Origin of the sequence: Embleya sp. AB8 (assembly GCF_049739465.1) — a bacterium.
In the GTDB taxonomy this organism is placed as follows: Bacteria; Actinomycetota; Actinomycetes; order Streptomycetales; family Streptomycetaceae; genus Embleya.
The window spans coordinates 112213-223352 of the sequence record NZ_JBMHHY010000012.1; the positions used below are offsets into that span (position 1 = coordinate 112213).

The following is a 111140-nucleotide window of genomic DNA, read 5'->3' on the forward strand; positions in this document are numbered from 1 at the left end:
CCTCCGGCCGACGGTTACGAGGCGACGACGAACCTGCTGGCGAAGCTCTGGTCGGTCAAGCCGGAGACAATCACCGAGATCGACGTCTCCCAAGCCACGGAACTGCGCGCCCGCCGCCACGACCTCAAGGTCCGGGAGAAAGCGCTCGCCGCCGAGATCCGCGCCGTCGAGAACGAGATGCGGCTGCTTTCCGGCGAGAACGACATCGCCAGGGCTGGTGGCAAACCGGCATGGACCTGGAAGGCCAACGGCACTTTCGCCAGCCGGAAGTTCAGCGAGGCGGAGCCCGAGTTGGCCGCCGAGTACACGCACATGGTGCCGGCCCTGGACCTGGACCGCCTCAAGGCGGAGAAGCCCAAGACGTACGACGCGTACCGAGCCCGTGTCCTCCGTGTCCCCGCGAAGGGGGCCTGACCGTGGCCCTGACCACGTTGAAGGACCGCGTCCGAGCGGCCACCACCGAACGGCCCGAGCCCACGGCAGATATCCGACCGGCCCAAGTCGTGGCGGACGCGACGCCGGAGGAACTGCACGCCGCCGAGCAGGCCGAGGGCGGAGAGACCACCGCGGCCATCATGAAATGGCTCGACCAGTACGGCGAACACTTCAGCGGCGCGTTGCCCGGGTGCGTGCCCGCTGCCACGTTCATGGCGGCGACGCGGGCGGCGCTGCCGTCGCTGACCCGATGCACTCCCGCAAGCCTGCTGCAAGCGCTGCTGACCTGTGCTCGGTTCGGGCTGCTTCCGGACGGTCGCCAGGCCGTGATCCGGTGCGAGGACGGCCGGGCCGTGTTCGTGCCGATGTATCAGGGTTACGTCGAGCTGATGTACCGCTCCGGCCAGGTCGGGTCGGTGCATGTCGGGCTGATCCGCGCTGGCGACGAGTGGTCGGTCGAGCCGTCTGCGCCGGCCCCGTTGGATTTCACGTTCAAGCCAGCGCTATTGAAGGATCCGGCGGAGCGTGGAGAAGCGGTTCTTGCGTACGCGTTCGCGTGGCTCGCGGGCGGGGCGCGGTCGCAGGTCATCATCCTGACTCGACCGGACGCGGAGGCGATCCGCGATCAGTACAGCCAGGCGTACCAGCGCTCCGAGGAGTCCGGGGCTCGCGATTCGTTCTGGCACACCCACTTTTACGAGATGTGGCGCAAGTCCGCGCTGCGTCGCCTGTTCGGGCTTGTCCCGACGTCATCGGAGCTGACCGCGCTGGAGCGGGCCGACGACGCCGGTGATGGCGGGCAGGTCCAAGTCGTGCATGCGCCGGGCGAGGACGTCCAAGCCCTGGCGAAAGCGGTTGCTGCTCACAGGGCGGCCGAAGGGTCGCCGGAGCTGCAGCCGGCCGCGATCGCGATCCGGCCGTCGAGCCGAAAGAAGTCCCTGCCGCCGAGGTCACAACCGAAGCGGACCACGCGCAAGTCCCGGAAGGGCAAGGGAAAAACGCGATGAGCTGGGACGTCATGTGTGGGGTTGACCTGGAGACGACAGGTCTGGACCCGGAGCGGGATCGGGTCGTGACGGCCGCCGTCGTGCACTACGGCGCCGGGGGTCGGTCCTTCGACGAGTGCACATGGGTCGCGGATCCAGGGGTGGAGATCCCGGCGGAGGCGACCGCCGTGCATGGGTACACCACGGACGCGGTTCGCGAGTCCGGGTTGCCAGCCGGGCAGGTGGTGGCCGAGGTCGTCGCCGAACTCGTCGACGCGGCGCGGCAGGGGTTGCCGATCGTGGTCATGAACGCCGCCTTCGATCTGACCCTGTTGGACCGCGAGGCCGAGCGGTACGGCCTCGAATCGCTCACCGATCTGGCGACGCGGATCTGTGTCCTGGACCCGCGCGTGCTGGATCGGTTCGTGGATCAGTACCGGCCGGGGCCCCGCCGCCTGGCGGACCTATGCAGCCAGTACCAGGTGACGCACGACGGCGCCCATGACGCCTGCGCGGATGCTGTCGCCGCGTGCGCGGTCACCGAGGCAATCGGCCGCGAGAACTCGTGGCTGCCGGAGGCGCCGCTGTACGAGGTGCACGAGGCGCAGGTCCGGTGGGCGGCCACCCAGCAGGAGAGCCTTCGGAACTACTTCCACCGCATGCCGAGCAAAGCCCACCTTGCGCCGGGTGTGCGGACGGATTGGCCGGTGATCCCGCGCAGGGTGGCCGCGCCGCGCCGGTGGGGTTGGCGTTGACCGATCACCTCCTGTCCGGCGACACCGCGTTGCCGGGCGTGAGTCGGCGGCTGCTGATGACGGCGCGCGACGCGCGCCGCCATCAGCGGCCCGGCCCGCCCACCTCCGGATTTCGGCTCGGCCCGGCCTGGGCCTGGTGCCCGGCCGAGGCGTGTCAAACCCCCCAACGTTTCGACGCCGGGCGGCGGCGCTGCCTGGCGTCCAGAACCACCACGATCAGGGAGACACCCCGTGGATGAGCCCTTCGGGCTGGAGTACGTACGTCCGGCGCAAGCCGATTGTCCTGACTGCCCCTGTTGCACCGCCGCGCTGTGCTGGCGAGGCCGGATCCACACCATGGGGTGCGTGGGGTCCACGCCCCCCGAGCATCAGGAGACCGTTCGCAGTTGTCCGTGCTCGGCGGCGGAGACGCCGCACACGGCCGCGTGGCGGCTCGCGCGGCTGGTCACGACCCTGCGCGCGCGTGAAAGGCCGCTGGCGGTCGACGTCGAGTCGTACCTGCGGCACGTGGCGGACGGCCGGGAGTGGGTGGGTGGCGACGTCTCCGGGGTGCCGTGGGAGAACTTGGGCCTGGTCACGTTCGTGGACGGGCGGCCGGCGCTGACCGATCTCGGTCGGCTCTACCTCTCCGCGCGGACGGACATCCGGGTCGTGACGCCTGTGCGCGTGCTCGACGTGGACCCGAGGACGCGTACCGCACGGGTCGAGGTGCCCGGGTGGCGGGCAGGCGAGACGGTCACGGTTCTGCTCGACCAGCTCATGGGCGATCTCGACACTGCGGCCGAGGAGTTGCCACGGTGGGTGGCCGCCGAGGCGAACTGTGCGGCGCCCGACGCGGACGCACTGCTGTTGACGAGGTTCCGACCCCACACGAGCGGCAGCACGGTTGCGCCGGGGACGGAGCAGGACGACGGGACGGCGGTGACGCGGGTCGAGATGCTGGCGCACGAGTGGCGGATCGCGCCCCGGTTGCAGGACCCGCCGCCGCTCCCGGTCCCTGTCCCGTTTCTGCTCGACGAGTCGGACGGGGATGTCCTGTGACCGCCTCGACAACGTTCCTCAAGGTCGTGGCTGTCGAGCAGGCTGGAGGACCGAGCGACGACGACGAGACCGCGTACGTGTGGGTGTGCGTCCCGGTGTGGTCTCCGCAACGCGCATTCCTGACGAAAGCGGACCCGTTCATCCGAGCGGCTGGCGTTCCGGTCGACGCGTTGAGCGCGTTGACCGAGCGGGTGTTCGTCGCGGACCTGGACGTCGACGATCCCCCGGACACGGTGGGTTCGCTGGGTGAGCGTCTGACGTGGCCGCGGTTGTGTGCCACGCCGCGGATCCCCCAGCAGGCCGGTCCGAGGATGGAGACCGGTGCGACGGTGGCGACCGGGGCGCTGCTGTCGGTAGCGGTGCACGGGACGCCCGCGCCGCAGGGCTCGAAGCGGCATGTGGGCGCGGGGCGGATGATCGACTCGTCCGTTGGCGTCAGGCCCTGGCGTGAGGCCGTGGTGTGGGCGGTGCGGCAGGAGATCAACCGCCGCCGTGGACAAGGCCCTTGGACCCCACTCACCGGGCCGCTTGAGGCATCGATCGTGTTCACTGTCCGGCGTCCGAAAGGGCACTTCGGGACGGGCCGCAACGCGGGCGTGCTGAGGGCATCGGCGCCGCTCCGGCCGCACGTGATCCCCGACCTGGACAAGCTGCTGAGATCGACCGGCGACGCGATCACGACCGCCGGCGGATATGTCGACGACGCCCAGATCGTCGGGTATCGCCGGGCGGAGAAGCGCTACGCCACCGACTACGGCCGGGTACCTGACGTCCTCGCCACCGAAGGCGCGGTGATTCGCCTCTACCGGGTCGAAGACACCCGGCCGGGCTCATCGGCGCGGAGCGGGGACGGCTCGTGATCCCCGGCTCGGAGTGGACGTGCGCCATCGATGAGGTCGCGGTCGCACTCATCCTCGCGGGTACCGTGCCGCGCCCGGAACTGACCGAGCGGGAGCAGCGTTACGCGGCGCGCCTGATGACGGAAGAGCGGCGCTCCGCGAAGTCGATCGCGAAGGCGGTCGGTGTGTCGGCGAAGACCATCGAACGCTGGCTGGTGGCCGGTCGGGGTGCGTCGTGATGTGGGCCGACGTGGTGATGGCAGTCGGCCGGATCGTAGACGGCGTGCTCGTGTGGTCGCCGCTGCCGCTGGGCGTGTTGTTCGTCGGGTGGGCGCTGTTCGGGGTGCCTCGCCGGCCGCTCCGCGGCGTCCGTCCGCAACCGTCCGCGTCCATCCGCGCCCGACCGCGTTCGTGCGGACTCGTCCGCACACCACGCCGGCCGGGCCCGCTCGTCAGCGGGTGCCCGTGCCTGTTCGGACACGGAGCGGACATGTCCGCCGGACACGCGGACACGCTGCCCGGACGCACCGTCCGCGCCGCGCGCACCCGCCCCCTGACCTGCGCGGACACGTGCCCGGACATGTCCCATGACGTGGCCGTCGAGGCGCCCCCGGACGGGTTTAAGCGGACGTGTCCGTACGTGTCCGGCGGATCATGTCCGTGCCTGTCCGGACGTGTCCACGACGACGACAGGAGCTGACCATGCCGCGCCCGAGTCGCTACGCCCCCAACAACCTCGATCGCGATCGGCACTGGACCGACGACGCCGCGTGCGCCGGCAAGGCCATGGACGGCATCGAGTTCTTCCCGCTCCACGACAAGAACAAATCGAGCGCGAAGGGCGACGCACGCCACTTGAAGGCCACATTCTGCGGCGGCTGCCCGGTGCGGATTGCCTGCCTCGAACACGCTATGACCTTCCCCGAGACCCATGGCGTTTGGGGCGGCCTGGACTGGGAGGAGTTGGCCGAACTACGTGGCGAAGTACAGGCCGCCCGGGCGGAGCAGCAGGAGCCGGAGCAGGGCCGGGCAACGCGGCCGGCGGGCACGGAGGCGGCGGCCTAGGGGCGTCGCGACTGCGCGGCCCGACGTGCCAGCGCAGCGCACGGGGAGGCCCGAGCCGCCCGACACACCAACCGGGAGGACGACGATGACCGAACCAATCAAGCAGGAAGACTCCACCGCGAGACGGCGCGGTCCGAACCGGCGCGGAGCGGAAGGCGAACGACTGCGCCGGCCTCGCGGACGAGTACAGGACCGGGTTGTCGATCCGAGATCTGGGCGACGAACACGGCCTGTCGTACGGGCTGACGCACACCCTGCTGGCCGAAGCGGAGGTGAAGTTCCGCCACCGCCAGCCGCGTTCGAGCAAGGGGTGGGCGCCCGGCGTCTTGCCGTCGCTGCCGCGGTCCTGGTGGCGCTGCTCGTCTTCGCCGTGCTCCTCGCAGCGGCCGAGGGCGACGGACCCAACGACTGCGATGAAGGCTGCTTCTCCCTGGGCACTACCACGCCCCCGACCGCCGACGGGCCGTTCCTCGCCGGCCCAGCGTCCGCGCGCGTGATCGCGCTCGTACGCCGCAATCCACCGGCGCCGGCCGAGACCCACAAGCCCACACCGTCGAAGCCGGTCAAGCCACGGAAGCACCACCACGGCGGCGACGGCGATTCGTGTGACTGACCGCGCGCGACACGGGTCCGGGGCCGACCGGTCCCGGGCCCACCCCACTGACCACCGAGGAGGCTAGGTGAGGATTTGTCGTACCCGCCTCACCCGCGACTACGTCCAGGTCCCGAACAACCTGGCGCAGGACGACCGGTTGACGCACATGGCGCGCGGGTGTCTGGTCGACATCCTGAGCCGTCCCGACGGCTGGAGGATCACCGCCGACGAGATGTGGGCGGCGTCGAAGCGGCGTCTTGGGCAGCGGAGTCCAGGTCGTCGGGTGTTTCGGCTCGCGTGGGCCGAGTTGAAGGAACACGGCTATCTCGAAGCGGAAGTTTCACGCCTCGATGGCGGCCGGTTCGGGACCGAGTTGACCGCGCGGAACATCCCGGTGGCCCGGGTCGCTGCGGTGCCGGATCGCGGCTCGGCGGCCGTCGTGGCCCCGGTCGAGGCGACCCGCACCGACGTACCACCTGCCGGTACGCCGGTCCGACCTTCGCTGATGGATGTTTCCGCAGGTCAGGCCGATGTACCACACGGTGGTACGTCTACTACAGAAAACGATCTTGAGAAGAAAACGGTAAAGACCCCTACTACCGGCCGTAGGCCATCCAACGTAGGTAGGGGCGCGCGTTCGAGCGGCTGCGCCGCAGCAGGCAGTGTCCGCGATCTCAACGTGGGCATGGTCGGTGCGATCATCGGCCGGTTGCCAGCGGATCTGCGCAAGTTGCTCCCCGAGTTGCTGCCGGATGTGATCGCCAATGCGATTCGTGCGGAGTTGGACCGGGACCTGACCGTCGAGCAGTTGACGGCGCGTGCTGACCGGCGGTGGTTCAACCACGGTTACGCGGCGGCTGACCCGGAGTTGGGCGGCCCGGGTATCCGGCGGCCGGTGGGTGTGGCTGTTGCGCTGGTACGGCGCGGGAACTGCGCGAGCGCCCGGTGTGACGATGGGACCGACCTCGACACCGAGAGTCTGTGTCGGACGTGTGAGCGTGAGGCGGAGGACCGCCGCGCCACCCAGCAGCCGCCCGCACAGGTCGCGTTCGGGGCGTGGGTGCCCTCGTCCCCGTGGACGGTGATCCCGGTCCAGCACACGCCCGCACGGCGCAAGCCCGGATGGTTGCCGCTGGTGACCTGCGACCGCTGCGATCGGGCGCATCGGTCGGCGAACCGCGGTGACCTGTGCCGGGACTGCCAGCAGGAGTCGGCCGCGCTGGCCGAGTTGGCGGTCAGCAGCGCATGAACCCCCAGTTCCTACCCGAACTGTCCTACTCGCTGCGGACTCTGGGCGCGTACACGAGATCCACGACGTGAACGACACCACGCTCGCGGACATCACCGCCGAACTGGACAGGCCGGGGCCTCGTCGAGTCGGCTTGTGGCGCGCGGCGCGCGGCGCGCGAACTGGTGTGTTCGGCACCCCGCCGGGCCGGGCGACCCGATGGCCGAGAGCGGGTGCCTGCTGTGCGGTCCGCCGCAGCTGCGGCCCGTGCTCCCCGTGCCTGACGACGTCGACCCGGAGGACGTCCTGCGGTGCCTTCACCAGTCGGACCGCGAGGCCGCAACGGAGCGATACGGGCCGTGTGCCGTGCCCCGGGCACTGGCGAGCAGCGCCAGCCACCGCTCAGCCCAGCGGGCCGCGCCGGACGACGCCCCGCACCACGAAGGAGAAACACCTTGAGCAGTCACGACAGCCCGACCGCGCCGCCGCCGGTGACAAATGAGCTGGACCTCGAATCGGCGGAGGCGGTACGGGCGTTCTGCGGCCTGTGCCTGGATCCTGGGCCCGGCCGGGTGAGACGCACGCCGAGGCACTTCGTGGAGATCATGCCGCCGTGGCTTGGGAGGGCGGTCGCCGAGCGCGCGCCGCACCTGCGTGACCACGTGAGGCGAATCGCTGCCCAGCGCGCGGAGATCGAGCAGGTCGAGGCGGCGATGGCCGCTGAGCAGACCGTGTTCGCGGAGGCGCTGCGCGCGTGGATCGCGGGCAAGCCGCAGTCCGTCCCGGCGAAGTCGGCCGCAGTGGGGGATGGTGCGGCATGACCGGCCTGTTCCTCGCGGGCAGCGATCCCACCCCGTACCGGCGCCGTCCGTGTGCACGCTGTCTGTGGCGGCGGGATACGCCGACGGGGCAGTTCACGACCGAGCGGTACGTGCAACTGCGGTCGACGAGCCCGCAGCACGGGCACGACGAACCCGGGTGGGGCGCGCCGATGTTCTCCTACCACAAGACGCCCGAGGGCCGCGAGATGGCTTGCGCGGGTTGGATCGCGACGGTGGCAGACCGACACCTCAGGTTGCGCCTGGCGCTCGCGCAGCGGCGGATTCCCCACCGGGTGTTGACCCCCGGCAAGGGCTGGCCGGCACTGTTCGAGACCTAGCCCGAGATGGAAGCCGCGCGGGCTCGGGTGAAGAAGTGGTGATGGGCACGGGCGCCAACGAATACCACCCGGCCGCTGGCGCCGAGATGTGGATCTTTGGCAACCGCGTGTTCCTCGTCCATGCACGTGCCGACGTCCCCGCCCGCACCTGCCCTTGGCCCCGTCCGAGATGACCCGGCCGCACGCCGACGACTGTCCCGCACTCGCCGCCGATTCCCCGACCACCACCAACGCCGACCAGCAGGGAGCCACCCGTTGAACCCGCCCCGCACGCTCGTCATCGCTTACTACCTCGTGATGTACATGGCCTCGACCTTCGCGGCGGTCACCGCGTTCGACGAAGGCCACACCCTCAAAGCACTCGGGTTGGTCTGCCTACCCGCCGCGCTCCTGACTGCGATGGCCCGCGAGTTCCGCCACAGGGCGTGCGTGGCGCTGGTGACCAGTGCCGCACCCAGTCACAACCGCTGCACCGTCGCCGAACAGCCAGGCGACCACCGCGAGGCGAACCAGGCCGAACAAGGCGCGTCGTGAGCATCGGGGCGGCTGGCGCCCGAGCGGTTCGTGTACTACACCGACCCGCGTATCGCCGCGCTGGCCCGGACCACGCACGCCACCACTCCGGGCGACCCCAGGTCCTGGCGCGAGCTGGGCGACGAGGAACAGCGCGCGTGGATCACCGCCGCCCGGGACTGACTTGGCGCCGCCGTTCGCCTCGGGCTCCTGCCGCTGATCGACCACCGCACCGGCACCGCCTGCGAAACCGTGTCGCTCGACGTCGACCCGACCGACGGCCGCCCCCTGCACACACCGAAACGGAACACCCCATGACCACAAGGAACTTCACCCGTGACGAACTTGCCCATCACGGCGTACCGCCGTACAACCCCGAGGACATCCAGTTCAGCCAATCCATCCGCCACGACGAGCAGATCACGATCCTCAAGTACAGCCAGTTGCGGCTCGTCGTCTTCGTCTGCGACGACGACCACAAGACCTACGCCGTCGAGTACGAGTCGCCCATCGACGTGGGTGACCACGAAGTCGGCTACGGCCCTGACGACCACGGTTGGCGTGGCAAAACGATCGAAGGCACGGAGGTCCGGCTGCGGCCCGTCGTCGTCGACCGATGGGTGACCGTCACACCCGGCGACGAACACCACCGCGGCGGAACCGCCCTCCACCAGCTCACCGAGCTGTACGAGGAATGCGGCGTGGCCGAGCACTACGCGAGGCAACACGCCGCCGAACTGTTGGCAAAGCACGCCGCCGAATTGCGAGGCTGACAGATGACCCTACTCGCCGATCAGCAACTCATCGCGATCCGCGGGGACATCGAACTCGCCGTCACGATCGGCCAGACCGGCGTCGTGACCGGTGCCCTGGCCCACGAAGCATGGGGGCGCGTGGGCAACGAGCACGCCGCCGCGCTCCTGGCCCACGTCGACCACCTCACCGGCGAACTCGCCGCCGCGCGCGGCCTCCTGGGCGGCTACGGCACGCCGGTCACCAGCTTCCCCCGCTCCCGCCCCCGGACCCGGCCAACGCCCGGCGCCGCGCCCTGCGCGCGCAGCTCGAAACCGGCTTCGTCACGCGCGAATGGGCGGTCGGTCGCCGTGATCTGCCCAGAGGGCTTCCGCTGTCCGGCCGGGCCGCTTGCGGTCTTCAACTTGACCAAACGGGGCTTGATCCCCGCGCGCCGGAGCCAGCGCGGACATCTGCCTCGGTGCCAGCAAGAAGGCCACCCCGCTACGCCTCGCTCCGCAGCACACCGGCGTTGTCGAAGAGCCGGGATACCGCTGCTCGCCTACGTGGCTCGGGCGTCCGAGTCATCTGCCCTCTTTCTGGGGCGGTCGCGGCCGGACCCGGAGTAGTCACGCTCGATGTCCTGGACGGTGCCGAGCGACACACCGAGCTCGGCCGCGATCTTCCGATAGGGCACCTTCGCTGTTCGCTGGTCCAAGACGTACTGACGGCGAAGCGCCTTCAACGTCTTGATCACACGCGGCTGCTGCCGAAGGACCTCGCTGATGGCCCGCGCCCGCGCGGCGGGATCCTCCATCGCCGCGAGGTCGTCTAGTGCCGCCATCACACGTTGCGCCTCCTCCCGGACCGCCTCTTCTTCGGTCATCCCGTCCCTTTTCTCGGGTTGACGCTTGCATAGCGTATGGGGATCCCATACGCTTCAGCAAGCAGCCCACGCTGCTCGGCAAAAATGCCCCGGCCCTCGCGGTCGCACGCGAGGTTCCGGGGCTGCTGAACGGCCCGGTAGTCGCATACCGGGCCAGCAACCTCGGGCCTGAGCGCATGCATGCGAGGGCCGGAGTGCCAGACACCTGCCATATACAGGAGCTGACACGGATGAATGCTACTGATCTGAAAGCGCCCCTTGCGGACGCGCGATCCGAGGACGTCATGCGCGTCCTCGGCGCGGTTGCCCATCACCTGACGGTGAGTCGTCCGGACGGGAAGTTGGGTCCGGACGCGCTGGCTGTCGTGGTGAGTTCGAAGGCGTACGAGATCTGCGGCCCGCGAAGCGGTGCTTCCCTCCTGGCGGACGCGGCGATGAAGGCCGCGCCGGTGGGGGATTTCGGGATCACGCGCGGTGAGTACGCGCTGCGGGTGCGTCGGGTGATCGCGGACGCGGGCTACGAGTGGTCGGACGAGGACAACGAGCCGGTCATCCCGAAGATCCCGGCGCCGCGTTCGCCAAAAGGCGGTGGCCGCTGATGGCGATCTCCGATGAGGCGGCCCGGCTCCTCGCCGAGGCGAAGGCGGACTACGGCACCAAGAAGGAGCGCGCCGACCGCGAGGTCCAAGCCCGCTACCGGAAGGGCATGGACCAAGCGCGCGCGGTCGAGGCCGCGAACATGCCGGGTCGCAAGGGGCCGCAGCGGTGAGCATCACGCAGCGGATGAGCGACCGGGACGCGCGGCTGGCCGCCGGGAAGTTCAGCGGTCGCGAGTCGGCGACCGAGTGGGCCGAGCGCAAGCGCCGTGAGGATCGCGCCGCCCAAGTCAAGAAGGCAGCCCGCGCCGGTCAGGCGTGGGAGGACGACGACCGTCGCCGCAACGGCTGACGGACGTCGGCACAACGACCGGCCCGTCCCCAACTCCCCGGGGGCGGGCCGGTTTCATGCCACACACGCGAGAGGTTGAGCAATGGACGAGACCACCGACGAGCGGCTGCCCGGGGTGCGGTACCGCAAGGTGACGCGCACCCGGCAGGAGTCCGTGACGATCGACGGTCACACCAGGACGCGCGACGTGCCGTACGACGCTTGGGTTCCGCGACAGCCGCGTGACTGGGACGCGGTGGTTCTGCGTGGGGTGACCGGGGTCGCGGCCGTCGTGACGGTCCTCACCGTGACCGGGACGACCGCAGCCATCGGTGGTCTGCTCGCTCCGCTACTCGTCGGTGAGATCGCGTACAGCATCGCGGTGGTGTTCGACGTGGTCATGTTGTGCTGCATCGCGCTCGAATGGTTGGAGCGGTTCGACCGGGCGCGGGCTTGGGCGCCGCGCAACGCGGGGTGGACCTGCCTGGCGATCTCCATGGGCGCGATCATCACATTCGGCCGGGAACACGGACACCTCGCCGCCGGAGTGGCGGGCGCGTTCCTGCCGCTGCTCGGCAAAGTGCTGTGGGCGCTGGTGCTGCGGCAGTACGCCGTGCCGCTGTCGGATGGTGTGGCGTATTGGCTGACCGCGCGTCGTGAGGAGATCGGCGCGAGGGCCGCCCTGTCCGCGCAACTGCGCCGGCTCGACGCGCAGACGGCGCACACACACGCCGCGTACGGCCTGGAAGCCGCAGCTCGGACGGCGGCGATCACCGCACCCCCCGCTGTGCTGTCCCCGGCCGCGCAGCTGCCTGCCCCCGTGGCGGTCGCACCGGCCGCTGCACCTGTGCCCACCACGGCCGTCGCGGTGGCGCCCGTGCCTTCGCCGGTGATTGCCCCGCCTATGCCCAACGTGCCCGCCCCCGTGCCGGTCGCTGCGGTGCCCGTGGCGCCCGCTCCGGTTGTCCCTGCGACCACCGTTCCCGGACACCCGGCATGCACCCCGGAAACGCCCATCGCAGACACCACCGGACAGCCGTCCCGGACGGTGTCCGCGCAGCTCAGCGCGCCGCTCACCGCTCCCGCCCCGACCGTGGACGGACACGCCGCGAACACCACGGACACGCCCGCTGCGGACGTGTCCGAACATGTCCGCGAGGCCCCGCAGACGTCGACCGTGCAGCCGATCAGCGCCCTGACGATCGCCGGGACGATCCGCGAAATCCTGCGCGTAGACCTCGCCATCTCCGACGACGACCTCACCACGCGCGTCGCAACGATCCACGGCCACACCCCGCGGCTCGCGGAAACCGTTCGGCGCACCCGCGACCGGATCGTGAACCCGAAGAACAAGAAGAAGAGGCGGGCGTCGTGACCCTGCTCATCGCACTGTGCGTGATCGCCATCGGCTCCTGGTGGTGGCGCAGTCGCAGCGGGGGAGCCGGAACATCGACCGCCGCGCAGGCTCGTCGCCTGCGCACGCCCCTCGTTCGGGTCGCCGATGCCTTCAACATCGAGACCTCGGCCGGTCGCCGGGCTGTCCGCTGGGAGGCCGGCGCAGCGGGGGAGCGGCGCACCGCAGCCCGTCTGGACCCGCTGCGCGCCGAGGGCTGGACGATCCTCCACGACCGCGCGCTGCCCTCCGGTCGCGCGAACGTGGACCATCTCACGATCAGCCCGAGCGGCGTCGTGGTCGTCGTCGACAGCAAGCGCTGGTCGGGCCACTACCCGCTGCGCGTGGTCCGCGGCCGGCTCATGCACGGCGAACGGGACGTCACCGACCGACTCGCCGGCATCCGACACGAAGCACCACCGTCGCCAGGACGCTCGGCTGCCCGGTCGTGCCGCTCGTGTCCATGGACGGCCCGTACATCGACGGCGGCGAACTCCGCGTCGACGGCATCCGCATCATCCCGGCGCAGCGCACCGCGCCCGTCCTACGCACCCTCGGCCACGGCCGGGCGACGCACGGGGCGCACCCCGGCAAGGCCGCCGGTCGGCTCTTCCCGCCCTACCGACAGGACTGACCGATGGAGATTCCCCCCACCGAGCTGCTGCGGCGCGTCACCGAGGCCAGGGAGGCCGCCCAGCACAGGGTGCTGGACCCGGACGAGGAGCCGTTCCACACCTCCATCGTCCGAACCCCCGTGGTCCAAGAGGTCCGCGAGCCGGAGACCCAGGCCGGGCCCGACGAGGGCGATCCCCCCGAAGCGCCCGACACCGCTCCGGATCCACCTGCCCCAGGGAAGCTCGCTCGCGGCTCACTCATCCCGGATTGGCGGCATGGGCCGCAGGACGACCTGACCGAACTGGTGGCCCCGGCTGAGCAGGACGCCGCCGACGACCAGGACCAGGACCTCCCCGACGACCCGACCAACTACGACGACCACCTTGAGGTGGACGACGACGGGAAGGAGGAGCCGACAAGGGCGTATCCCGGCCGTCGCTCCCGGGCCCGACGCGGCGCTCCTCAGCGGGTCTACCGCCGGCCGCCCTACCTCGACCAGCCGTTCAACCCCCGGCAGTCCGGCATCCAGTGGTGGGCGCAGCTCGGGCACACGCGCCAGCATTTCCTCTACAACGCAGCCGCGTTCACCGGCGGCGTGATGCTCGACTTCCCGCAATTCGTTTCGCGCCAGGCCGTGTACCTCGTGGCCACCTACGACGGGCCGAACCCGAACCACGTCGTGTGGAGCGTCGTCGTCGCCGGAGCCGTGTGGCTGAACTGGCGGACGCGCCGCCTGTGGCCGCCCTTGGCCCTCCTTGGCCGCGTGCCCGTCGTGTCCCTCGTCATGGGCCTGCTCCTGTACGGGCCGCGCGTCGTGGCGCTGGACAAACTCCGCGAGTTCCTGCTGCTTCTGCCGTCCCCGTCCTGGTTCTGACCGACCCGACCCGATCGGAGATCCCGTGCACTTCATCGGCAGCATCGGCGCCCCCGGTATGGCGGCCATCCTCACTCTCTGGCTGTTCCTCGGCACCAACGGCGGCGGAAAGATCAAACCCTTGGGCTGGGGAGGCGCGTTTGGGATCGGCAGTTTCGCCGGCGCCGCGTACAACGCGGGCGGCTCGCCCTGGAACATCATCAGCGACCTGGTCAACGACCTTGTCGGGTTCGCTTTCGCTGCGGTTCCGGGCCTGACCATGCCCGCGGTGGCCGTGTGTATCGTGCTCTGGTTGGCGTACCGGAAGTTGACGCCCCGAAGGGTCGGCATCTGGGCGATCTTCTTCTGGTACGTCGCCAGCGGCGCTGGCGGCGTGTGGGCGCTGTTCGCCACCCAGGTTTCCCAGCTCATGCAACGGTTTGCAGTCGCATGAGCCATGCCCACCTTCGCGCGCTACCCGACCCCAAGCCCGGCCCCGACGAGATGCCGAGCCTGGGGGAGGGACCGCTCCCCGCCGCGACTACGACCAACGCCGACGAGCAGCCCGACGCGGGGGAGCTGGCGCTCCCCGACGGCCCTCCCCCGGGTCACCGCAACGACGACCTGGACGTCGAGCCGCGCGGACGAGGCATCATGACCGTGCCGAGTGACCTCCGCCAGTACTACGACGTGCGGCAACTGGCCGCGTACAAGCCGCTGATCGTCGAGGCTGGCCGGCGCGGCGGCCCGTTCTTGCTCCGCACCCTGCGCACGCTCGCCAAGGGCGTGCGCGTTCTCGGGTCCTCGGTCTACGCGTGGACGGGCGGCACCGTCGGTCGGGGGCCATCAAGCGTCGGCGCCCGCATCCTGTGCGTCGTGCTCGGCATCTACGGCGTCGCACATCTCACGAACGTCCACCCGGCCAGCCCATGGGCAGTCGCGGCGCTCGCCGTGCTTGTCGTGACCCTCGCAGGTCTGGGCCGCCTGCCACTCCCGGGCGCGGCCACCGCGAGGAAGTCGACCCGCGCCCGGCCCAAGGAGCGGAAGAAGCTCGCCCCGGCGCGGCGGGCGAACACCCCCTTCACCGGCGCCCTTGCCCGATTCGGGAATCGTCGCGGCTCGAACCGCACTCCCCCGGTCGCCGCCGACACCGCCCCCGAAGCTCCCCCGGAGGCGGCCGGGGAGAAGGGCTACGAACACCGCTACGACGAACGCGGGGAGCACGGGGAGCGGGACGGGGAGGAGCCCCACAGGGAACCCCCCGGCAAGGCCGACGAGACTCCCGTCGAAGCCCCGCCGGCACCCCACCCGATGACCCTGCTCGAAGCGCTCAACCACCCCCGCCGCCGCGGCCGGGGAGTGCTCCTCACCGCCCTTCGTGACGACCTCCAACTCCCCCACACCAGGCAGGTGAAGCAGGCGCTCGACGAGGCCGGTATCCGGTGGCGGGCGGGGGTCCGCACGGCAGCTGGCTCAGGGCCCGGCGTGCACGCCTCCGATGTCCCCCCGCTCCCCTCTCCCCAGGGCCTCCCGCAATCGCCGACGCGCGATGCGTTGGTGCAGGTCAGCGCGCCAACAGCCAACGCCAACAACGCTGCCAACACCACTGCCAACTCTCCCGGGGAGGAGTTGCGTGCAGAGATCATGGATCTCGACTCGGTGACCATCCGCCCGAACCCGAGTCGCTACTTCCCCGTCGAATGCCCTCCCCGATCGAACGAGTCGACGGGATCGTGATGATGCCGAATACGTCTGCGGTCACCCCGATCTCGGCCATGATGAGCGGTGATCTGAAGTGAGGGGGCCGCGATGGGCTGGCGCTACCGGTGCACGTGTTGCCGCACGACATCACCCCATGTGTACTCCCGCACCGCGCTGGCCGACGAGCGGCGGAAGCACCGCGACCAGGCCCACGGGGGGCACATCCCCGACGGGGAACAGGTACTCGAACCCGAGTCGCTGCTCACCTCCTTGAGCAACGTCCCGCGCGGCCAGCTCCTCACAACAGTGGTCATCGCTCTGGTGATCGTGGCCGCGCTCTGGCTCCGATAGAGGCCATGGACGCATCGCGTGTGCGGCTTCGCTGTGTGTCGGGCGGCGTGGCCTCTCCGATAGGCGTCCCTGGCCGTGGCCCGCAGGCAGACGGACGTTCGTGTGACCGCGCCCGCCCCTGCCGCCATGGCGTACGCTCCTCCGGCCCAGCAGTCGAAGAAGAAGCGATGGCGGGTACGACGGCGTTCGTATCCAGACTCCCATCCCCTGCCGCCGGTGACCGGTATTCCCGGATTCAGCGATATCGCCGGGGTACCGACCGCCATGATGGATGAATGACCACACCCCCACCGGACGCCACCATGGACCCCCGGATCGGACTCCTCGGATCGCTGGTGCTGACCCTGCTGGACCGGTACGACGAGCTGCGCGTCACCGTGGCCGGGCATCTCCCCGACCGCGACCGCGAGGCATTCGCGCTCGTGACCGACACAACCATCGCCGACGTACGAACCCGCCTCGCGGAGATTGTCGTCATGACACCGAAAGCACCAACCGTTGACGGATGACGAATTCGACGACATGGACCGGATCCGCGAGCACTTCGCCCGACCCGGGGCCGCAGCGCGGGAGACCGCCGAGTACCTCGCGGCCCGGCGGGAGGCTGCGCGTCGCGCCAGCAGGCCACCGCCGCTCGACATCGTCCCCGCACCCGAGTTCCCCCGGTTCGGCGTCGCCCGGTACTCCTGCCCGCGCCGGTGCGGCTGGTGGCACGACGAACCCACCGACCCCGGCCCGACCCGCCTCATCCTGCCCACCAAACCCGGCGCCGACCCCGAGGCGTCCCGCCTCGCCGACCTGGTCGACCTCGACGAACCGGGCGCGGCGATCAGCCTGGACTCCGAGAGTCGGCTGCTCGCGCTCCGGTCGCGGGTCGCCGCCGCCATCGAGGAGCACTACGCCCGAGCGCACTGAACCCGGCTGCGGCCGTGCGTCCGGACGTCCCGACGAGTAGGAGAACCACCGTGCCCGACGAGAAGATTCTGCGCGGCCCGGACGGGCGGCATTGGGTGAAGACCGGCGAGCGCTTCGATGAAGTGGGCGGCCAGTGGTGGAAGGAACTCACACCGGCCGCGCAGGGCCGGACCGGGCGGTGGCAGGCCACCGGTTCCGGCGACCCGATCGAAGTAGCCGTCCCGGTATCGGAGGCCGGCTACGTGAAGGTGTCCGCGGACTCGTTCGCCGAACCGGCGGTGGCCCGGCTCCACTCAATCGTCGGCGAGCTGCTGGCCGACTACGCACGCGACACCGGGCGTCCCCACCCCCGGGCAACCGAGCTGCACAATGCCGTCGAAGACGTGGCGGCGCTGCCCGAACAGATCCGGCGTGGCTCCGGCGCAGCACAGCAGGCCGCGCGGTCCGGGTACCGCCGCGGGGCCCGCCGGCGCTGACGCCGGGCGGCCGGCCCTCGAGGTGGCCGGCCAACGAACGCACGACGGCGGCCGAGTCCCGAAGGACCCGGCCGCCACAGGCGGCGTGTCAGCCGTTGTCGGCCTTGCGCTTGCGCTTCGGCGGGACGCCGTACTCCTTGGCAATGCCAGCGACCGTGGCCTCGGTCCAAGGCACGAATTTGGCCACGGCCTGATGGGAGACGCCGGACGCCTTGAGTTCGTCCGCCACCGCCTTGCGCGCGGCGTTGCGAAGCCGTAGTTCCTCCTCGACGCTCCTCTCCCATGCCGCGATGGCCTCCGCCATCGCCGGGGCGGGGGTGTAGTCGGCGTAGAGGTTGCTGGGTCCAGGTGCACGGCTCATGCCCCCGAGTGTTCCACAACTCAATTTGCCGAAACCAGCTTCGGCCTGTCGCGCGAGTCGAGGCGCGGCACCCGCAGTCGAACGTAACGACGCCCCGCCCTCCGCGCGCCGAGGGCGGGGCGTCGTGCCGTTCGGGGGTTGAGCGGCGGGCCGCCAAAGGGGCGGCCACCTTGGCGCATTCTTTGCCAAACCAGCTTACCTAAATGGATTTACCTAAATTGACTTTGGTATAATTAGGAGTGAACCACTTCCCGCCACCCACCAAGAGAGGCACTCCATGAGCCACCGACCAACCCCCACCGGGCCAACCATCACTTCCCCGACCGTCCACCGCTTCGACAGCACGGGCGACGCCTACGACGCCACCCAGTGCCGGGACGACATCGCAGACGGCGACGTCCTCGTGGTCGCCCGAGAGGGAGTCGTCGGCTTCCTTAACCGCGCGTGGCCGGCCGCGCTCACCACCGAGCACGGCGAGTTCCACACCCTCGGCGTGTTCGCACACGAGGTGGAGGACGGTCAGTACGCCGCCAGCGTCCGAGTCGCCCGAGAGCAGGCCGAAGCGCTCGGCATCCCCCTCGACACCCGGTACCGCCCGAAGCCCGGACCAAAGCCGAGGCCGGCTGTGGTCGGCGACCGCATCCTGTGCTCCGACGGCACCGCGCACACCGTCTGCTCGGTGGACACGATCACCAGCCACTCCGGCGTGACCCGCAGGTGGCTGTTCGTCGAGGGCGGCTCGGCATGGCCGGCCGACACGTGCAAACTGATCGACACCACCCGCGTCGCCCAGGCATGCGAGGACGCCCGCCGGGCAACCGCCTCCATCCACTGGGGGATCGACGGTCAGTACGACCTCGGCGACGCACTGTGCTACCTCGGGCAGGCCGCGCCCGACGTCCTGGCGAAGATGGCCGACGAGGCCACCGGCCGGATCAGGCTGGAGATCCCGCGCCTGGACATCGCGCCCACCGACATCCTGTACGCCCACGGCGCCCGGCTGAACGTCCTCGCCGTCGGCTTCGCCACCCTCGGCGACGGCGCGCAGCAGTGGTGGGCAACCGTTCACGGGGTCACCGAGGACGACCGGCGCGCCACCTACCCCGTGCCCTGGGACACGGGCATGGCCGTGGACTACGCCGCCGGCGACTGGGTCGAGGTCGAGCGCATCCTGCCTGGCCTGCCCGCCTGACGCGACCAGGCCCAAGAGGCGAGGAGATTCCCATGTTCCAGGCCATGTACGAGGTCACGGTCGAGCACCCGGCCGTCCAGGCGGAGCGCTTCACCTGCAAGGGCACGCCCGAGCTGTTCACCACGACGTACCGCGTGGCTGGCGCCCAGGGCCAGCAGGGCAAGGACGACGTGGAGTTGGGCAGTGCGATCAGCTCGGCCCTGTGGCAGGCCGACCTGACGGGCACCGCGACGCTCGTCGTCCACGCGGTCACCCTCACGATCGAGCAGGCTGACCCCTCCGCGTACGAGTGCGAGGGGCACGAAGACCCGGCTGGCCCGCTCGGCGAGAGCGTGATGTGCGACGGGACGTGCACGAGGCGGCCGTTCACAGTCAAGGCGGCCCTGGGGCTGATGATCGCGATCGACGGCGCTGAACTCGACGCCGAGGGCGGGTGCGGCGTGTGCGACGTCGAGGCCGGCCAGATGTGCGCCGGATGCGGCGGGTGCAACTGCGAGGAACACGGCTCGTGCGAGCGGCCGGTGGAAGCCGCCGGATAGCCGGTCCGAACGGCGCGCGACCACGCCCCGCACCTCCCTCGACGAGGGGGAGGGCGGGGCGTCCTGTTGCCCGAATGCAGGCCTCGGCCGGACGGCGCACATCCTTTGCGGACCCTTTGCCCACCCAAGTTACACAAATAGATTTACCCAAATTCACTTGGGTATATTGAATGTGTACACACAACTACCCCAAACGAGGCGAAAGCAGGCTCCCATGGGCCACACCGCTCCCATCACGGACCGCACCACGGAGACCCAGCGCTGCCTCAAGTGCCGGCGGGTCCTGCGCCGTCTCAGCCCCGACGGCTACGGCCCGAAGTGCAGGCGGATGGTCCACCGGAAGCCCTCGCACCGGCTGAACGACTACAAGCCGTACCAGGTCGCGAAGGCGATCGAACTCCTGGAGATGGGCGCGCTCATCCCCCTTCGCGGCAACCGGATCTTCCTCACCGTCTCGGACGACGGCAGCGAGGTCTACCGCACTGCGGCCACCGGCCAGTGCAACTGCCCGGCGGGCCTGCGCTCGGTCGCGTGCTACCACGCGGCAGCCGCGCGCCTCGTCTCCGCCGCCTAACCTCACCCACCCTCTGAAGAAGGAGCCGCCGTGTTCCGCGAGCTCATCACCCACTTCGGTGGGACCACCGAGGGCACCGCAAGCGAGGCGCACGCCGAATCCCTCCTGCGCCGAGCGGTCAACCGGGGCTTCCGGATCGAAGCCGCCACCACCGGCGGCGCCCTCATCACCTGGACCGCCGTCACCTTCGACGGCCCGACCCGTCAGACCCGAGCGATCCAACTGCTGCCCCTGATGCCCGTCGGGAGCAGCCTCACGGAGAGCACCCGCAAGGACCTCGACCTGATCCGCTCCGGCCCGGCCGACTACGTGATGCGCAACGGAGCACGCGAGATCACCGGTCTGTTCTGGACGATCCCCCAGGGAGCGACCGCCCGACTCCGCGCACGAAGGCTGGTCACCGAGGGCGACGGCCCGGTGCGCGTCACCCTGACCGCGCGCCTGGCCCTCCTCGCGCTGAACCACCGAACCTGCACCACCGAACCCGCCGGGTGGGAGCACCCCGGCAACCGGCCGAGCGCGGGCCTGTGCAAGCCCGGCCGCCGCGCCGGCCTCCTCTACTCCCGTACCAGCAGCGTCGTGTGCGAGTGCGGCTACTCGAAGATCTGCGGCGACCGGGACGAGGCGCGGCGCGAGGCGAGCGACCACCGCGCGAGCGTCGCCGCCGAGTTCGCCAAGGCCCTCCCGATCCGCACCCGCGCCTGACCCGTTCGCCAGGCCACGGAGAGGACCCCTCACATGGACATGCCCGAGCCGAAGCCCCCGCCCCAGCCCAGGCGTTCCGAATGGCGCGACGCCATCTGCGCCGATTGCTTCGACGAGATCGAGATCGATCGGGACGGCTGGCGCACCCTGTGCGCGTGCGATGCCGCCGAGTGACCCGCCTACATCCGCACTCCGGGAGGACCCTCCACGTGATCAGCACACACCCCACCACGAGCCACGGACCGGCCCCGGTCGTCGTCATCCCCTGCTCCCACGGCCAGTTGCCCACCCCCGCGCCGGCCGCCGAGCTGTACGTCGGCAGCTATCACCGGTGGTGCCGCGCGACCGCCGAGGCGATCACCGCCGCGAACGGGGGAACGATCCTGATCCTCTCCGCCCGATACGGCCTCCTGCCTCTGGACGGGGAGCGGGTCCTGACGCCCTACGACAAGCAGCTCACCAAGGACCACATCGACATCATGTTCGAGCTGCGGCTGTTGACCCAGGCTCGTGACCTCCGCCTGAGTCACGCTCACAACGTGACGATCCTCGCCGGCGCCACCTACGCCGAGGCGGCCCGTCTGGTCTGGCCCCACGCCACCGCGCCTCTGCTCGGCCTGGGCATCGGCTACCAGCGGCAGCGCCTCGCCGGGCTGCGAGCGCGCGCAGCCCGACCCCGGGTGGAGGCGGCGTCGAAGCCGCCGTACGCGCTCCCGAACGACTGGAGCAAGAGGCGGCGGACGTTCACGGTCACCATCGCCGGCCCCGAACGGCACGACGGACAGGCCCCGTTCACGGTGGTGGTCGAGGACCACAGCACCGAGAAGGCATGGGCGCAGGCGCTGGCCTGGTTCCTCGTCACGCAGGAAACGATCGACGGGCACGTGATCGCCGAGAAGTCCTACGAGGGCCTGCCCGTGGTCGGCGACGAGCGAAGCATCGTATGGAACGACCTGCGCAGCGAGCGGAACTGACCCGCCCGATCTCTCCCAACCCCCGGGGTTCACCCCGGTACCCCAGGAGCCACCAGACGTTAGAAATAGTGCCTACCCACTAAATTGGAAGGGTTCCCATGCGCGTACCAGAGACCACCGCCCCGCCCGTGGACGCCACCGAAGCCGTCGCGGCCGAGTACGAAGCCCGGCAGGCCATCCGGGACATGTGGGAGTTCGGCTTCCCTCGCTGCCCCCTGACCCGGTACGCGGAGAGCGCCGGACGCCTCGCCGACCGACTCGCCGCAGACGAGAGGAGCCGGGCTTCGCTGCGCTCCGACGAAGACCTCCGCGCCTTCGCGCGCCGCCACAACCGGCGCGAGCGGTTGCTCCAGATCACGGTGTTCGCCTACGCGTTGCTCCTGATCGCGGCGGCCGGCGTGTTCCTCGCGGTCACCTCCCCGTACTGGGCCGCCCGCTGGCTGTACCGCGCGCCGCGACGCTCCGCCGCGAGCTGACCACCGCGACCCGTCCGGGCCCACGGCCCGGACGGGTCCTGCTCCGCCACCACCGACGTAACGAGGAATCGTGACCACCGACCAGCCCCAGGCCACACACCTCACACCCGAGCGGATCGCGGAACTGCGCGACACGGCTCGCCGCGAAGCTGGCCCCTTCGTGAATCCCAAGGTGCTGAACACCCCGATCCACAACGCGGAGTGGGCCTCCACCATCCTCGGCCGCGCCTACTGCGGCCCGCGCTCGGTCACATGGCAGGAGCGATACCTGCTGTACATCGCCACTCGGGCCGAACCGGCACCTCCCCCGCCACCGCGAGCCACCGCCGCGCGGGCGCGATACCGCGCGGAAGAGGAGACGCGGCGCACGGTGGCCCACGAGAAGCACCGGAAACTCGTCGCGGTCTGGGAGGCAATGGCGGAGACGCTGAGGAAGCGCCACGGCGTCCGGGTCGAGGTGCGCCACAACTACACCAGCAGCCGGCACCTCGACGGCTTCACGCAGGGCGTCGACCACGTGTACCTCCTGGACGCCCTGACCGCCGGACGCCTCCGGAGGGACGCTGGACGAGTCCTCTGCTGGACCCCGAGCAGGGCTCGCGATCTCCAGGTCCTCGACGACCCGAACGACGACCGGCTGCCCACCTGCCGGGCGTGCCTGCGCATCGCACACGGCCTCACGAACCGACCCGTCTGAAACCCGCCGGGTTGTGTCCCGACAGTGTCCGGACACGCCTGAACAGCACAAACACAGGATCGAGGACAGGTGTCCGGACAGCCGACAGGTGCGTCCGGACACTGTCCGGACAGCCACAAGGAGCCTTCAGCCTTGACCACCCTTCCCCCACCCAAGTCCCCGACCGTCGCCATCGCGCGCATCCTGCGCGGCCGTCTCGGCCTGACCCAGGGGCGCGACTTCCGCGTACGCGGCGAATACAGCAACGGCGAGCGACTGCACTCCTACGTCGTGACCCTCAACGGGGTGGCCGACGCGACGATCGCCAGGCACGCCGACGACATCGAGCGGTGGTCGAACGAGGGCCCGTTCCCGTTCCGCGTGTCCGTGCGCTACCACGGCTCCAGCCCCAGGCCCCACACCGACATCGCGAACGGCGGACCCCGGGTCCGCGACACACCCCCCGACCCACCGACCGAGGCCCCGACCCCGACCGAGCCGGCCGGACCAGCGCCGGTCGAGGCACCGGGCGCTCCGGCGGCTCCCGACATCCCGTCGCCGACCACCGCGAGCGACGCCCTCGCGCAGGCACGCGAACGGGCACGCCAAAAGCGCCGGGCCCTCGCGCTGGAATGGTCCGCTGGCCAGGCCGAACTGGTCGCCGCCGCCGGCGCGGCCCAGCTCCATGTCGACCCGGACGGCGAGCTACGCCAACGCGCCCGGCCCGGCCTGGGCGGACAGCGGTTGGCCGCGCCCCGCCTGCGTCCGCTGGTGGAGGCCGGGTTGATCATCGTCGGCAACCCCGACGCCCTCGGCGTTCAGCGTGTCCAGGTCACCGCAGACGGCCGCACGGCGCTCGCACTGTGGCGACGGTGGCGACCGACACCCGTGGTGAAGGACCGCAGGCGAGAGCTCGGACGGCTGCCGGTGCTGATGGGCGGCGAATACGCGCAGTGGATCAGCCGGATGACCGCCCAGGAGGACCGGCGCCGAAAGGCCGAGCGAGAGCACTTCGACGCGGCGCTCGCCGCGCAACACGCCTGGTATGCCCGGGAGACGCCGCTGCGCGCGGCCTGGGCTGCGGTCAACAAGATCCTGAACCCGATCGTTCGCCGGCCCCTCGGCTGGACGCCGACCCCGGACGAGGTCACGCAACACGAGCTGGACCCCGCGGTCGTTGAGGAGTTGCGCGCCGATGCCATCTGCCCGCAGGAATGCCCGACGGTTCCCAGAAGCCAACCCCTGCGGCCGCTCCAGCTGCCACGATTCGACCCGGACACAAACGAGCCAGAGCAGATGGCCCTGTTCGGCGCGCTCGTTGCGTAGAGCGCCACCTGACCGGCACCAACGAAGACCGCACCCGGCATCGACCGGGCGCGGTCTTCGTCGTGTTCCACCCAACGGACCGAGGAGATATGCAGTGACACCAGAGCAGACATCGGCCGCAGCCACGATGGCCGCCGTGTACGTCGCCCTCCTCACAGGGCATCAGGTGGGGGACCACTGGATCCAGAGCCACACCGAAGCCATGCGGAAGGGCGGCCCGGGGTGGTCGGGCCGCTGGATGTGCGTTCGGCACGTCTTCACGCTGACCGCCACCAAGTTGGCGGCCGTGGCGCTGGTGTGGACGACGCTCGGGCTGTCCATCGGCCTCGTCGGCCTGGTCGTGGGCCTGGCCGTCGACGCCGTCAGCCACTATTGGGCGGACCGCAGGACGACACTCCGGCGCCTGGCCGAGGCGGCCGGCAAACGGGACTGGTGGGAGAACGACCCGCACGCGCCATACCTGCTCGACCAGAGTTGGCATTTGGGGTGGCTGCTTCCGAGCGCGCTGATCATCGCCACCCTGTGAGGGCGACGCCGCACGGAACCCGGGGCCACGTCAGGCGGTCGGTTCGGGCTTGGGGCGCGGCGCCTTCCTCGTGCCGTGGCCGCTGGCGATGTCCGCGACCCGCTGAGTCGACACCTTCAGCAGAGGAGCGATCTGCGCGTCGTTCATGTCCTGGGCCTTGAGGTCCCGCACGGCGAGTTGCCGCTGGTAGCGCAGCCACGCCTGAAGTCCCGGCACGGCATTCAGGGCCTCGGTCAGGATTCGGGCGCGTGTGGTCGCGTCGCGTCCCTCCACGAGGGTGAGGGCGACGGCGAAGGCTTCGGGCAGGTCTACGGGTTGCGGCTCGCGTGGGGTGGGCGCCATTCCCCGAATATAGGGGGTACCCACTAAAGACGGTGAGCCGATGGGCGCGGCGCAGCGGCGGGCGGCGCGAGCCCGCGACCTGGGGGAATGCAGGTGGGCAGGCCGAAATCCAGGAACGATCCTCACTCGATCGAGTGAACGTTCCACTGGGTCATATAGTGCCTACCCACTAGACTGAAAGTGTTCAAATCACTACAAAGAGTAAGAAATGGACCCGCATGCAGCGCAGCGCGCGAGACATCGCCTGCACCCTGGGCCGGCTCACCAAGCCCGACGCCTCGACCGCCGGCACGCTCTCCCCCGAGGTGGCCGCCGCTCTGGCCGAGGCCGCCTCGTTCCTCGACCGACTCGACCACACCACCACCGCGGTCTTCGGCTGGCTGGTTCGCGAGGGCACCGAGTACCGCGACGTGAACGCGGCCGTCCACCACGCGCTGAAGGAGGTCCCCGACGCGCGCGCCCTCGCGATCGTCGCCACGCACCTCCACGGCGATTTCGCCGGGCCGATCATCGAACACCTCCGGCACCTCGACCCGGCGCGGTTCGACCCGGACGCAACGGACCGGGAGGACACGAGCGAGGAGGAGGACGCGCACGCGATGGTCGCGGCTCTCGGGGCCGCCGGCATCCCGGCCAGCGCGATCCCCACCGGCAGCCACTGCTACGCGGCCGAGGTCGTGCTGCCCGGCGGGGACGTCCTCCAGTTGACGACCGCCACCGGAGCATGGTCCGGGACCGTCTACCGCGACGGCGAGATCACCTGGCAGGACGAGTGGACGGACACGGACACCCCGGAGGCGACCGTTCGGTGTGTCCTGGACAAGTCCTTCGGGCTCGAAGGCACCCGTCCCGTCGAGGCGACCGCGCGCGAGGGCGAAGACGGCGCCAGCACGCGCGTGACGCCCTGGGAGGTCAAGCTTCTCCACGACAGTCTCGATCTGGTCGACACGTGGCTCAGGGGAGAGTCGGCGGACGGATGGCGGGCCGACCTCGGCGACGCCTTGGTTGTCGCGGGACTCCGGGAGCAGCGCGAAGGCATCGTCAAGGACCTGGCGCACTGGGCCGCGATCCTGTCCCGAGGCGGAGCGGACGGCAGCACGGCATGGGGCCGGGGCGACTTCGAGCGCGGCGACCACACGCGGATCGACGGGCGTTGGTACGAGGTGGTGAGGGCCAACCCGAAGACGGTGACCGTGGCAAGTGACCGGCCGGGGACAACGCAGCGATTCCCCTACGGCCGGTTGAACGCGCGGATGACGGCCGAGGAGCTGCGCCGGTACCGGCCCGAGGACCCCCGAGCGTCCCGGCCGTAGCCGAGGGTTCGAGGCTCTGACCTGCGGCGATGGCCGTGGGCGGCGTCAAATTCCGGCCCGATTTTCACTCTTTCGAGTGATCGATTCACTGGGTCATATAGTGCCTACCCACTAGACTGAAAGTAGTTCAAACAACAACAAAAACCACCACCAACCACCGGGAGCACACAGTGACCAGCACCGAAACCCTCACCAGCGTCTTCACCTCCGTCGTCACCTCCACGTGGAAGGCGACGAACCTCGGCTGGATGGCCTCCGTTCGGGTCGACGGCTACGACTGGACGGTCCTCCTGCCCCCCATGGGCCGCGACGCGAACGGCGACGACGAACCGGCCCGCGCGGAGATCTTCGGGTGCGAGGGCTGGGGCGGGACCGAGTTCGTGACCGGACAGGCCACGTGGACCCAGAACGTCGCCATCGTGGACGCGGTCATGGCGGCCCGCCGCGCGCCGTGACAGTGCCGCCCATCATTTAGTGCCTACCCACTAGGAGGTGGTCCGGGGTGACCGAGAGGCACCTCGGGCCGACCCCCACGACCGGAGGACGCGCATGCGAAACCGACCCCTCACTGCCACCGAGGCCGTCGAACTGGGCGATGCCGTGGGCAGGATCGCGGCCCTAGCCGCGATGGCGATCAACCGCGAGTACCCACGCCACGGGCTCAGGGACCTGGTGGAGCAGTTCACCCGGGAGCACAGCACGACGTTCCTCGCGGGCCGCTACCTGGCCGGCATCGACAAGGGCATGCCGGCCGCCGAGGCCGCCGCCGACGCGGGACGCGAGCTGATCCGCGCGTGGGCGGACGCCCGGCGGGCGGCCATGGCCCACGTCAAGCCTCTGACCTGTGGCAATGCGGTAGGGGACGTCAAATCCAACGGCGATATTCACTCGATCGAGTGACCGTTCCACTGGGTTATATAGTGCCTACCCACTAAATTGAAAGTAGTTCAAATAGCAACAAACACCACCCCACCAAGGAGCCTGGAATGGACGCCAGCACCGCCCTCGACCGCGCCACCATCTGCGCGAACCTCGCCTTCACCGCAGACGCCGACGCTCGCGCCCGCCTCACCGAAGCACTCGCCGCCCCGCAGAACACCAACCTGGCGAGCTACATGCGGGACGTCATCACCACCGCGGCCAACGCGCAGCCGTGGCACAGCCTCCTGGAGCGCGCTGAGCACTGCGGCCTCCGCGAAGCCCTGATCATCGAGCGCCGCAAGGCGACCGAAAGCCTGCTCGTCTCCGGATACGGGATGAGCACCTGCATGATCACCAACGCTGGCCGGTTCGCCGAGCAGGAGGGGCTGCGCCGCTTCCTCAGCGGCACGGAACTCATCGACATCACCGAGACGCCGGCTCCGGTCGCCGAGCCCGCCCCCGAGCCGGCTCCGGGTCCCGCTTCCATTCCGGTCCCGCCGCAGAAGGTGACCCAGGCTCAACGGCGGGTGCTCCAGGTCATCGCCGAGGCCGGTGTCGCCATCTACGAAGGCAAGATCGGCCAGCGGCGGGTGGAGACCCGGAAGTCGGGCCACGTCCGGCCGCGCATGGACATGGTCCAGCAGGCCATCGAGCGGGGCTGGGCCGTCCAGGACCGCAGCATCAGCCTCTACCGCGGCCAGGACGTGAGCCTCACCGACGCCGGCCGGGCGATCCTCGCCGGCTGACCGGACCACCGGGCGGGGCCACCCGGCCCCGCCCCACTCCCACCCCAACCAGAAAGAGGGACCACCCATGGCCACCATCACGATCACCCACACCCGAGCGGAGGGCACGCTCCTCGACGGTTCCAGGAAGGGGGATGGCGTCTTCGACATCGTTCGCCACCACGGCTTCTGGTCCTCCCGTTCGCTCGGCTGCCTCTACATCCGGCAGTCGCGGGACAAGGAGGCGCAGACCTGGAAGATCAACGCGGCGGCCGAGGCCCTGCGCCGGGCCGGCCACGAGGTCGAGGTCCGGATCGACGAGGACACGCGGCGCACCTTCGCGGAAGCCGAGGCCGACCGCGCGGAACGAGCCGACGAGCGCGCCGACCGGTTCGCGAACCGCGCGGACCGCGCCACCTCCGCCTCGAACGCGCGGCGCGCGGCGTCGGACCGCATTTCGGACGGCATCCCCATGGGACAGCCAATCCTCGTCGGCCATCACAGCGAGCGCCGGGCCCGCCGGGACATCGAGCGGATGCACGGGCACATGCGGGCGTCGATCGAGGAGGGCAGGAAGGCGGGGTACTGGTCGGACCGGGCCCGGACGGCCGAGAACTACACCAGGTTCCGGAACGATCCGAAGCGCACCATGCGGCGCCTGGAGGAGCGGCGCGCCGAACTGCGCCGGCAGGAACGGCACCTGGCCGAGGCGAACGAGAAGGGCTGGGACGGCGCCCGGCACGAGCGGCTGATCGCGGACCTGAGGGATGAGATCACCCACTGGGAGGGCATCATCGCCCAGGCGGAGGCCGAGGGCGTGAAGTTCTGGGGCCCGGCCGACTTCGTGCCCGGTGACTTCGTGTTGTACTCCGGCAGTTGGTACGAGGTGCATCGGGTCAACCCCAAGACGCTGTCCATCGCCTGGAACCTGCGGCTCGCCCCCAAGCAGGTGATGACTGTGGAGGACGCCACCAGCGGCGCCCGGGTCTGGACCCATCCGGCCGACTACACCCGGGTGCGGGCCCGTTGCCCGGGTGAGGCGATGCGCGGGTTCCTCGCGGATGGCAAGGTCCCCGGAACGTTCGAGGCGAACGTGGCCTCGAACTGCATGCCCGCCGGTCCGATCCGCGAGGCGCTGGCCGCCAAGCCGAAGCCGAGGACGAAGCGGCGCGACCCGCGGATTCCGGCGGGCGTGAAGATCGAGTGCCCGTGGAACGCCACGGAGGCGAGGCTGACGTGGCTCAACGGCCGGAACCAGCCCCACAAGGACCGCGAGCCGGTGACGATCCAGGCACCGGAAGGCGAGAGGTTTACGCACTCCGTGTGGTCCCGGGCCCTGGAAGACGAGGTCACGAAGTATCTGGCTGCGCAGGGCTTCACGCTGCTCGACGGGCACAGCGGAGGCTCGGGGGAAGGCATCGTCCGCAAGATCACGCCCGCTCCGGGCGGGTGACCGGCGCGGCGCTGCTGCGGGCGCCGAGAGGCACGGCAAGCGTCTGACCTGCTGAAACAAGGTCGCGCGAGGTCAAATTACACAGCGATATCCACTCTTACGAGTGAACGATCCGCTGGGTCATATAGTGCCTACCCACTAAGCTGAAAGTAGTTCAAAGAACAACAAACACCGCATCGCTACAGGGGCACACCATGATCAACTTCCCGGGTTACGTCACGATCGGCAGCATCGACCTCTCCGACCACGGGATGGACCTCGAGGCGTACGCGATCGTCTACGCCGACACCGTCACCGGCGACGTGTTCACCCTCTACGCCTCCGGCTGCGTGTGCTGCTCCGACGCGCTCGACGACCTGTTGCCGGGCTACGGCGAGCGGGCCGCATCGCTGCGGAACCTGGGAACCACGCTGGTGGACCACATGAACGACACGAACCTCGACGGCGACGCGCGAATGCTGGCCGAGGAGCAGATGCGAGACATCATCCGGTCGGCGTCCGACCGATTCGCGCCAGCCACGTTGGACGCGCGGGAGATCGCGGCGATCGGTTCGTGACACACCGGGCGGGCGCCCCCACGGACGCCCGCCCGGCCCTCACCCGACTTGCATCTAGTGGGTACCCACTACCACCAGAGAGGCCAGCCATGACGACCGAACCCACCACCACGCCCCTCAAGAAGGCGACCGCCCCCAAGACCACCCGCGCGCGCAAGACGACCGCCACTGCGGCCACCGAGGCGGACAAGCCGACTAAGAAGGCGTCGACCCCCAAGACCACCCGCGCACGCAAGGCGGCCACCACCGCGGCCACCGAGAAGGCGACTGCCGCCGAGGTCATCGAACCCACCAAGGTCAGCAAGCGCCGCGAAGTCGCCGCCGCGAAGGCGAAGGCCACCTCAGATCAGGTCCGCTCGATCCAGAAGACCATCCCGCGCGCGCTGATCGACCGGGACCCGAACCAGCCGCGCGAGCTGTTCGATCAGCAGAAGCTCGATGGACTCACGCGGTCGATGAAGAAGCTGGGACAGCTCCAGCCGATCACCGTCCGCGAGGAATCCGTCGACGGCAAGCTCACCGGGCGGTACACCCTCGTCATGGGCGAGCGCAGGTGGCGCGCGGCCGAGCCGGCTGGCATCACCGAACTCACGGCGCTCGTCCTGCTCGGCGACCGGCCGCGCCGCGAGACCTTCGCCCAGGCGGTCGCGGAGAACGTCGGCCGCGTGGACATGACGCCCCTCGAAGAGGCCAAGGCGTTCGCGCAACTCCGGGACGACGACTACGAGATCGAGGAAATCGCCGACATGGTCGGCAAGAGCGCCGCGTACGTCGGGTGGCGCATCGACCTCCTGAAGCTCTGCGACTCCGCCCAGGAAGCACTCGGCAAAGGGCACCTCTCGGTGAACCTGGCCTGGTACGTCGCCCGGCTGCACTGCGACAACCAACGGCGGTTCCTCACCAAGTGGGTGCGCGGCCAGTTCAAGAGCACCCGCGACGCCGAGGACTACGTCAAGGCCGTGCTCGCCGAGGAGCGGCGTCAGCAGGACCATGGCCAGATCTTCATGCTCTCCCCGGAGGTCGAGGGCGCGCGCCTGACCGGGGACCAAGACGAGTTGCCCGGCGTGACAGACCTCCCCGAGGAGCAGCGCGAGCGCATCCTCGCCGATCGCGGTCGCCTCACCGGCAAGTTCGACAAGCTCGGCGGCGCGGGCGCGATCCTCGCGGAGTTGGCCACCGCGGACGCCGAGGACCTGGCGCTGCTCCTGGCCGGCGCCGCCGGCGGCGTGCCCGCCTACACCCTGCGGGTCGAGCACCTGCGGGACGTGGCGGTCAAGGCGATCCGGACGCTGCGCGAGGCGCAGTCCATCGCGTCGGTCCGCGCGGCCGGCGCCCTGGTCCTCAACGAGGACGCGATCTCGGCCTGACCTCACCCACCACCGGGCGCGCCGGCCCCCTCCGGCGCGCCCCCCCAACCACCTGCCGGAAAGGCGCCCCCATGCGGTTTCCCAGCGATGTCCTGAACGTCCTCACCGACCCCCGCACCGAGATCCGCCACGATCGGGTGAGCGTCCCGTTCGAGATCGACCGGCCCGTGTACCAGCGGATGAACAACGTGCTGAAGGAGATGGGCGGCCGGTGGGACGGCCGCAACGCGATCAGGGGTCACGTCTTCCCGTACCGGATCGAGGAGCACATGCGCCAGTGCCTCGCGGCCGGCGAGTACCCGACGCGGTACGACCAGGGTTGGTACCCGACCCCGCACCCCCTGGTCATGCAGGTCTGCGACCTGGCCGGGATCTACGCCGGGCATACCGTTCTGGAACCCTCGGCCGGTTCCGGCGTCCTCACCAGCGAGATCGCCCGGCGCGGCGGCGTGGTGGACAGCGTGGAGTACGACGAGCGGCGGGTCGAACTGCTGCACGCGCAGGGCGACTCGCGGCGCGTAATCCACGCCGACTTCCTGAGCCTGGACCCGCTGGAGTACGAGGAGGGGTTCGACCGGATCGTGATGAACCCGCCGTTCGCCAACGGACTCGCCCACGTGCTCCACGCAATCCGGTTCATGAAGGACGACGGGATTCTCGTCTCGGTCATGGCCAACAACCTGATGTGGTGGAGCGACAAGGCCACGGTCGCATTCCGCGAGACGGTCGAGGAAGTGGGCGGCGAGATCGAGGCCCTGCCCGACGACTCGTTCGCTGCGAGCGGCACGGGCGCCCGGACTTGCCTGCTCTTTCTGCCCGGGTACGCAGGCGGGCCCCTCCGAACGCACGACTGGTTGAGGCAGCAGCCGCGCCAGCTCGACCTGTTCGCCGCGTAGCGCCCTGACCTGCGCTTTCACCCGAAATACCCGAGGGGTTCCCGGTACTTCAGGGCGTAACCCGCGTTGAACATAGTGGGTACCCACTAAAAGCTCCTCCCATCCAACCGGCACTACCTTCCTCCTCCTCGGCCGGGCCACGCGGCCCGGCCGGACCACTTCATCCCGAGAGGACCCCTTGTGAGCAATCCCAGACTCGAACTCGCGACCTGCACCTTCCAGGAGTTCGCGTCCACCATGGGCGCGCCGATCCGGACCACTGCGGGCGCTCCTCGGTGGACCCTCGGCTACCAGCTCGGCGGGCACGCCCGGAGCATCACCCCGCCCCGGAACCTCCTCTCGGCCGAACTCCCGCAGGACGCCTACGAGTTCACCTACCGGCGCTTCCTCAACACGACCGGCGTCGACACCATCCGCGCCGAACTCGAATCGCTCGCGGTCGCGAACGCCAGCCAGCCGCTCGTCCTCCTGTGCTTCGACCGGCTGAACCAGCCCAACGGCTGGTGCCACCGCACCATGTTCGCCGCCTGGTGGACCGAGCAGACCGGCGATCAGATTCCCGAACTGGGCGCACAGATGCCGACGTACCAGCCGCAGATGTCCCTCTTCGACACCGAGTAGCGGCCGAGGCCAGGTGGGCCCGGGCTCCGGCCCCGCCCACCCCTCTCATCACCTCCAACCCACGGCGAAAGGGCACCCCCATGACCAGCACCGCATCCGCTGGCCGAGAGTTCGTCATCTTCGGCCGCAACCAGGAAAACGGCTACGAGCTGTGGGACGTCGAGCCCGTACCCACCGGCCCCGAGCGCGGCGCCTACCTCGAGGAGCTGAGCTTCGAGGTGGAAGAGGCTGGCGGGAACACAGCGACCAAGCGCGCGGCCAGCGCCCGGGACGCGGTCGACCAGGTCCTCGCGGGTCTCTGCGCGGAACGCGGCGACACCTACCAACTCACCCCCACCAGCAACGTGACGGCCTACGGCCCGATCAGCGAGCCCCCGGGCACCGCCCGGGCCCTCTCTGGCAACCACACGGAGACCTACCTGGTGGAAGCGGCGAGCACGCCGGGCCCGGCCGCGATCACCGTCGAGGGCGTTTCCGACCGCGAGAGCCAGGCGATCCGTGATCGCGTGCGCGCGGCTGTACTGAACTCCGATCGGGTCTGGCCCGACTCGCGACTGACCGTCACTCTCACCCCGACGCGGCCCGGTGCCGACCGATGCGTGTCGGCCAGTCTCGATCTGGCGATCGCCTGCACCGTGTTGGCCGCCGCCGGCCTGCTGCCTGCGGCGTGCCTGACCCGGACCGCGCTGATCGGGGAACTGGGCCTGGACGGTTCGATCCGCCTCCCGTACGAGGCCCGGGAGCTGACCGACCTGCTGCGCCAACTGCGGTCGGCCGGAGCCGACACGGTCGTGATCCCGCTCGACGCACTGGGGATGAACAACACGGGGGTCCGCACTTTCGGGGCGCGCGACGTGAGCGAGGCACTGTCGATCGTGCACCTGATCGACAAGAGGTGCCTGTACGTCAACCCGTGAACCTCTGATCTTCCCCCGGCTGGCGGGGGTCGTGACCCTCCGCGGTCACGGCCCCTACGGCGGCCCAAGGGCCGAAGGAGCGTTGCCCGCCGCCCCCACGCCCGGCATTGACCGGCCGTCTCAGCCCCACCCAGCGACCCAGCGGTCCGGCCTCCTCCGCTCCGCATGACAGCCCCTGACCCGTGGTCGCGCGGGTGGTCCGAGTCGGTCATCAACGCGACTTTTTCCCAAATTCATTTGGGAAATCTGGTTATCCAAAGATGATTTAGGAAATGCTGGAAGTAGAACCACTCGCCTCCACCACCCCCAACACAAGGAGTCCTCATGCGCACGACCATCCGCAGGACAACCGATCGCATCCTCCTGAGCGACGCGGCGTTCGCCCAGAGCCGGCTGGAGATTGACGACGACGCCACGTACTACCTGTACGGCGAGGTCGGCCGCACCAGCGGGGCCCCCAGGATCATCGAGCGCGTCATGTCCGGCCTCCTGGCCCGGCACCACATCAACTCCCAACTGGTCTTGGCCATGGAGGAGGTGGAGCAGACCGGACCGGACGAGATCACGATCCGCTGCTCCACCCCGGACCCGACCCGCCTGCAGCCCGAGAGGGCCAACGGCCGCCAATTGGCCTTGGGCGAAGAGGAAGGGCCGGACCAGATCACGACCCCCGACCCGCGCCCGAGCGATATCCGGGACGACGGGCCCCGGACCTACACCTACTCGAAGATCTGCTAGCGGCGCGGCCGATGGGAGCGGGCGAGCACTCGGAATCCCACCGGCCGCAACACCCGGCACCGAAGGGCCTCACGACCCGACCAGGCGTGAGGCCCACCGTACCCACTTCAGATCACCGGAGGTACGCGTGAGCACCCCGTTCATCATCGTCGGCCGCGACGAAACCACCAGCTACACCCTCCTGGACGTCAGCCCCGCCCCCGCGAACGAGACTCAGCTGGACACGCTCCTCGACGAATTGGCCACCGAGGCGAACGAGGCTTTCGCCAACGTCAGCGTCGTCTGGGCCGACGACAGCACCGCGGCCGTCGAACAGCTCGTCGCGACCCTAGGCGAGCAGCACGGCGAGTCCGACTACGCGCTCACCCCGGCCGCCTCCGGGGCGCCGTGTGAGCTGCCCCGGACGATGAGCCTCCGGGGCCGGGCCGGGTCCGCCGATCGCGCCACCGTCTACCAAGTCGACGCCATCCGCGGACCCGGCCGAGGCTCGTTCGAGGTCACCGGTCCGTGCGACGACCACACGACCGAGATCCGCAACCGCGTCCGCTCCAGCCTCAACACCCACGGGTTCGGCTGGCCGCAAGACCGGATCGCGGTCCGGCTCACCCGGAACGAGTACGGCAACCGCTACGACAGCCCCACCGGTCTGGACCTGGCGATTGGCTGCACCGTCCTGGCCGTGGCCGGACGCCTGCCCGTCGAGTGCCTGGAAGGTGCGAGTCTCGTCGGTGAGTTGGGGCCCCACGTGGTGCTCCGGGTTCCGCGCGACCTGCGCGCCTCGGTCCGCGCGCTCGCCGAAGACGGCGCCACGAGCGTCATCGTCCCCGAAGCGGCCGTCGACGAGGCAACCGGCTTGGGAATCCAAGTGATCGGAACCACCTCCCTGTACGGCGCCCTCGAAATCCTGGCAGCCCACGTGCACCATCCGAAGATCTGCGTCCACTGCACGGGCGGGTGGATCCGCGCACCGCACCGCCCCTGCACCGACCGGTCGCCCTGTGCCAACTGCCGGGCCGACGACGAGCCCGACCACTTCCACGCCTGACGAGTTCCTCCGTGGGGCCGTGACCGATGTCGGTCACGGCCCCACGGCCGTCCAAGCCCGGAATAGGCGTCGCCTACCAACCCCCTACACCCGGCATCAACGAGGCGGTCTCAGCCCCACCCAAGCCCTCCAAGGAGCCGGATCCCCTCCCACCCACCAGGAAGAGAGCACCCGGATGGCGACAGGCGGACAGCTCGTGATGGACCTTCCCGGTCTCGAACCCGAGGTCCCCGACCTCACCGCCTACGACTGGATCATCGCGAACATCTCGGGCGGCAAGGACTCGCTCGCGATGATGTACGAGCTGGCCCGCCAGGCCCGCGCGGCCAACGTGATGGATCGGGTCGTGTGCGTGCACGCCGACCTCGGCGACGCCGAATGGCCCGGCACCCGCGAACTCGCCGAAGAGCACGCAGCGTTCTTCGGCTGGCGGTTCGAAGTCGTCGCTCGCAACGGGTCGGGCCTGATCGACCGCATCGAGGAACGCGGCATGTTCCCAGACGCATCGAACAGATGGTGCACGAGTGATTTTAAGAGAGGCCCGGTCCGGACCCTGATGACCCGCCTCGTCCGCGAACTGCTGGCCGCCAACCACCGCGACCAGGTGCGGATCCTGAACGTGATGGGTCTGCGCGCGGACGAATCCCCTGCCCGCCGGCGGCTCCTCGCGTTCGTCCACGACGGTGCCCGAACCTGCCCCTGCCCCGACTGCCGGCGGAGGCGGACGATCAGCGACGAGGCCAAGCGGAACAAGCGACCGGTCCCGAAGAAGGACAAGATCCGCCACGGCGCATCGAACACCCTGCGGCACGTCGACACCTGGCTGCCCGTGCACGCGTGGTCGACCGCCGATGTGTGGTCCGCCGTGTGGGCGTCCGGCGCTCGATCCCACCCCGCGTACGCGGCCGGGATGCCGCGTCTGTCCTGCGTGTTCTGCGTCCTGGCCTCGCGGCCGGCGCTCGTGCGGGCTGCGCAACTCCAGCCCGACTTGGCCGCGCGCTACGCACGGGTGGAGAAGAAGACCGGGCATCGATTCCGCAATGACCTGACGATGGCGGAGATCATCGCCGAGGCCGCCGCGACCCCGCTCCGGGCCACTCCGGTGGCCTGCTGGCAAGGCTGACTCCCCGGACCCGGCCACGTGTGCCCCGCGGTCTCCGGACTACGGGGCACACGCGCGTCCAAGGGCCTCACGGAGCGGCGCCCACCATTTCCCCAGCTCCCGTCTTCGCGGCAGTCCCAGCCCCACTCAAGGCCCCCATTCACGGCGGGAAATGGACCCTGAATTACTTTGACGAATCCATACGAAATACGTGTCGTCCTCTTGCCGAAATAGAAAGGCCAAGGAATTCAGAACGCCAGGATTAAGATAGAAAAAACGAACACTGAGAATACAGAAGGGCGTCTTTCCATCAAATTCCAGGGCTCCCCCACTACGCAAGGGAACCCACCGCAAACCTGAGCGGAGTCAAATATGACCACGGACACCATCCAGGTAGACACCCCGGACACCACCATCGTGGAGAAGATCCGGAAAGGCGAAGTCTCCTCCTTACGGCAGAGGAAATGCAGGTACTTCTCCCGTGGATCCAGCAGGCGATGACCGACCAGCCCAAGGAGCCGGAGAACTCGGACCTCTGCCAGACCCTCAGCCGCATCATCCGTCTCTGCGCCCGGTTCTACGGCACCCCCAAGATGACCCCCGAACACTGCATCTGCGAAGGCTGAAAGCCCCAGTGCCCCACGGTCCACGACCGTGGGGCACTTTCACGTTCTCGGCGCACTGACACACAGAGTCATGATCTGGCACACACCGTGAGGTACGATCCCGGCGTCGACTGGTTGCTTGAAGATGATGTCCAGTCGTCCCGCGCCGGAGGTGTAACAGCCGCACGTCTCCCTTCCGGGGGGAAGGACCACGTTCAAGTCGTGGCCGGCGCTCCAACCGAAGCCCCCGAACGGCCCCGTGCCTCGGGGGCTTCGTCATGCCCCGGTTTAGCCAGGTCAGCTACCATCCCCGCCCCAACCACGCTTCTCGTGACGCCACCCGGGGGCACACGATGTTCCACGGCTCGATCCCCGCGCCCCTCCGCTCGATCATCTACGAGCACGCCGGCCTCTGGCCGGGCGACGACATCTTCATCGGCTGCTCTGGCAACTTCACCATCGAGCGCGTGCTGCACGCCCGCTTCGGCGATGCCCGCCGCATCCACGGCAACGACATCCAGGCGTACTCGTGCGCCTTGGGTTGGTTCCTCGCCGGGGACCCGCTCCCGTTCACGCTCCGCGACCAGTACCAGGAGCAACTGGGTTGGCTCCGACCGCACCTCGACGACCGCGCCGACCTGATGGCCACGCTCATGTTGGGGACGCGCTTCCTCCAATGGGTCGACAAGGAAGGCCCGTACTTCCGGCGGATGATGGACGCCACCCGCGATCAGTGGCCTCGGATGCACGAGAAGACCGCGACGAAGCTCCGGGGACTGGAGACCAAGCTCGGCTCGTTCTACGCCGGCGACGTGCGCGACTACCTCGACCAGGTCCCGGCCGACGCCCCCGTGGTGATGTTCCCGCCGTTCTACGCCAAGGACTATCAAGCGCAGTTCGCGAGCATCGACGCCGCATTCGACTGGCCCGAGCCGTCGTTCAGCGAACTGACCGAGGATGGCAAGGAGCGGATCATCGAGCAGGTACAGGACCGGCCGAACTGGGTCCTTGGCCTGCACATCGAGCGGTCGGAACTGCGCGCCCAGCTCGCCGGCGTCGTGCAGACGGCGAACCGCGGCCTGCCGATCTACGTGTACGCCGCCGCCGGGCCGCGCCGGATCGTCCGCCCCCGGCAACCGATCGAGACGATCCGGATGCCGAAGATCGGCAGGGACGAGGACCTGGGCGAGCGGATGACCCTGCACGTCTTGAGCGGCGGCCAGTTCGCGGCGGTCCGGTCGCAGTTCATGTCCAAGACGATCAAGCCCGGCTCGCCGCTCCTCGCCTGCGGAGTCGCGGTCGACAACCGGCTGATCGGCGCGTTCGCGTACCTGCCGCCGAAGTTCGACCCGAACACGGCCTATCTCATGTCGGACTTCCCGGTGTCGTGGACGCGGTACCGGCGCCTTGCCAAGCTCATCGTGATGGCCGCTTCCACGAAGGAAGCGCAGGTCCTCATCCAGCGGTCGCTGTCCAAGCGCATCGACGGCTGGGCGACCACGGCGTTCACCGACCGGCCGAACTCGGCGAAGTACGGGCGCGGGATCCCCGGCGTGCGCCTGCACAAACGCAGCAAGCCCGGCGACGCGGGCGACGGCATCCACCGGTATCAGCTGCAGTACGGCGGCCCGCTCGGCGCGTACGACCTGCAAGAAGCCCTCGCCCTGTGGAAGAAGAAGCACGGATCGGACACGCGATGAGCCGCAACACCAGTACCTCCCTCAAGCCCCGCTTGGTGCGCCGCGACCCGCGGCTCCTCACCCGACTGTCGGTCAACGCCCGGTACATGACGAAGGAGGAGTACGACCGGCTCGTCGCCAACGTCAAGGAGGACGGCTGCCTCACCAGCGTGCCCCTGGTGTACGGCGCCGGCGAGTACGACGAGGGACGCGAACTCGTGCTGTCCGGGAACCACCGCTGCGATGCAGCCGTGGAGGCGGAGGTATTCGAGATCGACGTGATGCTCATCGATGACCCCCAGGAGAAAGACCAGTTGATCGCCCGGCAGATCTCGCACAACAGCATCTCCGGCCGCGACGACCCGGCCACGCTCAAGCAGCTGTACGACGAGATCGAGGACGTCGATTGGCGCGCCTACTCCGGCCTGGACGACGAACAGCTCCAGCTCCTCGCCGAGGTCTCCCCCGAGGGCCTGTCCGAAGCGAACCTCGACTTCGCGACGGTGAGCCTCGTGTTCCTCCCCCCGGAACTGGAAGCCGCCCGGGAGGCGTTCGAGCAGGCCCGCCTCGGCCAGAACGCCTCCTGGCTCGCCGCACGAGCCGACTACGAACAGACCCTGGACACGCTCGCGTCCACCCACGCCGCGCACAAGGTCGGCAACGTCGCCACCGCGCTCCACGCGATCCTCGCCATCGTGGAGAACCACATCACCGACCTCCAGCAGGGCTACACGAGCCCCGACGGCGAACCCCTGCACAGCGGCACCGTGGGACTCGAAACCGTCCTCGGTGCCCGCCACCTCCCGGCACCGGCCGCCGTCACCATCAACAAGGCCATCGCCGCCGCAGAGGGACGCGGCGAGATCACCCAAGGGCAGGGGTGGCGCCTGCTCGAACGTCTGGCAGGCAAGTACCTGTCGGGCGCCAACCACGTCCCCGGCACCACAGGCGGCGAGTCATGACCACCCACGCCCCCATCACGCTGGCCCCCACCCTCGACCCCTGGGAACGACAGCCCGGCGAGTCAGCACGCAAATACGGACAGTTCGTCACGTACCGGGACCTCGGACGGGCCCGCACCCTGGCCAAGACCGCCCAGAAGCTGACCCTTGTGTACGGGCACGTGAAGAACGTGGCGGCCGAGTTCCGGTGGCGGGAACGCGTCGAGGCGTACGACCGGCACCTGGACCGGCTGTACGAGGCGACGTGGGTGGAAGAGCGCCGCAAGGCCGCCGAAGCGGACGCGAAGATCCTGGGCGCAGCGATCGGCAAGTTGGCGCAGCGCCTGGGGACCCTGCGCGCCGACGACCTGAGCCCCGGGGACTTCATCCGGTTGATGGACGTCGCCATGCGCCACCGCCGGGTGTTGTTCGGCGATCCGACGGAGACGATCGCCGTCACCGGCCAGGGCGGGAACCCGCTCTCCGTCCAGCTCGCCGAGTTCGCGCGGATGCCGGAGGAGCAGCGGCGCGTGCGCCTGGCCGATCTCGCCGAGGCCGTGACCCGGCGCCTGCGCGCGGTCGACCGCTCCGACGACGAGGACGACGGGCCCGGCGACCAGGCCGAGGACGGCAGCGGGGAGTGAGCCAGCGCCAGGCCGCCGGTGAGCTGGACCACTTGGACGACGCGGCGGTGCTCCAGCAGCTCGAAGCCGCCAAGCGGTCAATGGGCCGGGGCCTGCTGCGCGACCCTGTCGTCCTCGCGCGGGGCCTGGACCGCACGTACCGGATGCGCCCGCACCTGAAGGTCATCGGCGAGGCCCTGGCTGGCGTCGAACACGGGGATTATGACCGGCTGCTCATCATCACGCCGCCGCAGGTCGGGAAATCTACGACGGTCGCGGAGTGGTTCCCTTTCTGGTGGCTATGTCTGCACGGGGAGGACCGGGTCGCGGTCACCTCGTATTCCGACGACCTCGCGCTGCGGCGCGGCAAGACGATCCGAAGCTACGTCGAGGAGTACGGCGAAGAGTACGGTCTGTGCCTGCGTCCCGGCTCCGGGGCGCAGGCCGACTACGAATTCCTGTCCGGCGGCGGCGTCCGCTCGGTATCCGTCGGAAAGGGCCTGACCGGATTTCCCGTCAATGTGCTTCTGGTTGACGATCCGCACAAGGACAGGAGTGACGCCGAGTCGGAAGCATCCCGCAACGGCGTCCACGACTGGTATTCGTCGACCGCACTCAAGAGGTTGCAGCCGGACCGCAACTGCGTGGTGGCCGTTATGACCCGTTGGCACCCCGACGACTTCGCCGGCCGCCGCTTGGGCGAGGAAGGGCGCCTGGAAGAGGGTGGTAGGTGGAAGGTGGTGCACCTGCCCGCGCTTGCGGATCCGAAGTTCGGACCGGACCTCTTGGGTCGTGAGCGCGGCGAGCCGCTGCCCCACCCGAAGATCCCCACACGCGACAGGCGAGCGCTCCGGGCGTGGTGGGAGGACATGAAACGGACGTCGATCGTCCGGGACTGGCACGCCCTCGCCCAGGGTGACCCGCAGCCCGCGGAGGGCGCGTTGGTGTCCGAGGAGTTGCTGCGGATGCTGCGGGATGGCAGCAGCGAGGTCGAGGCACAGAAGATCGCTGTGGCGGTCGATCCCTCCGGTGGCGGCCGGGACACCGCCGGAGTCATCGGCGGCTTCCTCGGAGACGACAACCGCGTCTGGATCACGCACGACGTGTCGGCGCCGATGTCCTCGGCCGAGTGGTCCACTGCGGCCTGCCTACTCGCCCACGAGACGAACGCGGCGATCATCTACGTGGAGGCGAATTACGGCCGCGACATGTGCGAACTCGCGATCCGCACGTCGTGGGAAACACTCCAGCGCGCCGAGGAGATCCCCGGCAACGTCCTGATGCCGGCCGTCGATCTCGTAACCGCCAAGCAGGGCAAACTGCTGAGGGCAGAGCCGGTGGCGCAGCAGATGGTGCAGGACCGGGTGAGGCTGCGCGGGCTGTTCACGGACCTCGAACGGGAGTGGACGACGTGGCAGCCCACCGACCCGGGCAGCCCCGGCCGGATCGACGCCTCGACGATCCTCGTCTACGGCCTCATCCCGGAGGCCAACAAGGGCGCGATCGTCCACGCCCCGTTGCCGAAGGCGCCGCAGGCGCCAAGCAGCGCGGGGGCCGCGTACAGCCGGCGGATCGGCAGGTAGCGCGGCATGTAGCAATTTAGATTGATTAGTTAGGTTAGGCGCGGATTTGAGCTTTTGGCCTACGATGCCCGCCCACCATCGGACATCCAGCCACTCAGAGGCCGAAATGATCTCTCTCGCCGCGCTCGTCGTGTTGGCTGCCGCGACGTATCGGGCCACCGCGCTCGCGGTTCACGACTCGATCCTCAACCCCGTCCGCGACCGGATCTTCGACTGGCGGAACCGGCGCCCCGGCTCGAAGGTCCGCGATCTCGTGGTCGATCTGATCTCGTGCGTCTACTGCATGGGGTGGTGGATCGCCGGGGCGTTCCTCGGCGTGTGGCTGGTCGCGACCGACACGTGGGGCGGAACCCCGCTGGTGGTCCACGGGATCGAGTGGTTCGCGGTCGCCGGTGGTGGCGTGCTCCTGAACCGCTGGGACGACTCCCGGGACAGCTCGTGACGGCCCACGGCCTCACCGCGGCTGCCTCCCGCTACACCTCGCGGAAGATCAAAGCGAAGCCGGTCGACCAGAGTTGGCAGTCGGCGGCCTGGACGTTCTATTCCTCCGTCCCCGAGGTCCGGTTCGTGTCGACCTGGATCGGGAACGCGATGGGCGGCGCATCGCTGTACGCCGGCTACCTGGGCGACGACGGGACGATCGAACGCGCCCCGGACGGGCACCGGGCGACGGAGATGGTCGCGAGCATCGCCGGCGGCCCGGACGGGCAGTCGCAACTGCTGCGCCGGTTCGGGTCGCACCTGTTCGTCCCGGGCGAGGGCTGGATCATCATCGAGCCCCAGGACGATGCCCGCCCACCCGCCGAGACATGGAGCGTGCTGTCGGTCAAGGAGGTGAAGCAGCAGAGTGGGAAGCTCGTCGCGGAGATCCGAGGCGAACCGACGGACATCCCGGCGCCGGACCCCGACGCCCCGATCGACGACACAGCACCGATCGCAATCCGTGTGTGGGAGCCGCACCCGGAGCGGTACCTGGAGGCGGACTCCCCGATCCGTTCCAGCCTCGACCTCCTCGAAGAGCTGCAACTGCTCACCGCGGCCGTGAAAGCGATCGCGCGGAGCCGGCTGACGGGCCGGGGGATCCTGTTCGTTCCCAAGGGCACGCGGTTCCCCACCTCGGGCGTGCAGGGGGCTTCCGAGGACGATCTGATCGACGTCCTGATGGAGATCGCGTCGGTCGCCATCAAGGAGCCGGAGAGCGCCGCCGCGACCGTCCCGATCATCCTGGAAGTGCCGGCGGAGACGATCGGCGCATTCCAGCTCCTCAAGTTCGACAGCGACTTCGACGACCTCGCGAGCAAGTTGCGCGAGGAGGCGATCCGTCGGTTCGCGACCGGCGTGGAGATCCCCGCCGAAATCCTCCTCGGCCTGGGCGACGTGAACCACTGGGGCGTGTGGGCCCTGACCAGCGAGGCCATCCGCCTGGGGATCGAACCCAGGTTGCGGACGGTCACCCACGCCCTCACCACCCAGTGGATGCGACCGATCCTCGAGGGCGAGAACGTCGCGGACGCCGAGCGATGGGTGATCGCGGCCGACACGAGCCCGCTGCGGGTGCGGACCAACCGCTCCGAGACCGCGATCAAGCTGTACGAACTCGGCGCGATCGGCGGGCGGGCGGTGCGCCGCGAAGCGGGTTTCGACGAGGACGACGCCCCAACGCCCGAAGAGATCGCCGAACGCGCCCGGCAGAACCAGGACCAGGCCGAGCAGCCGGGTACGAGCGGTGGTGAGTTGCCGGTGGACGAGACGACGGCCGAACCGGACACCCTCCCCGCCGCCGCGTTCCCGCCCGTCGGCGTGAGCGAGGGTCTGTTGGCCGCTGCCGACGGCTTGATCTGGGCGGCGCTCTCGGCCGCCGGCGAGAAGCTGCGCCGTACCCCTGCGTGCCCTCGGTCGGAACGCAGCCGGGCCCGGGAAGTCGACGCCGCAGCCGTGCACACGCTGCTCTCGGTCAGCGTCGAGCAGGTCGAGCAGTGGGGCCTGCTCCAAAGCGCGTGGACCCGTGTCCCCGAGATCGCCGCGCGGTACGGGCTCGCCCCGGACTGCCTGACCGCAAGTCTGGACAGCTACTGCCGCGAGTTGGTCGCCGCCGGGGTGCACCACAGCTACGACGTCGTACCGGCCGCGATCAGCTCGTGCACACAGTTGGCGGTGGCCGCGTGAGCCTGCACATCGTGCCCGTCCGCGCCCGCCAGGCCCGCGAGTTCATCGCCACGTGGCACCGGCACCACCGGCCCCCGGCGGGCTGGGTGTTCACGGTGGGCGTGGCCGACGAGGACCAGGTCCTTCGGGGCGTCGCGATCGCTGGCCGCCCTGTTGCCCGTGCCAGCGACGACGGTTGGACGCTGGAGGTCACGCGGACCGCGACCGACGACCGCGCCCCGAACGGGAACTCGATGCTGTACGGCGCCGCGAGGCGCGCCGCGAAGGCCCTGGGCTACCGGCGGCTCCTCACCTACACACAGGCCAGCGAGAGCGGCGCCAGTCTCCGCGCGGTCGGGTGGAAGGTCGTCGCCGAGCGGCCAGCACGCCCCGGCTGGGACACCCCATCGCGTCGCCGCCGACCTACGGGAACCGAGAACGTGCCGCGCACCCTGTGGGAGGCGCAGCTATGACGCCCGACGAGCAGCGGCCCCGGACACCGGATGTAGCGGCCGGTATCTCCGTGACGACCGGCGACGTCACCGCCTCGTGGTGCCCGACTTGCAAGGCGCACAGCCTCCTCGGCGGTGAGGTCCTGGTCCTCGCACCCGACGGTGTCGCCCGGGTCTCGTCCTGGCGGTGGTGCGAGATCTGCGAGAACCCGGCCTATCCCGAACAGGAGAAGTGCTGTGGACCCTGACCAGCGGCCTGCGCCCGTCGTGCAGTTGTTCGCGCACCACGACCGGCTGTGCCCCGAGTGCGGCGCGCAAACGCTGACCGTCGTGGTCGCCGAGATCACCCTCGGCGCCGAAACCAGGGACGCGGGTGGGTGGGCGCACTGCACGGCCTGCGACGCCATGCCGCACCCGACGATGGAGGTGCCGGATGGACGCTGACCTGAAGGCGGCACTCGACGCGGCCGAGGCGGACATCGCGGCCACGGTCGCCGACGTCCTGGCCGACGTCGCCGACGAGTTCGCCGCCACCTTGGACGAGAGCATCGAGATCGTCGCGGCCCGCTTCTCAGTCTCGCGGATCGCATCGATGTGGCGGGCCCGGGTGCCGCGCATCGTGCGGCGCCTCCTGGGCGTGGTGGAGACGGCGGCGACCACCGCGGCCGAGCAGGTCGACGCGCCGCTGCCCGAGGGGTGGGATGACTTGCCCGGCCGGTACGACGACGGCAGCGATCTCCCGGCATCGCTGGGCTCGTACGTCGACACCACCGAGCACCTGATGCGCGCGGTCGGCAATCGCCTGTCGGCGGTGGCCGTAGCCGAACTCGCGGCGGGCCTGGACGCCGGGGAGGACGTGGAGCAGCTACGGGTCCGGCTCCGCGCGATGTTCGCCCGCGAGGGCGTGCAACTCGGCTCGGTCCGCGAGGAACGCATCGCCCGGACGGAGAGCGGGCGGGCCTGGAACACGGCGACGTTGGCGGCGGCACGGGATCTGGCCGCCCCGGGCCGCCCGTTGGTGAAGCAGTGGTTGACCAGGTTCGACACGCGAGTGCGGGACGCGCACGCGAGCGTCAACGGCACGGTGAAGCCCATCGATGAGGCGTTCACCGTCGCCGGCGTCTCGATGAGCGGACCTCATGACGCGTCGGCGCCGCCGGAGTTGGTGATCAACTGCCGCTGTGGCCTTGCGTTGGCGCCCGCATCCCGCGCTGCAGCCTTCGATTCTCAAGAGCCCCCGGCGAAGACGGTTAACGATCCAAGGGAGACGCGCGTATCGACCACCACGGCCGCCGCAGACGGCAGCCACCTGCAAGGCGCCATGATCGCGCTGATGCCCACGCCCGGCGACGCGGCGCACCTGGTCGTGCCCGGTGGCGAAGCCGTGGAAGAGCTGCACCTGACGCTCCAGTTCCTCGGCGGCGACGGCACGGCCTGGGCCCCGGAGCAGCGCGCCGCGCTTATCGACAACGTCCGCAAGGCCGCGACCGCTCTCGGACCGATCACAGGCCGCGCTTTCGGGGTCGCGTTGTGGAACTCGGACAGCGACACCCCGTCGTGGGTGTGGTCGGTCGGCGACGACCGCGACCGCCCCGACGGCGCCCCCACCCTCGTGGACGCCGCCCGGGCCGCCGCCGAGGCCGTCGCCGCGACTCGGGACACGCCGGAGATGCCAGCTCAGCACTCGCCGTGGGTCGCCCACGTGTGCGCGGCGTACAGCGACGATCCGGCGCTGCTCACCGAGTTGAAAACGCGCCTGGGCCCGATCGCGTTCGATCGCATCCGCATCGCGTTCGCTGGCGACTACACCGACATCCCCCTCGGCCCCCAGGAGGAGCCCATGGAACCCGACACCACGGCCGATGGCCTGCCCGCTCGTCGCTGGTCCACACCCGGTGACAACGCTTTGGCGTTCGAGAACCAGGAGACGGGCGATGGCAGGATTTTCGCCGCCGGCTCGCTGCAATGGGATACGGGGCCGTGGCCGCTCCAGTACGCCGACGAGATGCTGATGGGCCACGAGGGCGCGGAACTCGCGGGCGCGATCGAGACGATGGCCCGCGACGGGGATCGCCTCGCCGGGACGGGTGTGATCTACACCAGCCGCCCGGCCGGACAGGACGCGGTCCTGCTCCTGGAGGAGGGCGCGCCCTTGGGTGTCTCCGTCGACCTGGACGACGTGGCCCTGAAGTTCGTGGATCGCACGCCCGGCTACGACGACGAGGAGTTCGCCCTTGCGGCGTCGCTGGGGTCCGTGGTGTTGGCGTCGGCGAGCCTGCTGCGCCTGCCGGACGGGGCGTGGCTGATCACCGCCCGCAGCGCGGCGGAGTGGTCGGCGTCGGGCTCCGCGTTGTCGCGGGCTCAGCACACGGTGCAGATCATCACCGGCTCGGACGGCGTGGTCTCCGCCGACACCGTGCGGGCCGCGTTCGCGGGGGCGTTCACTGCGGCTGCCGGTGATGCCGACGATCCGGACGGGGGGATCGTCGTCCACAGCGAGACGACGGGCGATTTCCTATTGCGAATCACCCGGGCTCGTGTGCGGGGCGCGACGTTGGTCGCGATGCCCGCGTACGACCGGGCGCGGATCGTCCTGGACCCGATCACCGACGAGGAACCGGTCGCGTCGGCAGTAGCGGCCACTGCGCCGCAGCCGAGCGAGGCGCAGCAGAGGGTCATCGCGTACGTCTCGGTGTGTCCGGGGCCGGTCGGTGCGCGCGAGGTCGCCCAAGCCCTCGGGATGCGGATGGAAGTCGCCAAGGGGCATCTGACCCGGGCTGCCGTCGCAGGGCGTCTCGTGCGTCTCGCGAGCGGCCTGTACGTGGGTGTGACGACCATGCCGGAGGGCCCGCACGCGGCCACCCTCGACGGGCCCGACTCGGAAGTCGATGGCGGTGGTGACGATCTCCTCGCGTCCGCGTGGACGGCGATGCGGGACATGCCGCCGATGCCCGCAGCCTGGTTCCGCGAACCGACCGCCGCCGAACTGCCTCCGGGCTCGGGTGGTGTGCACTACGCGAACGGTCGGATCTACGGCTGGGTAGCCCAGGCCGGGGAGCCGCACGCCGGGATGCCTGGCCGGAACCTGACAATCGACAGCCTCGGGGACATCGACACGACGCATTTCCTGCGGGCGAAGTTCCGTCTGGACGACGGCTCCCAGGTCAAGGTGGGTGCGTTCACGATGAACGTCGGTCACCACCGCGACGGTGCCGAGTGCGAGAACGCCGCATGCCAGTTCGATGACTCCCGGACTGTGGCCGGGATCGTGACCGTCGGTATGAACGCCCGGGGGATGTGGTTCAGCGGGGCCGCGTCACCGTGGCTGTCCGAGTGGGACCGCCAGGTGTTCACCGCATGCCAGCCGAGCTACCACATGAAGCAGGGGCGAGGCGGCAAGTGGCAGCTGCGCGCGGTATTGACCGTCCCGGTCCCTGGACACTCCTCGCCGCTCCTGGCCGCTGCCGTCGCCGAGCGGGCCCAGGTCGCGCTCGCGGCATCAGCCGCCAGTGTCCCCACTCACCCGGACAGCGCGTCCGGACACCGCGCGGACACCGCGACCGCCGTGTCCGCGCGCGTGTCCGGACAAGTGACGGCGCACCCCGCTGACTTGGTCGGACACCGTCCGGATTCCGCTCCCGGACAGCGTCCGGAAACGGAGTCCGGCGAGATCGTCGCGGCCGTCGATGCGCTGCTCACCAGCCCCGAGTTCCTCAACCGATTCACCGAAGCCCTCGAACGCCGGGAGGCCAACCGCATCGCGGCCCGGGAAGAGGTCGAGCGACTCCTCGCGGCCGTCGCCCCGGCACGCCAGGAAATCGCTGCCAACATGGCTGGCACCGTCACGACCGGAGGCATGTGACATGGCTTGCAACTGCGGCAAAGCGAACAAGCAGCAGTGGGAAGTCGTCGCGACTACAGGGAAGGTCGTCTTCACCTCGGTGTCGAAGGCCACCGCCGACACCGTGAGCAAGCGATACCCCGACAGCACGGTCCGGGAGAAGGCCAAACCGACGTCGACACCCGCGACGTAGTGGCGTCGCTTGACACCCGATCGCCCACCAGGTCGGCGGGCTAAGATTTCCGCGAGACCGCTGGTTCTGGGCCGGGTCCTCCAACGCGTCATTGGAGATCCGGCCCATGGAACCGTTCGAGCTGCCCGACGACATCACCGCCCTCAACGACGACGAGCTGTCCGCGCTCTTGGAGGGCGCGGTCGCCGCGTTCGATGCGCGGTGCTCCAAGTCCGTCGTCACCCCGACGGACTTGGAGCAGCTCCGCGCGCTCGCGACCGGCGTCGACAAGATCCGGAACGAGCAGGCCGCCCGCCAGGAAGCGGCGCAGCAGGCCGCGACGGAGATCGACGCCCTGGCCGCGCAGGTGCGTGGCGGTAGTCCGGGCCCGGAACCCGTCGCCGATCCGGTGGAGCCGACGGCCGCCGTGGTCGAGACCGGGCCGGAGCCCGTGGCCGAGACGAAGACCACTGCGGCCGCCGCGACGAACCGGCCCGCGCTCAACCTCGCGGGCGTCCGGCGTCGGCAGCCGCGTGTGCTGCCCGAGCCGCCTGCCCCGACAACCAGCATCACCGCGGCCGTCGACGTTCCCGGTTACACGCCCGGTCAGGAACTCGATTTCGACTCGATCACCGCAGGCATCATCTCCCGCGCGAACGCGCTGAAGACGGCCGGTGGCGGGGTGGGTCAGGTCATCTCATACCGGCACCCGTACCCGCAGGAGTTGATCGTCACCGATTCCTCGTCGGCGCCGGAGGGCACGACGGTGGCGCTCACCGCGTCGATGCAGTCCCGGCTCCCGCAGCGCACCCTGACGGCATCCGGTGGCTGGTGTTCCCCGTCGCAGACCATCTACGAACTGTTGGACGTGGCCTGCCCGGACATGCTGTGGGACGCCCCGGAGATCCAACTCGCGCGTGGTGGCCTGCGCTACTACAAGACCCCGAGCCTGGACGTCGCGGCGATGACTTGGGTCCACACCGAAGCCGACGACATCTCGGGCGCGGTCAAGCCCTGCTTCCGGATTCCGTGCCCCGACCCGGTCGAGGTCCGGTGCGACGCCGTCGGCGTTTGCCTCGAAGCAGGCATCCTGACGCAGCGTCACTTCCCGGAGCTCGTCAACTGGTACCTCCGCAACAGCATGATCGCGCACGAGATCCGCATCAGGCAGGTCCTGTTTCAGCAGGCCCTAACCGGAGCGACCCCGGTCGTCCTGCCCGCCAGCATGGCCGCGCTGTCCGCTGTCTACGCGGGCGTCGCGCTCCAGGCCGCCGACATCATCGAGCGGCACAGCCTGTGTGAGTCGACCGCGTTGGAAGTCGTCTTCCCGTGGTGGTCGCACAACCTGTTCCTCGCCGACCTCGCGCGCCGTAACGGCGTGGATGTCGATGAGGTGACCACCGTCGACCTCCAGAACCTGTTCGCGCCCCTCGGTGTCCGCGTCCAGTGGGCGCGTGGCCTTCCCCCGGGCGTCCCGACCGACATCGGCACGACGGCCCCGGCGCTGGACTGGCCGGCGACGCTTCAGTTCTTGATCTACCCGGCCGGGTCGCTCCAAGTCGGCCGAGGCGAGGAAGTCAACCTCGGCGTCATCCACGACTCGACCAAGTTCCGGACCAACGACTACACCGCGTTGTTCGCGGAGGAATGCGTCGCACTGGTCGACAGGTCGGTGGACACCCGCCGCGTGACCGTCCCGATCTGCCCGAGCGGCGTGACCGGCGGCCAGACGGCCCTGGCCTGCCCGAGCGCCTGATCGGCCCGGCTACCCCTTGCGCGCGCCGGGCCCCTGACTCGGGCCCGGCCGCGCACCGCTCCCGCTCGATTGGAGACGCGTGATGCCGGCAGGGCTGCGCAGCTACGTCGAGGCGATCCCTGGCATGCCACTCCCCCACGGCATCCTCGGCGCTTCGTGCACGACCGTCATCGACGTCCCCGAGGATCGCATCCACGAGCTCAACGGCGTCGAGTGGCAGAGCCTCGGCTGTTGCCCCGTCAAGGTCTGGGCCGACCCCTGCGAGTACAACCCGCTCGGCCCGCCGCCCACCAAGGAGTTCTGCCGACTGGAGACCGAGCACGCCAGCCCGATCCACGTCTACGCAGGCGCCGAGTGTTCCGCCCCCGGCTGGTCGTACACGCAGGCCAGGGCCCACGCACTCCAGTCCCTCGAACTCGGGGAGCAGCAGGCCGTAGAGGCCAGCTTCTGGCGCAGCAAGCTCACAGCGGACGCGGTCGACCTCACCCCGGCCGCCGGGCCGCTGAGCATCGCCCAAGGCGTCGCCGTCCTGGAAGGCTGCCTGGCCGAGACGTACGGCGGCGTCGGCACCATCCACGTCCCTGCCGGCGTGGCAGCGCTCCTCGGCTGCTGCAACCTCTTGCGGGAAGACCCGGAGACCGGCGCGCAGCGCACCCTCGCCGGGAACTGCGCGGTGATCGGAGCTGGCTACTCGGCGGAAAACACCGGTCCCGGCGGCATCCCGGCCGATCCCGGCACCACCTGGCTCTACATCACCGGCCCGCTCGTCGTCCGCCGCGGCCCCGTCGACGTCACCCCCGACCGGCCCGGCTCGTCCGTGAACATCCGCAACAACGACCGCAAGGTCTTGGCCGAGCGCACGTACGTCGTCGGCACCACATGCACCGTCTGCGCCGTGAAGGTGATGGTCCACCCGTGAACGAGAACCTCATCCGCGTCCGGCCGACTGCCGCGAGCCGCACCGCGTTCGCACGCTGGGCAGTCGCCCAGGACCCGAAGGTCCGCACCATCGGCCCGGACACCTTCGCCGTCCCGGCCGACCTGTTCGTCCACGCGCCCGAGGAACTACTGAGCGGCGCCATCGTCGATGGGCGCCGGTATGTCTCCCCGGTGGAGGAAGCCGCCCTCGGCCAGCCTGCCCCCGGCGCACCGGAGCCCCCGGGCGTCGCCACCGCGGCCGACCTTACGGCGAGGGTCCCCAGCGAGCGCGAGGGCGCACCGGACAATCCGTTGCCGGACGACACCCCGATCCGCCCGGTACAGCTCGACGGCGCCCCCGGCGTGGACAACGACCCACGCAACCACAACGGCGAAATCACCTGCGATCTCTGCGAGCGCGAGTTCACCAGCACGCGCGGCCGGGATGCCCACCGCCGCCAGGCGCACCCGGAGGCGTGATCGTGCCCGTCAGGTCCGTGCGATGCTGCCAGCTCCGTCCCGACCCCGGCTTACTGCGCCCCGCGTGGATCCAGGTCAACGTGATGCGACATCTATGCTTCCTCGGCGCGTCGAGTCAGTCTGTCCAGCCGCGTAACTCCGCGCCTTTTCGCCCGTTAAGCAAATCATGATTAATCGACATTTGACCGCTGCTTTGGTCGCCTTTGCCAGTGTCGTCTTGCTGCTGCCTACATCCGCCCAGGCCATCGCGGCGCCACGCCTTGGGAACTGCGCGCCGGGCGAGCTCTGCCTTTGGAAGCAGGCCGGTTTCAAAGGCGGGAAACAGGTGTACGACGTGACGCGCATCAACATGGAGAACTGCACCGCGCTGCCGTCAGGCACCGACGCCCAGTCCCTCGTCAACCGGACCGGGCGGCCGGTCACCGTGTACCAGTCCGACGCATGCCTGGAGACGGCCGAGTTCGACACGTATCCCGGCGACAGCACCTGGGTTCCCCAAGTCCCCTATCGGGTTAGGGCGTTCAAGGTGTGGGAGAGTTGATGCGCGGTACCGGTTTCACCCAGGTTCACGTCGATGCCATCGTCACGGCACTTCCCGCACACCGGCCGCTGGCGGCCGGGTTTGGTCTGGATGCGCAACAACGTGAGCCGTTCTGGCGCCCTTCCGAAGGTCGCGCCCCGCCCAATCGTGGGCCCTACACTCGAACCGGTGCCGCTGGTTGTGGGCCGGGCCACCCCTACATCGATGTAGAGAGGCGGCCCGCGATGCGTAGGTGTTGCGGCGAGCAGCAGTGCACGTGCGTGATCACCGCAGGGGACGGCCTGACCCGGACCGGGACGGGATCCCTGAGTTCGCCCTACAAGATCAGCGCCGATATCTCCGACGACGCCGACAACAACCTGATCTTCGGCACCGACCGCGGCCTGTTCGTGCCGACGCCGCACGCACCGGTCGTAGGCTGCGGCCTCACCGGTGACGGCACGGCCGGCGCACCGATCACCGCAGTCCCGGCGGGTGGCCGGGAAGAGTGGCCGTGGGCGTGCGATGCCGCCACCGAGTCGACCCTGAAGTGCGATCCCACGAGCGGTGCACTGTGGGCACCGCCCGACCACGTCTCTGCCGCCGACCGCGTCTACGTGGACCACTTCGCCGCCGGTGGACCCACCCTCGGGACCACCGGTGGATGGAAGGTGTTCGACCCCAACGCGAACGCGCAGTTCAATGTGCCCGCGAACTTCCTCGGGAACAAGTGCCGTACCTGGTCCTATCTGACGGTCGCGTCCGGGACATGGGATGTCAGCTTCAGCGCGGACGCGGAATTCGAACTGGGTTACGTGCTGACGGTCGACGGGGGTGACGGCACCCCGTGGGCGCTGTGGGGAATCCTGACGCCCCCGGGCGTCGCGCGGCGGGAGCGCGACAGCGGCGTGGCCTTCGACACCGCGTTCGGTCTCGACCCGGCCCTGCCTCGGAACATGGTGTTCTACCCGGCAGCGAACGTGATCGCGGGCAGCGTCACGATCAACGGGTGGAGCACCGACGCCGCGATCCACAGCAGCACCAACACCCCCTGACTGGAGGCCAAACCACGATGGCGCGGTACTTCATCGCCCCAGACGACACGCAGTTCGTAACGCACGGCGGCATGTTGGCGCAGTCGCCGGAGGGTTGGGAGGAGGTTGGCGCCGAGGAGTACACGGCGCGCCTCGCCGCGCGCAAGGAGATCGGGGCGGAGCGGGCCTCCGCGTGGATCGCCACCGAGCGGTGCAAGGAGCGTGACCCGTCGGCCGCCGGCCCCTGAACCGCCGGAAGGAGCGGGGATCGAACACCCCGTCCACCCGGGGACGTCGGCCCCGCGCGGCTATGCTGGTGAGCACGCCGCTGGTTGTGGGCCGGGCCGACCAACACCTGTTGGAGGCCCGGAATGTCCTGCCCCCTGATTGCCAACGCGGACACCATGCGGCTCACGCGCGTCGATGGCTGTGGCCGGCCCATCTGCGGTGACGACAGCGCGTTCGTCTTCGACTGCTTCGCGAAATTGAGTATGAACGCCAACGTCGACGAGGGCGACGACGTCGAGTACAAGGCCGCGAACGGCCGCGTCTGCGGCTTCAAACGCGGATGCCCTTCCTTCAAGGGCTACGACGTCGAACTCGACTTCTTCAGCGTCTCGCCGGAGCTGATCGAGATCGCCACAGGAAACCCGGTGGTATACGGGTTCGACGGCAAGCCGATCGGCTACGACGACTGCTCGGTCCGGTGCAACGGCGGCTTCGCACTGGAGTTGTGGGCCGAGGTTCTGGGCGAGGACGTGTGTAAGACCACCAGCGGTGGTCACGGCGCCTGGATCTACTTCCTCTTGCCGTGGGTCAGCAACGGGAGATTGGGTGATCTCGAAATCGGCAGCGAGGCCGCGAGTCTGACCCTGACCGGGGCGACTCGCGCCAGCGGGGCATGGGGCGTCGGCCCGTACAACGTCGTGGCCGTCGACGCGGCTGGCATGGCAGGTCCGATGCTCACGCCGCTGGGAGCGAACTGCCATCGCCGCACGTTCCTTACGACCATTGCGCCGCCTGCGGCGACCTGCGCCTACGCTCCGGTCACCGGCCCCCCCTGTCTGGCGTCCTGATCGTGGACGCACCCGACTCGTTCGACGTCGGGCACATCGGTCGGTGCATCCGGCGAGCCTTCCCGATGCCGTGCCGCTACGAGACCGGGGGGCCGTAATGCCGCTTCAGATCGGGCCCTGCGATCCGTGGGACATCGAGCTTTGCTGCACGTTGCCCGAGGACTTGGACGCGGCCGTGATCGAGCGTTGGCAACGCGTCGCCTCACAGCTCCTGTGGCGCCTTTCGGGCCGGCGCTGGGGGCCGTGCCCGGTGACGGTGCGGCCGTGCCGCCGCTCATGCCTGGATGACACGCCCGCGTCCTGGCAGGCTGGCGGTGGCATCGGGCCGTGGGTGCCGTACGTCGGCGTTGATGGCGCTTGGCGTAACGCCTCGGTGTGCGGGTGCAGATCGTCGTGCTCATGTGGCGAGTTGTGCGAAGTCAAGCTCAGCGGCCCGGTGTACGACGTCCTCGCGGTGAATGTCGACGGCGTGGACCTGGTCCCGGAGGCGTACCGCGTCGACACCTCGGGGCTGCTGGTGCGTACCGACGGGGAGTGCTGGCCGGCGTGCCAGGACATGGCAGCCCCCGAAGGCGCGCCGGGTACCTTCACCGTCACCTACCGGTGGGGCTTGCCGCTGGACGAAGGCGCGATCGCCGCCGTGTCCGAGCTGACCTGCCAGCTCGTCCTCGCCTGCCTACCCGCCGGGTCGAAAGGCTGCGGCGAATGTCGCTTGCCCGGCAACATCAAGCGGGTCATGCGCCGGGGCATGGAGATCGAAATGGCAGACCCGACGGTCATTTTCGCCGAGGGACGAACCGGCCTTCCCTTGGTCGATCTGTGGCTGAGCACGGTGAACCCGTACAGGCTCGCTGGCGCGTCCCAGGTCTACAGCCCCGACTACACACGACCGAGGGTGACGACATGGCCCTGACCGCTCTGGCCGTCCATGACCTCGCGGAGACCGTCCTCGGTTGCGTGTGCGCCGCTCTGGAGGTCACCGCGGTAGAGGTCGAGGGTCAACCCGGGTGCCCTTGCCGGTCGTGCGTCGTCCCGGGCCCGCCGGAGATGGATGGCTGCAACGAGCCATGTGGCGTGGACAGTGCCGGGGGGCAACTCACCGTCCACGTCGCCCGGATCTTCCCCACCCACTCGTTCCCGGTGGACGATCGCCTGATCCTGGGCGGGCGGAACTGCACACCGCCGCCAACGACCGCCGTCGAGCTGGTGGTCACCCTGCTGCGGTGTGTCCCGACCGTCGACGAACGGGGGTGCCCGCCCGGCTGCGACGAGTTGTCCGTCGCAGCCCGCGCGGTGCACGTTGACACCGTCACCATCTATAACGCCTTGCTCTGCTGCCTGCCGACGACTGGCCAGCGCCGCCGGAGCCCGCAATTCTTCCTGGGCACACAGCGTGTCCTGGAGCCGGACGCCGGCTGCATGGGCGTGGAGCAGCGCGTCACCGTGGCCCTGCCCGGGTGCGGCTGCCCGACGGACGAGGAGAGCCCGTGAGTGTCGAGGTACGGATCAACCAGGGCCGAATCTCCCGGCTCCTGCGGCTGCGCGGCGGACGGGTGGAGCGCAAGCTCGCCGAGCGCACGCAGCGGGTGGCTCGGATCGCCGAGCGGACCGCGCCCGGCAGCATGGGCGGCTACATCTCATGGAAGACCATGGAGGGACCGGGGGGACTGCAAGGTGTCGTTCTGTGCGACCACCCGGCGACGCTGTACGTCCTCAACGGCACCCGGCCGCACATCATCCGCCCGCGCCGGGCAAAAGCGCTTCGGTTCGCGGTGGGTGGAAGAATCGTTTTCGCGCAGGTCGTGCACCACCCGGGCACGCGGCCGAACAACTTCCTTGGCCGAGCCCTGCGCGAGGGCCGCTGAGCGAGCGCAGTCGCGCCGTCACGGGCCGGCGCCGGTCGCGGCTACCCTTCGGGGCACGCCGCTGGTTTTGGGCCGGGCGACCGCGCGGGAGGAAGGGCACCCGTACCGTGGCCACGAAGAAGTTTGCACTCAACACCGAACCCCACATCGCCGTGGTCGGCGACGTGGAGTTGCTGTTCCAACCAGAGGTCATGGGCGATGAGTTCCTGGATGCCTACAGTCGCCTCCAGGACACGACGAAACGCCTGAACATCGACCTGGCCGACGCAACGAACGCGGACCTGGGGACGCTTCGCGAGGCGACCGTCGCCCTGCGCATGTTCCTCGTCAGTCTCATGCTTCCCGAGTCGGCCACAGTGTTCGCCCGATGGGACGTCGTCGTCAGTGGTGGGAAGGTCGTCGCCTCGCACGCCGACCCGGAGGAGGCTCGCGAGGCCGCCGGGGGGCGGAAGGGCGCCCGGGTCGTCGACCAGTCGATGCGGTTCCCGGACCGCGTGCTCGTCGAATTGCTGGAGTGGGTCGTTGAGTTGTATGGAGGCGGCACCCGCCCTCCTACGTCGTCCAACGGCTCTGCGCTGGCATCATCGAGTCCTGGGATTCTTGGGAAGGGAAACTCGCGCTCCAGGGCGTCGACGTCCACGCGTGGCCGCTGAGGGTGATGTTGGCTGCTGCCGAGGCGGCCATCGATGACGGGGCCGAGAACGATGCCGAGCGGCAGCGGAATCGGGCCAAGCTCTACACACCGCCTCGGACGGCCGAGGGCCGACGTACGAGATCACCCGGCCTGCGCCTGGACCGGGAGCAGGCGCAGGCGTTGATGGCGCAAATCGCCGCCGAGGACTCGAAGCTGGCCGGGAGGCGCACCAGCTAGTCTGGACATTGCCGCTGGTTTTGGGCCGGGCAACCACCGCGTAAGACGGGGTTGCCTTGGCAGGCGAAGAGGACTACGGCGTCGGCCGCATCACCATCGTCCTGGACGATGCGGGTGCGGTCGCGGACGCCCGTAGCCTCGGCGACCGGATCACGCGGGCGCTCGACCGCAGCACCCGCACCGTCGGCGCGCAGATCCGGCGCAACATCGAACGCGGCCTTGCTGCCGCCGGTGCCATCGGCGTCCGGGTAGAGCCGGACCTTCGACGGTTCGACGCCCAGCTGTTGGCCGGGCTCCGCAACCTCGGCAGCATCGAAGTGCCGGTTCTGCCGGACCTTCGGCGGTTCGACGCCCGGCTCCTGGCCGGGCTCCGCAACCTCGGCAGCATCGAAGTGCCGGTTCTGCCGGACCTCACCGGGTTCGCGGAACGCATCCGGGCGGCGTTGGTCGGCCGGGAGTTCGGGGTCCGCGTCGTCCCGGACCTGTCGGGCTTCGACGAGCGGATCCGGACGCATCGCGCCCCGAGCGTCCGGGTCAACGCGAAGGTCGACTCCGACCGGTTCACCCGGTCCTTGAGCGGCCTGGGTCGTATCGCCGCGCGGGTGGCCGGTGCCCTCGGGGGTCTGCTGCGCCTCGGCGCGATCGGCATCGCGGCGGCCAGTGCTGCGCAAGCAGTGGGCGGGCTTGCTGCGGCCCTCGCCCCGGCAGCAGGGATCATCGCCGCAGTGCCGGCCGCGATCGCCGGCTTCGCGGCTGCTGCGGGCACGCTGCGCCTGGCGCTGTTCGGCGTCGGTGATGCCCTGACCGCCGCATTCAGCGGCGACGCTGCGGCGTTCGACGAGGCCATCAAGGGCCTGGCCCCGGCCGCGCAGGAGGCAGCCACCGCGGTCCGGGGGCTCGCGCCGGAGCTCAAGGCCCTTCAGCAGGCCGTCCAGCAGTCTTTTTTCCGGCAGTTCGCCGGTCAGGTCGCGGGGGCTGTCGGCAACCTGCTGCCGCTGCGCGCCAATCTCCAGGGCATTGCCGCCGGGTTCGGCGCTGCGGTCAGCGAGGGGCTGAAGTTCGCCCAGTCGCAACAGGCCCTCGCGGGGATCCGAGGGGTCCTCCAGGGTGCGCAGGACGCCGTGGCCGGCCTGGCCAGCGGTGTCCGGCCGCTGGTTCGAGGCTTCCTCGACGTTGCTGCCGCCGTCAGCAAGGCGTTCGGGGCGGAACTCGGCTCCGGCATCGAGGGCCTGGCAACCCGCTTCGGGAACTTCCTGTCCCGGGTCGCCGATTCCGGGCGGGCGGTCGCGTGGGTCGACCAGGCGCTCGACACGTTCGCGCGGCTCGGCGACGTCGTCGGCAACGTCGGGAGCATCCTCAAGGGGCTGTTCGCGGCAGCGACGGCGTCCGGCGGTGGGTTCCTCGGCAACCTCCAGCAGATCACCTCTGCGTTCGGGGCGTTCGTCAACTCGGCGCGGGGCCAGGAGGCGATCGGGAACCTCTTCCGGACGATCAGCCAGATCGCCGCCCAACTGGGCCCGATCCTGACGGCGCTGGTTGCGCAGATCGGGGTGATCGCTCCGTCGCTGGCGCCGATCTTCACGGCCTTGGGCCCGGCGATCGTCGGGCTGATCAACACCCTCGGCCCCGGGGTAGCCGCGCTCGCGCCCAGTCTTCAGGCTGTCGCGAGTGCGGTGGCGGCCACGTTCGCCGCCATCGGACCGGCTCTCGGGCCCTTGGGCGCAGCCTTGGGGTTGGTGCTCACGGCCCTGGCTCCGCTGCTGCCCCTCGCGGGTCAGCTCATCGCAGTCCTGGCTGCTGGCCTGGCTCCGGCGCTTCAGGCCCTGGTCGGGCTCCTTGCTCCGATCGTCGCTGCCTTGGCAGGGGCCCTGCTGCCGATCCTGCCGCAAGTCGCCACGGCCTTCGCGGGCTTGGCCAGCGCGCTGTCGCCCCTGGTCGCGGGGAGCGGCCGGGCGCTCGCCGGACTCATCGGGTCTCTCGCGCCGCTGCTGAGCGGCTTGGCCGGGGGGCTCGTGCGGGTGACGACGGCGTGCCTCCCGGTCATCGGGGCCCTGACGAATGCCCTGCTGCCCGTCCTGCCGTCGCTCGCTACGGCGTTCACCGCCCTCGTGGGCGCGCTCCTGCCCTTGGTGCCGCCCGTCGCCAAGTTGCTGGTCGCGTTGGCTCCGTTGGTGGTGCTCGCCGTGCGGCTGCTTGGCCCGGTCTTGCAGATCGGAGCAGCGTTCCTGACGTGGCTGACGCTTGCCGCAGTCGTGGCCGTCGTCCAAGGCATCGTCAGTGTCCTCGCCAGCCTGGTGGGCGGCTTGACCGCTGCGGTGACGTTCGTGACCGGCCTGCCGGGGTTGATCCTTTCGGCGCTGACCACGGGATTCCAGGCCGTAGTCGGCTTCTTCACGCAGTTGCCGACCCTGATCCTCGCCGCGCTGGCCGCGTTGCCCGGGCTATTGGTGAGCGTGTTCGTGTACTCCCTGGCCGGTGTCGGTATCGCCCTGCTGACGGCGATCGCAGCCATCGTCTTCGTGTTCTTCCAGATGCCGACGCAGATCGCGAACGCGCTGGTGAGCCTGGGCTTCGTCATCGCCGACGCGTTCGCCTCAGCCGGGTCGTCGGCGCTGTCCGCCGCTTCTTCGTTCGGGTCGTCGGTGGTGTCGTTCTTCTCCGGACTGCCCGGCAGCATCGGCAGCGCGCTGTCGGCGGTCGGCTCGCAGATCGCCAACGTGTTCGATAACGCGGCCAACTCGGCGCGCTCCGCAGTGAATTCGTTGATCTCAAGCATCGTCAGCCTGTTCTCTACGCTGCCCGGTCGAATCGTGAGCTCGTTGGGCGACATCGGCTCGCGGATCGTGTCCAAGATCAAGTCAGGGTTGCCATCGGCCGTCAGGGCGGCTTTGCCGTTCGCGAACGGCGGGATCGTCCGCTCCCCTGTCCTGGGCTTGGTCGGTGAGGCCGGCCCCGAGGTGATCATCCCGCTGACCAGGCCCCGGCGCGCCGCCGAACTCGCGGAGAAGTCGGGGTTGCTGCGCCTCCTCGCCGCTCGGGGCGGCGCCGCGAAGGCAGGCGGCGGCCGGGCCCAGGCTGGCAACTCGCAGGTTACGCACGTCTGGAACATCGCTTCCCGGATCTCGGATCCGCGAGTCCTGTCTCAGCATCTGTACGGGCAGATCGCACTGGCCGCGGGGGTGTGAGCGGTGATCTTCGACTACATGGACCTGGGGTGCTCCGAGGTCATCAACACGCCCCGGGCCTCGGTGTACGCCCAGGCGTACTGCGTGTCGGTGGGCTGCGGCGCCTGCCCGGAGCTGCCGGACGTGCTCGGGCACAACCCGTACACCGACCCGGTGACCGACAACGCTCCCTGGTACGACCCGGCGGCCCCGGAGAGCGCGGGGGTGCTCGGTGTCATGGGCTTGGACGTGGCGGGGTTCCGATCCTCCCCGATCGATCGTGACCCGGTGCAGCTCGTCGGGGACGGCGCGGCCCTGGGTGTGGCGCGCAGGTCGCACCGGCAACTCGTCTACACGGTGCTGCTGATCGCCTTGAACGAGTGCGCACTGTCCTACGGCGTGGGGTGGTTGGCGTCTGCCCTGGAGGGGCCCGGGTGCGGGACGTCGTGCGACGGGGACGTGCTGACGACGTACGCGTGTTGCCCGACGGGGGATGGCACCAACCAGCGGCGCTACCTGTACGACGTGGGTCTGCTGGAGGGTCCGCAGGTGACAGCCGTCGACTACGCGGAGGAAGCGATCGTCGCCCGCGTCTCGTTCACGCTGGTTGCGGCGAAGCCCTGGATTTTCCGAGAGCCGTTGTCCTCCTCGACGGCGTGGGTCGACCTGTCCGCCGGCGCCCAGGTGGTCGTGGACCCGGATGAGATCCATGGCCTGTGTGTGGAGCCCGAGGAGTGTCTCGGCGACCCGGACTGCCCGCCGCCCCTGATGCCGGTCAGGCCGCCGGTGCCGGTCGACGAGTGCTACCCGACGGGATCGGAGACGTTCCGCCGCACTCTGATCGCGATTTCGCCCGGTGACATGTACCAGTGGTTGAACGTCGTGCCGGCTCTGGAGTTGGAGACAGGGTCGAGCGCGCTGCGGCGGCTGGTGGTGCGGTTCCGGCCGAATCTCCTCGGCGGGGACTGCACCGACGTTCCGGACCCGTGCGGGTTGTGCACCGACATCCAGATCCCCTACCTGCCCCCTCGGGCCGTTCTCCGGGTCGACGGGCGGGTCAGGCGTGCGGAGGTGGAATGTGCGTTGGGTGCGACGAGTACGCCGATCGTCTACGGGTCGCGGGGGCGGGCGTTCGAGTGGCCGGCGTTCGACTGCCCCAGTGGTTTGTGCATCGAGATCTTGACCATCGCAGCGACGACGGCGGCCGACGCGCGGGCGCGGGTCTTGGTCGTCGGCCGCTCGGATGTGGGGTGACGCGTGGCCGACGTGTTGGGGTGCCCACGGGAGTACAGGGCAGTCGTCCATTGGCGGGGTGGCGCCCGCCCGTTCACCTCGCCGGACGTGGATTCGCTCACCTCGGTCCGCTGGAGCCGGACGATCAACGACGTCAGCGAAGGCGTCGTCACGATCTCCAAGGCCGGCGCACCTGAGTGCTGCGGCCTGCTTGGGGACATCGAACCGTGGGTGCACGAGCTGTCGATCTACAGGGACGGCGACCTGGTGTGGCAGGGGCCGATCGTGCGAACCGTCGAGGGTCGCCGCAGCGTCAGGGTCGAGGCCCGCGACATGATCGCTTGGCTGGGGAAGCTCGTGAACACCCTCGTCTTGCGGTTCGTGTCGCTGAACCCTGCCGATCCCCTGCACGCGGGACCGGTACAGGAGATCGCCGAAGCGATCATCCGAGCCAACGTCAACGACCCGGACTTCAGCACACCTCCGGACTGGTGCCGGATGCTGCCCTACATCGTCCGCGACGACTCGCCGGTCCTCACCAAGCTAAAGAAGGACGGCAAGTTCGACTCGTCACCGTGGCTGGTGTACGTCCTGAAGATCCTGAACGACGAACTGGTGCCGCGTGGCCTGGAGTACACCACGGTCGGCCGCTCGGTGCTCCTCGGCAAGCCGCAGACGATCACCGACAAAGCGCAGGGCCGGCTGACCCTGGAGCACATCGCCGGCGAGGTCGAGTTGATCAAGGACGGGCCGTCCGGCGCGTCGCTGGTGTGGACGACCAACCAGAACCAAACCAACCTGGAGATCGGCAGCTTCGGGATCGGCGGGTTCACCGATACCGAGTACGGGCGCCTCGACCACCTGGTGCTGTCCCAGGCGGAGGAGATGGACCCGTACGACATGCTGCAGCTCGCGTGGGCGAGCATGATCGGCCGTTTCCCGGTCCCGCCGGCGTTGAGCGTCCCCACTGGGTCACAGCTCACGACGGATGCCCCGGTGTCGATCCACCAGCTCGTGGCCGGCGTCCGCCTGGACGTCGAGGCCACCGGTATGTGCAGCAACGTGACCGTGCCCTATCGCCTCTCCGACGTCGAGGTCGAGTGGGGCGAGTTCGGCGAGCAGGTCGCGGTGTCCCTCGTACCCATCGGAACCGATCCGCCCCCACCCATCCCTTGAGGAGGCCATCCATGCCTGGAGCCCCAGGACAACGAGCGGCGCAGCAGCCGCTGCGGGCCGCAGCGGCAACACAGCGGGCGCTCGGCGCCGCCGTCGCACCGGACGGAGGCGTGCCCGCCCGCGCGGTCGGCGTAGCCATGCTCAACGGCACGGTTTTCAACGTGGATCTGCGCCTGAGCGCGAACAAGGTCCTGTCGCCCCGGAAGCCCGTTGAGCGGCGCCCCGAGCAGAACCCGATGGATTCGACACAGGAGGAAGGTGGACGGGATGGCTTCTCCGCTGACCGCTGACGTGCTGTTGGCGGCGCTGCGCGCCGAGGGGTTGCGCGTGGTGGAAATCGGCGCCTGGCGCACATGGAATCGCGACCGCAAGGGCCCGTTCGGGCCGTTGCATGGAGTCATGATCCACCACACCGCGAGCTCGGGAACCGACTCGACTGTACAGATGTGCCGGGACGGATATGCCGACCTGCCGGGGCCGTTGTGTCATGGAGTGATCGGGAAGGACGGCGTGGTGTACCTGGTGGGATACGGCAGGACGAATCACGCCGGGTTGGGAGACACGGACGTGTTGCGGGCGGTGATCGCCGAGCAGTCCTTGCCGCCCGACAACGAGGCCTCGGTCGACGGCAATCGACACTTCTACGGGTTCGAGTGCACAAATCTCGGTGACGGCGAGGACCCGTGGCCTGATGCGCAGTTGGAGGCGATCGAGCGGGCGGCAGCGGCGCTCTGCCGGGCGCACGGCTGGGGTGCCCACTCGGTGCTCGGTCACAAGGAATGGCAGCCGGGGAAGCCCGATCCGACATTCTCCATGGACACGATGCGGGCCCGGATCGCCGACCGCTTGGGCAGCACGGCTCCGGTGCCGCTACCGGAGCCGCAACGTCCGGTGGTCGACCTCTCCCTCCTGGTCACCGCGGCTCGTACGGACCCGGGCAGGCCCGGTAGCCCCGTGTCGTACGCGGGAGTACGGACTGTGGAAGTCGCCCTCGTAGACGAAGGATTGCTCGCGAAGGCGTATCTGGATGGGCACTTCGGGTCGGCGACGAAGGAGGCGTACAGCCGATGGCAGGAACGTCTCGGGTATCGGGGACGGCTGCCCGGTCAGGCGGCGGACGGCATCCCCGCCCGAACGAGTCTTGTCCGACTCGGTGACCGGCACGGCTTCGACGTGATCAATTGATGGGCGGGTGATCGACAGTGGGATCGACAGGTGGCCAGGCTCTCGACGCGATGCTCTTGTGGGGCGGCTCCTCCACCGTTGTGAGCGGTGTGCTCGCAGCACTGTGGCGGCTCAGGCGGGTGGTCGTCCGGACCGGGCGGCGGGTGGAGACGTTCATGGACGACTGGTACGGGGAAGAGGGCCGGCCCGGTGTACCGGCGCGCCCGGGGCTGATGGAGCGTGTCGGAGGGATGGAGGAACGGTTGGCGCGCATGGAACACGAGTTGCACCCCAACGGCGGCTTGTCACTGCGGGACGCGGTCGACCGGACGAACCGACAGCTCTCCCGGTTGCGTCCGGAGTGTGGCGACGCGGAGCACCGGCCGCAGGTCCAGGGCGAATGAGTGCCAGCCGAGTACGTGGGCGTGTCCCCGAACGCCGACGTACCAGCGATCGGGGACACGTCACTTGGGACGACTCCACGGGGGCCGCGTGAACCCTCTGCGTGTCGGCAGCCTGTGCTCCGGATACTGGGGCCTGGACCTGGCCGTGCTCGACGTCCTGGGCGGTGGGGTGGCCTGGTTCGCCGACCCGGACCCAGCGGCGACCGCGATCCTGGCGCGCTCCTGGCCAGCCCGTGCCGAACCTCGGTGACATCCGCGTTGCGGACTTCCGGGCGGCGCCCCGGGGGATGTCGTGACGGAAGCGGGGTTCCCGTGCCAGGACGTGAGCTTGGCCGGGCGGCGGGCGGGGGTTCTCGCGGGTACCCGGTCGAGCCTGTGACATCAAGTCGCTGGCGCTGTGGGCCGGTTGCGACCCGGCCTGGTGTTCATCGAGAACGTGGAGGGGTTGCTCAGTGCTTCGGCCAATATCGCGCTCCGCATAACACGCCGCGTGTGTCGCGCCGGGCAGGCATGATGGTTCGGTCCGGACATGCGACCGCCCCGCCCCTAGCGGATCTGGGGACGGGGCGGTCGACCGTTCAGCGAGTGGTGGCTGCCAGGAACGCGGACCATGCCTGGACACCGGGGGTGATCACGGGCGACTCGGAGACCTTGCTGTCTCGAACACCGACCATGCCGGTCAACCACGCGACCTCAACGCAGTCACCGCCCGAGCCGGTGCTGTAGCTGCTCTTACGCCATATCGCCGTCTGCTCGGTCATAGCTCTTTCGCAATCCTCTCGATCAGTTGGAGGCTCTGGTCCTTCGGCAACGCCTGCGACCTGATCCTGCCGTAACGCTGGGCCAGGATGGCGACGTGCTCCGGGTCACTGACCCATTGATCACCACCCTGTCCCTCCATGTATCCGAGGTCCTGCCCGTCGCACGTCCTCAGAAGGATCATCGGCCCCTCCAGGCCGCTGTGCTCTTCCGCTTCCTGGGGCATGACCTGAAGCGAGAGGTAGCGCAGCTTCGCGCACTCGATCAAGTGCCGAAGCTGGCGCTGAAGCGTCGCCTTCCCGCCCAGTGCCCTGCGCAGAACGGACTCCTCCACAACGAACGACAGCTCGGGGGGCGATCGCCGGGTCAACAGCGGCTGCCGAGACAGGCGTTTCGCCGCCAGCTTCTCCACTCGGTCGTCGTCGTGCGGTGGCACGAAATCGTTGAACGTAGCTCTCGCGTACTCCTCGGTTTGCAGCAATCCGGGCATGGCCATGGTGTTGTACGAGGAGAGACTGAGGCAATCCGCCTCCCTCGCCGCGTATTCGCCGAACAGGCGAGGGGACACTTTGGGATGCGCTCTGAGCTTTTCCGCCGCAGTGGCCACAATGCCCTTGGCCTGGAGCAGTTTGTCCAGCTCGGTGAACGTCCTCGCGTCGGGGAAACGCGCTCCTCTTTCCCATGACCTTACTGCCGCCTCGGAGTTGCCGATGCGGCTGGCAAGTTCGGGTCGGGACAGGCCGAGCCCTTCGCGCAAGGTTTGTATCTGCAACCCCAGCATCTCGGCCGCGATGTCTTTGTCGCCTGCTGTCACGTGGTGTACCTCCCGTGTGCCAGCGGTGTGCCGTCCGGTAACAGGGCCGTCTCACCGGGTGTCGATCGGTGTCGGCGGCGCGGGTGGATGTGTCGTGTGAGGCCGGATCCTGTATCACGTGTGCACGCACAGTGTCGGGTCGACCACTGGTCACGGTAGTCCTGAGCCGGTGATGCTGGGGGCATGACGCCAGATCACCCGTCGGACGTGTTCACTGAGTCCCTCCCGGACTGGGTAACGGATCACGAGCCGGCGGAAGTTGTCGCGGGCCGGTACTGCGACGCGGTCCGGATCGGCGGACGCCGGGGCCTGGACGTGGCCTTGGCGCTCGCTGTCGAGACCGAGGGCCAGCCGGGCGGCATCGCCTTCGAGGACGGGCAGATGCTGGTCTTCCTGACTGCACCGAACTTGGCGCGAACCCGCCGATGGCCGCCGGGCGTTGTAGTGCGCGACAGCCGTTCGAAGGCGACCATCAGCATCCCCGCCGCAGGCGCCGGCCGGGTATCCGAGGTTCGCTGGTGGTCTCCACCGTCCGTGCGCACGCCGCTGGTCGACGCGGTGACGTTGCACCGGATCCTCATGGAGCAACTCGAGGATGCCGTCGAGGATCCGACGTACTGGCTGTCCGAGCCGATCCCCGAGCACTAACCGTTCTGCGCCCCCGCGATGCGCCACGTGCCGCGGGCGGCACCGAGTCGACGGTGAGCGTCATCCCGTCGAACCTTCTTCCCCTTTGACCTGGCCGGGCGCCATGGGTCGCCGGCCGGGTGAGCAATCACCGCCAGGAGTTGCGATGCCGCACGTCCCGAACACGATCGGTGGCGTATCCCCCGCCGCCCATGCGATGCGCACCGAACACGCCTTAAGCGCGCTGCGCGTCGAGTGGGCGCTGAAGCTCGGCCAACGGTTGAAGGCCGCCTCGCCGATGGGCAACGCCGAGGGCGAGTGGTTCCGGTCGGGTGCGGCCTGGTTGCAACCGGGCTCCGTGTTCTCCGCCGTCGCCGTCCCGGCCCCCCTGATCCACGCCGCCGTCGACAGGCGGAGTCCGGAGGAGGCCGCCGCGCCGCTCGCCGAGGCCCTCGACGGGCCGGTCTACTACCGCCCGTCGCGGTTCGACCTCGACGAGGAGTACACGGTCCTGTTGTCCGTGAGCGACGGGGAGGCGTGGGACATGCCGCCCACGCGGCGGATCGGCACGCACGCCTTCGTGCGGGTTCCCGCACCGGGCCGATACCGGCCGCGAGTCGACGGGGACTCGTGGTGGGTCGTCCCGGCCACCGGACCGGACTTGTGCACCGCTGCGCGGCTCGCGGCCCTTCTTGACGCCGGCTGGCAACGGAACCGTTGCTTCACTGGCGGTCGGGGTGATTAGGCCCGGGTGGTTGCCGTCGAGACGGGCCACGGTCCGCCGGACCGTAGAGCCGGCCGGCGAGGCCATCGCACAGGTGCGGAGCAGCAGCCCGATGGCGGGCGCCCCCCGCGCCATCGGTAGGCATGTCCACACGAAGAGCCTGCCGTCCCTGCCGGAATCCGCCCGGGAGGCCCGCCGGTTGGTGACCTCGGCCCTGGCCGGGTGGGGCCTCGCGGACGACGACGACGGTGCGCTCGTCGTCGTCACCGAGCTGATGTCGAACGCCCACCGGCACGCCGCTACGCCGACGATCCGCGTCGGCGTGCGGTGGATGGGGCCGCGGTTGGTGCGCGTGTTCGTGGTGGACAGGTCGGACGTCATGCCGCTGGTCCGGCCTCCGGACACCGGTTCCGTCGACGGACGGGGCCTGACGCTGGTGAACGCGCTGTCCGAGGGCCGGTGGGGGGTGGAGCCGTTGCCCGTCGGCAAGCGGGTGTGGGCCGAAGTGACCGTGACCGTCGCGGACGACCCCACGTGAGGGGCGCGCAATGGATCGCCGATGGGTGGTCGGCCTGTGTTGGCGGTGCGAGCAGGTCGACGTGCCGGTCCTGTGGCTCGGCCCCGTACACACCGACTACGAGGGCGCCGGACCGTTCTACGTCTGCGAGCCGTGCATCCGCCGCCTCGAAGCCCTCGTCCGCGCCTACCAGGACCACCGGGTCTTCGAATGACGAGCAATTCATCCCCTCTGTGCCGCTCGCACTTCTCTCGATCGTGAAGGAATCCACGATGTCCATTGATCCCCCTGTTCCTTCGGACGTGTCGCCGGAGGGGGGCGAGCCGTGGGAGTGGCTTCTGGATGCGGCACTGTTGGCACCACAGGCGCGCGCGGAGTGGGCGCACGCCGGAGCCGGTTGGTTCGTGCCGGGGACGGTGTTCTCCGCCGTGACGCTCCAGGCCGGGGCAGTTCATGCCGCGCTCGGCAGTTGGGAGCCGGGTGAGTTCGCCGAACACCTGGCGTCGGTGATCGACGGGCCGATGTTCTTCCGGCCGGGGGCCCACGACCGCGACGACGGCACCTACACCGGTCTCGTGCCCTACTCCGTGGGACGGCGCTGGGTCGTGCCGCTGACGACCCTGGAGCCGGCGCGCCGGCCCCTGCTGATCCCCGCACCCGACCGGAACATGCCCGAACGCGACGGGCCTTGGTGGGTGGTCCCGGTGACGGAACCAGGGTGCTTGTGCTCGGTCCGAGCGTTGACCCGGCTCGTCAACGCCGGCCGCGGAAGGTGGATGGACTGGTGACCCGGGAGACGCGGGAGGAGACCTTCCGGCGCTTGGACGACGCGATCAGGGACGTGTCCGGCGGGCAGTTCGATATCAGGCCACCCACCGGGGTGTACATCCGGGAAGCGTTCGTACACCCGGAGGGCGGTGGCGTGTTCGACATGGAGACGTGTCCCGACGGGTCGCTGGTGTCGATCATCAGGGCGTGGGCGCAGGCGCGGCCCGGGTTCGTGCGGTTGTGGGTGCTGCCGTTCGGGCCGCGTGCCCAGCACGTGACGACGGTCATGTGGGTGGGCTCCGACGCCGACGTCCAGGCGCGGTATGCGAAATGTCTGGCCGCGCTCGCGGCGGACGGGTGGCACATCCTGGCCCCCGCCGGGAGCCTCAACGCTTGCGAGAGCAGCGCGCCCGAGATCGAGCAGGCCGATGAGAGCGGCCGGCATCGCGTTGCCTAGCCGGGGGACGCCGGCGTCCCCATGCCGGATGTGCGTCGATCTCGCCGCCGAGGGGCGCGCCGGCCGTTCGGTGGCGTTGTGGATGCTGGTGGGGCATCACATGACCGTTCACCGCGCGGTCGGCGAACAGGTGGCCACCTGCGGGGAATGCGCGTACTGGGAGCGGTCGGACCTGATGATCGCCCCGGATCTGGTGGCGAACTGGCGCCGCCGACACCACGTTGCGCACATGCTGCGGATCGTATGGAACGGCCCCGGCCACCCGCTGCGGTTCGCGGACATGCCGCGCCGTGGGGAACACAAATTTGGGCGCTGACGCCACGTGCGCACGGGGGCCGGATGTACTCCGGCCCCCGATCTCCAGCCGCGGCCGGGGCGATTTCCGAACTGGGACGGAAGGTTATTGATGATCACGCAAGGAGCCTGTGGGATGCTGACGTTCAACCTCAACAACCCGTCGCTGGTGAGGGCGCGTCAGCAGGTCGCGTATCTCGCGGCACGCCCGGAGCAGGTCCTGGTGCTCACGGAGACGGCGGACAGCGTCGGATGCAACCACTTGGCTGAGCGGTTCACCGCGGCCGGGTACGAGGTGGCGTTTCCTCGGCCGGGGTGGCGCGAGCGTGGGGTGATGGTCGTGAGCCGCCTCGCCATGCGTCCGGCATCGTTCTGGGTCGACTACCTGCCGCATCGCGCGGTCGCGGTGACCGTGGACACCGACCGAGGGCCGCTCGACGTGATCGGCCTGTACGTACCCTCGCGCGATGCGACACCGGAGAAGACCGAGCGCAAGCGGCGGTTCCTGGAGGAGATTTCGACGGCGCTGCCGAGCGGCGCGGTTGGGGCGCGGGTCGTGATCGGCGACCTCAACGTCCTGGAACGCAATCACGTGCCACGCTACAAGGTGCTCCGGCCGTTCGAGTACGAGTTCTACGACGGCCTCGCGGAGGCCGGGTACCGGGATGCGTACCGCGAACTGCACGCGACCGCGCGCGAGTACTCGTGGGTCGGCCGGACCGGGGACGGCTACCGGTACGACCACGCCCATGTGTCGAAGCTGCTCCTGGACACCCTGAGCGGCTGTGCGTACGACCACGAGCCGCGTACCGGGGCCTACCGGCTCACCGACCACTCCAGCCTTTCCATTTCACTAGCGGTTGCCGCGACGGCGCCGTTGTCGGTGGGCGATCCGACGATCGAACCCGAGCGGACCCTGGCCTGAGCACCACACCTCGCGCTGGACGCGCGCACCGTCGGGCTGTTCACGGCGGTGCGCGCGTCGCCCGTGGCTACGGGGCGGCGGGGGTTGTTTGGATCAGTGCGCCGATGGAGGCGAGTTTCCCGACGGGGTCTTCGTAGCCGCGTTCGACGAAGCGGGTGCCGCTGATGGTGCTGTCGCCTCGGGCGATGAGGGCGGCGAGCAGGTAGGCGAAGCCAGCGCGGAGGTCGGGGATTTCGAGGTCGCCGCCGGTGAGGGGGGTGCGCCCGAGGACGACGGCGGAGTGTTCGAAGTCGCGGCTGGCGAAGCGGCAGGGTTTGCCGCCGAGGCAGTCGGTACTGAGGATGACGTTGGCGCCCATGTCGGCAAGTTGGCGAGTGTAGCCGAACCGGTCCTCGTAGATGGTCTCGTGGATCACGGACGCGCCGTTGGCCTGGGTGAGCAGCACGGTCAGGGGCTGTTGCCAGTCGGTCATGCATCCGGGGTGCACGTCGGTCTGGACGTGGACGGCGCTCAGGTCGCGGGCGCGGTGGAAGGCGAGCCCGTGTTCGGTGACCTCGAACTCGCCTCCGAGTTTCCGGAGGTGGTTGAGAAAGGTGGTCATGTGTTCCTGAACGGCGCCCACGACTTCGACGCGTCCGTTGGTGGCGACGGCGGCGGCGGCGAAGCTCGCGGCCTCGATGCGGTCGGGGATCGGGGCATGGCGGGCGCCGCGCAGGCGGGATACGCCCTGGACGACGATGGTTCGGTCGACACGGACGTCGACGAGGGCGCCCATCTGTTGCAGGAACATGATCAGGTCGATGATCTCGGGTTCGACCGCCGCGTTGGAGATGACGGTGGTGCCCTGGGCGAGGACGGCGGCCAGGAGCAGGTTCTCGGTGGCGCCGACGCTGGGGAACGGCAGCTCGATGTGTGCCGCCTTGAGTCCGAGCGCCTTCACTCGGACGGAGCGGAGCTGTTCGGTGATCTCGGCGCCCATGGCGCGCAGGCCGCTCAGGTGGAAGTCGACGGGGCGCTTTCCGATGCGGCAGCCGCCGGGCAGGGGAACGACGGTCTCGCCAACGCGGTGCAGGAGGGGGCCCATCATGAGGATGGGGATGCGGTTGACGCCGCTGTACACCTCGGACAGGGACGGGTTGACGACCGTGGGCGTGGCGACGCGCACGGTGTGTTCGTCGAGCCATTCGACGTGGGTGCCCAGCTCGGCGAGCATGTCCAGGACGATCTGGACCTCGACAATGCGCGGCACCCTGCTCAGCACACAGGGCTCGGTGGTGAGCAGGGTGGCCACGAGGAGTTTCGTCACGCTGTTCTTGGCACCGGCTACCTGTACCGCGCCGCGCAGCGGTTCCCCGCCGGTGACGCGGTACAGATGCCGGTCGGCGGCCATGGTCTGGGCCGCGGTGTTCGTGTTGTTCGCCTCCACGGACGGGATTCCTCCGTTGTGATCGGGTGGATACGCCCAGTGTCGGCGCGAACCGATCTAAGCAGAGGCGCGGGCGTCCTCGGGGGCGTGATCGGGGGTGAAGAGGGGGTTGGTACGCACGTGTGACAGCCCGCCGAGCAGGGTGGCCTGGAGGAGGGCGGCGTGCGCTCCGGACTCGATTCGGTGGAGGTTGTTGGCGGCCTCGTGGAGGGTGCGGCCGATGGTCATGGCGCCGTGCCGGTAGATGGTGAATCCGAGGCCGTGTCGGTCGAGTTCGTCCGCGCGGGGTGCGAGGTGGGCAAGCACCTGGGGGATGAGTTCCATGTTGACGGCGTAGGGGCCGGGGGACTGGGCGACCCCGGGAATCATCGGCATGGCGGTGAAGCCGTCGGCGACCCGGCGCTTGATGGCGCGGTCGTCCGCCGCCACGCACGGGATCTCTCCGAGGGTGTCGAGCTGGTTGGTGACGGAGGGGATGGTCTCGCCCAGGGACGCGAACGCCAGCGCGTACGGGGGGTGGGCGTGCGCGATGCCGTGGCAGGCGGGGAAAGCCTCGTACAGGGCCAGGTGCATCGGGGTACCGGAGGCGCCGAGCGGTCCGGTCTTCTCGACCACGTTGCCGTGGGGGTCCAGGACGACGAAGTCGGCGGTGGTGATGTTCCACCAGCGGAAGGACAGGGTGGTGGACGACATGAGGATGTTGCCGTCGTCCAGACGCATGCTGACCGCGCCGCCTCCGGGCTGGAGGACGCTCCAGCGGATCAGTTCGTGGACGATCTCGACGGCGTGTTCGCGCTCGCTCGTGTAGTGCATGGGTTTGCCTTTCTTCAGGAGGCGGGTTCGAGTACGGGCAGGTAGGAGACGTGGGGGCGGCGCGGTTCCTGGATGGTGTCGGTGGGGTCGTGGCGCGGGCGCACGACGGTGTGCGGCGGCACCACGGCCCCGGGCAGGTGCACGCCGCCGTAGACGACGGTGTCGGGACCGATGAGCGTGCCGGGGCCCATCACCACGCCCGGTGCCACGCGGCAGCGGTCGCCCAGGACCGCGCCGAACTTGGGGGTGCCACAGCCGTATGCGGTGCCGTCGGGCAAGCGGACGATGATTTCCCGGTCAGGTGCCCGCATGTCCTGGTTCCACAGGTGGACCGAGGCCACCAGGATGCGGGCACCCAGGTGGGCGCCGGGGCCCACGATGGTGCGGCCGAGCGAGATCCGGTGGGCGAGGGAGACGCCCTGCGCGAGGACGGTGCGGATGACCTCGCAGTTGTGCCCGACGTTGACGCCGCGCGAGAGAACGGAGCCGTCGCGAACGGTGCTGTATTCGTGGACGGTTACGTCCGGGCCGATCAGGACGTCCTCGCCGATGATGGCCGTGGGGTGCACGCGGGCGCTGGGGTCGATCCGGTGGCCGGCGCGTGCGCGCGCCGTGCGGTACGCGGCGGGGCACACCCGCGCGAGGTCGGCGATCTCGACGTCGTCGAGCACGCCCAGGCCCCACGCGCGCAACATTGTGTCGGAGTCCAGCGACACGAAGTCGCCCAGACGCGGGGTGTTCACCGGACTCCGACCGGCCGACGCAGGGCAAGCAGCGCGTGGCACAGCTCCAGGTACTCGTCGGCGCAGCGGGCCGGGGTGAACCGGCCCAGGGCCCGGCGGCGTGCGGCCCATCCCAGGGCGGCGAGGGTCGCGGGATCGGCCTTGGCTACCTCGTCGAGGCGTTCGGTCAGTTGCCTCGGGTCAGTGGCGTCGTAGGTGTAGCCGGTGATGCCGTGCAGGACGAGTTCGGGGTTGGCGCCGGTGTCGGGGACGATCGCGGGGACGGCGACGCCGGCCGCGTCGAGGATCCCGCGGCCGAAGCCTTCCTGGTCGGAGGCCGACACGAGGGCGTGCGCGCCGGCGAGGTGTCGGGCCAGGTCGCCGGCCCACCCGTGGAAGGTCACCGGTGCGCCCTGGGCCGCGGCGCGGTGTTCGAGTCGCGGGTGTTCGGATCCCGCTTCGCCGTAGACGTCCAGGCGTACGCGGTCGCGGTGGCGCATGGCGCCGACCGCGTCGACGAGGACGTCCAGGCGTTTCCACGCGACCGACCGGCACACCGCGACCAGGCGCACTCCGGGGTGTCCCACGGGTGCCGGGGGTCGCCATTCGGGTACGGACACGCCGTTGAGAATCGTCGACACCTGTACCTCGGCCGGCGCCACCGCCCGCACGGACACGGCCGACGCCTGCGAGATGCCGACCCATCGGGCGATCCCCGGCACCAGTTCGTCCCACGGCAGCGTGCCGGGCGTGTACTCCACGAGAGTGCCGCGATCGGGGTCGACGACCCGGAACGGCTGGGCGGGGTGCAGAATCCCTCGCACCACGGCGATCACCGGCACCCGAGGGGGAACCAGGCGCGGGTCGAGCAGCATCGTACGGTGGCTGCCGATCACCACGCCGTCCCCGTCCCGGCCCAACGCCCGTGCCACGGCGTGCGCGTAGGCGTCCACCCCCGAGACCTCGTGGACCTCGACGCCGTCCCCGCCCGGGTATGCGGGGCCTCCCTCGGCCCGCCACCACACCACGGCGACCGGCAGGCCGGACGCCGCCAACTCGTGGGCCAGTTCCGGCACCGATCGTTCCGCTCCCCCACGCGCGGTCGCGCACCACGTGAGCACGATCCGAGGCATCACCGTCGTCCCCCTTCACTCGATCGCCCGACCGCTCCGGTGGGGCCGGCACGACCGAGCCTCGCCGCGCGCAGGACGGATCGGGAATGGGAGTCGCCTATATGGGACGTTCCGATGGTTGATCACCCGCCGTGCCGCCATGCTGGCTCACAGCGATCAGATGGATTCCGGGGGCACCCATGCCGCAACAGCAGCGTCCGCGCTCCGTCCCGGCCGACCTGTGGTCGCGGCCCGACCTGCGCGATGCGTGCCGGGCCCTCGACGTCGGCGCCATCCTGCGCGCCTACCGCCGTCACACCGGCCTGTCGCAACAACGCGTCGGTGAGATCGTCGACATCCCGCAGTCGGCGGTGTCCGAATACGAGAACCGCGTCCACCGCGCCACCACCGTTGCCGTGATCGCCCGCGTCGCCGCCGGACTCGACATCCCGTCCGACCTCCTCCCCCTCGTCCCACCTCCCTCGGACGGCCGACATGCACCTACCGCTGCCTGGGGACCCGCGCATATCGTGGAAGAACTCGACCGCGCCACGCGAGGGGATCTCATGCTCGGACGCCGGGAACTCGTCGAAGGCGCGGCAGCCGCAGGCGGAGCGCTCGTCAACCCCCTGCGCCGCTGGTTGACCCAGGGGTCCACGGCCCTGCCCCACGGCACCTCGAGCGGCATCAGCCCCGACGAACTCGCCCATCTCGCGGTCACCGCCACGGCATTTCGTACCTGGGACGTCCAGTACGGCGGCGGTCTGCGGCGCAAGGCCGTCATCGGGCAGCTCAACGAAGTCGTGGACCACCTGCGCGACCCCCACCCCGCCGCCGCGCAGGCCGAGCTCTACCGGATCACCGCCGACCTGGCCGAGACCGCCGGCAGCGTGCTGTGGGACATCGGCCAACACCAGCGCGCCCAGACCTACTACACACTCGGCGTCAAGGCCGCCGCCCAGGCCGGAGACCCCGCCCTCGCCGCGCACATCCTGGCGACCATGGCCGTCCAATGCGTCGAGCTGGGTCACCTGCGGACCGGGCTCGACCTCGTCCAGATGGCCCAACACACGGTTCGCGACGTCGAGATGCCCCGCCTCGACAGCATGCTCGCCACCCGCGAGGGGTGGATCTGCGCGCAACTCGGCCGTATCCAGGACACCCATCGCGCGATCGGCACGGCGGAGGACGCGTTCGCCCGCACGGCTCCCGGGGACGCCCCCACCTGGCTCGGGTACTTCACGGCCGCCGAACTCGCCGGTACCACCGCGTCCGACTACCGCGACCTCGCCGTCCACGACCGCGGGCAACTCGCCCGCTCCGCGGACCGCTTCGAACGATCGCTAGCCCTACGCGGTACGGACTCGCCCCGCTCGACCGCCTTCGACCTGACCGAGCTCGCCAAAATCCGACTGCGCCAAGGCGACGTCGAGCAGGCGTGCACGACCGGCCACGCCGCCGTCGACGCCGCGACCGGGTTGCACTCGTTCCGCGTCCGGCAACGCCTGAGCGAGCTCTTCGACGCCACTACGCCCTACCGACACATCACACCGTGTGCTGATCTCCGCGAACGCGTCGCCCCCCTGGCGCGCGCGACGATCTAGAACCCGCCCGGTTCCTCGCCCGCCTCCAGGTACACCGGACAGCCCAGCTTGCGCGCGACCAACGCCGTCTCCACCCGGCGCGCGCGCCGAGGCGGCATGTAGTCCGACACCTGGTCCGGGGACACGAACTCGAAGGCGCTCAACTCGTCCGGCGGAAGCCGCAGCGTGCCGATCCGCTCCGGCGTCAGTACGCCGCCGTCGAAGATCCACCGCATCCCCCCGGGTCGGTCCGTGACCGGTACCCAGTCCGCCACGAGCAGACGCAGGGGCTCCGGCGGCACCAACGCCAACTCCTCGCGCAGCTCCCGCAGGCACGTTTCGAGGGGCGACTCCCCCATTTCCGCCGCCCCGCCCGGAATCTCCCAACCCGGCTTGTAGGTCGGACGCACCAGCAAGAGGCGATCCGCCTCGTCCCGGAACAACGCACCCGCTGCCGTCACCGTCCTCGAATCACTCATGCCCGGCACGCTAATCATCTGATCGTCTCTGGACTCGCGACACTCTGCGTGCCCTCGCCTTGCAGTCGGAAGTTCATTCGGATGCCCTCCGCACGCGCACCCCACCGTCCCCAGCGACAACGGACCTCGGATCGCCTATCCCCGCACACCGGCGTGTGGTGGCGCGCAGGTCCCGCCGCTTGCTCCCGATGTCCGGACCCATTGACTTACACGCACCCTGCGTGCAAGTCTCGCCGTATGCAGCTGATCACAGTACGTGAGTGCGCGGCCCGGTGGGGAGTTACCGAGGGTCAAGCGCGGCACATCCTCGCTCCGGTCGACGCGAGGGACCGCGATGACGCCACAGGCGCCAAGCTCTACGACGAGGACGAGGCGGAGGCCGCCCGCGCCGCCGGGCCGGGCCGGGGACACCGAGCCGACCTCAATGCCCCCGCTCTCGCCCCCGAGGAGTTCCGGAGGCTGGTCGACAACGACGCGATCCCGGTGGCACACCGGGCCCTGTGGGGCTTGCTGTGGGAGGGCGGGCTGCGGGTCGGCGAGGCCTTGGCCTTGGCCGTGGGGGACGTGGACCCGGAAGCGCACCGGATCACTGCGACCGCCCCCGCGACGGCGACCAGCGTCGCGGACGACCGGGTGATCCCCTTGAGCGACGCCACCGCCGCCCTCGCCCGCGCCGCGCTGGGCGACCGCACCGAGGGGCCCTTCCTGGGCCGTGCGGTCAGTCGTGAGACCGCAGCGCGGACCACGCAGGCGCTCGCCGGAACGTCCGTCCACGCCTTCCGTTCCGGGGGGCGCAATGCTCGCGGCGGCGCGGCCCGTCCGCCCCGGATCACGTACGAGGCGTTCGGCGTCGACCCGGCCGTCGGGAAGCCCGGCCAGTCACCGTGCCAGTGCGGGCACGACGCTCACATGTACTGGGGCAAGGAGATGTGCACGGGCGACGCGGATCCCGCGCTCCTAGTGGACGTCTCGATCGTCTCCCCGATGTCGGGTGAGGTGGAGGACCGTCGACTGCGGCCGTTCTGTCGGGGCTGCTACGACGCGCTGCCCAGCGCGGCTCGGAAGGGCAAGGGGTGGCGCGGGTGATGCTGTGGGAGCGGTTCTCCAGTTACTCCCCGGGAGGGTGAATTTCGGGGCGAAATTCGTCCGGAAATACAGCACGCGCTTTTAGCCGTTGCGGTGGTCTCGCCACCTGCGTTTATGCAGGTGAGGACGTCGGTGCAGGCGACACACCTTGTAAGCGCGGGGTCGTCGGTTCGAACCCGACTCGGGGCTCGGCAAAGGGGCCGCCGGCCGCGATCACGCGGCCGGCGGCCCCTTTCGTACCGCGAACTCCCGTCGGCTCAGCCCCGAGCGTCCGGCGCCGGTCCCGTCGAACCGCGCACCACCAGCTCGGGCCGGTAGATCAACTCCGTACGCGGCGCCCGGCCCCCACCGATCTCGTCCAACAGCGCCCGGACCGCCGCCGCGCCCATCGCCTGCACCGCTTGGCGCACCGTGGTCAGCGGCGGATCGGTGAACGCCACCAGGGGCGAGTCGTCGTAGCCCACCACCGACACGTCCTGCGGCACCCGCAACCCGCGCTCGCGCGCCGCCCGTACCGCGCCCAGCGCCATCAGATCGCTGCCGCAGACGATCGCGGTGGCCCCCCGGTCGAGCAGGGCACCCGCCGCCGCCTGGCCGCCCTCGACGGAGAACAACGACCGCTCGATCCAGCCGTCCGCCTCCGCCACCCCGAACCGCTCGGCCAACCCGCGCCGAAAGCCCGCGATCTTGCGCGCGGTGGGCACATAACGCTCGGGGCCGACCGCGAGCCCGATCCTGGTGTGCCGCAGCGAGGCCAGGTGCCCTATCGCCAACTCCACCGCGACCGCCTCGTCGCTGGAGATGAACGGCGCGTCCACACCCGCCGCGAAGCCGTTGACGAACACCATCGGCAGCCCGCGCTCGACCAGGCGCAGATAGCGCGACATGTCCGCGCCCGAGTCCGAGTGCAGGCTGGAGACGAACACGATCCCGGACACCCCGCGCTCCAGGAGCAGTTCGGTGTAGTCGTCCTCGGTGACCCCGCCCGGGGTCTGCGTACACAACACCGGCGTATAGCCGTGGTGCGCCAACGCCCGCTCGATGACCTGCGCAAACGCCGGGAAGATCGGATTGTCCAACTCCGGGAGCAACAGCCCCACCAGACCCGCGCTGCGCCGCCGAAGGCGCGCGGGTCGTTCGTATCCGAGCACGTCGAGAGCGGTCAGGACGGCCCGTCGAGTGTCGTCCGCAACTCCGGGTTTGCTGTTCAGAACCCGACTCACGGTCGCCTCGCTGACCCCTGCCTGCGTTGCGATGTCCGCCAGCCGAGCCCTCATGCTCCGCAGCCTAGTGACAGTTTCAGCAGGATTTCGCAGGGCTTTGCGGGTCCCGCAAAACATTTCGGGCGAAGCCGACTGCTGACAGATCCCGTGCGCCCGGGTACGGTGATCGCAGTCCTCGCACAATGGACTAGACCACTTGCCCGGCCTCCGGGCAAGTCCGCACCGGGTACTTCACCCTCCACTCGGATCGTCCGGCACGTTCCTGCCGGTGGAAGGACACATCACCATGGCCACGGTCAGCTACAAGCAGGCGACCTGTACCTACAAGGGCGCCGAGCGCCCGTCCGTCAACGCGCTCGACCTGGAGATCGCGGACGGCGAGTTCCTCGTCCTGGTCGGCCCCTCCGGCTGCGGCAAGTCCACCTCCCTGCGCATGCTCGCGGGTCTCGAGGAGGTCACCGGCGGCTCGATCCACATCGGCGACCGCGAGGTCACCAACCTGGAGCCCAAGGACCGCGACATCGCGATGGTGTTCCAGAACTACGCGCTCTACCCGCACATGACGGTCGCCGAGAACATGGGCTTCGCGCTCAAGATCGCCGGCGTCGACAAGAAGCAGATCCGGGCCAAGGTCGAAGAGGCCGCGAAGATCCTCGACCTCACCGAATACCTGGACCGCAAGCCGAAGGCGCTCTCCGGCGGTCAGCGCCAGCGCGTCGCGATGGGTCGCGCGATCGTCCGCGAGCCGCAGGTCTTCCTGATGGACGAGCCGCTGTCCAACCTGGACGCCAAGCTGCGGGTACAGACCCGCACCCAGATCGCCGGCCTCCAGCGCCGACTGGGCATCACCACCGTCTACGTCACGCACGACCAGGTCGAGGCGATGACCATGGGCGACCGGGTCGCGGTGCTCAAGGACGGTCTGCTGCAGCAGGTGGACACCCCGCGCAACATGTACGACCGCCCCGCCAACGTGTTCGTGGCCGGCTTCATCGGCTCGCCCGCGATGAACCTGATCGAGGTGGAACTGGCCGAGGACGGCATCCGCTTCGGCGACGCGGTCGTCCCGGTCTCCCGCGAGGCACGCGAAGCGGCGGTGGCCGAGGGCGCGGGCAAGGTGACCCTGGGCGTGCGCCCCGAGCACCTGAAGATCAACTCGGCCGAGGGCACGACCAAGGACAAGGGCCTCGCGGTCTCGGTCGACGTGGTCGAGGAACTCGGCTCGGACGCCTTCGTCTACGGCTCGGTCACCATCGACGGCGAGAACAAGCCGCTGGTCGTCCGCGTCCCGGGCCGCGACGTCCCGGAAAAGGGCAGCGTCCTGCACGTGGTCCCCACGGTCGGCGAAACCCACCTGTTCTCCACGAAGTCCGGCGAACGCCTGCACGACTAGTCGGGCGGCTTCGCCGCTCTCCGCGCTTCGCGCGTCGACCACTTGGGTGGGCCCGTCTCGTGGGCGCTGACGCGCCAACCCGCAGCCACCGTCGGTGACTCGGGGGCGGCCCGCCTCGAAACCGCAGCCAATCCCACAAATCCCGGGCGGCCACCTCGGGGGCTGCGGGGCCGGAGCAGGCCGCCCGGCTGCCTCTGAAACCGCAGCCATCGGGGTGCAGGCAACGGGTGGAGCGGGCCGGCAAACCCCCGGGCCGCGTGCGGCGCAACCGTGCCTTCCGGGCCGAGTGCGGCGAGACTCGGAGCATGGAACGCATGACCGAGACCGAGTGGCGGGCCTTCCTCCTGGCCGGCCCGCGCACCGGGAAGCTCGCCACCGTACGCCCCGACGGCCGGCCGCACGTGGCCCCGATCTGGTTCGACCTCGACGATCGTGGCCACACCGTGGAGCTGGTCTTCACCACGTTCGCGTCATCGGTCAAGGGCCGCAATCTGGCCAACGACCCGCGCGTGAGCCTGTGCGTGGACGACGATCGGCCGCCGTACGCCTACGTGGTCGTCGAGGGTGAGGCCCGCCTGTCCACCGACCCGGCCGACCTGCGCACCTGGCCCACCCGAATCGCCGCCCGCTACATGGGCCCCGACAAGGTGGTGGACCGCCCCCCGGCCGCCGGCGAACAGGTGGTCCACGTACACATCCACCACGTGGTCGCCGACCGCAACATCACCGGCTGACCCGGGCGAACACGCCGCAGGGGCCCGACTCGGCGAGCGGGCCCCTGCGCACGTGTACTCAGCCGAGGAGGCCGCCGACGAGTGGCCTGGCGGCGCCGGCGGGCTTGGGCGCGTTGCCGACGGGCACGCCGGTGGGCGCGGGCGCCGAGCCGGCGGGAGCGGGCGGGGGCGTACCCGGCTTCTTGTCCTCGGGCTCCGCCGGGATCGGCTTCGAGGTGGCCGTACGAGCGCTCGGCTGCGGCGTGGTCGCGGCGCGCGGCGCGCCGCCTTGCGGCTGGGCGCCGGCCTTGCCCGGACCGGGTGTCGCCGCGTCCGTGACCGGCGGGCGGGGCTGACCGGCCACCGCGCCGCCCGGCTGACCGGCGGCGGGGGCGATCGGCCCGGTGGAGGCCGGGCGGCCCGAGCCGCCCCGGCCGGTGTCCGAATCGTCGAGCTGCCGGTGGCTGCCGCCCAGGAACGAACCCGCGAGCAGCGTCGCACCGACCCCCGCGCAGGCCAGCATCGAGCCATAGCCCAGCTTGCGCCGCCGAGCCCGCACCGGCGTGATGATCGGACCGCGCCAGGTGCGCAGCGACAACCACGCGTCCGCCGAGTACATCGGCGCACCGGCGAGTGCGAGCGGACTGAACGCGGCCAGGAAGACCACGTAGGGCGCGTGGTACGGCGACGAGCCGCTGCCCACCGCGATCAGCACGCCCAGCGACAACAACATCCCGAGCAGCCCGGCCAACCGCGTCCACAACCCGAGCACGACCGCGAAGCCGACCACCACCTGCCCGAACGCGAACAGCAGGCCGGTCGCGATCGCGTGGTCCGCCGCCAGGTCCAGCACCGACGGCGCCAGGCTGCCGTCGCGCAGCACCCCGATCCGGTGCCCGAACGAACCGGTCGAACCCGGGTCCAGGAAGCCCGGCGCGTACAACTTGCGCAGGCCCTCGACCAGGAACGCCCCGCCCAGGAACAGCCGCAGCGGCAACAACACCGTGCCGCCCTGGAGCCCGGCCCGCCGCGCATGCGCCGGCGTCGCGGACGACGTGCCGTCCCGCTCGCGCGCGACCGGCGGTACTCGCCGCCGGGGCGCGTCCCGGATCACCGGGAGCCGCGTGGTGGCGTCGTCCGCCTCTCCGCGCGGGCCGGGCACGGGTCCGGGTGCGCCGCCGACCCGGGGGCCGCCGATCACCACCCGCAGGGTCTTCGTGGGGGTGGCGACCGCCGCCGGATCGCCGGGGTCGCGCACCGCCGCGGGCGAGGGCAGCAGCCCGACAACACCGCCGAAGCTGCCTTCCGATCTGGTGTCCACGCATCAATAACCGCCCGAGGTCCCCGGAGGATGCGGCCGGACCCGGATTAGCCGATCCCGGCCCCGAGTCCCCAGACACGGCGCTAGACTGCGCCGCCCCGACCGACACCCACGCCCGCCTCCGGACCCGCCCGCCCGTCCTGCGACCCGGGCACGCTGCTCGCTCTGCACCCGTCCCCGGCCCGCCCGCCGCGCTCGCGCCTCGGGCGCGCCTCGGGCGCGCCGGTCCGGCTGCGGTTTCGAGGCGGGCCTTCCCCCGAGTCACCGACGGTGGCTGCGGTTCGGCGCGTCAGCGCCCACGACCGTGGCCGCCCCAAGTGATCGACGCGCGAAGCGCGGAGAGTGGCGGAGCCGCAAAGCTTGGGTGGGGTGGCCCGGAGCGAAGCGGAGGGACACCCCACCCCGAGCGAGATACCGCTTTTTTGCGGAGGAGCGAAGCGGGGGAGCAAAAAAGCGGTATCTCGCGAGCCGGCGGCGAAGCCGCCCAACAGCCAGCCCTACCCGGCCGCGCGGCGCCTGGCCACCTCGTACAGGACGATGCTTGCCGCGACGCCCGCGTTCAGGGACTCGTTGCCGCCTGCCATCGGGATTCGCACGGTGATGTCGCAGGTCTCCTGGACCAGTCGGCCCAGGCCCTTGCCCTCGGAGCCGACGACCACCACGAGTGGCTCGGTCGCCGCCGCCAGTTCCTCCAGCGAGATGTCGCCGTCGGCGGCCAGGCCGACCACGGTCAGACCCGCCTTCTTGTACGCCTCCAGGGCCCGGGTGAGGTTGGCCGCCCGGGCCACCGGAACGCGCGTCGCCGCGCCTGCCGAGGACTTCCAGGCGCCCGCCGTCATCCCGGCCGCGCGCCGCTCGGGTACGACCACGCCGTGCCCGCCGAAGGCCGCCGCCGAGCGGATCACCGCGCCGAGGTTGCGCGGGTCGGTGACGCTGTCGAGGGCGACGATGATCGGCGTCTCGCCGCGATCGTGTGCCTCCACCACCAGGTCCTCGGGGTGCGCGTACTCGTACGGCGGCATCTGGAGCACCAGGCCCTGGTGGATCGCGCCGTCGGTCATCCGGTCCAGCTCGGGACGCGGAATCTCCATCAGCGGGATGCCCCGCACGTTGGCGATCTTCATCGCCTCGCGCACCCGGTCGTCGCTGTCGATGTACTGCGCGATGAACAACGACGTGGCCGGCGCGTCCGCGCGCAGCACCTCGAGTACCGAGTTGCGCCCGGCGACCAGCTCGTTCGAGCTCTTGCCGCCGCGCCCGGGCCGGCCCCCGGCGGCGGCCCGCCTGGTGGTCGGCGCGCCGGCCTTGCGCTTGGCCGCGGCGTTCGCGGCGCGCTGCTTGGCGTGCCCCTTGCGCATCTCGGCGGGCGGCGTCGGCCCCTTGCCCTTGAGCGCCCGGCGGCTGTGCCCACCAGTGCCGACCGAGGGCCCCTTCTTGCTTCCCTCGTTGCGCTTGTTACGGCGCTCCGTGTTGCCGGCCATGACGGGTACATCCCTTCGATTGCTTCCACAGCAGCTGCACTGCGATCTCCGGTCGCCCGGAGGACGACCGCCGCTACAACCGTACGGCCGGCCCGCCACCTCGTGGCGATCCGGCCGTACGGCACGTTCTCTTCGGACCCCGGTGGGCCCTTGCCCGGTCAGTCCCGGTGCAACGTCCAGCGCGGACCGTGCGGAGTGTCCTCCACCACGATGCCCGCGGCCGTCAGGCTGTCCCGAACGGCGTCGGCCGCCGCGTAGTCCTTGCGGGCCCGGGCCGCCTCGCGCTGGTGCAGGGCGAGCTTGACCAGGTGGTCGACCACCCCGCGCAGTTCGTCCGAGCGACCCGTGGCGGTGCCCGCCGTCCACTGCTCCGACAGCGGGTCGATGCCGAGCACGCCCAGCATCGCCCGGATGTCCGCGGCGTGTCGCACCACCGCGTCCTTGTCGCCCGCCGCGAGGGCGGTGTTGCCGTCGCGCACGGTGTTGTGCACGACCGCCATCGCCTGCGGCACGCCCAGGTCGTCGTCCATCGCCGCGGCGAACACCGCCGGCACCTCGGCCGCCGGCTCGATCGCCCCGGTCTGCTCGCCGGCCCGCTCCAGGAAACCCTCGATCCGCCCGAACGAGACCTCGGCCTCGCGCAGGGCCTCCTCGCTGTACTCGATCATCGACCGGTAGTGCGGGGTGGCCAGGTAGTAGCGCAGAACCAGCGGCGACCAGCGCTTGAGCATCTCGGCGACGAGCACCGAATTGCCCAGCGACTTGCTCATCTTCTCACCGCTGAGGGTGACCCAGGCATTGTGCATCCAGTAGTTGGCGAACTGATCGCCCGCCGCCTTGGATTGGGCGATCTCGTTCTCGTGGTGCGGGAACACCAGGTCGAGCCCGCCGCCGTGGATGTCGAACGCGGGGCCCAGGTACTTGTGCGCCATCGCCGAGCACTCCAGGTGCCAGCCCGGCCGCCCGTTGCCCCACGGCGTCTCCCACGAGGGCTCCCCGGGCTTGGCCGACTTCCACAGCGCGAAGTCGCGCCGGTCCCGCTTGCCCGCGGCCCCCGCGCCCGCGTCCTCCGCCTCGCGCATCGCGTCCGGCTTCTGCCCGGACAGCGCGCCGTAGGCGGGGAACGAGGACACGTCGAAGTAGACGTCGCCCCCGGACGGATAGGCGTGCCCGGTGGCGATCAGCCGGTCCATCATCGCGATCATCTCGGGGATGTGCCCGGTCGCCCGCGGCTCCACCGTCGAGGGCAGGCAGCCGAGCGCCGCGTACGCGTCCGCGAAGGCCCGCTCGTTGGTCTGCGCCAGGCGCCAGTAGGGCACGTCCTGTGCGCACGACTTGGCGATGATCTTGTCGTCGATGTCGGTGACGTTGCGGCAGAACACCACGTCGTTGCCGCGGTGGGCGAACCACCGGCGCAGCACGTCGAAGTTCAGCCCCGATCGGATGTGCCCGATGTGCGGCGGCGCCTGCACGGTGGCACCACACAAGTAGATCGAGACCTGTCCGTCGACGAGCGGCACGAAGTCCCGGACCGTGCGGGTGCTGGTGTCGTACAGGCGCATGCTCACACGCGCAAGCTTAGAGCGTCGAGGCGGCGTGGGGATCCGTGATATCCCTCGGTCTCCCGCCGCGATTCGGCGCGGCTCACGACCGCGTCGGCACCACCAGCGCCGTGGCGATCGCGGCCACCCCCTCGGCCCGTCCGGTCAGCCCGAGTCCGTCGGTGGTGGTCCCGGACACCGACACCGGCGCACCGGCCGCGGCGGACAGCGCGGCCTCGGCCTCGGCCCGACGGGTGCCCACCTTGGGCCGGACCCCGATCACCTGCACCGCGATGTTGCCGATCTCGAACCCGGCCGCGCGCACCAGCCGCGCCGCCTCGGTCAACAGGGTCACCCCGGACGCCCCGGACCACTGCGGCCGCGAGGTGCCGAAGTGCGCGCCCAGATCACCGATCCCGGCCGCGGAGAACAGCGCGTCGCACGCGGCGTGCGCGACCACGTCGGCGTCCGAATGCCCGGCAAGGCCGGTCTCCCCGGGCCAGTGCAGGCCGGCCACCCACAATTCGCGGCCCGGCTCGAAGGCGTGCACGTCCACCCCGATCCCGGTGCGGGGCACCACGATTCGGGGGTTGGGCTCAGCGGACAACGTCGATCTCCGTACGGTCGGTCGATGCGATCGCCGCCTCGGCGGCGCGGCGCTCCAACAGCGCGCGGGCGAGCAGCAGGTCGAACGGTCGGGTCACCTTGAACGCCTCTTCCGAGCCGGGCACCACCACGACCGTGCCGCCGGTGCGCTCGACCATGCCCGCGTCGTCGGTCGCGCCCTCGGTGCCGAAGCCGCCGGCCTCGGCATGCGCGCGGGCCAGTACCGCCCGGCGAAAACCCTGGGGAGTCTGTACGGCGCGCAACAACGATCGATCGACCGTGCGCACCACGGTCTCCGCGCCGTCGACCGCGGCGACCTCCTTGACCGTGTCCACCACGGGCAACGCGGGCACCACCGCGTCGGCCCCCTCGGCGACGGCGGCGATCACCGCCTCCACCACCTCGGCCGGCACGAACGGACGCGCGGCATCGTGGACGAGCACGATGTCGTACTCGGCCGACACCGCGGCCAACGCGAGTCGCACCGATTCCTGGCGTGTCGCACCGCCGGCGACCACCTGAACGGGTGATCGCGGCGACAGGTGCGCAGCCAAAAGGTCCCGGACACCGGCGACACCGTCCGGCGGTGCGGCGACCACTACCGCGGTTACCCCGCGGGCGGCCAACAACGACCGGACGGCGTGCACCAGCATCGGGATGTCCCCAAGCTCACGCAACGCCTTGGGCGCACCGGGACCGAGCCGTTCACCACGCCCTGCGGCGGGCACAAGGACCGCAGCGTTCAACGAAGTCCCCTCAAACCACCTTGGCGCCGACGCGCTGCCGCGCCGACACCGCACCGATGGATCCGTCCGTCACCGACGGGCGGATCCTACGGCTCAGGAAGCCAGAACCTCGTCGAGGATGGCCTCGGCCTTGTCCTCGTTCGTGTTCTCGGCGAGCGCCAACTCACTCACCAAGATCTGCCGAGCCTTTGCCAGCATGCGCTTCTCGCCTGCCGACAGGCCGCGGTCACGCTCGCGGCGCCATAGATCGCGCACGACCTCCGCGACCTTGATAACGTCACCGGAGGCGAGCTTTTCCAGGTTCGCCTTGTAACGTCGTGACCAGTTCGTCGGTTCTTCGGTGTGCGGAGCGCGCAGTACCTCGAAGACGCGGTCGAGCCCTTCCTGGCCCACCACGTCCCGGACACCGACGAACTCCGCGTTGTCCGCAGGCACGCGGACGGTCAAATCACCCTGGGCGACCTTCAACACCAGATAGGTCTTGTCCACACCCTTGATCGTGCGCTGCTCGATCGCCTCGATCAGCGCGGCCCCGTGATGGGGGTAGACCACGGTGTCGCCAACCTTGAACGTCATGTGACAGGTACCCCTTCCGTGGCTTTCTAGGGTAACACGGGACACGCCCCTACTGAATGACGTTTCCGCAGGTCAGGGCCTTAGTCGGGGCTTGACAAGGGACCTGTGGCCGTGCTGGGACAGGGAAGCCCACACCCGTAGGACTCGAACAAATAGGACAAATAACACCTCCTGGTGGCGTGCCGCCCGCCCTCGCGCGACCCATATGTCACACGGGTCCCACCGGTGTCCGCCTCGCCGCGCTGCGACTTCGCCTCGACTTCGCCGCCACATTCGGCATGACATGGGGGACATCTCCCGCCCACCGCCGGGCCGAAGCCGCCGGTCGGCGCGGTGAGCCGCGTACAAGTCGGCCGGCCGGCCTGAGTACGCTGTCCCCGGTCATCGTGACCGGTCCTCTATCCGAGTTCTTCAAGGAGATGCCGCCGCCGTGAGCCGCAGCCTTCGACGCGGCGCCCTCGCCGCCACCGTCGCCGTCGTCCTTCCTCTGGCCGCGGGCTGCGCCAGTGGCAAGGAAGCCGAGACCACCAAGATCAAGCCCGACGTGGCCAGTACGACGTTCGGCGCGCTCAAGATCCAGAACGTCCAGCTGGTGACGAGCGACCCGGGCAAGCACCTGGTCGCGCTCGGCGGCGCGGTGTTCAACGACGGCGGCGCACCCGAGACCATCACCAAGGTCACGGTGGACGGCGCCGGACAGTCCCTGGGCGGCCCGCTGACCGTCCCGGCGGGCGGCGCCGTCTACCTGATCGACCGACCCAAGGGCATGGCCGCGGACAGCCCGCAGGGGCGCGTCTACCTCGGCCCGCTGGTCTTCCCGGACGCGGCCAAGGTGGAGCCCGGCTCGTTCCACAAGGTGACCTTCGCGTTCGGCACGGCCGGCGAGACCTCGCTGGACGTCTCGGTGCACTCGCCGTCGAGCTACTACGAGCAGCTCAAGCCGACCCCGGCGTTCACCCCGCCGCCCCCGCCGCCGGCCACCACCGCGGCGCCGGGGAGCGCGCCGCCCGCGAACACCGCGGGTACCGCGTCGGCGCCCCCGGTGGGCGGTACCGGCGCCCCGGGTACCGGCGCTCCCGGCGCCTCGCGCGGCAGCGCTTCGGCCCCGGCCGGCGGCTGACCGCAGGACGGCGCGCAGGCGCTGTACGACACCGACGACGGCGCCCGCGCCGCTCCCCGGGGAACCGGAGGGCGGCGCGGGCGCCGTCGTCGTAGTGGGGCCGGATCGGGGCCGGGCCGGCCCCGGGCCCGATCAGGGCTCGAACTTGTACCCGAGACCGCGCACCGTGACCAGGTAGCGCGGCGCACCCGGGTCCGGCTCGATCTTGGCGCGCAGCCGCTTCACGTGGACGTCGAGCGTCTTGGTGTCGCCGACGTAGCCGACGCCCCAGACCCGGTCGATCAGCTGCATCCGGGTCAGCACCCGGCCGGCGTTGCGCAGCAGCACCTCGAGCAGGTCGAACTCCTTGAGCGGGAGGTCGATCCGCCGACCCTCCACGGTGACCCGGTGCGCCTCGACGTCGAGCCGGACCGGACCGGCCTCGATGGCCCGGGGCTCGTCCGTCTCCACCCCGCCCTGGCGGCGCAGCACGGCCCGGATCCGGGCGATCAGCTCGCGCGTGGAGTAGGGCTTGGTGACGTAGTCGTCGGCGCCGATCTCCAGGCCGACCACCTTGTCCACCTCGCTGTCCTTGGCGGTCACCATGATCACCGGCACGTTGGACTTGGCCCGGAGCCCGCGGAACACCTCCGTGCCGGGCAGGCCGGGCAACATCAGGTCCAGCAGCACCAGATCGGCGCCGCCCTGGTCGAACAGCTCCAGCGCTTCGGGACCGGTGGCGGCGACGGCCACCTCGAAGCCTTCCTTGCGAAGCATGTACGACAGCGCGTCGCTGAAGGACTCTTCATCTTCGACGACGAGCACACGGGTCATCGTGAAGCCTCCATGGATGGGGTCGACGATGTCATCGACATCGATTGAGAGGTACTGGACTTGAAGGGCAGCACCAGGGTGAAGGTGGATCCCACACCCTCGAGGCTGCGCACGGTTACCTCTCCCCCGTGGCCCGCCGCGATGTGCTTGACGATGGACAGGCCCAAGCCGGTACCGCCGGTGGCCCGCGAGCGGGCCGGATCGACGCGGTAGAACCGCTCGAAAATGCGATCCAGGTCGCGCTGGGGAATGCCCAGCCCCTGGTCGGAAACGGTGATGACGGCCATTCGTGCCTCTGCTCTGACCTCGATGTCGACCCTGGTCCGTGCCGGACTGTAGTTGACGGCGTTCTCGACCAGATTGCCCAGGGCCATCACCAGTTGATTGTGGTCTCCCGGTACGACCAATTCGCGATCCCCGCCGATCGCGAGGGTGATCTGCTTGGATTCCGCCGCCTGTCGGCAGCGGTCGGCGGCCTCGGCCACCAGATCGTCGAGCGGCACCGGGCCCACGTGGTGCAGCGGGTGGTCGTTCTGCACCCGGGACAGGTCGATCAGCTCCTGGACCAGGTTGGTCAGCCGGGCCGACTCGATCTGCATCCGGCCCGCGAAGCGGATGATCGCCTCGGGGTCGTCGCTCGCGTCCATCACCGCCTCGGCGAGCAGGGACAACGCGCCGACCGGGGTCTTGAGCTCGTGGCTCACGTTGGCCACGAAGTCGCGGCGCACCGCGTCCACCCGACGGGCCTCGGTGCGGTCCTCGACCAGGAGCAGCACCAGGCGCGAGCCCAGCGGCGCGACCCGGGCGGACACCTCGAACTCGTGCGCCTCGCCGTCGGCGCGGGCCAGCAACAGGTCGCGTTGCCTTATCTCGCCGTCGCGCCTGGTCTCCTTGGCCATCGCCAGGAGATCGTCGGGCACGAGCTGGTCCCCCCGGACCAGGCCGAACTTGTAGGCCGCGGAGCTCGCCTTGACGACCGTGTCGAACTCGTCCAGGACCACCGCCGAGGAGCGCAGCACCGAGAGCACGGTGGCCACTCCGGGCGGCAACGACGGAGCCGCCGCGGGCGCGACGACGGTGCCTCTGCCCTGGGCTCGCTCACTCCAGCGGAAGGCCAGGGTGCCGGCCACACCCACGGCCAATCCGGATACAGCGGCCAAAGCGGCAGCAGCAACGTTCACGTCCACATGTTCCAGGGTAGAGCTGCTCCGAACGGGTGAAACCGTCCAGAGGGTCCGTCGTGCAGATCTTCATGTGTCGTTCATCCGTACGCCAGCCTGTCACCGGTGATCGTTCGGAGGTCGTCATGTCCGATACGCAGCCCCCGACCCAGCCACGGGCCCCCGCGCCCGGCTGCAACTGCCCGTCCAGTTGCGGCTGCGGGTGTAAGTCCGGATCCGCGTGCAATTGCGGAGGCAGCTGCGGTCGCTGAACCGGCGTTCGGGCCCACGAAGCCCGGCGCGTGCGGAGCGCCCCGCCCCTTCCGTGACAGGTGGGCGCTCCGCGCGGAGCCGATCGACGTTCACCCGATGTTCGTGATTATTTGCGGCCCTGGTTCTTGACCGCCTCGATCGCTGCGGCCGCGGCCTCCGGGTCGAGGTAGCGCCCGCCCGGGGTGACCGGGCGCAGGTTCGCGTCCAGCTCGTAGAGCAGCGGGATGCCGGTGGGGATGTTCAGGCCCGCGATGTCCGCGTCCGAGATCGCGTCCAGGTGCTTGACCAGGGCGCGCAGCGAGTTGCCGTGCGCGGCCACCAGGACGGTGTCGCCGCCGAGCAGGTCCGGCACGATCGCGTCGTACCAGTACGGGAGCATGCGCTCGACGACGTCCTTGAGGCACTCGGTGCGCGGGCGGATCTCCACCGGCAGCGAGGCGTAGCGAGGGTCGGCGAACTGCGAGTACTCGTCGTCGTCGGCGAGCGGCGGCGGCGGGGTGTCGTAGGAGCGGCGCCAGAGCATGAACTGCTCCTCGCCGAACTCCGCCAGGGTCTGCTTCTTGTCCTTGCCCTGGAGCGCGCCGTAGTGCCGCTCGTTGAGCCGCCAGGACCGGCGGACCGGCAGCCAGTTCAGGTCGGCCACGTCCAGCGCGAGCTGCGCGGTGCGGATCGCGCGGCGCTGCAGAGAGGTGTGCAGCACGTCCGGCCGCACCCCCGCGTCGAGCAGCAGTTGCCCGCCGCGCGCGGCCTCCTTCTCACCCTTCTCGGTCAGGTCGACGTCGACCCAGCCGGTGAAAAGATTCTTGGCGTTCCATTCGCTTTCGCCGTGGCGCAGAAGTACCAGTTTGTACGGAGCATCAGCCATGGCAAGGAGCGTAATCCACCGTGCGGGAGGGCTATCGCTCGCGGTTCTCCGGTGCCGCGAAGCGTTCGAAGGCGGCCAGGTTGCGCAGGGATTCGCCGCGTTCGACGCGCCAGTCCCATTCGCGGCGGATCGACGTGGCGAAGCCGATTTCCAGGAGGGTGTCGAAGCTGTCGTCGGCGGCCTGCAGGACCACGCCCAGGATGCGGTCCACCTCGTCGGCGGTGACCGCGGCGATCGGCAGTCGGCCGGTGAGGTAGACGTCGCCGAGCCGGTCGACGGCGAACGCGACGCCGTACATCCGCACATTGCGTTCCAGGAGCCAGCGGTAGAAGGCGGCGTGATTCTCGTCCGCGTGCCGGATCACGAACGCACGCACCGCGAGGGTGTGCGCATTGACGGTGAGCGCGACCGTCGTCTTGAGCTTGTGCGTGCCGGGCAGGACCGCGACGAAGGTGTCCGGCGCGGACTGCTCCCACTCGACGCCGGCGTCGGTCAGCGCGGCGCGCACGGTCTGCGCGGCCCGCTCCTGTTCGGCTCTCACGTGGCACCCCATTCGTTGCGAGGTCTCGACGCTACTGCCCGCCCACCACCCGGCCGCGTGGGGCCGCGCTGCGGGCCAGCGTGTCGGCGTAGACCTCGGCCATCGAGGCCGCCGCCGAGGACCAGCCGAAGCCCGCGGCGTGTCGGACGGCGCCGGCGGAGTAGTCGTCGCGCAGTCGGGGCGCCCGGATCAGGTCGCGCAGGGCCAGGCCGTAGTCCACCGGGTTGTGGCCCCGGACCAGCGTCCCGGAGACGCCGTCGCGTACCGCGGTGGGCAGGCCGCCGACCGCCGCCGCGACCACGGGCGTCCCGCAGGCCTGGGCCTCGATGGCGACCAGGCCGAAGGACTCGTTGTAGGAGGGCACCACGGCGACGGTGGCCGCGCGGTACCAGTCGGCCAACACGTCCTGGCGGACGGGACGCTGGAAGCGGACCACGTCGTGGATGCCGAGCGTCGCGGCCAGTTTGTGCAGGTGCTCGGGCGCGGCCATGCCGTTGCCGCTGGGCCCGCCGACCACCGCGACCACCAGCGAGTCGCGCAGCGCGGGCTCGGCCTGGAGCAGGTGGGCGATCGCGTAGAGCAGCACGTCGGGGGCCTTGAGCGGCTGGATCCGACCGGCGAACAGGATCACCGTGGCATCCACCGGCACGTCCAGTCGGCGGCGCGCGTCGGCCATGTCGCCCGGACAGAAGGTGTCCAGATCCACGCCGGGGTTGACCACCGCGACCTGCTCGGGGGCCGCGTCGTAGAGGTCGATCAGCTGTTCCGCCTCCTCGACCGTGTTGGCCACCAGCCGGTCGGCCGCCTCGACCACCTGGGACTCGCCGATCACCCGGGCCCGCGGCTCGGGCGCGTCGCCGCCGGCGAGCGAGGCGTTCTTGACCTTGGCCATGGTGTGCATGGTGTGCACCAGCGGCACCCCCCAGCGCTCCTTGGCCAACCAGCCGACCTGGCCGGAGAGCCAGTAGTGCGAGTGCACCAGGTCGTAGTGCCCGGGGTCGCGCATCGCCTCGGTGCGCAGCACACCGGAGGTGAACGCGCACAGCTGGGCCGGCAGGTCCTCCTTGGACAGGCCCTCGTACGGCCCGGCGGTGACGTGCCGCACCAGCACCCCGGGGGCCATCTCGACGACCGGCGGCAGATCGCTGCCGGTGGCCCTGGTGAATATCTCCACCTCGATGCCGAGCGCGGCCAGCCGCTTGCTCAGTTCGACGATGTAGACGTTCATCCCGCCGGCGTCGCCGGTGCCGGGTTGATGCAGTGGGGAGGTGTGAACGCTCAGCGTCGCGATTCGACGAGGTGCCCCCCGGCGCGCTCCCAAAGTGATCGCGCGCTGGACGTGGTGGCTCACTCGTTGACCTCCCTGGCCGGCCCCGTGCCATGTGGTTCTGGCGTACCTGTGTCGTGTTGTACCTGTACCGAGCTACTACAGCTATCAGTTGTACCGAGCCACTATCGATCGTGGTCCGCCCGGCCGTCGTTCGCGGGCCAACTCAGGACCTAACCCATCGTGCTCGGCGGGGATTCCCCGGTGGGGTGTGATCCGGACCGCTCGCGGGGGCGCATGGAGGTGTTCCCTTACGCTGCGAGCATGGGTACGCGCGGCGGATCGGCTTTCGGCACCCCGGGAACAGGGCCGAAACCCGCAGCCGGGGCACGACCCGCCGGGGTGATCACGCGCGGCACCACCAACGCGAATCGGCTGCGCCGGGTGGACCGCTGGCTGACCGGTGCGCATGGACGCCTCCTGCGCGGCGCCGCCGATCCGCTGGTGGTCGACGTCGGCTACGGCGCCTCTCCGGTGACCACGCTGGAGCTGCTGCGCCGGTTGCGCACGGTGCGGGCGGAGGCCGCGGTGGTCGGGTTCGAGATCGATCCGGAGCGGGTGGCCGCGGCGTTGCCCTTCGCCGAGGACGGGCTGACCTTCGCCCGGGGCGGCTTCGAGGTGCCGTTGCCGGCCGGGCGCGCCGCGATGGTGATCCGGGCGTTCAACGTGCTCCGGCAGTACGACGAGGCGGCGGTGCCGGCGGCCTGGGCGCGGATGTGCGCGCGGCTCGCGCCGGACGGGCTGCTCGTCGAGGGCACCTGCGACGAGTTGGGCCGGCGGGCGGTGTGGTTGGCCATCGGGGCGGACGCGCGCCCGCGCACGGTCACCTTCGCCACCCGACTGGCCGGCTTCGAGCGCCCGTCCGAACTGGCCGAGCGGCTGCCCAAGGCGCTGATCCATCGCAATGTGCCGGGCGAGCCGGTGCACACGTTCCTGACCGCGTTCGACCGGGCCTGGGATCTGCACGCGCCGCTGGCCGCGTTCGGCGCCCGGCAGCGCTGGCTGGCCGCGACGGACACCCTCGCCCGGGACTGGCCGGTGTGCGCCGGACCGGGCCGGCGGCGGCCCGGCGAGCTGACCGTGGCGTGGTCGGCGGTGGCGCCGCGCGCCCGGGACATCGCGACCGAGATATCAGCCGGCCGCGCGGATACATTCCGGTGACTCGTGTCCGGTCCGGAACGGCGCATGAAATCTTGAACACATGACGTTCACTTGACGGTGGCGCGGCTCGGCGTGTCGTCCGCGATTGGTGTGATTCGTCCGTTCCGATAAGTGGACGATCACGAAGAGTCCCCTGCCCATCGCAGCCGGAACATGCAAGGATCCGACGCTGAACCGGTCCTCGGGAACTGCCGTCCCGGATGGGTCGGTTCCGGTTCGACGGGACGTCGCACCGCCGGCATCGTCCGAAACGTCGCAGGAGCGCAGCCGATTTTTCGAAGGGGCGGAGCATGGTGAAACTCGGGGGCCGAAACGGCCTGCGAACCCGGGCGGTGACCACCTGCGGCGCGGCGCTGTTGTGCGCGGCCCTGTTCGGCGGCAACGCGTGGGCCGACCCCGGTGCGCCGCCGGTACCGCCGGCGAACACCGCGATCAAGTCCGTGCAGGACCTGCTGGCCGCGCAGGCCCGGGTGCAGGAGCTGTACCGCCAGGCCGAGCAGGCCACCGAGCGGTACAACGCCACCACCGAGCAGCTCGGCCGTACCCAGACCAAGTCCAACGACGTGAACGCGGGCGTGGTGTGGGCCCGGCAGAACGTGGACAAGGCCCGCGAAGACCTGGGCCGGTTGGCCCGGTTGCAGTACACGACCCGGGGCATGGATCCGCTGCTGACCCTGATGTTGTCCTCGAACCCGGAGGGTTTCCTGCGGGACGCGCCGGCCTACGAGCACATCTCGCAGACGCAGTTGGACACCATCACCCGGGCCAAGCAGGCCGAACTGCAACTGACCGCGATGCAAAAGAGCGCGGACACCCAACTCGCCGAGAGCAAGCGCCTCGAGCAGCAGGCGGCGGCGAGCCGGACCGACATCCAGGCGCGGATCGCCGAGGCCGAGAAGATATTGGCCGCGCTGACCCCCGAGCAGCTCGCCGAGCTGGCCCGGATGGAGGCGCTGTCCGCGGAGGCCGGTCAGGCCCAGCTGAACGCGCTGATCGGCAAGCCCGACCAACAGACCACGCCCAAGGCGGCGCTCGCCATCGCGTTCGCGATCGACAAGATCGGCAAGCCCTACATCTGGGGCGGGGTCGGTCCGGAGGGCTACGACTGCTCCGGCCTGACCTCGAAGGCGTGGGCGTTCGCGGGTGTCCCGATCCTGCGCACCTCGCAGGAGCAGTGGGCCTCGCTGCCGCGCGTACCGATCGCCGAGATGCGCCCGGGCGACCTGATCATCTACTTCTCCGACGCCAGCCACGTGGGCATGTACCTGGGCAACGGCAAGATGGTCAACGCACCCCGACCGGGTCGCAACATCGGCATCGCCAACGCCGGTTCGATGCCGATCCTGGGCGTGGTCCGGCCGGACGCGGGCGCGGGCACGGTGACCGCCCCGGCGATCCCGAACACCCCGGCTCAGCCGCCGACCACTCCGCCGCCGCCCCCGCCGGTCACTCAGCCCCCGGTCACTCCGCCGGTGACGCCGCCGGTCACCCCACCGGTGACACCACCGGTGACACCACCGGCGAGCACCCCGCCGCCGACCACGAACCCGCCCTCGACACCGCCGCCGAGCACCGGCACGGGCACGCCGAGCACGTCCAAGTCGGGTACGCCGTCGGGCGGTTCGGGCACGCCGAGCGGACACTGAGCAGGTCGCACGACACGGGCGGGTCGGGCCTTCGGGTCCGGCTCGCCCGGCTGTATGCGCGGCCCCGAAGGCACCCACAGCGGTACGAACCCCGTACGTCGAGCACCCGATCGAGCGACACGGGCACACCGCGCACCGCCGGGAGCGGGCCGGTGATTCGGCGCGCCGGTCCACCCGCGCACATGCGCGGCCCCGAGGCTCCGTCCCACCGAGCACCGGCACACCGACTTCCACCGAGTCGGGCGCCGGGCACGCCGAGCACATCGAACGGGCCGGGCCGGCGGGTCCGGTCCCTTCGTCCGCGTACCGGGGCCCCGAGGGGGGCTTCCCCCAACTCGCCGACGAACGCTGCGGTATGGCGCGTCAGCGCCCCCGAAATGGGCCACCCCAAGTGATCGACGCGCGAAGCGCGGAGAGCGGCGGAGCCGCAGAGTTTGACGGTGTGGCCCGGAGCGAAGCGGAGGGACACACCGTCACGAGCGAGGTGCCGCCTTTTTGCGGAGGAGCGAAGCGGGGGAGCAAAAAAGCGGTATCTCGCGAGCCGGCGGCGAAGCCGCCCACATAGCTGCCGCCTCGAACGCGACGTGGGCGTGGGCCTCGAACAGCACGAAGCGCACCTCGGTCAGCGCCGTCGGCGTCGTGCGCACCGTCTCGACCGCGATCCGCGCCGCGTCCTCGATCGGCCAGCCGTACCTGCCCGCCGAGATCGCCGGGAACGCCAGGGTGGCTGCGCCGAGTTCGTCGGCCACCCGCAGCGACTCGCGGTGGCAGGACGCGAGCAGCGCGGACCGGTCCTCGGTGGGGCTGTACACCGGGCCCACGGTGTGCACGACCCAGCGCGCGGGCAGACGCCCGGCCGTGGTGGCCACCGCCGCGCCGGTCTTCAGGCCGCGACCGAGCCCGGCCGCGCGCAGCGCCCGGCACTCGGCCAGGATCTCCGGGCCGCCCCGGCGGTGGATCGCGCCGTCCACCCCGCCGCCGCCGAGCAGGGACGAGTTGGCGGCGTTGACGATCGTGTCCACGTGCTGTTCGGTCAGGTCGCCGCGTACCACTGTGATCCGGGTCATGCGGCCCAGCGTGCCGGCCCGAGCCGGGCCGCGACACTCGTTTCCGCCGCACCGCGGGCCGTACGGTTATCCGCGCACACCGGCCCGCGCTATCGTCCCTTTTCGATTGCCGGGCGACAAAACGATTCGCGCGGCGACATCGATCCCGGAGGTGGTGGCGTGCGCCCCGCGTACGGCGGTGACGGCGGAGCGGTCGAACGGACCGGTCACCGCGCGGTACCGATGCCCGCCGCCGCAGCGGATCCGATCACACGTGCGCTGCGCGTGCTGCTGATCGAGGACGACGCCGGGGACGCCTTCCTGGTCGAGGAGTTGCTGGCCGACGCGGCGGAGCCGATGGAGATCGTCTGGGCCCGGTCGATGGGCGAGGCGATGGTCGAGCTCGGTGGCGACATCGGCTGCGTCCTGCTGGACCTGGGACTGCCCGACGCCGAGGGGCTGGGCGGCCTGCACCGACTGCTGCGGTTCGCGCCGCGGACCGCGGTGATCGTGCTGACCGGCCTGGCCGACGCGCATCGCGGCTCGGCCGCGGTCGCCGCCGGCGCCCAGGACTACCTGGTCAAACAGGAGATCGACGGCTCGTTGTTGTCCCGGGCGATCCGCTACGCGCTGGAGCGCAAGCGGGCCGACGAGTCGCAACGCAGGCTGGTCGAGTCGGAGCTGCGCGCGCAGGAGAACGCGCGGCTGGAGCGCGGGCTGCTGCCCGAGCCGATCCTGCGCGACCCCTCGTTGGACTTTCGCGCCCGCTACCGGCCGGGCCGGCGGCGCGCGCTGCTCGGCGGGGACCTGTACGACGCGGTGCAGACCGCCGACGGGCGCGTGCACGTGATGATCGGCGACGTGTGCGGGCACGGCCCGGACGAGGCGGCGCTCGGGGTCAATCTGCGGATCGCCTGGCGCTCGCTGATCTTCGCCGGGCTCACCGGCGGCGAACTGCTCACCACCCTGGAGCGGATCTTCGAGCACGAGCGGCGCTCGGACGAGATGTTCGCCACGTTGTGCATGACCGTGATCGAGCCCGATCGGCGCCGCGGCCGGGTCTACCTGGCGGGTCATCCGGCGCCGCTGCTGCTCACCCCCGAGGGCGTCGCGCCGCTGTCCGAGGGGGCCACCGGGCCGGCCCTCGGCCTGTTCCCGGGCGGCCGGTGGGGCTACGAGTCGATCGAACTGGGCCCGGACTGGTCGCTGCTGCTCTACACCGACGGGCTGATCGAGGGGCGGATCGGCCCCGGCCCCGAACGGCTGGGCACCGACGGGCTGTTGCCGCTGATCGGCCGGCTCCGGGCGGCCGGGCGCACCGGCCACGACCTGATCGACGCCGCCGTCGCCGCGGTCGAGGACCTGCACGGGGGCAGCCTCACCGACGATGTGGCGGTACTGCTGCTTCGGCACGACCCGGATCGCCCGTGGCACGGGGCGTCGGGCGAGCGGCCCGTGCTGCCCGGTCCGACCACCGGCGCGGGCGGCGGGGCGTGATCGCGCGCGCGGCGCGGCGCGGCGGCGGCAAGCCCCGGATGCGCCAGGTGGTCGGCCTCGGTCTCGGCCTGCTCGCGCTGGTGATCGTGATCTCCGCCGTGGTCGGCGCGCTGGCCATCTCCCGGCTGAACGATTCCCGGGCCACCGTGCTGGACCGGCTGGAACCGGCCGCCAACGCCGCGTTGCGCCTGGAGAACGCGCTGATCGACCAGGAGACCGGGGTCCGAGGCTGGATCATCAGCGGCGATCCGAGCTTTCGCGAACCTTTCGCGCGGGGGCGGGTCGAGGAGGATCGCATCTACGCCCGGCTGACCGCGCTGCTGCCGGACTCGGCCGAGGGCGACCGGCTGCGCGCCGACCTGGCCGAGGTCGGCGCCCGCGCGCGGGCCTGGCGCACGGCCTACGCGGAACCGGCCCTGGCCGATCGCACCGCCGCCCGCACGCTGCCCGACCAGGGTCGGGCGTTGTTCGACGCGGTGCGCGCGGCGACCGCGACCCAGCAGGCCGACCTCGGCGCGGCGCGGGCCTCGGCGCGGCACGAACTGGCGAGCGACGCGACCATGTTGACCGCGACGCTGATCGCGGTGGCCGCGCTGTTCGCCGGGATGCTGATCGCGATCGCGGTGTTGTTCCGCCGGATGGTGACCCGGCCGCTGGAACACCTGGGCGAGCAGGTCCGGCAGGTCACCGAGGGCGAGTACGACCGGGCGCTCACCGGTCGCGGGCCGGCCGAGATCATCGCGCTCGCGCACGACGTGAACTCGATGCGGGACCGGATCCTGGAGGAACTGCACGGCACCGAGGCGGCCCGCGCGCTGATCGACGAACAGGCCGAGGATCTGCGCCGGTCCAATGCCGAGTTGGAGCAGTTCGCCTACGTGGCCTCGCACGACCTGCAGGAGCCGCTGCGCAAGGTGGCCAGCTTCTGCCAGCTGTTGGAGAAGCGGTACGGGGGGCAACTCGACGAGCGGGCCGACCAGTACATCGCCTTCGCGGTGGACGGCGCCAAGCGTATGCAGACGCTGATCAACGACCTGCTCACGTTCTCCCGGGTGGGCCGGGTGGACAGCGAGCGGGGCGACGTGGACCTGCGGGAGAGCCTGGCGCACGCGCTGCACGCGCTGGCCGCGGCCCGGGAGGAGAGCGGCGCGCGGATCACCGCCGATCCGCTGCCGACCGTGCCGGGCGACGCGCTGCTGCTCGGGCAACTGGTGCAGAACCTGGTCGGCAACGCGATCAAGTTCCACGGGGAGCAGGCCCCGCGCGTGCACGTGGGCGCGCGCTGGGACGGCGAGCAGTGGGAGTTCTCCTGCGCCGACAACGGCATCGGGATCGAGCCGCAGTACGCCGACCGGATCTTCGTGATCTTCCAGCGGCTGCATCCCAAGGACGCCTACGGCGGCACCGGCATCGGGCTGGCGATGTGCAAGAAGATCGTCGAGTATCACGGCGGCCGGATCTGGCTGGACACCGAGACCACCGGCGGCGGCACCACGATCCGCTGGACGCTGCCCGGCGAGCCGGTTCACCAGGGGCCGTAGGGCCCCATGTTGCGACCGCCGCCGCGACGGCCGCCGACCTCCTTGAGCGCGGGGCGCACATCGACCAGATAGACGATCGCCGCGACCAGGCCCGCGAGCATGAACATCAGCCCGAGCCCGGTGGGCAGTACGTCGAGCACCACCGCGACGCCGAGCAGGATCAGCCAGAAGGACTTCTTCTTCTTGTCCGCGGCGCGGTAGGCGTCCTCGCGCCGGAAGGCGGCGTCGAACAGGCAGAACACCTTGAGCAGCAGGATGCCGAGGAAGAGCCAGGTGAGCAGTTGGTCGAACTTGGCCGTCAGCAGACCATCGGCCATGGCCAGTTCCATCGATCCTCCTCTGACGGCCGCCACGTGCCGCCATGTCGTACGGGGGATTCCAGTCTGGCACGCCGAGTGCGACCTCGGGTGTTCCCGCGACCGCACTCGGGGGCGATCGTGCCGCGGCGGGGTCAGGCGTCCGGGCCGGGGGTCGGCCTCGGGTCGGCCAGGTCGGCGGCACGCACACACCGTGCTCGCTGTCGCAAGCACCCTGCTTGCCGTCGTGTGCAGGGGCCGGCCGCCACTCACCGACCCGACAGCAGGTCCTCGACCTTGGCCTCGCCCTCGCGGTAGCGGCGGGTGATCTCGGTGGCGCAGTCGTCGGCGGTGCGCTGGAGGCGGTGCCGACGGGAGGACACCTCCTGCTCGTGGGCGGCGAGCTTGGCCAGTGCCTCGCCCAGCTCGGCGTCGGTGTGCGCGGCCAGGTCGGACAGGCCCACGTCGGCGAGCAGTTGCTCGATCCAGCTCCGGTAACGATCGGTGCGCGGCGGTTGCACGTTGACGTGCCGGGCGCCGCGTGCGGGCGGTCTGGACTCGGACAGGATCTCCGGCAGCCGGCCCACCACCGGCGACTTCGGCTCGGCGCCGTCCGGCCCGGAGCGCCGGGCCAGTTCGGCGCGCAGGATGTCGATCCGCCCCTGGAGCAGTCTCCGCAGATAGGACAGATCGTTCTCCTCGCGCTGGGCGTCACGCATGAGTTCGCGAACCCGACTCAGCGTGAGTGCGCGGATGGCCTCCGGGGCCACTCCGTCGGGAAGATCCACCATGAGACGCATCGTGTCATGTCGGGCAGACCCCCGCGTGCCACATGGCGCGGAATCGGTCCGGACGGGTGTGCACAATGGGCCCATGCGTGCCGTCCTCCAGGTTGTGACCGAAGCATCCGTGACCGTCGAAGGGGAGGTGGTCGGCTCGATCGTGGGCCCGGGACTGTGCGTCCTGGTCGGCGTCACCCACACCGACACCCCCGAGATCGCCCGCCGACTCGCCGCCAAGCTGTGGAGCCTGCGCGTGCTCGACGGCGAGAAGTCCTGCTCGGACCTGGCCGCACCGCTCCTGGTGATCTCGCAGTTCACGCTGTACGGCGACGCCCGCAAGGGTCGGCGGCCGACCTGGAACGAGGCCGCGCCGGGCCCGATCGCCGAACCCCTGGTCGCCGAGGTGGTGGCGGCGCTGCGCGCGCTCGGCGCGGAGGTGGCCACCGGCGTGTTCGGCGCGGACATGAAGGTCGCACTCGTCAACGACGGCCCGATGACCCTCGTCGTCGACATGTGAGCGCGATCCCGGGGGTTGTCCCCATGTTCCGTGGCCCGCCGGGGAAGGACAATGGCGACGAGTCCCCCGACCGAAGGGATCAGGACATGTCGCATCGCGGGCCGTACATCGCGGCCGGGATCGTCGTCGCCGTCATCGCGCTGATCGTGCTGCCGTCGTGGATCGCCTGGACCATCGTGGCGGTCGCGATCGGCCTGCCGGTCGTCGCCTATTTCACCCTGGACCGCTCGCAACGGCGGCGCATCCACCGCATCCGCCGCCGCGAGATCCGCTAGCGCCGCGCCCGGCAACGTTCACCCCGTCAGGCGCCCGGCACGGCACTGGCACCGGACCGGCGGAACCGGCGGATCGACGCCGCCCGGCAGCGCCGGACCGGACCCGGTCCAAGCCGGGACGCTACGCGGGGACCACGATCTCCTGGGTCGCCGGCACGCCGCCGGCCAGGAGTTCGGCGTCCACCGCGGTGTTGCGCTTGATCAACGCCAGCGCGATCGGGCCGAGTTCGTGGTGGCGCACCGCGCTGGTGACGAATCCGACCTGGCGGCCCGCCAGTTCGACCGGGTCGCCGTGCGCGGGCAACTTCTCCGGGGTGCCGTCCAGGTGCAGGAACACCAGCCGGCGCGGCGGGCGGCCCAGGTTGTGCACGCGCGCAACCGTTTCCTGCCCTCGGTAGCAGCCCTTGTCCAGGTGTACCGCGGTGTCGATCAGGCCCAGCTCGTGCACGATCGTGCGGTGGTCGGTCTCCAGGCCGAGCCGCGGCCGGTGCGCGGCGATCCGCAGCGCCTCGTAGGCCCACATCCCGGCCGGGTGCTCGTGGCCGCGCCCGTATTCGGCGAGCCGCTCGCGCGGCAGGAACAACTCGCGCCCGTATTCCGTGTCGCGGACCAGGACGTCCGAGGGCGGCTCGCCCGCCGGGCCCGCCTCGTGCACGATCGCGTAGTCGGCGGACACGTCCGCCACCTCGACCCGCAGCATGAATCGCATCCGGTCCAGGAACTCGACCAGCGCCGGTGCCTCGCCGGGCTCCAGGTGGGCCCAGAACGCCTCGCCGTCGTCGACCCCGTAGAGCGCGTGCTCGATGTGCCCGTGCGGGCTCAGCACCAGCGTCAGGATCGCCTGGTGCGGCTGCAATCCGGTCAGATGTTGCGTGGTCAGCGAGTGCAACCAGCTCAGCCGGTCCGGGCCGCTCACCTTGATCACGTCGCGGTGCGACAGGTCGACGAAACCCTCGCCCGCCTCCAACCGGCGTTGTTCGCGCAGCGGGTCGCCGTAGTGCGCGGCGACGCCGGCGTCGGGGGCTTCCGCGGCGACCGCTCGGGGCAGGGACAGCAGGGGGCTCGTGGACATGCCCCCACAGTACGAGACCGCGCCCGCGAAGCTCAGGGAACCCGGGCCGCGGTGCACTCGGCACAGCGGCCGAAGATCGCGAAGTGCGCGAGGTCGAGGTCGAATCCGTGCTCGGCGCGCAGCCGCTCGCCGAGCGCCGCGGCCACCTCGGTCTCCACCTCGATCACCCGCCGGCAGTCCCGGCACACCAGGTGCAGGTGGCCGTGCACGTCGGCCGGATGGTAGGTCGGCGGACCGTGCCCGAGGTGGGTGTGGGTGACCAGGTCGAGTTGTTCGAGCAGTTCGAGGGTGCGGTAGACGGTCGAGATGTTGATCCCGCCGGCGGTCTTGTGCACCTCCGCCAGGATCTCGTCCGGCGTCGCGTGGCCCAGGGTGTTCACCGCTTCGAGGACGAGTTGGCGCTGCGGCGTGAGCCGGTAGCCCTTCTCCCGAAGTTCGTGCTTCCAGTCAGTGCTCACCCGGGGAAGTTTACGAGGGCCGGCCGGCTCCCGGGCCATCGCGCGCTACTCGGCCGCGAGGTCCGCGTCGACCCGCTTGAGCTGGGCGGAGACGTGTGCCTGGAGCGGGTGCCCCATGGCGGCCATGTCGTACGCGTACATCAGCTCGCCCTTGACCAGGCCGTAGAGCCGATGGCCGGCGGTGTATTCCTTCGCGTCCTCGGTGCGCGCGACCACGTCGGTGCGCATCTCCAGGCGCGGGCCGTCCACCTTGCCCAGCCAGATCTCCACGATGCCGGTGGGGTGCGCGAGGGTCACGTCCACCGAACCGTCCAGCTTCGAGCGCCAGAAGCCGGTCTCCGTCGCCAGCGGGCGCACTCGCTCGCCGGCGTCGTCGAGCAGCCAGGTGCGCGAGGTGTAGGTCAGGAACGGCTTGTTCGGGAGATAGCCGAAGGTGACCTGCTGGCCGAAGCGGAACGCCTCGATGGTCGGGTAGTCGCCGACACCGGCGCCTTCCCAGGTGCCGAGCAGGAACGCGAGCGGGACGGCGTCGAAGTGCAGGTCGTCCGGGATTTCGATCATGGTGGGGCGCCGCTTCCGGGGTCGGGTACGGCGGGTCAGCCTACCGGGCCGCGGCTCAGTTCTGGCCCTTGTACAGCTTGGACACGGTCAGCGCGGCGAACCACGCGACGAGGACGCCGACCACGGCCAGCAGCGCAATGAAGAAGATGTGCATCGCCCGGGTGCTCCTCGTGCTTCGTGCGGGTCGACCGGATCCACCCGGCCGGGTGCCAAACGGCCTCAGTGTATAGGCTGCGGGCCGTGAAGCGATCTCTCGTGGTCAAGGTCACCGCAGGTCAGGACGCGCCGGAGCGCTGCTCCCAGGCGTTCACCGTCGCCTCGGTGGCGCTCGCGTCGGGGGTGGAGGTGTCGCTGTGGTTGACCGGCGAGTCGTCCTGGTTCGCGCTGCCCGGGCGCGCCGCCGAGTTCGAACTCCCGCACGCGCCGCCGCTGTCGGACCTGCTGGACGCGCTGATCGCGGGCGGCCGGGTGACGTTGTGCACACAGTGCGCGGCCCGTCGGGAGATCACCGGGGCGGACGTGTTGCCCGGGATCCGGATCGCGGGCGCCCAGGTGTTCGTCCAGGAGGCACTCGCCGACGACGCGCAGGCACTCGTCTACTGAACCGCCGCCCGAGCCGGGGTCAGTGGCTTATCCCGGAGATGTTCAGGCCGATCACCCCGAGCAGGACCAGGCCGATCGAGATCAGCTTGAGCGGTGAAGAGCCCTCGTCGAGCAACCAGATGCCGACCAGCGCGGTGCCCGCCGCGCCGATCCCGGTCCACACCGCGTACGCCGGGCCGACCTCCAGGGACTTGAGCGCGTAGGTGAGCAGCCCGAAGCTGCCGAGCGCGCACACGGCGAATCCGATGGTGGGCCACAACCGGGTGAATCCGTGACTCTGCTTGAGCATGATGGCGAATCCGGTCTCCAGGATTCCCGCGATGACGATTATCGCCCATGCCACGTTTGCCTCCCGAGGGGGCGCCCTGCCTGCGGTGCGCCGATCTGTCGAGCTGATCCACCGAAGATACGGAAACCTTTCTGCCCCGGCGACGACGGGCACACACCCACGCGGCTCCGCCCCTCCCCCGAGCACGTGGGGAGGGGCGGAGCCGTGGTGCGCCGATCAGGTCGCGGGGTCCGTTGGTGTACGTCCGAAGGAGACCCGGCCCGTCGGAGTGTCAGACCGCGATCTCGACCTCGGCGACGGTGCCCTTCTCGGACACCACCACGCTGCGGTCCACGGTCGCGCCCGGGACGAGCGCCCGTACGGTCCAGTTGCCCGGGGCCGCGAAGAACCGGAACTGGCCGGTCGCGGACGTGGGCACCTCGGCGGTGAAGTCGCCACCCGCGTCGAGCAGGCGCACGTAACCGTTGATCGGCTGCCCGCCCTTGGTCACCGCCCCCTGAATGATGGTTTCCTTCGCCACGTCAACTCCTGCCAGATCCGGGCCGCCGGCCTTCGCACCGCACATCGTTACTGCTCCCTGAACTCGGGTTGGGGTAGCCGTCGGTCACTTGCCGTCGCCGAGCTCGATCGGCACGCCGACCAGCGCGCCGTACTCGGTCCACGAGCCGTCGTAGTTGCGCACGTTGCCCTGCTCGAGCAGCTCGTGCAGGACGAACCACGTGTGCGCCGAGCGCTCGCCGATCCGGCAGTAGGCGATGGTGTCCTTAGCCAGGTCCACACCCTCGCCCTCGTAGAGCGCGGTGAGCTCCTCGTTGGTCTTGAAGGTGCCGTCGTCGTTGGCGGCCTTCGACCACGGGATGTTCTTCGCGGTCGGCACGTGGCCGGCCTTCTGCGACTGCTCCTGGGGCAGGTGCGCCGGGGCGAGCAGCTTGCCGGAGAACTCGTCGGGCGAGCGCACGTCGACCAGGTTCAGCGTGCCGATCGCGGCGAGCACGTCGTCGCGCCAGGCGCGGATGCTCTTGTCCTGGTCCTGGGCCACGTACTCGGTCGCGGCGCGCTCGGGCACCTCGACGACCAGCTCGCGCGAGTCCAGCTCCCACTTCTTGCGACCGCCGTCGAGCAGCTTGACGTCGCCGTGGCCGTAGAGCTTGAAGTACCAGTAGGCGTAGGACGCGAACCAGTTGTTGTTGCCGCCGTAGAGCACCACGGTGTCGTCGTTGGCGATGCCCTTGGCGGACAGCAGCGCGGAGAAGCCGGCCTCGTCGACGAAGTCGCGCTTGATCGGGTCCTGGAGGTCGTCGCGCCAGTCGATGCGCACCGCACCCCGGATGTGGTTCTTGGCGTAGGCGCTGGTGTCCTCGTCGACCTCGACCAGGACCACCTTCGGGTCGTCCAGGTGGGCCTGGACCCAGTCGGCGTCTACCAGAACGTCGGAGCGGCTCATGGGATACCTCCGGTGCAAAAGAGCGCGGATTCGCGGGGGTTCACAGGGAACGTGTACGCGGTTTCGGGTACACCCGGGCATGCCACGGCGCCGCCGCATGCGGGGGTGAGGGTGTTTCGGGGGTTCGTCGCCCGGGGGCCGGGTGCCCGTTTCGCCGCGTCGTCACACGGTTCGGGATCCCGGGGCCGACGGTCGGTCGCGAGCCGCCCGGGGCGGCTCGCCGATCAGACGACTGTCGGCAGGTCAGTCAGCGCAACACAGGCAGGTCTGCGTGCGGCACAGGTCCACTGCGCGCCGCTTGGTGAGGTCGTCCGCCTGTCGCTTCACAATGCCGATCGTAGGTACGGATGACCGCCGTGTCATGCATGGCTCAGGATGTGAGACAAAATTGTCCGCCCATTGGGATGGGCGGACAATTGGCCCGGATTTGTCAGGGTTGGCCGAGCACGATGTCCAGCAATTGTTGGCCGTCGCCGACGGTCTTGACGGTGAACCGGGTGATCTCGCCGGCCGGGATGCCGGTCGCGCCGCGGATCGGGTCGGCGCCGTACTCGCCGCCGGGGACCACCCACGAGGACGCCGTCTCGATCCGGCCCCTGGTCCCGTGGACGTCCAACTGGCAACGGGTGCCGGGTCGGATGCCGGACAGCGACACGTCGACGCTGCTGCCCCACGCGGTCGCGGCGTAGCGCAGTTCGGCCCCCGCGCCGGAGCGCGGATCGTCCGCCCGGACGGTACGCGCGCCCGGCGGCACGGCCGGTGTCCCCGGCTCCCGGGCGGCCGGGGACACCGACGCCGGCGGCGGGGGCGGCCCACTGCTCGACGGCGCGGCGGTGCTCTCGTGGCTGCCGCCGGAATCGCCGAGCGCCCAGCCGGTGAGCCCGGCCAGCAGCACCAGGACCGCCGCCGCGGCGGCCGTCAGGTTGCGCAGTCGCCGGCCTCGCTCGGCGCGCCCGGCCGCGGCGGACAGCAGCCGGGCGGGCGGGGTCCCACCCACCGCCGTGCCGCTCGCCGCGGCCTCGGCCTCGGTCAGCCGGGCGAGCAGCGCGGGCAGCCCGGCCAGTTCGTCGTACTCGGCCCGGCAGCGCGGGCAGGTCGCGACGTGCTGCCGGATCCGGGCGGTCTCGGCCTCGTCCAGCGCGCCGACCACGAACGCGCCCAGGTCCAGGCGCGCCACGGCGCAGCCGAGCCGGACCGGCGGTCCGGCCGGCTTCGGCGGCGGCGCCGGATCCGGGTCGGGAGTGGTGCCGTTCGTCGCCGCGTTCTCGTCCCCGGTGTCCGTCACGGGACCAACCCCCTTTCCTCCAGGGCCACGCGCAGCGCTCGCAGCGCGTAGTACGTACGGGATTTCACCGTGCCCTCGGGCACCCCCAGGGCCTTGGCGGCGTCCGCCACCGAACTGCCCCGGTAGTAGGTCTCCAGGAGCACGGCCCGGTGTTCGGGACTCAGCGCGGCCATCGCGTCGGCGACGTCCCACGCGAGCACGGCCCGGTCGAACTCGGCCTCGGCGCCCTCGTCGGGTACCGCCGCGAGCGCCGCGTCGCCGGTCTCCGGCGGCCTGGCCCGGCGGGCCCGGCCGATGTCGATCACCACGTTGCGGGCCACCGTGCACAACCAGGCCCGGACCGAGCCCCGGCCCGGGTCGAGCGCCTCGGGGTGGCGCCAGGCACGCAGCAGCGTCTCCTGCACCACGTCCTCGGCCCAGGCCCGATCGCCGCCGGTCAGGCGCAGTGCGAAGCCCAGGAGCGGGCCGCCGTGTTCGAGGTAGAGCGCCCGGATGACCGCCTCGTCGGCGGTGGATATTCGAGATGCGGAGTGCAGCGGGTCGGCGGCGGGTCGGTCGGCTCCGGAAGCGGGTTGCGCGAGGAACGCGCGGGCCGCTCCGGGGTCCGCCTGCGCCTCGACGCCGAGCAGCTCCGAGCGTTGCAGCACACCCGCTTCACGAGCGAGCGGGTCCGGCGGTTCATCCCGCGTCCCGGAGCGGGACCGGCGGCGTATCCACGGCATGGCCGCATCCTTCCGTGGCGACGTCGCCGCCGCACAGCTAATCAGCCGATCATGACCCGGCCCAGCAGATACGCGGCGGGCGCGGCCAGCGCGAGCGGCAGGGACACACCGGCGGTGAAGTGGACGAACCTGGACGGATGGTCGTAGCCGGCGATCCGTCGGCCGAGCAGCCCGAGTGCCGCGGCCCCGGCGCCGAGCAGTGCGGCGTAGGGCGCCTCCCCGCCGAGCGCGACACCGCCGGCCGCACCGGCTGCGGTGCCGAGCAGCCAGGACGGGATCGGCGCGATCGTATCCGGCAGCGGCACGGCCCGGACCAGCGTCGCCACCCCGGCCGCGAGCGCCGCGCCGACCACCGCCGCGCCGGCGTCGATCGGCCCGCCCGACAGTTCGCCGGCGACCAGGTAGGCGACGTCGAACGCGGTGATCAGCGCCGCGGACGTGGTCACGGTGAGCGCGGGCAACAACTCGCCCGGCCGGGCCCCGCTGCGGGCCTGGAGCAGCACGCTCAGCAGCAGCGCGCCGGCCAGCACGGCGGGCACGCTCGCCAGGCCCTGCTGGCCCTTGGCGTAGACCGCGGCATCGGTGCCGAACGCGGCGACCACGACCAGGGCGATGCCCTGGCGCGCGGGCCACATGCCGTTGAGCCGGAACCAGCCGACGGCGGTGAGCACTTGAAGGAACGCGACGCCGAGCACGAGGGCGGGCTTCCCGGCGATCGCGGTCACCGCGAGCACTGCGGCGAGGCCGACCGTGAGCAGTGCGGGCAGGAAGCCCGGCGGGTCCCAGATCGGCGTCCGGGCCGAGCGCGCCGCCCGGGTCGGCGAGTCGCCCCGCCGCGGGGCGGGCACCTTGGCGAGCACGACACCCGGCTCGGCAGCGGAGCCCGGGTCCGGTTCGGCGCCCGAGGTGTGGTCGTAGTCGGTGCTCGGCGCGTCCGGATACCCCGAATCGAGGTCCGCCGAGCCGTAGTCGACGGTGTGCTCGGCCCCGTCGGCCGACCCGGCGTCCACGATCGCGGGCATCACATCGGTCGCGCCGTCGTAGCCGTAGCCCTGGGGACCCGCGTCCGTGATCGCCGGCATCACATCGGTGGCGCCGTCGTAGCCGTAGCCCTGGGGACCCGCGTCCGTGATCGCGGGCATCACATCGGTGGCGCCCTCGTAGCCGCCGTAGCCGTCCTGTCGCTGGTCGGCGAACGCGGGCAACACGTTCGTCGCATCCGCCCGGCCGTAGCCGGCGGCCGGCGCGTTCGGGTCCGCGTACGGCTGCGTGTTCGGGTACGCCTGCGGGTCGGCGTACGGCTGCCCGTACTGCTCTTGATACTGCTCCCGGTACTGCTCCGGCGGATATCCGTAGCCGCCGTACTCCGTCGGCTGCGCGTACTGCGCCTGCTCGGGCCCGCCGCCGTAGGCCTCGACCGGCGGCGTGCCGTACGGCTGCGCCGGGTAGCCGTGCTCGAGCTGCTCGCCCGGCCGGCCGGCGGTCGGGTCGTAGCCGCCCGGCTCCTCGTATCGGTCGCCCGCCGGGCGACCGCGCCGGCCGCTCATCCGCCGGCGAAGGGGGGCAGCACCTCGACGGTGCCGCCCTCGGTCAGGGTGATCGCCGCATGGTCGCGCCGACCCACCGGATCGCCGTCCACGACGAACGAGCAGTTCGCGACGACCGCGCCGAAGCGGGTCGAGTCGCCGTGCCGCTCCCGGGCCCGGCGCAGGGCCTCGGCGAGGGTGGCCGCGTCGTACGGCTCCTCCGGCGTGCCCGCGGCCTCCTTCGCCGCGGCCCAGTACCGCATGGTGCCGACCGCCATCGCGTGCCCTCCCGTGTATCCGTGTCAGGTGTACGGCTTCGGCGCCGGCGGCCCCGAAGCAGTGCAGGATCCATGATGACGCCTCACGGCGCGCCCTTCGGTCCGCCCGGCGCGCGGATCACCCTTGGGTGTGCGCCCGCCCCGATCCGGTGAAACCGCGGCGCCCGGCCTGCTCGGGTGCAGGCATTCCGGTGAAAGCCGGGCCCCGGGGTGTCCGCAGTGCGGGAAGATCCCCGGGTAGGTCGGTTCCTGATGACATGTTCGCTATCCTGACCCCGCAGGCTCACGACGAAGACGGACGGACCCCAACGGACCCCGGCAGTGGCTCCCGAACGGTTACGGCTTCGGACGAGTCGGCGACCAATGAGGATCCGGGCGACGATGCCCCGGGTCCTTTCGTGTTTTCGTGCCTGTTTTGGGAGGTGTCCCGTTGAGTGCCCTGCTGCTGCTCACGAACGCGCTCCAGCCGTCGGCCGAGGTGCTGCCCGCTCTCGGCCTGCTGCTGCACCAGGTACGCGTGGCCCCGGCGGAGGCCTCCGCCCTGGTCGACGCGCCCGCCGCGGACGTCATCCTGGTCGACGGTCGACGTGATCTCCCCCAGGTGCGCAGTCTGTGCAGGGTGCTGCGGACCACCGGGGTCGGCGCCCCGCTGATCCTGGTGGCCACCGAGGGCGGTCTGGCCGCGCTGACCGCGGACTGGGGGGTGGACGACGTCCTCCTGGACACCGCGGGACCCGCCGAGGTCGAGGCCCGACTGCGGCTTGCGATCGGCCGGCTGCAGGCCGCCCAGGGCGCGGAGGACGAGCCCACCGAGATCCGCAAC

136 protein-coding genes and 3 pseudogenes (2 of these 139 only partly in view) are annotated in these 111140 nt (G+C 70.4%); 103 read left to right on the forward strand and 36 right to left on the reverse strand.

Annotated features, from left to right (window positions below; genetic code table 11):
• From ABIA38_RS18930 to ABIA38_RS19005, 16 genes and pseudogenes are all read left to right on the forward strand, one after another.
• Nucleotides 1–414 carry the final stretch of a YqaJ viral recombinase family protein gene (locus ABIA38_RS18930; RefSeq protein ID WP_424639857.1) on the forward strand. 618 nt of this gene lie to the left of the window's left edge, so the window shows 414 of its 1032 coding nt (coding positions 619–1032); its start codon lies beyond the left edge, outside the window; its stop codon occupies nt 412–414.
• Nucleotides 415–416: 2 nt separating this feature from the next.
• Nucleotides 417–1442: a recombinase RecT gene (locus ABIA38_RS18935; RefSeq protein ID WP_424639858.1), complete on the forward strand. Its 1026-nt coding sequence runs from the start codon at nt 417–419 to the stop codon at nt 1440–1442.
• A complete protein-coding gene (locus tag ABIA38_RS18940; RefSeq protein ID WP_424639859.1) occupies nt 1439–2176 on the forward strand; it encodes an exonuclease domain-containing protein in 738 nt (245 codons plus the stop codon). The genes ABIA38_RS18935 and ABIA38_RS18940 overlap by 4 nt, the downstream gene beginning before the upstream one ends.
• Nucleotides 2173–2415 carry a hypothetical protein gene (locus ABIA38_RS18945; RefSeq protein ID WP_424639860.1) on the forward strand — a complete coding sequence of 81 codons (243 nt, stop codon included), beginning with the start codon at nt 2173–2175 and terminating at the stop codon, nt 2413–2415. The genes ABIA38_RS18940 and ABIA38_RS18945 overlap by 4 nt, the downstream gene beginning before the upstream one ends.
• Nucleotides 2416–2521: 106 nt before the next feature.
• A complete protein-coding gene (locus ABIA38_RS18950) occupies nt 2522–3217 on the forward strand; it encodes a hypothetical protein (protein ID WP_424639861.1) in 696 nt (231 codons plus the stop codon).
• A gap of 26 nt (nt 3218–3243) precedes the next feature.
• The gene (locus ABIA38_RS18955; RefSeq protein ID WP_424639862.1) at nt 3244–4077 is read left to right on the forward strand and encodes a RusA family crossover junction endodeoxyribonuclease; all 834 of its coding nucleotides are present in this window, start codon (nt 3244–3246) and stop codon (nt 4075–4077) included.
• Nucleotides 4074–4295, forward strand: coding sequence for a hypothetical protein (locus ABIA38_RS18960; RefSeq protein WP_424639863.1), 222 nt, complete (start codon nt 4074–4076; stop codon nt 4293–4295). Before ABIA38_RS18955 ends, ABIA38_RS18960 begins: the two co-directional genes overlap by 4 nt.
• 463 nt (nt 4296–4758) lie before the next feature.
• Nucleotides 4759–5121 carry a WhiB family transcriptional regulator gene (locus ABIA38_RS18965; RefSeq protein ID WP_424639864.1) on the forward strand — a complete coding sequence of 121 codons (363 nt, stop codon included), beginning with the start codon at nt 4759–4761 and terminating at the stop codon, nt 5119–5121.
• A 146-nt stretch (nt 5122–5267) separates the two neighbouring features.
• A pseudogene (locus ABIA38_RS18970) lies at nt 5268–5399 on the forward strand (helix-turn-helix domain-containing protein); the annotation flags it as partial.
• A 71-nt stretch (nt 5400–5470) separates the two neighbouring features.
• On the forward strand, nt 5471–5734 hold the full coding sequence (locus ABIA38_RS18975) for a hypothetical protein (protein ID WP_424639865.1): 264 nt from the start codon (nt 5471–5473) through the stop codon (nt 5732–5734).
• A gap of 67 nt (nt 5735–5801) precedes the next feature.
• Nucleotides 5802–6965 (forward strand): hypothetical protein, encoded by a 1164-nt coding sequence (locus ABIA38_RS18980; protein ID WP_424639866.1) that lies wholly within the window; start codon nt 5802–5804, stop codon nt 6963–6965.
• Nucleotides 6966–7399: 434 nt separating this feature from the next.
• Nucleotides 7400–7765 (forward strand): hypothetical protein, encoded by a 366-nt coding sequence (locus tag ABIA38_RS18985; RefSeq protein ID WP_424639867.1) that lies wholly within the window; start codon nt 7400–7402, stop codon nt 7763–7765.
• The gene (locus ABIA38_RS18990) at nt 7762–8103 is read left to right on the forward strand and encodes a DUF6283 family protein (RefSeq protein ID WP_424639868.1); all 342 of its coding nucleotides are present in this window, start codon (nt 7762–7764) and stop codon (nt 8101–8103) included. The genes ABIA38_RS18985 and ABIA38_RS18990 overlap by 4 nt, the downstream gene beginning before the upstream one ends.
• Nucleotides 8104–8358: 255 nt before the next feature.
• Complete coding sequence (locus ABIA38_RS18995; protein WP_424639869.1) at nt 8359–8637, forward strand: hypothetical protein; 279 nt, start codon at nt 8359–8361, stop codon at nt 8635–8637.
• A gap of 30 nt (nt 8638–8667) precedes the next feature.
• A complete protein-coding gene (locus ABIA38_RS19000) occupies nt 8668–8799 on the forward strand; it encodes a hypothetical protein (protein WP_424639870.1) in 132 nt (43 codons plus the stop codon).
• Between the two features lie 131 nt (nt 8800–8930).
• Complete coding sequence (locus ABIA38_RS19005; protein WP_424639871.1) at nt 8931–9389, forward strand: hypothetical protein; 459 nt, start codon at nt 8931–8933, stop codon at nt 9387–9389.
• 9 nt (nt 9390–9398) lie between these two features.
• On the opposite strand, the gene ABIA38_RS19010 is transcribed toward ABIA38_RS19005, so the two are convergent.
• Together ABIA38_RS19010 and ABIA38_RS19015 are read right to left on the reverse strand one after the other, a co-directional pair.
• Nucleotides 9399–9545: a hypothetical protein gene (locus ABIA38_RS19010; protein ID WP_424639872.1), complete on the reverse strand. Its 147-nt coding sequence runs from the start codon at nt 9543–9545 to the stop codon at nt 9399–9401.
• Between the two features lie 365 nt (nt 9546–9910).
• Nucleotides 9911–10234, reverse strand: a complete 324-nt coding sequence (locus ABIA38_RS19015) for a helix-turn-helix domain-containing protein (RefSeq protein WP_424639873.1) — start codon at nt 10232–10234, stop codon at nt 9911–9913.
• A gap of 230 nt (nt 10235–10464) precedes the next feature.
• Here ABIA38_RS19015 and ABIA38_RS19020 point away from each other — a divergent pair, with 230 nt between their 5' ends.
• The 13 genes and pseudogenes from ABIA38_RS19020 (at nt 10465) to ABIA38_RS19080 (ending at nt 17465) form a co-directional block, all read left to right on the forward strand.
• Complete coding sequence (locus ABIA38_RS19020) at nt 10465–10833, forward strand: hypothetical protein (RefSeq protein ID WP_424639874.1); 369 nt, start codon at nt 10465–10467, stop codon at nt 10831–10833.
• On the forward strand, nt 10833–11003 hold the full coding sequence (locus ABIA38_RS19025; protein WP_424639875.1) for a hypothetical protein: 171 nt from the start codon (nt 10833–10835) through the stop codon (nt 11001–11003). Before ABIA38_RS19020 ends, ABIA38_RS19025 begins: the two co-directional genes overlap by 1 nt.
• On the forward strand, nt 11000–11182 hold the full coding sequence (locus ABIA38_RS19030; RefSeq protein ID WP_424639876.1) for a hypothetical protein: 183 nt from the start codon (nt 11000–11002) through the stop codon (nt 11180–11182). Before ABIA38_RS19025 ends, ABIA38_RS19030 begins: the two co-directional genes overlap by 4 nt.
• A gap of 82 nt (nt 11183–11264) precedes the next feature.
• Nucleotides 11265–12536 carry a hypothetical protein gene (locus ABIA38_RS19035; protein ID WP_424639877.1) on the forward strand — a complete coding sequence of 424 codons (1272 nt, stop codon included), beginning with the start codon at nt 11265–11267 and terminating at the stop codon, nt 12534–12536.
• Between the two features lie 20 nt (nt 12537–12556).
• Nucleotides 12557–12829 (forward strand): annotated as a pseudogene (locus ABIA38_RS19040) (NERD domain-containing protein); the annotation flags it as partial.
• Nucleotides 12830–13002: 173 nt separating this feature from the next.
• Entirely contained in the window at nt 13003–13188 is a 186-nt protein-coding gene (locus ABIA38_RS19045) for a hypothetical protein (protein WP_424640071.1), read from the forward strand.
• Nucleotides 13189–13191: 3 nt separating this feature from the next.
• On the forward strand, nt 13192–14043 hold the full coding sequence (locus ABIA38_RS19050) for a hypothetical protein (RefSeq protein ID WP_424640072.1): 852 nt from the start codon (nt 13192–13194) through the stop codon (nt 14041–14043).
• 25 nt (nt 14044–14068) lie between these two features.
• On the forward strand, nt 14069–14476 hold the full coding sequence (locus ABIA38_RS19055; RefSeq protein WP_424639878.1) for a hypothetical protein: 408 nt from the start codon (nt 14069–14071) through the stop codon (nt 14474–14476).
• A complete protein-coding gene (locus ABIA38_RS19060; RefSeq protein ID WP_424639879.1) occupies nt 14473–15759 on the forward strand; it encodes a hypothetical protein in 1287 nt (428 codons plus the stop codon). The genes ABIA38_RS19055 and ABIA38_RS19060 overlap by 4 nt, the downstream gene beginning before the upstream one ends.
• Before the next feature lie 120 nt (nt 15760–15879).
• Nucleotides 15880–16074, forward strand: coding sequence for a hypothetical protein (locus tag ABIA38_RS19065; RefSeq protein WP_424639880.1), 195 nt, complete (start codon nt 15880–15882; stop codon nt 16072–16074).
• Nucleotides 16075–16349: 275 nt separating this feature from the next.
• Nucleotides 16350–16583, forward strand: coding sequence for a hypothetical protein (locus ABIA38_RS19070; RefSeq protein ID WP_424639881.1), 234 nt, complete (start codon nt 16350–16352; stop codon nt 16581–16583).
• Entirely contained in the window at nt 16573–16989 is a 417-nt protein-coding gene (locus tag ABIA38_RS19075; RefSeq protein WP_424639882.1) for a hypothetical protein, read from the forward strand. Before ABIA38_RS19070 ends, ABIA38_RS19075 begins: the two co-directional genes overlap by 11 nt.
• 50 nt (nt 16990–17039) lie before the next feature.
• Nucleotides 17040–17465 (forward strand): hypothetical protein, encoded by a 426-nt coding sequence (locus tag ABIA38_RS19080; RefSeq protein ID WP_424639883.1) that lies wholly within the window; start codon nt 17040–17042, stop codon nt 17463–17465.
• Nucleotides 17466–17553: 88 nt separating this feature from the next.
• Here ABIA38_RS19080 and ABIA38_RS19085 read toward each other — a convergent pair whose 3' ends face one another.
• Complete coding sequence (locus tag ABIA38_RS19085; RefSeq protein ID WP_424639884.1) at nt 17554–17826, reverse strand: hypothetical protein; 273 nt, start codon at nt 17824–17826, stop codon at nt 17554–17556.
• A 277-nt stretch (nt 17827–18103) separates the two neighbouring features.
• Between ABIA38_RS19085 and ABIA38_RS19090 the strand changes: the two genes are divergently transcribed.
• From ABIA38_RS19090 to ABIA38_RS19135, 10 genes are all read left to right on the forward strand, one after another.
• Nucleotides 18104–19018, forward strand: a complete 915-nt coding sequence (locus ABIA38_RS19090) for a hypothetical protein (protein WP_424639885.1) — start codon at nt 18104–18106, stop codon at nt 19016–19018.
• 32 nt (nt 19019–19050) lie between these two features.
• Nucleotides 19051–19557: a hypothetical protein gene (locus tag ABIA38_RS19095; protein ID WP_424639886.1), complete on the forward strand. Its 507-nt coding sequence runs from the start codon at nt 19051–19053 to the stop codon at nt 19555–19557.
• 214 nt (nt 19558–19771) lie between these two features.
• A complete protein-coding gene (locus tag ABIA38_RS19100; protein WP_424639887.1) occupies nt 19772–20131 on the forward strand; it encodes a hypothetical protein in 360 nt (119 codons plus the stop codon).
• A 30-nt stretch (nt 20132–20161) separates the two neighbouring features.
• Entirely contained in the window at nt 20162–20836 is a 675-nt protein-coding gene (locus tag ABIA38_RS19105) for a hypothetical protein (RefSeq protein ID WP_424639888.1), read from the forward strand.
• A gap of 33 nt (nt 20837–20869) precedes the next feature.
• Nucleotides 20870–21010 carry a hypothetical protein gene (locus ABIA38_RS19110; protein ID WP_424639889.1) on the forward strand — a complete coding sequence of 47 codons (141 nt, stop codon included), beginning with the start codon at nt 20870–20872 and terminating at the stop codon, nt 21008–21010.
• Nucleotides 21011–21045: 35 nt separating this feature from the next.
• Nucleotides 21046–21810, forward strand: coding sequence for a DUF6884 domain-containing protein (locus ABIA38_RS19115; RefSeq protein ID WP_424639890.1), 765 nt, complete (start codon nt 21046–21048; stop codon nt 21808–21810).
• Nucleotides 21811–21908: 98 nt separating this feature from the next.
• Nucleotides 21909–22286 carry a hypothetical protein gene (locus ABIA38_RS19120; protein WP_424639891.1) on the forward strand — a complete coding sequence of 126 codons (378 nt, stop codon included), beginning with the start codon at nt 21909–21911 and terminating at the stop codon, nt 22284–22286.
• A 70-nt stretch (nt 22287–22356) separates the two neighbouring features.
• On the forward strand, nt 22357–22983 hold the full coding sequence (locus ABIA38_RS19125) for a hypothetical protein (protein ID WP_424639892.1): 627 nt from the start codon (nt 22357–22359) through the stop codon (nt 22981–22983).
• Between the two features lie 132 nt (nt 22984–23115).
• On the forward strand, nt 23116–24288 hold the full coding sequence (locus tag ABIA38_RS19130) for a hypothetical protein (RefSeq protein ID WP_424639893.1): 1173 nt from the start codon (nt 23116–23118) through the stop codon (nt 24286–24288).
• 94 nt (nt 24289–24382) lie between these two features.
• The gene (locus tag ABIA38_RS19135; RefSeq protein ID WP_424639894.1) at nt 24383–24814 is read left to right on the forward strand and encodes a DUF3307 domain-containing protein; all 432 of its coding nucleotides are present in this window, start codon (nt 24383–24385) and stop codon (nt 24812–24814) included.
• A gap of 30 nt (nt 24815–24844) precedes the next feature.
• Here ABIA38_RS19135 and ABIA38_RS19140 read toward each other — a convergent pair whose 3' ends face one another.
• Nucleotides 24845–25156 carry a sigma-70 family RNA polymerase sigma factor gene (locus tag ABIA38_RS19140; RefSeq protein ID WP_424639895.1) on the reverse strand — a complete coding sequence of 104 codons (312 nt, stop codon included), beginning with the start codon at nt 25154–25156 and terminating at the stop codon, nt 24845–24847.
• Nucleotides 25157–25374: 218 nt separating this feature from the next.
• Between ABIA38_RS19140 and ABIA38_RS19145 the strand changes: the two genes are divergently transcribed.
• From ABIA38_RS19145 to ABIA38_RS19355, 43 genes are all read left to right on the forward strand, one after another.
• Nucleotides 25375–26469 (forward strand): hypothetical protein, encoded by a 1095-nt coding sequence (locus ABIA38_RS19145; RefSeq protein WP_424639896.1) that lies wholly within the window; start codon nt 25375–25377, stop codon nt 26467–26469.
• A gap of 170 nt (nt 26470–26639) precedes the next feature.
• On the forward strand, nt 26640–26924 hold the full coding sequence (locus tag ABIA38_RS19150; protein WP_424639897.1) for a hypothetical protein: 285 nt from the start codon (nt 26640–26642) through the stop codon (nt 26922–26924).
• Nucleotides 26925–27018: 94 nt separating this feature from the next.
• Entirely contained in the window at nt 27019–27369 is a 351-nt protein-coding gene (locus tag ABIA38_RS19155) for a hypothetical protein (protein ID WP_424639898.1), read from the forward strand.
• Nucleotides 27370–27455: 86 nt separating this feature from the next.
• Nucleotides 27456–28136 carry a hypothetical protein gene (locus ABIA38_RS19160; RefSeq protein ID WP_424639899.1) on the forward strand — a complete coding sequence of 227 codons (681 nt, stop codon included), beginning with the start codon at nt 27456–27458 and terminating at the stop codon, nt 28134–28136.
• A 67-nt stretch (nt 28137–28203) separates the two neighbouring features.
• On the forward strand, nt 28204–29568 hold the full coding sequence (locus ABIA38_RS19165; protein WP_424639900.1) for a DUF3560 domain-containing protein: 1365 nt from the start codon (nt 28204–28206) through the stop codon (nt 29566–29568).
• 194 nt (nt 29569–29762) lie between these two features.
• Nucleotides 29763–30125, forward strand: coding sequence for a hypothetical protein (locus ABIA38_RS19170; protein ID WP_424639901.1), 363 nt, complete (start codon nt 29763–29765; stop codon nt 30123–30125).
• A gap of 89 nt (nt 30126–30214) precedes the next feature.
• A complete protein-coding gene (locus ABIA38_RS19175; protein WP_424639902.1) occupies nt 30215–31492 on the forward strand; it encodes a ParB/RepB/Spo0J family partition protein in 1278 nt (425 codons plus the stop codon).
• A 71-nt stretch (nt 31493–31563) separates the two neighbouring features.
• Entirely contained in the window at nt 31564–32388 is an 825-nt protein-coding gene (locus ABIA38_RS19180; protein ID WP_424639903.1) for a methyltransferase, read from the forward strand.
• Between the two features lie 180 nt (nt 32389–32568).
• Complete coding sequence (locus ABIA38_RS19185; RefSeq protein WP_424639904.1) at nt 32569–33009, forward strand: hypothetical protein; 441 nt, start codon at nt 32569–32571, stop codon at nt 33007–33009.
• Nucleotides 33010–33089: 80 nt separating this feature from the next.
• On the forward strand, nt 33090–33926 hold the full coding sequence (locus ABIA38_RS19190; protein ID WP_424639905.1) for a magnesium chelatase domain-containing protein: 837 nt from the start codon (nt 33090–33092) through the stop codon (nt 33924–33926).
• A gap of 324 nt (nt 33927–34250) precedes the next feature.
• Nucleotides 34251–34664 (forward strand): hypothetical protein, encoded by a 414-nt coding sequence (locus ABIA38_RS19195; RefSeq protein ID WP_424639906.1) that lies wholly within the window; start codon nt 34251–34253, stop codon nt 34662–34664.
• A gap of 127 nt (nt 34665–34791) precedes the next feature.
• Nucleotides 34792–35709 (forward strand): magnesium chelatase domain-containing protein, encoded by a 918-nt coding sequence (locus tag ABIA38_RS19200; protein WP_424639907.1) that lies wholly within the window; start codon nt 34792–34794, stop codon nt 35707–35709.
• 199 nt (nt 35710–35908) lie between these two features.
• On the forward strand, nt 35909–36832 hold the full coding sequence (locus ABIA38_RS19205; protein WP_424639908.1) for a phosphoadenosine phosphosulfate reductase family protein: 924 nt from the start codon (nt 35909–35911) through the stop codon (nt 36830–36832).
• A gap of 443 nt (nt 36833–37275) precedes the next feature.
• The gene (locus ABIA38_RS19210; protein ID WP_424639909.1) at nt 37276–37437 is read left to right on the forward strand and encodes a hypothetical protein; all 162 of its coding nucleotides are present in this window, start codon (nt 37276–37278) and stop codon (nt 37435–37437) included.
• A 257-nt stretch (nt 37438–37694) separates the two neighbouring features.
• Nucleotides 37695–39116 carry a hypothetical protein gene (locus ABIA38_RS19215; protein WP_424639910.1) on the forward strand — a complete coding sequence of 474 codons (1422 nt, stop codon included), beginning with the start codon at nt 37695–37697 and terminating at the stop codon, nt 39114–39116.
• The gene (locus tag ABIA38_RS19220) at nt 39113–40057 is read left to right on the forward strand and encodes a ParB N-terminal domain-containing protein (protein WP_424639911.1); all 945 of its coding nucleotides are present in this window, start codon (nt 39113–39115) and stop codon (nt 40055–40057) included. Before ABIA38_RS19215 ends, ABIA38_RS19220 begins: the two co-directional genes overlap by 4 nt.
• Nucleotides 40054–40680, forward strand: coding sequence for a hypothetical protein (locus ABIA38_RS19225; protein WP_424639912.1), 627 nt, complete (start codon nt 40054–40056; stop codon nt 40678–40680). Before ABIA38_RS19220 ends, ABIA38_RS19225 begins: the two co-directional genes overlap by 4 nt.
• Nucleotides 40677–42242 (forward strand): hypothetical protein, encoded by a 1566-nt coding sequence (locus ABIA38_RS19230; protein WP_424639913.1) that lies wholly within the window; start codon nt 40677–40679, stop codon nt 42240–42242. The genes ABIA38_RS19225 and ABIA38_RS19230 overlap by 4 nt, the downstream gene beginning before the upstream one ends.
• Nucleotides 42243–42348: 106 nt before the next feature.
• Nucleotides 42349–42684 (forward strand): DUF1360 domain-containing protein, encoded by a 336-nt coding sequence (locus ABIA38_RS19235; RefSeq protein WP_424639914.1) that lies wholly within the window; start codon nt 42349–42351, stop codon nt 42682–42684.
• Nucleotides 42681–44408 (forward strand): hypothetical protein, encoded by a 1728-nt coding sequence (locus tag ABIA38_RS19240; protein WP_424639915.1) that lies wholly within the window; start codon nt 42681–42683, stop codon nt 44406–44408. Before ABIA38_RS19235 ends, ABIA38_RS19240 begins: the two co-directional genes overlap by 4 nt.
• Nucleotides 44405–44860, forward strand: coding sequence for an XF1762 family protein (locus ABIA38_RS19245; RefSeq protein WP_424639916.1), 456 nt, complete (start codon nt 44405–44407; stop codon nt 44858–44860). The genes ABIA38_RS19240 and ABIA38_RS19245 overlap by 4 nt, the downstream gene beginning before the upstream one ends.
• A gap of 50 nt (nt 44861–44910) precedes the next feature.
• The gene (locus ABIA38_RS19250; RefSeq protein WP_424639917.1) at nt 44911–45087 is read left to right on the forward strand and encodes a hypothetical protein; all 177 of its coding nucleotides are present in this window, start codon (nt 44911–44913) and stop codon (nt 45085–45087) included.
• Entirely contained in the window at nt 45077–45283 is a 207-nt protein-coding gene (locus ABIA38_RS19255; RefSeq protein ID WP_424639918.1) for a hypothetical protein, read from the forward strand. The genes ABIA38_RS19250 and ABIA38_RS19255 overlap by 11 nt, the downstream gene beginning before the upstream one ends.
• Nucleotides 45273–48701 carry a phage minor head protein gene (locus tag ABIA38_RS19260; RefSeq protein WP_424639919.1) on the forward strand — a complete coding sequence of 1143 codons (3429 nt, stop codon included), beginning with the start codon at nt 45273–45275 and terminating at the stop codon, nt 48699–48701. Before ABIA38_RS19255 ends, ABIA38_RS19260 begins: the two co-directional genes overlap by 11 nt.
• Before the next feature lie 278 nt (nt 48702–48979).
• Complete coding sequence (locus ABIA38_RS19265; protein ID WP_424639920.1) at nt 48980–50608, forward strand: major capsid protein; 1629 nt, start codon at nt 48980–48982, stop codon at nt 50606–50608.
• 82 nt (nt 50609–50690) lie between these two features.
• Nucleotides 50691–51527, forward strand: coding sequence for a cupin (locus ABIA38_RS19270; RefSeq protein ID WP_424639921.1), 837 nt, complete (start codon nt 50691–50693; stop codon nt 51525–51527).
• Entirely contained in the window at nt 51524–52006 is a 483-nt protein-coding gene (locus tag ABIA38_RS19275) for a hypothetical protein (protein ID WP_424639922.1), read from the forward strand. The genes ABIA38_RS19270 and ABIA38_RS19275 overlap by 4 nt, the downstream gene beginning before the upstream one ends.
• Before the next feature lie 166 nt (nt 52007–52172).
• Nucleotides 52173–52547: a peptidase inhibitor family I36 protein gene (locus ABIA38_RS19280; RefSeq protein ID WP_424639923.1), complete on the forward strand. Its 375-nt coding sequence runs from the start codon at nt 52173–52175 to the stop codon at nt 52545–52547.
• Between the two features lie 260 nt (nt 52548–52807).
• Nucleotides 52808–53581 (forward strand): hypothetical protein, encoded by a 774-nt coding sequence (locus ABIA38_RS19285; RefSeq protein WP_424639924.1) that lies wholly within the window; start codon nt 52808–52810, stop codon nt 53579–53581.
• Nucleotides 53582–53598: 17 nt separating this feature from the next.
• Nucleotides 53599–53808, forward strand: coding sequence for a hypothetical protein (locus tag ABIA38_RS19290; RefSeq protein ID WP_424639925.1), 210 nt, complete (start codon nt 53599–53601; stop codon nt 53806–53808).
• Between the two features lie 123 nt (nt 53809–53931).
• On the forward strand, nt 53932–54636 hold the full coding sequence (locus tag ABIA38_RS19295; RefSeq protein ID WP_424639926.1) for a hypothetical protein: 705 nt from the start codon (nt 53932–53934) through the stop codon (nt 54634–54636).
• A 97-nt stretch (nt 54637–54733) separates the two neighbouring features.
• Nucleotides 54734–55549, forward strand: a complete 816-nt coding sequence (locus tag ABIA38_RS19300) for a hypothetical protein (RefSeq protein WP_424639927.1) — start codon at nt 54734–54736, stop codon at nt 55547–55549.
• A gap of 161 nt (nt 55550–55710) precedes the next feature.
• Nucleotides 55711–56127, forward strand: a complete 417-nt coding sequence (locus tag ABIA38_RS19305) for a hypothetical protein (protein WP_424639928.1) — start codon at nt 55711–55713, stop codon at nt 56125–56127.
• The gene (locus ABIA38_RS19310) at nt 56124–56501 is read left to right on the forward strand and encodes a hypothetical protein (protein ID WP_424639929.1); all 378 of its coding nucleotides are present in this window, start codon (nt 56124–56126) and stop codon (nt 56499–56501) included. Before ABIA38_RS19305 ends, ABIA38_RS19310 begins: the two co-directional genes overlap by 4 nt.
• A 107-nt stretch (nt 56502–56608) precedes the next feature.
• Nucleotides 56609–57154, forward strand: a complete 546-nt coding sequence (locus tag ABIA38_RS19315; RefSeq protein WP_424639930.1) for a hypothetical protein — start codon at nt 56609–56611, stop codon at nt 57152–57154.
• Between the two features lie 5 nt (nt 57155–57159).
• Entirely contained in the window at nt 57160–57372 is a 213-nt protein-coding gene (locus ABIA38_RS19320) for a hypothetical protein (protein ID WP_424639931.1), read from the forward strand.
• Nucleotides 57373–57428: 56 nt separating this feature from the next.
• Nucleotides 57429–60557, forward strand: coding sequence for a hypothetical protein (locus ABIA38_RS19325; protein WP_424639932.1), 3129 nt, complete (start codon nt 57429–57431; stop codon nt 60555–60557).
• A gap of 3 nt (nt 60558–60560) precedes the next feature.
• Nucleotides 60561–61790 (forward strand): hypothetical protein, encoded by a 1230-nt coding sequence (locus ABIA38_RS19330; RefSeq protein ID WP_424639933.1) that lies wholly within the window; start codon nt 60561–60563, stop codon nt 61788–61790.
• An 87-nt stretch (nt 61791–61877) separates the two neighbouring features.
• Nucleotides 61878–62945, forward strand: a complete 1068-nt coding sequence (locus ABIA38_RS19335) for a hypothetical protein (protein WP_424639934.1) — start codon at nt 61878–61880, stop codon at nt 62943–62945.
• Between the two features lie 11 nt (nt 62946–62956).
• Nucleotides 62957–63235 (forward strand): hypothetical protein, encoded by a 279-nt coding sequence (locus ABIA38_RS19340; RefSeq protein ID WP_424639935.1) that lies wholly within the window; start codon nt 62957–62959, stop codon nt 63233–63235.
• Nucleotides 63213–64130 carry an N-acetylmuramoyl-L-alanine amidase gene (locus ABIA38_RS19345; protein WP_424639936.1) on the forward strand — a complete coding sequence of 306 codons (918 nt, stop codon included), beginning with the start codon at nt 63213–63215 and terminating at the stop codon, nt 64128–64130. Before ABIA38_RS19340 ends, ABIA38_RS19345 begins: the two co-directional genes overlap by 23 nt.
• 89 nt (nt 64131–64219) lie before the next feature.
• Nucleotides 64220–64513, forward strand: coding sequence for a hypothetical protein (locus tag ABIA38_RS19350; RefSeq protein WP_424639937.1), 294 nt, complete (start codon nt 64220–64222; stop codon nt 64511–64513).
• An 88-nt stretch (nt 64514–64601) separates the two neighbouring features.
• Nucleotides 64602–64763 (forward strand): hypothetical protein, encoded by a 162-nt coding sequence (locus ABIA38_RS19355; RefSeq protein WP_424639938.1) that lies wholly within the window; start codon nt 64602–64604, stop codon nt 64761–64763.
• Between the two features lie 328 nt (nt 64764–65091).
• On the opposite strand, the gene ABIA38_RS19360 is transcribed toward ABIA38_RS19355, so the two are convergent.
• On the reverse strand, nt 65092–65274 hold the full coding sequence (locus ABIA38_RS19360; protein ID WP_424639939.1) for a DUF397 domain-containing protein: 183 nt from the start codon (nt 65272–65274) through the stop codon (nt 65092–65094).
• Entirely contained in the window at nt 65271–66086 is an 816-nt protein-coding gene (locus ABIA38_RS19365; protein ID WP_424639940.1) for a helix-turn-helix domain-containing protein, read from the reverse strand. The genes ABIA38_RS19360 and ABIA38_RS19365 overlap by 4 nt, the downstream gene beginning before the upstream one ends.
• 321 nt (nt 66087–66407) lie before the next feature.
• Between ABIA38_RS19365 and ABIA38_RS19370 the strand changes: the two genes are divergently transcribed.
• The 8 genes from ABIA38_RS19370 to ABIA38_RS19405 all read left to right on the forward strand — a co-directional run bounded on the left by ABIA38_RS19370 (nt 66408) and on the right by ABIA38_RS19405 (nt 70398).
• Nucleotides 66408–66734 carry a hypothetical protein gene (locus tag ABIA38_RS19370; RefSeq protein WP_424639941.1) on the forward strand — a complete coding sequence of 109 codons (327 nt, stop codon included), beginning with the start codon at nt 66408–66410 and terminating at the stop codon, nt 66732–66734.
• Nucleotides 66735–66879: 145 nt separating this feature from the next.
• The gene (locus ABIA38_RS19375) at nt 66880–67458 is read left to right on the forward strand and encodes a hypothetical protein (RefSeq protein WP_424639942.1); all 579 of its coding nucleotides are present in this window, start codon (nt 66880–66882) and stop codon (nt 67456–67458) included.
• Nucleotides 67459–67549: 91 nt separating this feature from the next.
• Nucleotides 67550–67975, forward strand: a complete 426-nt coding sequence (locus tag ABIA38_RS19380; protein ID WP_424639943.1) for an ATP-binding protein — start codon at nt 67550–67552, stop codon at nt 67973–67975.
• 10 nt (nt 67976–67985) lie between these two features.
• A complete protein-coding gene (locus ABIA38_RS19385) occupies nt 67986–68168 on the forward strand; it encodes a hypothetical protein (protein ID WP_424639944.1) in 183 nt (60 codons plus the stop codon).
• Nucleotides 68169–68226: 58 nt separating this feature from the next.
• A complete protein-coding gene (locus ABIA38_RS19390; protein ID WP_424639945.1) occupies nt 68227–68742 on the forward strand; it encodes a hypothetical protein in 516 nt (171 codons plus the stop codon).
• Nucleotides 68739–69179, forward strand: coding sequence for a hypothetical protein (locus tag ABIA38_RS19395; protein WP_424639946.1), 441 nt, complete (start codon nt 68739–68741; stop codon nt 69177–69179). Before ABIA38_RS19390 ends, ABIA38_RS19395 begins: the two co-directional genes overlap by 4 nt.
• A 28-nt stretch (nt 69180–69207) precedes the next feature.
• Nucleotides 69208–69495 (forward strand): hypothetical protein, encoded by a 288-nt coding sequence (locus tag ABIA38_RS19400; protein ID WP_424639947.1) that lies wholly within the window; start codon nt 69208–69210, stop codon nt 69493–69495.
• A 114-nt stretch (nt 69496–69609) separates the two neighbouring features.
• Nucleotides 69610–70398 (forward strand): endonuclease/exonuclease/phosphatase family protein, encoded by a 789-nt coding sequence (locus ABIA38_RS19405; protein WP_424639948.1) that lies wholly within the window; start codon nt 69610–69612, stop codon nt 70396–70398.
• A 67-nt stretch (nt 70399–70465) separates the two neighbouring features.
• On the opposite strand, the gene murA is transcribed toward ABIA38_RS19405, so the two are convergent.
• From murA to ABIA38_RS19425, 4 genes are all read right to left on the reverse strand, one after another.
• Nucleotides 70466–71788 carry a UDP-N-acetylglucosamine 1-carboxyvinyltransferase gene (gene murA, locus ABIA38_RS19410; RefSeq protein WP_424640061.1) on the reverse strand — a complete coding sequence of 441 codons (1323 nt, stop codon included), beginning with the start codon at nt 71786–71788 and terminating at the stop codon, nt 70466–70468.
• Nucleotides 71789–71881: 93 nt separating this feature from the next.
• On the reverse strand, nt 71882–72637 hold the full coding sequence (locus tag ABIA38_RS19415; protein ID WP_424639949.1) for a class II aldolase/adducin family protein: 756 nt from the start codon (nt 72635–72637) through the stop codon (nt 71882–71884).
• 14 nt (nt 72638–72651) lie between these two features.
• Nucleotides 72652–73380, reverse strand: a complete 729-nt coding sequence (locus ABIA38_RS19420) for a transferase (RefSeq protein WP_424639950.1) — start codon at nt 73378–73380, stop codon at nt 72652–72654.
• Complete coding sequence (locus ABIA38_RS19425; protein ID WP_424639951.1) at nt 73377–74492, reverse strand: glycosyltransferase family 4 protein; 1116 nt, start codon at nt 74490–74492, stop codon at nt 73377–73379. The genes ABIA38_RS19420 and ABIA38_RS19425 overlap by 4 nt, the downstream gene beginning before the upstream one ends.
• A gap of 179 nt (nt 74493–74671) precedes the next feature.
• On the opposite strand from ABIA38_RS19425, the gene ABIA38_RS19430 reads away from it, so the two are divergent.
• Nucleotides 74672–76075: a helix-turn-helix domain-containing protein gene (locus tag ABIA38_RS19430; RefSeq protein WP_424639952.1), complete on the forward strand. Its 1404-nt coding sequence runs from the start codon at nt 74672–74674 to the stop codon at nt 76073–76075.
• Here the strand turns inward: ABIA38_RS19430 and ABIA38_RS19435 are convergent.
• On the reverse strand, nt 76072–76533 hold the full coding sequence (locus ABIA38_RS19435; protein WP_424639953.1) for an NUDIX domain-containing protein: 462 nt from the start codon (nt 76531–76533) through the stop codon (nt 76072–76074). The genes ABIA38_RS19430 and ABIA38_RS19435 overlap by 4 nt on opposite strands.
• A 237-nt stretch (nt 76534–76770) precedes the next feature.
• Between ABIA38_RS19435 and ABIA38_RS19440 the strand changes: the two genes are divergently transcribed.
• Nucleotides 76771–77619: a tyrosine-type recombinase/integrase gene (locus tag ABIA38_RS19440; RefSeq protein WP_424639954.1), complete on the forward strand. Its 849-nt coding sequence runs from the start codon at nt 76771–76773 to the stop codon at nt 77617–77619.
• A 257-nt stretch (nt 77620–77876) separates the two neighbouring features.
• Here the strand turns inward: ABIA38_RS19440 and ABIA38_RS19445 are convergent, their stop codons facing one another.
• Nucleotides 77877–78896, reverse strand: a complete 1020-nt coding sequence (locus ABIA38_RS19445) for a LacI family DNA-binding transcriptional regulator (RefSeq protein WP_424639955.1) — start codon at nt 78894–78896, stop codon at nt 77877–77879.
• 232 nt (nt 78897–79128) lie between these two features.
• Here ABIA38_RS19445 and ABIA38_RS19450 point away from each other — a divergent pair, with 232 nt between their 5' ends.
• Together ABIA38_RS19450 and ABIA38_RS19455 are read left to right on the forward strand one after the other, a co-directional pair.
• Complete coding sequence (locus tag ABIA38_RS19450; RefSeq protein ID WP_424640062.1) at nt 79129–80235, forward strand: ABC transporter ATP-binding protein; 1107 nt, start codon at nt 79129–79131, stop codon at nt 80233–80235.
• A gap of 305 nt (nt 80236–80540) precedes the next feature.
• Entirely contained in the window at nt 80541–80969 is a 429-nt protein-coding gene (locus ABIA38_RS19455; protein WP_424639956.1) for a PPOX class F420-dependent oxidoreductase, read from the forward strand.
• A 58-nt stretch (nt 80970–81027) separates the two neighbouring features.
• Here the strand turns inward: ABIA38_RS19455 and ABIA38_RS19460 are convergent, their stop codons facing one another.
• The 6 genes from ABIA38_RS19460 to ABIA38_RS19485 all read right to left on the reverse strand — a co-directional run bounded on the left by ABIA38_RS19460 (nt 81028) and on the right by ABIA38_RS19485 (nt 87219).
• On the reverse strand, nt 81028–82269 hold the full coding sequence (locus ABIA38_RS19460; protein ID WP_424639957.1) for a TQO small subunit DoxD: 1242 nt from the start codon (nt 82267–82269) through the stop codon (nt 81028–81030).
• Between the two features lie 497 nt (nt 82270–82766).
• The gene (gene rlmB, locus ABIA38_RS19465; protein WP_424639958.1) at nt 82767–83750 is read right to left on the reverse strand and encodes a 23S rRNA (guanosine(2251)-2'-O)-methyltransferase RlmB; all 984 of its coding nucleotides are present in this window, start codon (nt 83748–83750) and stop codon (nt 82767–82769) included.
• A gap of 158 nt (nt 83751–83908) precedes the next feature.
• Nucleotides 83909–85318 (reverse strand): cysteine--tRNA ligase, encoded by a 1410-nt coding sequence (cysS, locus tag ABIA38_RS19470; RefSeq protein ID WP_424639959.1) that lies wholly within the window; start codon nt 85316–85318, stop codon nt 83909–83911.
• A gap of 76 nt (nt 85319–85394) precedes the next feature.
• On the reverse strand, nt 85395–85898 hold the full coding sequence (gene ispF / locus ABIA38_RS19475) for a 2-C-methyl-D-erythritol 2,4-cyclodiphosphate synthase (protein WP_424639960.1): 504 nt from the start codon (nt 85896–85898) through the stop codon (nt 85395–85397).
• Complete coding sequence (gene ispD / locus ABIA38_RS19480) at nt 85888–86643, reverse strand: 2-C-methyl-D-erythritol 4-phosphate cytidylyltransferase (RefSeq protein ID WP_424639961.1); 756 nt, start codon at nt 86641–86643, stop codon at nt 85888–85890. The genes ispF and ispD overlap by 11 nt, the downstream gene beginning before the upstream one ends.
• A gap of 93 nt (nt 86644–86736) precedes the next feature.
• The gene (locus tag ABIA38_RS19485; protein WP_020552233.1) at nt 86737–87219 is read right to left on the reverse strand and encodes a CarD family transcriptional regulator; all 483 of its coding nucleotides are present in this window, start codon (nt 87217–87219) and stop codon (nt 86737–86739) included.
• Between the two features lie 430 nt (nt 87220–87649).
• Here ABIA38_RS19485 and ABIA38_RS19490 point away from each other — a divergent pair, with 430 nt between their 5' ends.
• Nucleotides 87650–88339, forward strand: a complete 690-nt coding sequence (locus tag ABIA38_RS19490) for a hypothetical protein (protein ID WP_424639962.1) — start codon at nt 87650–87652, stop codon at nt 88337–88339.
• Nucleotides 88340–88471: 132 nt separating this feature from the next.
• Here the strand turns inward: ABIA38_RS19490 and ABIA38_RS19495 are convergent, their stop codons facing one another.
• The 5 genes from ABIA38_RS19495 to mshA form a co-directional block, all read right to left on the reverse strand.
• Complete coding sequence (locus tag ABIA38_RS19495; protein ID WP_078975976.1) at nt 88472–89152, reverse strand: response regulator transcription factor; 681 nt, start codon at nt 89150–89152, stop codon at nt 88472–88474.
• Complete coding sequence (locus ABIA38_RS19500; RefSeq protein ID WP_424639963.1) at nt 89149–90339, reverse strand: sensor histidine kinase; 1191 nt, start codon at nt 90337–90339, stop codon at nt 89149–89151. The genes ABIA38_RS19495 and ABIA38_RS19500 overlap by 4 nt, the downstream gene beginning before the upstream one ends.
• Nucleotides 90340–90691: 352 nt before the next feature.
• Nucleotides 90692–91450: a phosphoglyceromutase gene (locus ABIA38_RS19505; RefSeq protein WP_424639964.1), complete on the reverse strand. Its 759-nt coding sequence runs from the start codon at nt 91448–91450 to the stop codon at nt 90692–90694.
• 31 nt (nt 91451–91481) lie between these two features.
• Nucleotides 91482–92003 carry a YbjN domain-containing protein gene (locus ABIA38_RS19510; protein WP_424639965.1) on the reverse strand — a complete coding sequence of 174 codons (522 nt, stop codon included), beginning with the start codon at nt 92001–92003 and terminating at the stop codon, nt 91482–91484.
• Between the two features lie 19 nt (nt 92004–92022).
• Nucleotides 92023–93342, reverse strand: coding sequence for a D-inositol-3-phosphate glycosyltransferase (gene mshA, locus ABIA38_RS19515; RefSeq protein ID WP_424639966.1), 1320 nt, complete (start codon nt 93340–93342; stop codon nt 92023–92025).
• 240 nt (nt 93343–93582) lie between these two features.
• Between mshA and ABIA38_RS19520 the strand changes: the two genes are divergently transcribed.
• Complete coding sequence (locus ABIA38_RS19520; RefSeq protein ID WP_424639967.1) at nt 93583–94479, forward strand: class I SAM-dependent methyltransferase; 897 nt, start codon at nt 93583–93585, stop codon at nt 94477–94479.
• 290 nt (nt 94480–94769) lie between these two features.
• A complete protein-coding gene (locus tag ABIA38_RS19525) occupies nt 94770–96125 on the forward strand; it encodes an NlpC/P60 family protein (protein WP_424639968.1) in 1356 nt (451 codons plus the stop codon).
• A gap of 569 nt (nt 96126–96694) precedes the next feature.
• Here the strand turns inward: ABIA38_RS19525 and ABIA38_RS19530 are convergent.
• Nucleotides 96695–97192 (reverse strand): annotated as a pseudogene (locus ABIA38_RS19530) (O-acetyl-ADP-ribose deacetylase); the annotation flags it as partial.
• 222 nt (nt 97193–97414) lie between these two features.
• On the opposite strand from ABIA38_RS19530, the gene ABIA38_RS19535 reads away from it, so the two are divergent.
• Entirely contained in the window at nt 97415–98668 is a 1254-nt protein-coding gene (locus ABIA38_RS19535) for a PP2C family protein-serine/threonine phosphatase (protein WP_424640063.1), read from the forward strand.
• Nucleotides 98665–100209, forward strand: a complete 1545-nt coding sequence (locus ABIA38_RS19540) for a sensor histidine kinase (RefSeq protein ID WP_424639969.1) — start codon at nt 98665–98667, stop codon at nt 100207–100209. Before ABIA38_RS19535 ends, ABIA38_RS19540 begins: the two co-directional genes overlap by 4 nt.
• Here ABIA38_RS19540 and ABIA38_RS19545 read toward each other — a convergent pair.
• Complete coding sequence (locus ABIA38_RS19545; protein WP_424640064.1) at nt 100194–100514, reverse strand: DUF2516 family protein; 321 nt, start codon at nt 100512–100514, stop codon at nt 100194–100196. The two genes, ABIA38_RS19540 and ABIA38_RS19545, sit on opposite strands and share 16 nt — an antisense overlap.
• 260 nt (nt 100515–100774) lie before the next feature.
• A complete protein-coding gene (locus ABIA38_RS19550; RefSeq protein ID WP_424639970.1) occupies nt 100775–101296 on the reverse strand; it encodes an ABC transporter substrate-binding protein in 522 nt (173 codons plus the stop codon).
• An 82-nt stretch (nt 101297–101378) separates the two neighbouring features.
• On the opposite strand from ABIA38_RS19550, the gene dtd reads away from it, so the two are divergent.
• Nucleotides 101379–101804, forward strand: a complete 426-nt coding sequence (dtd, locus tag ABIA38_RS19555) for a D-aminoacyl-tRNA deacylase (RefSeq protein WP_424639971.1) — start codon at nt 101379–101381, stop codon at nt 101802–101804.
• Nucleotides 101805–101890: 86 nt separating this feature from the next.
• Entirely contained in the window at nt 101891–102079 is a 189-nt protein-coding gene (locus tag ABIA38_RS19560; protein ID WP_424639972.1) for a hypothetical protein, read from the forward strand.
• Between the two features lie 121 nt (nt 102080–102200).
• Here the strand turns inward: ABIA38_RS19560 and ABIA38_RS19565 are convergent, their stop codons facing one another.
• The 3 genes from ABIA38_RS19565 to ABIA38_RS19575 are packed head-to-tail and all read right to left on the reverse strand — an operon-like array spanning nt 102201 to nt 104170.
• Complete coding sequence (locus ABIA38_RS19565; protein ID WP_424639973.1) at nt 102201–103151, reverse strand: YgfZ/GcvT domain-containing protein; 951 nt, start codon at nt 103149–103151, stop codon at nt 102201–102203.
• 32 nt (nt 103152–103183) lie between these two features.
• Nucleotides 103184–103609: a Fur family transcriptional regulator gene (locus ABIA38_RS19570; protein WP_424639974.1), complete on the reverse strand. Its 426-nt coding sequence runs from the start codon at nt 103607–103609 to the stop codon at nt 103184–103186.
• A 45-nt stretch (nt 103610–103654) separates the two neighbouring features.
• Nucleotides 103655–104170, reverse strand: coding sequence for an FABP family protein (locus ABIA38_RS19575; protein WP_424639975.1), 516 nt, complete (start codon nt 104168–104170; stop codon nt 103655–103657).
• Between the two features lie 240 nt (nt 104171–104410).
• Here ABIA38_RS19575 and ABIA38_RS19580 point away from each other — a divergent pair, with 240 nt between their 5' ends.
• A complete protein-coding gene (locus ABIA38_RS19580) occupies nt 104411–104773 on the forward strand; it encodes a DsrE family protein (RefSeq protein ID WP_424639976.1) in 363 nt (120 codons plus the stop codon).
• 19 nt (nt 104774–104792) lie between these two features.
• On the opposite strand, the gene ABIA38_RS19585 is transcribed toward ABIA38_RS19580, so the two are convergent.
• The 7 genes from ABIA38_RS19585 to ABIA38_RS19615 form a co-directional block, all read right to left on the reverse strand.
• Nucleotides 104793–105116, reverse strand: a complete 324-nt coding sequence (locus tag ABIA38_RS19585) for a DMT family transporter (RefSeq protein ID WP_424639977.1) — start codon at nt 105114–105116, stop codon at nt 104793–104795.
• 217 nt (nt 105117–105333) lie between these two features.
• Nucleotides 105334–105627 (reverse strand): DUF1416 domain-containing protein, encoded by a 294-nt coding sequence (locus ABIA38_RS19590; protein WP_020552259.1) that lies wholly within the window; start codon nt 105625–105627, stop codon nt 105334–105336.
• Nucleotides 105628–105666: 39 nt separating this feature from the next.
• The gene (locus tag ABIA38_RS19595) at nt 105667–106506 is read right to left on the reverse strand and encodes a sulfurtransferase (RefSeq protein ID WP_424639978.1); all 840 of its coding nucleotides are present in this window, start codon (nt 106504–106506) and stop codon (nt 105667–105669) included.
• A 430-nt stretch (nt 106507–106936) separates the two neighbouring features.
• Nucleotides 106937–107791, reverse strand: a complete 855-nt coding sequence (locus ABIA38_RS19600; RefSeq protein ID WP_424639979.1) for an anti-sigma factor family protein — start codon at nt 107789–107791, stop codon at nt 106937–106939.
• The gene (locus ABIA38_RS19605; RefSeq protein WP_424640065.1) at nt 107788–108327 is read right to left on the reverse strand and encodes a sigma-70 family RNA polymerase sigma factor; all 540 of its coding nucleotides are present in this window, start codon (nt 108325–108327) and stop codon (nt 107788–107790) included. Before ABIA38_RS19605 ends, ABIA38_RS19600 begins: the two co-directional genes overlap by 4 nt.
• Before the next feature lie 227 nt (nt 108328–108554).
• Nucleotides 108555–110060 (reverse strand): hypothetical protein, encoded by a 1506-nt coding sequence (locus ABIA38_RS19610; RefSeq protein WP_424639980.1) that lies wholly within the window; start codon nt 110058–110060, stop codon nt 108555–108557.
• A complete protein-coding gene (locus ABIA38_RS19615) occupies nt 110057–110317 on the reverse strand; it encodes a MoaD/ThiS family protein (protein ID WP_424639981.1) in 261 nt (86 codons plus the stop codon). The genes ABIA38_RS19610 and ABIA38_RS19615 overlap by 4 nt, the downstream gene beginning before the upstream one ends.
• Before the next feature lie 430 nt (nt 110318–110747).
• Between ABIA38_RS19615 and ABIA38_RS19620 the strand changes: the two genes are divergently transcribed.
• Nucleotides 110748–111140: the 5' portion of a winged helix-turn-helix domain-containing protein gene (locus tag ABIA38_RS19620; protein ID WP_424639982.1), read on the forward strand. 321 nt of this gene lie beyond the right edge of the window; the window shows 393 of its 714 coding nt (coding positions 1–393); its start codon is at nt 110748–110750; the stop codon falls past the right edge of the window.

Bases quoted from the DNA above. Each gene is read 5' to 3' on its own strand.
- ABIA38_RS18940 (WP_424639859.1), top strand. From the start codon at position 1,439: ATGAGCTGGGACGTCATGTGTGGGGTTGACCTGGAGACGACAGGTCTG.
- ABIA38_RS18965 (WP_424639864.1), top strand. From the start codon at position 4,759: ATGCCGCGCCCGAGTCGCTACGCCCCCAACAACCTCGATCGCGATCGG.
- ABIA38_RS18990 (WP_424639868.1), top strand. From the start codon at position 7,762: ATGACCGGCCTGTTCCTCGCGGGCAGCGATCCCACCCCGTACCGGCGC.
- ABIA38_RS19005 (WP_424639871.1), top strand. From the start codon at position 8,931: ATGACCACAAGGAACTTCACCCGTGACGAACTTGCCCATCACGGCGTA.
- ABIA38_RS19015 (WP_424639873.1), bottom strand. From the start codon at position 10,234: ATGACCGAAGAAGAGGCGGTCCGGGAGGAGGCGCAACGTGTGATGGCG.
- ABIA38_RS19020 (WP_424639874.1), top strand. From the start codon at position 10,465: ATGAATGCTACTGATCTGAAAGCGCCCCTTGCGGACGCGCGATCCGAG.
- ABIA38_RS19025 (WP_424639875.1), top strand. From the start codon at position 10,833: ATGGCGATCTCCGATGAGGCGGCCCGGCTCCTCGCCGAGGCGAAGGCG.
- ABIA38_RS19035 (WP_424639877.1), top strand. From the start codon at position 11,265: ATGGACGAGACCACCGACGAGCGGCTGCCCGGGGTGCGGTACCGCAAG.
- ABIA38_RS19050 (WP_424640072.1), top strand. From the start codon at position 13,192: ATGGAGATTCCCCCCACCGAGCTGCTGCGGCGCGTCACCGAGGCCAGG.
- ABIA38_RS19060 (WP_424639879.1), top strand. From the start codon at position 14,473: ATGAGCCATGCCCACCTTCGCGCGCTACCCGACCCCAAGCCCGGCCCC.
- ABIA38_RS19070 (WP_424639881.1), top strand. From the start codon at position 16,350: ATGACCACACCCCCACCGGACGCCACCATGGACCCCCGGATCGGACTC.
- ABIA38_RS19085 (WP_424639884.1), bottom strand. From the start codon at position 17,826: ATGAGCCGTGCACCTGGACCCAGCAACCTCTACGCCGACTACACCCCC.
- ABIA38_RS19090 (WP_424639885.1), top strand. From the start codon at position 18,104: ATGAGCCACCGACCAACCCCCACCGGGCCAACCATCACTTCCCCGACC.
- ABIA38_RS19095 (WP_424639886.1), top strand. From the start codon at position 19,051: ATGTTCCAGGCCATGTACGAGGTCACGGTCGAGCACCCGGCCGTCCAG.
- ABIA38_RS19100 (WP_424639887.1), top strand. From the start codon at position 19,772: ATGGGCCACACCGCTCCCATCACGGACCGCACCACGGAGACCCAGCGC.
- ABIA38_RS19110 (WP_424639889.1), top strand. From the start codon at position 20,870: ATGGACATGCCCGAGCCGAAGCCCCCGCCCCAGCCCAGGCGTTCCGAA.
- ABIA38_RS19120 (WP_424639891.1), top strand. From the start codon at position 21,909: ATGCGCGTACCAGAGACCACCGCCCCGCCCGTGGACGCCACCGAAGCC.
- ABIA38_RS19140 (WP_424639895.1), bottom strand. From the start codon at position 25,156: ATGGCGCCCACCCCACGCGAGCCGCAACCCGTAGACCTGCCCGAAGCC.
- ABIA38_RS19145 (WP_424639896.1), top strand. From the start codon at position 25,375: ATGCAGCGCAGCGCGCGAGACATCGCCTGCACCCTGGGCCGGCTCACC.
- ABIA38_RS19155 (WP_424639898.1), top strand. From the start codon at position 27,019: ATGCGAAACCGACCCCTCACTGCCACCGAGGCCGTCGAACTGGGCGAT.
- ABIA38_RS19160 (WP_424639899.1), top strand. From the start codon at position 27,456: ATGGACGCCAGCACCGCCCTCGACCGCGCCACCATCTGCGCGAACCTC.
- ABIA38_RS19165 (WP_424639900.1), top strand. From the start codon at position 28,204: ATGGCCACCATCACGATCACCCACACCCGAGCGGAGGGCACGCTCCTC.
- ABIA38_RS19170 (WP_424639901.1), top strand. From the start codon at position 29,763: ATGATCAACTTCCCGGGTTACGTCACGATCGGCAGCATCGACCTCTCC.
- ABIA38_RS19175 (WP_424639902.1), top strand. From the start codon at position 30,215: ATGACGACCGAACCCACCACCACGCCCCTCAAGAAGGCGACCGCCCCC.
- ABIA38_RS19180 (WP_424639903.1), top strand. From the start codon at position 31,564: ATGCGGTTTCCCAGCGATGTCCTGAACGTCCTCACCGACCCCCGCACC.
- ABIA38_RS19190 (WP_424639905.1), top strand. From the start codon at position 33,090: ATGACCAGCACCGCATCCGCTGGCCGAGAGTTCGTCATCTTCGGCCGC.
- ABIA38_RS19195 (WP_424639906.1), top strand. From the start codon at position 34,251: ATGCGCACGACCATCCGCAGGACAACCGATCGCATCCTCCTGAGCGAC.
- ABIA38_RS19205 (WP_424639908.1), top strand. From the start codon at position 35,909: ATGGACCTTCCCGGTCTCGAACCCGAGGTCCCCGACCTCACCGCCTAC.
- ABIA38_RS19210 (WP_424639909.1), top strand. From the start codon at position 37,276: ATGCAGGTACTTCTCCCGTGGATCCAGCAGGCGATGACCGACCAGCCC.
- ABIA38_RS19215 (WP_424639910.1), top strand. From the start codon at position 37,695: ATGCCCCGGTTTAGCCAGGTCAGCTACCATCCCCGCCCCAACCACGCT.
- ABIA38_RS19220 (WP_424639911.1), top strand. From the start codon at position 39,113: ATGAGCCGCAACACCAGTACCTCCCTCAAGCCCCGCTTGGTGCGCCGC.
- ABIA38_RS19225 (WP_424639912.1), top strand. From the start codon at position 40,054: ATGACCACCCACGCCCCCATCACGCTGGCCCCCACCCTCGACCCCTGG.
- ABIA38_RS19235 (WP_424639914.1), top strand. From the start codon at position 42,349: ATGATCTCTCTCGCCGCGCTCGTCGTGTTGGCTGCCGCGACGTATCGG.
- ABIA38_RS19260 (WP_424639919.1), top strand. From the start codon at position 45,273: ATGGACGCTGACCTGAAGGCGGCACTCGACGCGGCCGAGGCGGACATC.
- ABIA38_RS19265 (WP_424639920.1), top strand. From the start codon at position 48,980: ATGGAACCGTTCGAGCTGCCCGACGACATCACCGCCCTCAACGACGAC.
- ABIA38_RS19270 (WP_424639921.1), top strand. From the start codon at position 50,691: ATGCCGGCAGGGCTGCGCAGCTACGTCGAGGCGATCCCTGGCATGCCA.
- ABIA38_RS19280 (WP_424639923.1), top strand. From the start codon at position 52,173: ATGATTAATCGACATTTGACCGCTGCTTTGGTCGCCTTTGCCAGTGTC.
- ABIA38_RS19290 (WP_424639925.1), top strand. From the start codon at position 53,599: ATGGCGCGGTACTTCATCGCCCCAGACGACACGCAGTTCGTAACGCAC.
- ABIA38_RS19295 (WP_424639926.1), top strand. From the start codon at position 53,932: ATGTCCTGCCCCCTGATTGCCAACGCGGACACCATGCGGCTCACGCGC.
- ABIA38_RS19300 (WP_424639927.1), top strand. From the start codon at position 54,734: ATGCCGCTTCAGATCGGGCCCTGCGATCCGTGGGACATCGAGCTTTGC.
- ABIA38_RS19320 (WP_424639931.1), top strand. From the start codon at position 57,160: ATGTTGGCTGCTGCCGAGGCGGCCATCGATGACGGGGCCGAGAACGAT.
- ABIA38_RS19340 (WP_424639935.1), top strand. From the start codon at position 62,957: ATGCCTGGAGCCCCAGGACAACGAGCGGCGCAGCAGCCGCTGCGGGCC.
- ABIA38_RS19345 (WP_424639936.1), top strand. From the start codon at position 63,213: ATGGCTTCTCCGCTGACCGCTGACGTGCTGTTGGCGGCGCTGCGCGCC.
- ABIA38_RS19360 (WP_424639939.1), bottom strand. From the start codon at position 65,274: ATGACCGAGCAGACGGCGATATGGCGTAAGAGCAGCTACAGCACCGGC.
- ABIA38_RS19375 (WP_424639942.1), top strand. From the start codon at position 66,880: ATGCCGCACGTCCCGAACACGATCGGTGGCGTATCCCCCGCCGCCCAT.
- ABIA38_RS19380 (WP_424639943.1), top strand. From the start codon at position 67,550: ATGGCGGGCGCCCCCCGCGCCATCGGTAGGCATGTCCACACGAAGAGC.
- ABIA38_RS19385 (WP_424639944.1), top strand. From the start codon at position 67,986: ATGGATCGCCGATGGGTGGTCGGCCTGTGTTGGCGGTGCGAGCAGGTC.
- ABIA38_RS19390 (WP_424639945.1), top strand. From the start codon at position 68,227: ATGTCCATTGATCCCCCTGTTCCTTCGGACGTGTCGCCGGAGGGGGGC.
- ABIA38_RS19400 (WP_424639947.1), top strand. From the start codon at position 69,208: ATGTGCGTCGATCTCGCCGCCGAGGGGCGCGCCGGCCGTTCGGTGGCG.
- ABIA38_RS19405 (WP_424639948.1), top strand. From the start codon at position 69,610: ATGCTGACGTTCAACCTCAACAACCCGTCGCTGGTGAGGGCGCGTCAG.
- murA (WP_424640061.1), bottom strand. From the start codon at position 71,788: ATGGCCGCCGACCGGCATCTGTACCGCGTCACCGGCGGGGAACCGCTG.
- ABIA38_RS19415 (WP_424639949.1), bottom strand. From the start codon at position 72,637: ATGCACTACACGAGCGAGCGCGAACACGCCGTCGAGATCGTCCACGAA.
- ABIA38_RS19425 (WP_424639951.1), bottom strand. From the start codon at position 74,492: ATGCCTCGGATCGTGCTCACGTGGTGCGCGACCGCGCGTGGGGGAGCG.
- ABIA38_RS19430 (WP_424639952.1), top strand. From the start codon at position 74,672: ATGCCGCAACAGCAGCGTCCGCGCTCCGTCCCGGCCGACCTGTGGTCG.
- ABIA38_RS19435 (WP_424639953.1), bottom strand. From the start codon at position 76,533: ATGAGTGATTCGAGGACGGTGACGGCAGCGGGTGCGTTGTTCCGGGAC.
- ABIA38_RS19440 (WP_424639954.1), top strand. From the start codon at position 76,771: ATGCAGCTGATCACAGTACGTGAGTGCGCGGCCCGGTGGGGAGTTACC.
- ABIA38_RS19445 (WP_424639955.1), bottom strand. From the start codon at position 78,896: ATGAGGGCTCGGCTGGCGGACATCGCAACGCAGGCAGGGGTCAGCGAG.
- ABIA38_RS19450 (WP_424640062.1), top strand. From the start codon at position 79,129: ATGGCCACGGTCAGCTACAAGCAGGCGACCTGTACCTACAAGGGCGCC.
- ABIA38_RS19455 (WP_424639956.1), top strand. From the start codon at position 80,541: ATGGAACGCATGACCGAGACCGAGTGGCGGGCCTTCCTCCTGGCCGGC.
- rlmB (WP_424639958.1), bottom strand. From the start codon at position 83,750: ATGGCCGGCAACACGGAGCGCCGTAACAAGCGCAACGAGGGAAGCAAG.
- ABIA38_RS19485 (WP_020552233.1), bottom strand. From the start codon at position 87,219: ATGACGTTCAAGGTTGGCGACACCGTGGTCTACCCCCATCACGGGGCC.
- ABIA38_RS19495 (WP_078975976.1), bottom strand. From the start codon at position 89,152: ATGACCCGTGTGCTCGTCGTCGAAGATGAAGAGTCCTTCAGCGACGCG.
- ABIA38_RS19505 (WP_424639964.1), bottom strand. From the start codon at position 91,450: ATGGCTGATGCTCCGTACAAACTGGTACTTCTGCGCCACGGCGAAAGC.
- ABIA38_RS19510 (WP_424639965.1), bottom strand. From the start codon at position 92,003: ATGGGGTGCCACGTGAGAGCCGAACAGGAGCGGGCCGCGCAGACCGTG.
- ABIA38_RS19520 (WP_424639967.1), top strand. From the start codon at position 93,583: ATGGGTACGCGCGGCGGATCGGCTTTCGGCACCCCGGGAACAGGGCCG.
- ABIA38_RS19525 (WP_424639968.1), top strand. From the start codon at position 94,770: ATGGTGAAACTCGGGGGCCGAAACGGCCTGCGAACCCGGGCGGTGACC.
- ABIA38_RS19535 (WP_424640063.1), top strand. From the start codon at position 97,415: ATGCCCGCCGCCGCAGCGGATCCGATCACACGTGCGCTGCGCGTGCTG.
- ABIA38_RS19550 (WP_424639970.1), bottom strand. From the start codon at position 101,296: ATGGTGGATCTTCCCGACGGAGTGGCCCCGGAGGCCATCCGCGCACTC.
- dtd (WP_424639971.1), top strand. From the start codon at position 101,379: ATGCGTGCCGTCCTCCAGGTTGTGACCGAAGCATCCGTGACCGTCGAA.
- ABIA38_RS19560 (WP_424639972.1), top strand. From the start codon at position 101,891: ATGTCGCATCGCGGGCCGTACATCGCGGCCGGGATCGTCGTCGCCGTC.
- ABIA38_RS19565 (WP_424639973.1), bottom strand. From the start codon at position 103,151: ATGTCCACGAGCCCCCTGCTGTCCCTGCCCCGAGCGGTCGCCGCGGAA.
- ABIA38_RS19575 (WP_424639975.1), bottom strand. From the start codon at position 104,170: ATGATCGAAATCCCGGACGACCTGCACTTCGACGCCGTCCCGCTCGCG.
- ABIA38_RS19590 (WP_020552259.1), bottom strand. From the start codon at position 105,627: ATGTGCGGTGCGAAGGCCGGCGGCCCGGATCTGGCAGGAGTTGACGTG.
- ABIA38_RS19595 (WP_424639978.1), bottom strand. From the start codon at position 106,506: ATGAGCCGCTCCGACGTTCTGGTAGACGCCGACTGGGTCCAGGCCCAC.
- ABIA38_RS19610 (WP_424639980.1), bottom strand. From the start codon at position 110,060: ATGAGCGGCCGGCGCGGTCGCCCGGCGGGCGACCGATACGAGGAGCCG.
- ABIA38_RS19615 (WP_424639981.1), bottom strand. From the start codon at position 110,317: ATGGCGGTCGGCACCATGCGGTACTGGGCCGCGGCGAAGGAGGCCGCG.